Genomic DNA, 113775 nt, shown 5'->3' with positions numbered 1-113775 from the left:
AAGTTGATCCGCCCCCAAGGTGATCGGGTCAAGACCGATGCCCGCGACGCACGTCATTTGGCTCGTCTGCTGTATCTGGGCGAGGTAGTCGCGGTGCAGATTCCGAGCCTCGAACAAGAAGCGGCACGCGATTTGGTGCGCGCCCGCGACGACTGCCGTGAAGACCTGATGGCGGCCCGTCATCGTCTGACCCACATATTGTTGCGGCGCGGCATCGTCTACTCCGGTGGGCACCCCTGGACCGGCAATCACGATGTGTGGTTACACCAACAGCGTTTTGACCATCCCGCCCAGCAACGCACCTTTGACGAAGCCCTGGATGCGGTGCTGGCCGCCACTGCCCGCCGGGATCGACTCGATGCCGCGATCACAGCGATGGCCGCCCACAGTGAATTCAGCCCGGTGATCACCCGCCTGGGGTGTCTGCGCGGCATCTCGACGTTGACTGCATTCGGAATGGCCGTCGAGATCGGCGACTGGCACCGACTCACGGGCCGCTCCATCGGCAACTACCTCGGGTTAGTGCCCACCGAGTGCTCCAGCGGGCCCAGCCGCCACCAAGGCGGAATCACGCGTACGGGCAACAAACACGTTCGTCGATTGCTGATCGAGGCCGCTTGGCAGCATCGCAAGCCCTACCGGCCTGGGGTGGGGTTGCGTCGCCGCTGGGCTGCTGCCTGCCCGGCCGCGCGAGCTCGTGGACAGGAAGGCAACTTTCGATTGCACCAGCGGTGGATCAACTTCGATCAGCGTAAGAAACGGCCGGTCATCGCCAACGCCGCCGTCGCGCGAGAACTGGCCGGCTGGTGCTGGTCGCTGGCGGTGATCGAGGACTGAACACCACCGGATAACACGTCCAGCACGGTATGGGATGAGGTGCCGGCGCGCGACGACACAAGTGACCCGCGATGAGACTGTTGAGCCACTCATGGATTTTGAACATCCGTGTTTGACGCTCGATGCGCAGACCAGCGGTCACTCATGCCGAAAGTCCCGTCCTGCGGTAACCAACCCGCGAATTTCAGACTTGACTCATCGCGTCGATCCACACCATCGATACGCCACACCTAAAACCACCACGTGCTGGCAACAGCGAAGCGGCGGCCGCAACGACGGTTACGGCCGCCGCTTCACCCTGCCTCTTGACAAACCTGCCCCCATATCAGTCTCAACGGGGGTGAGACGCATTTGGGCATCTCGCAGCCCGGGAGTACAGTGAGTCGCGTGCAGCGGGTGCTCCTTCTCGGACGCCGCGACGGGGTCTGATCAGACCGGCTTCCCGTCGCGGGTGTTTCGCGATGCGCCGGTCGAAGTCCCCCAGACCTGAGAGCGCAACATCATGACCGAGAATTTCACCAGCACCGACGCGTTCGCGTCCGTCCGCACCATCAGCACCCCCGCCGGCGCACCCCATCCCGGCCAGCCCGCCTGGAACACCCAGCGCGGCTCGCAGATGCCCGTCGGCCGCTACCGCAGCTTCGACGAAGAAGTGGAGCCCATCCGGCTGCCCGACCGCACGTGGCCCGACAAGGTCATCGACACCGCGCCCATGTGGTGCGCGGTGGACCTGCGTGACGGCAACCAGGCGCTGATCGACCCGATGAGCCCGGCCCGCAAGCGCCGCATGTTCGACCTGCTGGTGCGCATGGGTTACAAGGAGATCGAGGTCGGTTTCCCGTCGGCCAGCCAGACCGACTACGACTTCGTCCGCGAGATCATCACCGACGGCGCCATCCCCGACGACGTCACCATCCAGGTACTGACCCAGTGCCGCCCCGAACTGATCGAGCGCACCTTCCAGGCCTGCGCCGGCGCACCCCGGGCGATCGTGCACTTCTACAACTCGACGTCGATCCTGCAGCGCCGGGTGGTGTTTCGCGCCGACCGCGACGCGGTGAAGAAGATCGCCACCGACGGCGCCCGGCTGTGCGTCGAGGAAGCCAGGAAGTATCCCGAGACCGCCTGGCGCTTCGAGTACTCCCCGGAGTCCTACACCGGCACCGAACTGGAGTACGCGGTCGAGGTCTGCAACGCGGTGGCCGACATCGTGGCGCCGACGCCCGAGGTCCCGCTGATCGTCAATCTGCCTGCCACGGTGGAGATGGCCACGCCGAATGTCTACGCCGACTCGATCGAGTGGATGAACCGGCATCTGAGCCCGCGGGATTCGATCATCCTGAGCCTGCACCCGCACAACGACCGCGGCACCGCCGTCGCGGCGGCCGAACTGGGTTACGCCGCGGGCGCCGACCGCATCGAGGGCTGCCTGTTCGGCAACGGTGAGCGCACCGGCAACGTCTGCCTGGTCACACTGGGTCTCAACCTGTTCAGCCGCGGGGTGGACCCGCAGATCGACTTCTCCAACATCGACGAGATCCGCCGCACCGTCGAGTACTGCAACCAGCTGGGCGTGCACGAGCGTCACCCGTACGGCGGCGACCTGGTGTACACCGCGTTCTCCGGCAGCCACCAGGATGCGATCAACAAGGGCCTGGACGCGATGAAAGTGTCTGCCGACGAACAGGATTCGGACGTCGACGACATCCTGTGGCAGGTCCCGTACCTGCCGATCGACCCGAAGGACGTCGGGCGCACCTACGAGGCCGTCATCCGGGTCAACTCGCAGTCCGGCAAGGGCGGTGTCGCCTACATCATGAAGGCCGACCACGGGTTGGCGCTGCCCCGGCGGCTGCAGATCGAGTTCAGCCAGGCGATCCAGCAGATCACCGACGGGGAGGGCGGCGAGGTGTCGCCCAAGGTGATGTGGGATGCCTTCTACGAGGAGTACCTGGCGCCCATCACCCCGCTGGAGCGGATGCGCCAGAAGGTCGACGCCGCAGAGGTCGACGGTGGCACCGACACCATCACCGCGGTGGTCAAGATCGACGGGGTCGAGCGCGAGATCATCGGCGCCGGCAACGGTCCGCTGGCCGCGTTCTGTGACGCGCTCGGTGCGGTCGGCTTCGACATCAACGTGCTGGACTATTCCGAGCATGCGATGTCCTCGGGCGAGGAGGCGCAGGCCGCCGCCTACGTCGAAGCCTCGATCGGCGGCCGGACCGTGTGGGGCGTGGGCATCGCGACGTCCATCACGACGGCGTCGCTGCGCGCGGTGGTGTCGGCGGTTAACCGCGCCGCGCGGCTCGCGCAGGGCTGAGTGACACGGCAGCGGTGAGCACAACCGTCGTGCCGTTGGCACGGTCGCACTGGCTGTTCCAGTTGGTCGGCTCCAGCGTCGCGATCACCGCCGCGCTTCTGCTCGGGGGTGCTGCCGTCGCCGGAGTCACCGGTCTGGTGTACCTGCCGCTGGTGCTGGTCGCGCTGGCGATGTTCGGCACCGTGTTCGTCGCCGCCGTGCAGGCGCTGGCCACCGACGGCCTGGTGCTGGGTGAGCAGGGGTTCACCCACGCCGGGCGGGACTACCGCTGGGCGGACGTCGCCGAGTTCACGCCGGTCGGATTCCTGGCGAAGTCGCATGTGCGGATCGTGTTCCGGCCCGGCGCTGAGCCGGGGTTTCGCTGCCGGCTGGCCCAACAGCTCGGCAGGGTCGGTTTCTTCGACCCGGCGACGCACGTTCCCATCAGGGGTTACCGCACCGGCGGCGAGTCGCTGGCCTCGGTGCTGCGCCAGCGTCTGAACAGCCGATGACCCTCATCACAACGCCGTCACAACCCGGCGAACCCTGCTCCGTCCCTCCCCCGGCCCGTGTTTAACTGACGCCGGCGCAGACAGCGCCGACCACGGTTAAGGAGTAGCCGTCATGTGGAATACGTTCTGGGACTTCCTCTGGACCACGCTGGTCATCTTCGCGTTCATCGCGTACCTGATGATCCTGTTCAACATCCTGGTCGACCTGTTCTGGCGCGACCACAAGACCTCCGGCTGGGTCAAGGCGATCTGGGTGATCTTCCTGATCGTGCTGCCCTACCTGACGGCGCTGGTCTACCTGATCGCCCGCGGCAAGGGCATGGCCGAGCGGGCCCGCGAGCAGGCGATGGCAGCCAAGCGGGAGACCGACGACTACATCAAGCAGGCCGCGGGCAGGTCACCGGCCCAGGAGATCGCCGACGCCAAGAACCTGCTGGAGACCGGCACGATCTCACAGGCCGAATTCGACACGCTGAAGGCGAAGGCGCTGAGCTGAGAGCGGCAATCAAAACAGCGTGAACTGGTCGTCGACGGTGGTGGTGTCGGTGAACGCCTCGATGTCGGCGCCACCGACCACCGTGTCCAGCAGGTCGATGAAGTCGGCGGTGCAGACCAGCGGCACACCGAGGCCGGCGGCCTGGTAGCCCTTGCCCTGCTCGGGGCTCGTCTCGTCACAGACGATCAGGGAGGTGTGCTGGTCGACCGTCTCGGTGTAGGCCAGACCGGCGTGCAGGATCCGTTCGAGCAGCTCTTCGTAGGTGCGGCCCTGCACCCCGGCGAGGCCGACGCGCATGCCCTGCACCAGCGGCCGTTGCGGCACGAAACGGCCGGGATTGGCGTACGGGCACGGTCGCCGCGCCGCCACCACCTTCAGCGGATGCAGCTCGTCATGGGTCACCCGCCCGTTGGGCCAGGATCGGCGCGTGACCGGGTGCACCGGTAGCCACACCCTGCGCTCCCGGGCCCGCACCAGCACCGGTTTGAGGATCTGCGCGAGCACCATCGCGTCGTCCAAGGCGTCATGGGGCCGCATCTGGCTGATTCCCCAATGTCCCGCCAGCGTCTCCAGGCGCAGGTTGGCCAGGCCGAGATCGAGCCGTCGGGCCAACTCGACGGTGCACATCACGTTCTCGACAGGCAGCTCGACGTCCACCAGCTCGGCCTCGGCGGCCAGGAACGAGTAGTCGAACCCGACGTTGTGGGCGACCAGCGTGCGCCCCCGCAGCACCTCGACCAGATCGGCCGCCACGTCACCGAACGTCGGCTGACCGGCCAGCATCTCGGCGGTCAACCCGTGCACGTGTGTGGGACCGGGGTCGACGCCGGGGTTCAGCAGGCTGTACAGGCTCTTCTCGACGTTGCCGTCGTCGCTGAGAGCCAGTGCCGCGACACTGACGATGCGCGCCTGACCGGGCCGGAAACCGGACGTCTCGACGTCCACCACAGCCCAGCCGGTTCCGGGCTGGTCGGCGGGTCTTCCCCACTCGCATCCACCGGTTGAGCTCACGTTTCGAGCATGGCACGCACCCCTGACAAGGCCTGCTCCATCAGCCGCGTGTCGGCGCTTCTTCTAAACTCCCCGGCATGGTCACCCCACGCGGTCGCGTCGCGCTGTCGGCCGGTGCCGCCGCGCGGTGGGCGTCGCGGATCACCGGCCGGGGCGCCGGCGCGATGATCGGTGGGTTGGTCGCGATGACGCTGGACCGATCCATCCTGGGCCAGCTCGGCCAGGGCCGGCGCACCGTCGTCATCACCGGGACCAACGGCAAGTCCACGACCACGCGGATGACGGCCGCCGCGCTGGCCACGATGGGCGACGTCGCCACCAACGCCGAGGGCGCGAACATGGACGCCGGGCTGGTCGCCGCGCTCGCCGCGGCCCCGACGGCGTCGCTGGCCGCGCTCGAGGTCGACGAGATGCACGTCCCGCACGTGTCGGATGCGGTGTCCCCCGCAGTGCTGGTGCTGCTGAACCTGTCCCGCGACCAACTCGACCGGGTGGGCGAGATCAACCACATCGAACGCACGCTGCGCGCCGGCCTGGCCCGCCACCCGGGCGCAGTGGTCGTCGCCAACTGCGACGACGTGCTGATGACGTCGGCCGCCTACGACAGCCCGAACGTGGTGTGGGTGGCCGCCGGCGGCGGGTGGGCGGGTGATTCGGTGAGCTGTCCCCGCTCGGGGGAGATCATCGTCCGCGAGCAGGCGCACTGGTATTCCACCGGGTGCGACTTCAAGCGGCCCACCCCGCACTGGTGGTTCGACGACACCCACATCCACGGCCCCGACGGCCTGTCCTTGCCGATGACGCTGACGCTGCCGGGCGCGGTGAACCGCGGCAACGCCACCCAGGCGGTCGCCGCGGCGGTCGCCCTGGGCGCCGATCCCGCCGCCGCGGTGGCCGCCGCGTCCGCCGTCGACGAGGTCGCGGGCCGGTACCGGACGGTGCGTGTGGGCGCACACACGGCCCGGGTGCTGCTGGCCAAGAATCCCGCCGGCTGGCAGGAGGCGCTGTCGATGGTCGACCGCGACGCGGCGGGGGTGGTGATCGCGGTCAACGGCCAGGTCCCCGACGGGGAGGACCTGTCGTGGCTGTGGGACGTGCGGTTCGAGCATTTCGAGTCGACGGCCGTGGTGGCCGCCGGCGAGCGCGGCACCGATCTGGCGGTGCGCCTCGGTTACGCCGGCGTCGAGCACACCCTGGTGCACGACACGATGCGGGCGATCGAGTCGTGCCCGCCCGGGCACGTCGAGGTGTTGGCCAACTACACGGCGTTCCTCCAGTTGAACCGGCGGTTGCCATGACCGAGTCGGCGGTGCGGATCGGGCTGGTGCTGCCCGACGTGATGGGCACCTATGGGGACAGCGGCAACTCGGTGGTGCTGCGGGAACGTCTGCGGCTGCGCGGAATCGCCGCCGAAATCGTGGAGATCACCCTCGACGACCCGGTGCCTGCCGAGCTCGACCTCTACACCCTCGGCGGCGCCGAGGACTACGCCCAGCGGCTGGCCACCAAGCATCTGATCCGCTATCCCGGCCTGCAGCAAGCGGTTTCGCGCGGAGCCCCGGTGCTCGCGATCTGTGCGGCCATCCAGGTCCTGGGCCATTGGTACGAGACGTCGGCCGGGGAACGCGTCGACGGCGTCGGTGTCCTGGACGTCACCACGTCTCCGCAGCCCGAACGCACCATCGGCGAAGTGGCTGCGACACCGCTGATCGACGCGCTCAGCGAGCCGCTGACCGGGTTCGAGAACCACCGCGGCGGAACAGTTCTCGGGCCGCAGGCCCGACCGCTGGCTGCGGTGTCCAAAGGCGCGGGCAACCGCGCCGGTGACGGCATCGACGGTGCGGTGCAGGGCAGCGTGATCGCCACCTACCTGCACGGCTGCTGCCTGGCGCGCAATCCCGAACTGGCCGACCATCTGCTGGCCGAGGTAGTCGGCCCGCTGACTCCGCTGGAGCTACCGGAGGTGGCGCAGCTGCGTCGGGAACGCCTCGCCGCGCCCCGGCGGGTGTAGCCGCGGATCAGGCCGCTGTCAGCCGGACGAACCTCTGCAGTTCGGTGACGTCGAACCGGCAGCCCCGGTTCAGCAACGCCATCTCGACCCGGTCGAGCCACTCTTTCGGCCGCTGCTCGGCGATCACCCGGATGACGATCCAGCCCAGTTCGTCGAGCATGCGCAACCGCTCGATGTCCTTGACGTATTGCCTGCGGTCCTTGCGGTGATGGTCCCCGTCGTATTCGACAGCCACCCCGTAGTCGGGCCAAGCCAAATCCAGGAACGCCACCGGCCGTGATCCGACCACCACGGGGTGTTGGGTGTGCGGCCGGGGAAAGCCACAGTCCGCCAACCAGAGTCGAATCCGGCTCTCGCGCGGCGAGGCGGCTCCGCCGTCGACGAGCGGCAGCAGTTGCCGCAGCTGGGTCAACCCGCGGGCGCGCGGTCTGCGTTCGGCCAGCTCCAGCACCTCGGCGACGTCGAACCACTGATTCCACATCAGTGCGTCGAGGCGGGCCAAGGCCTCCGTTCGGTCGAGGTGCCGCCCGAGGTCATAGGCGGTGCGTATCCGCGTGGTGACCGGCAGACCGGCGCGGTGAGTGGTCTCGTGATCGGCGATCTGCTCGGCGCGGGGAACGAGACCGGGCTGGGGCAGGCACTTGACGCCGGAGATCTCGACCGGCTGTTCCGCGTCCACCCATGGCGCGCCATGCAAAGCCGAGGCGGCGACGCCGGCCACGACACCCCTGCGTCCCGTGGCCAGCCAGGCCCCGATGGTGCGGTCGCGCAGTGTCACCTCCGCACCCCTGCGGACATACACGCCGCGATACAAGGGCGCGTAGGACCGCTGCAGTTCGTGGCGCGTGACCACCCCGGCCTTGACGGCTTCGCCGCCGAGGATGACTTTCCCCATGGACAGAGGGTGGCAAGCCCCACCGACAAGCCCACGAGATCCGAGTTTTGCAGGCATCGCCCGAGTGGGCCTCTGCAAAAGTCGGATCTCGCCGCGGCGAGCCGCGAATCAAGCCACCGCGGCGAGCCGCGAATCAAGCCACCGCGGCGAGCCGCGAATCAAGCCACCGCGGCGAGCCGCGAATCAAGCCACCGCGGCGAGCCGCGGATGAGGCAGGAGCGGCGAGCCGCGAATCAGGCAAGCGCGCGGCGGCCGGCCAGCGCGCGTCCCAGCGTGAGCTCGTCGGCGAACTCCAGATCCCCGCCCATCGGCAGGCCCGACGCGATACGCGTGACGGCCAGTCCGGGAATGTCGCGCAACATCCGCACCAGGTAGGTCGCCGTGGCCTCCCCCTCGGTGTTCGGATCGGTCGCGATGATCACCTCGGCGACGTCGACACCGTCGACACGCTCACCGAGGCGGTTGAGCAGCTCGCGGATCCGCAGCTGATCGGGTCCGATGCCCGACAGCGGGTCCAGCGCCCCGCCCAGCACGTGGTAGCGCCCGCGGAACTCCCGGGTACGTTCCACCGCCTGCACGTCCTTGGGCTCCTCGACGACGCACACCAGCGACGCGTCGCGGCGCGGATCGCTGCAGATTCGACACCGTTCCTCGTCGCTGACGTTGCCGCACACCTCGCAGAACGTCACCCCGTCGCGGATCTTGCCGAGCACCGCGGTGAGCCGGTCGATGTCAGGCGGTTCGACCGACAGCAGATGAAACGCGATCCGCTGGGCGCTCTTGGGCCCGATACCGGGCAGTTTGCCCAGCTCGTCGATCAGATCCTGGACGGGTCCTTCGAACATCTACGGGGACGTCACATGCCTGGCAGGCCGAGCCCGCCCATCCCGCCGGCCAACGGTCCGAGCCGGTCGTGGGCGAGGATCGTCACCTGCTTGGCGGCGTCGCCGATCGCCCCGACGATCAGGTCCTGCAGCGTGTCGACGTCGGAGGCGTCGACGACCTTGGGATCGATGGACACGGCCACCACCTCGCCGCTGCCGCGCATGGTGACCTGGACCAGACCGCCGCCGGCCTGGCCGTGGACCTCGGCGGTGGCGAGTGCCTCCTGAGCCTCCATCAGCTGCTGCTGCACCTGCTGCGCCTGCGCGAGGAGTGCGGACATATCGGGTTGGCCCTGGCCCTCAGGTTGCATGGTTCATCCTCTTGGTCCTGTTGCACAGTTGCACGTTTGATTGCATAACTGTCTCGACTTGGTTGCGCTCGCCCAGAAGCGACGCTTCGGCCTTTCAGCCTAGTCTCCATGCGGGCTACCGTGGCGCGGTGCACGTACCAGCAACTCTGCGTGTCGGTGCGCGGATGGCCTCGGCTCTGGCGGCCGCACTACTCGTCGCCGCGTCGACGCTGGCCAGCCCCGCGCAAGCCGCACCCACCAGCATCGCCGGCATGATCGTCTTCCTCGATCCGGGCCACCAGGGCACCAACGACGCGGCCACGCTCAGCAGACAGGTTCCCACCGGACGTGGCGGCACGAAGGACTGCCAGGCCAGCGGCAGCGCGACCGACGACGGCTATCCCGAGCACACCTTCAATTGGGACACCACGCTGCGGATCCGCCAGGCGCTGACCGCGCTGGGCGTGCGCACCGCGATGTCCCGCGGCGACGACAGCGGTCCGGGCCCGTGCGTCGACGAGCGGGCGGCGCTGGCCAACTCCATCCAGCCCAACGCCATCGTGTCGATCCACGCCGACGGCGGGCCGGCGACCGGCCGCGGGTTCCACGTGCTGTACTCGTCGCCGCCACTGAACCAGGCGCAGGCAGGGCCCGCGGTGCAGTTCGCGCGCACGATGCGCGACACCTTGGCCGGCTCGGGCATTCCCCCGGCGACCTACATCGGATCCTCGGGGCTGAACCCGCGTTCCGACATCGCCGGGCTCAACCTGGCCCAGTACCCGTCGATCCTCGTCGAACTCGGCAACATGAAGAACCCCGCCGACTCGGCGCTGATGAAGACACCCGAGGGGCGGCAGAAGTACGCCGAGGCGGTCGTGCGCGGCATCGCCGCGTTCCTGGCCGCCCAGCGGGGCTGACCCGGACCCGGGTCACTCGGCGTCGACGCCGGTGCCCTCCAGGCCCACGGTGCCCTCGACCTCCCGTTTGAGGTTGCCGAGCACCTCGGCCTGGATCCGGCGCAAACCGATCGGCGCGAAGATCTTCTCGAAGAAGCCGCCGATGCCACCCGCCCCGGTCCAGGACGTCTTCACCGTGACCGACGAGCCGGGACCGGCCGGGGCGACGGTCCAGTTGGTCACCATCGACGAGTTGGCGTCTTTCTCGATGACGGTGCGGCCGGCGACGTCGACGGTGGCCTTCACCTGGCGGGACCGCGACTTGGTGGCCTGCAGCGTCCACTCCGCGACGGTGCCCGCTCCCTGGCCGCCCTCGAGTACCCGGTAGCCGCTGTAGTGCGAGGACAGGATCTTCGGACGCATCGCCTCGTAGTCGGCGACAGCGCCGAGCACCGTCGCCGGGTCGGCGTCGATCAAGTCCGTGCTGGTCGCGCTGACCTGTGCCATCAGTGAGAACTCCTTGTCAAAGCCCGGTGCGGTCGCATCGGTTGCCACCGCGGACTAGCGTATATGTGTGTCTGTTGCCCCGACCGACGCACGGGCTGCTCACGCGCTCGGCGTGCAGCGGCTCCTCGAGAGCTATCGCGCCATCCCCGCCGACGCGACGGTGCGGCTCGCCAAACCGACCTCCAACCTGTTCCGCACCCGCGCCAAGACCTCCGCGCCGGGCCTGGACACCTCCGGGTTGACCGGGGTCATCTCCGTCGACCCCGAGCAGCGCACCGCCGACGTCGAGGGCATGTGCACCTACGAGGATCTCGTCGCCGCCACATTGCCGCACGGGCTGTCACCACTGGTGGTGCCGCAGCTCAAGACCATCACGCTCGGTGGCGCAGTCACCGGTCTGGGCATCGAGTCGGCATCGTTCCGCAATGGCCTGCCGCACGAGTCGGTGCTCGAGATGGACATCCTCACCGGCACCGGCGAGGTGGTGCGCGCATCTGCCGACGAGAACCCCGACCTGTTCCGTTCGTTCCCCAATTCTTATGGCACCTTGGGCTATTCGGTGCGATTGAGGATCGAGCTGGAACCGGTCAAACCGTTTGTCGCGCTGCGCCATCTGCGGTTCGACTCGCTGGATGCACTCATCGAGACCATGGACCGGATCGTCGAAACCGGTGGACTGGACGGCGTTCGGGTGGATTACGTCGACGCCGTGGTGTTCAGCGCCGAGGAAAGCTATCTGTGCCTGGGTGTGCAGACTGCGACGCCCGGCCCCGTCAGTGACTACACCGGCGCCGACATCTACTACCGGTCCATCCAGCATGCGGCGGGCGAGAAGCATGACCGGCTCACCATTCACGACTACCTGTGGCGCTGGGACACCGACTGGTTCTGGTGCTCCCGGGCGTTCGGTGCGCAGAACCCGCGGATCCGCCGCTGGTGGCCGCGCCGGTTGAGGCGGAGCAGCTTCTACTGGAAGCTCATCGGCTACGACCAGCGCTTCGACATCGCCGATCGGATCGAGAAACGAAACGGCAGGCCGCCCCGCGAACGGGTGGTCCAGGACGTCGAGGTGCCGATCGAGCGCACAGTGGAGTTCCTGACCTGGTTCCTCGAAACCGTGCCGATCGAGCCGATCTGGCTGTGCCCGTTGCGGCTTCGTGACGATCGCAGCTGGCCGTTGTACCCGATCCGGCCGCACCACACCTATGTCAACGTCGGATTCTGGTCCTCGGTGCCTATCGGGCCCGAGCCCGGGTACACCAACAAGATGATCGAACGGAAGGTCAGCGACCTCGACGGCCACAAGTCGCTGTACTCTGACGCGTTCTATGCCGCCGACGAGTTCGCCGCGCTCTACGGCGGTGAGACCTACATGACGGTGAAGAAGGCTTACGACCCGGATTCCCGGTTTCTCGATCTGTACGCGAAGGCGGTGCGAAGACAATGACCACGTTTCGGGAACACACCACGCAGGGCCACGACGATGACCGAAAGCTGACCCTGGCCGAGATCCTCGAGATCTTCGCCGCGGGTCGGCTGCCGCTGAGGTTCACCGCGTACGACGGGAGCAGCGCCGGTCCCGAGGACGCGTCCGTGGGGCTGGATCTGCGCACGCCGCGCGGCACCACCTATCTGGCGACCGCCCCGGGTGATCTGGGTTTGGCGCGCGCCTACATCTCGGGTGATCTGGAGTTGCACGGTGTGCATCCCGGTGACCCCTACGAACTTCTCACCGCACTGGTGGAGAAACTGGCCTTCAAACGGCCGCCGGCCCGCGTGCTGGCGCAGATCATCCGTTCGATCGGCATCGAGCATCTGCGGCCCATCTCCCCGCCGCCGCAGGAGGCGCTGCCGCGCTGGCGCCGCATCGCAGAAGGTTTGCGGCACAGCAAGACCCGCGATGCCGACGCCATCCACCACCATTACGACGTGTCCAACAGGTTCTACGAAATGGTGTTGGGCCCGTCGATGACCTACACCTGTGCCTGCTACCCGCGTCCGGACGCATCGCTGGAGGAGGCGCAGGACAACAAGTACCGGTTGGTGTTCGAGAAGTTGCGTCTGCGCCCGGGTGACCGGCTGCTGGACGTGGGATGCGGCTGGGGCGGCATGGTGCGCTACGCCGCCCGCCACGGCGTGAAGGCCATCGGGGTGACGCTGTCGGCCCAGCAGGCGGAGTGGGCTCAGAAGGCCATCGCCGAAGAAGGCCTGGGCGATCTGGCCGAGGTGCGCCACAGTGACTACCGCGACGTGCACGAGTCGCAGTTCGACGCGGTGTCCTCGATCGGGTTGACCGAGCACATCGGGGTGGCGAACTACCCGAGCTACTTCCGGTTCCTGCAGTCCAAGCTCCGCACGGGCGGATTGCTGCTCAACCACTGCATCACGCGCCACGACAACCGGCACGGCCCCGCCGCCGGCAGCTTCATCGACCGTTACGTGTTCCCCGATGGGGAGCTCACCGGATCCGGGCGCATCATCACCGAGATCCAGGACGTCGGCATGGAGGTGGTGCACGAAGAGAACCTGCGCCACCACTACGCGATGACGCTGCGTGACTGGTGCGCCAACCTGGTGGCGAACTGGGACGACGCGGTCGCCGAGGTCGGGATCGCCACGGCGAAGGTGTGGGGTCTCTACATGGCGGGCTCGCGGGTGGGATTCGAGCAGAACGCGATCCAGCTGCACCAGGTGCTCGCGGTCAAGCTCGACGGGCACGGTCACGACGGCGGTCTTCCATTGCGCCCCTGGTGGGCCGCCTGACGTTCTAGGCTGATCCCGTGATCCGCTTCCTGCTGCGTGTCGCAGTGTTCCTGGGTTCGTCGGCGATCGGGCTGGTGGTGGCGTCCCTGGTGGTACCGGGAGTGCGATTGTCGGCGTGGGGGTTCGTCGCCGCAGTGGTGGTCTTCACGGTGGCGCAGGCGTTGCTGTCGCCGCTGTTTTTGAGGATGGCCACCAAGTACGCCTCGGCGTTCCTCGGCGGAATCGGCCTGGTCTCGACGTTCGTCGCGTTGCTGCTCGCGTCGCTGCTGTCGAATGGCTTGAGCATCAGCGGTATCGGTTCGTGGGTCGGCGCCACGGTGGTGGTGTGGCTGGTCACCGCGGTGGCCACGCTGGTGCTGCCGATGCTGGTGCTGCCGGAAAAGAGCTAGCTCCCGGAAGGCGGGTCGGTCCGGCGCCCAGTGCCACCCGTCGGCGGGCTGAGGAGTGCGCGCACAGCGTTGCGGGAACCGAACGGGCGAAGCATGCCGCTGGCAGGCCGGGTCCTCACGTTCAGCGGCCACCAGAACCAGCGGCCCAGGATCGCCGCGATCGACGGTGTCATGAACGACCGTACGATCAGGGTGTCGAACAGCAGACCCAACCCGATGGTGGTGCCGATCTGGCCGAGCACCAGCAGGTCGCTGAAGATGAACGATGACATCGTGGCGGCGAACACCAGTCCGGCAGCGGTGACAACGCCCCCCGTGCCGGCCATCGCGCGGATGATGCCGGTGTTCAGTCCGGCCCCGATCTCTTCCTTGAAACGGGATATCAGCAGCAGGTTGTAGTCGGCTCCCACCGCCAACAGCAGGATGATGGCCAGGGCGAGCACGATCCAGTACAGCTGGATCCCGAAGATGTACTGCCACACCAACACCGACAGCCCGAACGACGCGCCCAGCGAGAGCGCCACCGTTCCGACGATCACGATGGCCGCCACCAGGCTTCGGGTGATGAACATCATGATCAGCAGGATGAGGGCCAGCGCCGCCATCGCGGCGATCAGCAGGTCGTACTTCGCGCCGTCCTGGATGTCCTTATAGGTCGACGCGGTGCCCGCGACGTAGATCTTGGCGTCCGACAGGGGTGTTGCCTTGATGGCGTCGAACGCCGAGTTCTTGATGGCGTCGATGTGGGAGATGCCCTCGGGCGTCGCCGGCGTGCCCTCGTGGGTGATGATCATCCGGGCGGCCTTGCCGTCGGGTGAGAGGAACAGCTTCAGGCCGCGCTTGAAGTCGGGATTGTCGAACGCTTCGGGCGGCAGATAGAACGAGTCGTCGTTCTTGGCCTCGTCGAAGGCCTGACCCATTGCCGTGGCGTTCTTCAGGGCCTCCTCACTCTGGTCGTTGGTCCCCGTCGTGGTGGCGTAGTTGGACAGCGTCAGATCCCGGTTGCGCTCCTGGATCGCGATCTGCGGCGGCAACAACGCCAGCAGCTGCGGCTGGAGCGCGTCGAGCTTGTCCAGGCTCGCTGTGATCGAGGCGAATTGGTCGCTGAGATTGCTGATTCCGTCGATGGAGTCGAACACCGACCGCAACGCCGCGCACATCGGGATGTCGAAACAGTGTGGTTCCCAATAGAAATAATTGCGGATGGGCCGGAACTGATCGTCGAAATTGGCGATCTTGTCCCGGAGGTCTTCGACGATCGTGACGGTGTCGTGGAAAGCCTCGGTCTGTTCGTGGGTGGCCGCGGCGCTTGCCTGCTGCAGCGCCAGTTGCTGTTTGAGGATGTCGATGGTGTTGGTGATCTCGTTGGCCTGCTTGAGCAGGTCCTCACCGCGGGCCTGCTGGTAGCTGAGATTCATGATCTGGCTGGCGCTCTGCGCGCTGATCTGGAACGGGATGGAGCTGTGGCTGATCGGGGTACCCAGCGGCCGGGTGATCGACTGCACCAGGGAGATGCCCTGGGTGTGCAGCACCGCCTTCGCCACCCGTTCCAGTACCAACATGTCCGCCGGGTTGCGCATGTCGTGATCGGATTCGATCATCAACAGTTCCGGGTTGAGCCGGGCCTCGGAGAAATGGCGTTCCGCGGCCGCATATCCGACGACGGCGGGCGCGTAGTCGGGCAGGTAGGGCCGGGCGTCGTAACTGGTCTTATATCCGGGCAGGGCCAGCAGACCGATCAGCGCGATCGCGCACGACACGACGAGGATGGGCCCCGGCCACCGCACGATCGCGGTGCCGATCCGGCGCCAACCCACCCTTCGCACTGTGCGTTTGGGCTCCAGGAGTCCGAAGCGGCCGGCTATCAGCAGGACGGCCGGCCCCAGGGTGAGGGCAGCAGCCAGGGTCACGAGCACACCGAGGGCGGCGGGGATGCCCAACGTCTGGAAGTACGGCAGCCGGGTGAATGCCAGGCAGGCCACCGCCCCGGCGATGGTCAGGCCGGAGCCGACGATGACGTGTACGGTCCCGCGGAACATGTCGTGGTAGGCGGAGATCCGGTCGAGTCCTCTGCCGCGGGCCTCGTGGTAGCGCCCGACGACGAAGATCGCGTAGTCGGTGCCGGCGGCGATGGCCAGCAGGGTCAACAGGTTCGTCGAGTACGTCGACAGGCCGATGACACCCCAGTGCGCCAGCGTCGAGACGACACCCCGAGCCGCAGCGAGCTCGATGAGAACGGTGACCAGCATGATCAGAGTCGTCGTCACCGAGCGGTAGACGATCAGCAGCATGACCGCGATGACCAGGAAGGTGATGGCGGTGACCTTGTGGGTGCCTGCGCTGCCCACCTCGAAGTTGTCGGCGATCAGCGGTGCCGCGCCGGTGACGTAGACATCGAGCCCGGGTGGCGGCGGCATGTCGGCGACGATGTCGCGGACGGCGTCGACGGACTGGTTGGCCAGGGCCTCGCCCTGGTTGCCGGCCAGGTAGAGCTGCACCAGGGCGGCCTTGCCGTCCTTGGACTGCGAGCCGCCCGCGGTCAGTGGATCGCCCCAGAAGTCCTGGATGTGCTCGACATGGGTGGTGTCCTGCTCGAGCCGCTCGACCAGCGTGTCGTAGTACCGGTGAGCCTCCGCGCCGAGCGGGCGGTCGCTTTCGAGGACGATCATCGCCGCACTGTCGGAGTCGAATTCGTCGAAGACCTGGCCGATGTGGCGCATCGCCTCGATCGACGGCGAGTCGGCCGCGTTGAGCGGCACCGATCGTGCCGCGCCGACCACCTCGAGTTGCGGCGAGATGATGTTGGACACCGCGGCGACAGCGATCCAGAGAAGCAGGATCGGTACGGCGAGACGCCGGATGACGCGGGCGGGCCGCGAGCCCTCGACGGCGTCCTCGACCCGATGCTCGCTCACGCGGTCTTGTCCAGGCAAGAGATGTAGCCGTTCACGTTGGAGGTCGACCTTTCGTCCTTGACGACGTCATTGACGGTGATGCGGCAGCCGATGGTGGCGCCGTCCCCCTGGGCACGCAGGTCGGCGTAGAGGGTCGGCTCATCGGTGGTCAGTGTGTGCGACCACGGCAGCGGCGCGTCGTCGACGCGTTGCGGCTGCGCGTTCTCGTCCAGGTAGTTGATGGTGGCCACGCTGCCCGGCGAACCGAACACCTCCAACAGCACCCGTTTGGGGTTGTAGCCGGTGTTCTCCAGCGCTTCGCCGCCGGGCTTGGACACCACATTGTCGGAACCGAAGATGCCGTGCAGCCGGTAGATGCTGAATCCGACAACAGCCACGACGGCGACGGCCACGATGACCGTCCAATAGCGTTTCGCCACGGTGCCGACCGAAAAGTTGCTCACCCCAAAGCCTTTCGATGACCAAGCCAGCACCGCCTCGCACACCCGAGGGCCATCGCCCGCCTGAGTGGACCCTGAGCGTACGGTACGGTACCGTACTGCCGACCGCAACTGCTGCGGTGACGACATGCGAGGTGCTGTGAGCTGGACAGACCGCGAAGTCGAGCTGCTCACGATCACACTCGACCTGCTGCGACAACACGGCTACGACCGACTCTCGGTCGAGGCTGTCGCGGTCCAGGCGAAAGCCAGCAAGTCGACCGTGTATCGCCGGTGGCCGACCAAAGCCGATCTGGTTCTGGCGGCGTTCATCGAGGGCACCCGCGTTTCGGTTGTCCCACCGCGCACCGGGTCGCTGCGCGGTGACCTGTTGGCGATGGGCGCCGGCGTCTGCAACCACGCCCGCGAGCACGGCGCCACCATGCGCGCGGTGCTCAACGAGATGTCGCACAACCCGCGGCTGAGCGAGGCGATGCAGAAGGAATTCGTCCACCAGCGCAAGCTCGTGATCGAAGAGGTTCTCGCCGAGGCAATCGAGCGCGGGGAGATCGACGCTCCGATCGACGACGAGATCTTCGATCTGATGCCGGGCTATCTGGTGTTCCGGTCCCTGATCTCCGGGAGGGCGCCGACGCAGGAGACCGTACGCATACTGGTCGACCAGGTCCTGCTCCCCAGCCTCGGGTTCACCGGGCAGAGCTGAACTAGGCGCCGTCGATGCGCCGCGCGCCCAGTTCGCTCTGCAGAAGTTCCAGCGCGGCTTCCTCCGGGTCGCGGCGCGGAACATGCGGGTCGGCGTTGCCCGCTTCGGCCAGCATGCTTTCTTCGTCGTCCTCGGGCACGGGTTCGGGTGGCGGAGGTTGGGGGACGCGCCGCCGGGGTGCGGCCGGCTCGGTCGCGGGGGCGCTGGGCCGAGGCGCGGCCGGTTCGGGCGCGGCCGCCGGGGCGGCCCCCGCTTCGCAGACGACCCGCCAGTTCACGCCGAGCGCGTCGCGCAGGGCTTCGGCGATGACGTCGGCGTTGCGCTGCTCGCAGAGACGTTTGGCCAGCGGCGCCGACTCGTGGCTGAGGATCAGCGTGTTGTCTTCGACCGCCCGGACGATCGCGCCCGCGAGCATCACCTCGGTGGTCCGGCTGCGTTCGCGCACCTTCTCCCGCACCGTGGTCCACATACTGCGCACCGCGGCAGCGTTGGGCTGCGCCGCGGCCGCAGGCGCGGCGGGTGCGGGCGCGGCGGGTGCGGGGGGCGGAGCTGGCTGGGCCGCAGGAGGCTGAGGCGCCGGGGCAGGTTCGCGGGGCGGGGCTGGCTGGGCCGGTTGAGGCTGAGGCGCCCGGGCCGCAGGAGGCTGCGCCGCAGGGGACGCGGGAGGCTGAGGCGCCGGCGCGGCGGGTGGCGGAGCAGCGGCCGGGGGTGCCTGAGCGGCGGGCCCGGCCTCCTCGGCCGTGGCCTGGGCGTCCCGGACGGTCTTGCGGACGAACTGCTTCGGTGGCGCGACGACGGCCGACGCCTCTTCGCCGGCGGGGATCGACATCTCGAGTCGCTTCTCGATGCGCTCGACGCGCTGCAGCACCGCCGCCTCGGTGTCGCTGGCCGAGGGCAGCAGCAGCCGGGCACACGCCACCTCGAGAAGCAGACGCGGCGCGGTGGCGCCCCGCATCTCACCGAGCCCCGCGTGCATCACCTCGGCGTAGCGGGTCAGCGTGGCTGTGCCGAGCTTGGAAGCCTGTTCACGCATTCGCTCCAGCACGTCCTCGGGACCGTCGACCACTCCGCGGGTGACCGCGTCGGGCACCAGCTGCATGACGATCAGGTCCCGGAATCTCTCCAGCAGGTCGGTGGCGAAGCGACGCGGATCGTGACCGGCGTCGACGACACCTTCGACCGCGCTGAACAGCGCGGCACCGTCGCCGGCGGCCAGCGCGTCGATCGCATCGTCGATCAGCGCGATGTCGGTGGCGCCGAGCAGAGCCAGCGCGCGCTGGTAGCCGATGCGGTTGCTCTCGGCGCCGGCGAGCAGCTGGTCCAGGACGCTCAGCGTGTCGCGGGGCGATCCTCCGCCGGCGCGGATGACCAGCGGGTACACCGCGTCGTCGACCTCGACCTGCTCGGAGGCGACGATCTTCTCGATCAGTGTGCGCATGGTGCGCGGGGCCAGCAGGCGGAACGGGTAGTGGTGGGTGCGCGACCGGATGGTCGGCAGCACCTTCTCCGGTTCGGTCGTGGCGAACACGAAGATCAGGTGCTCGGGTGGCTCTTCGACGATCTTGAGCAGGGCGTTGAACCCCGCCGTGGTGACCATGTGGGCCTCGTCGACGATGAAGATGCGGTAGCGCGACTGGGCCGGCGCGTAGAACGCGCGGTCACGCAGTTCGCGGGTGTCGTCGACACCGCCGTGGCTGGCGGCGTCGAGCTCGACGACGTCGACGTTGCCGGGGCCGTTCGGTGCCAGCGCGACGCATGAGTCGCACACGCCGCACGGACTGGCCGTGGGCCCCTGCACGCAGTTCAGGGACCGGGCCAGGATCCGCGCCGAGGAGGTCTTGCCGCAGCCGCGCGGCCCGGAGAACAGGTAGGCGTGGTTGATGCGGCCGGAGTCGAGCGCGGTCGACAGCGGCTCGGTGACGTGTTCCTGGCCGATGACTTCTGCGAAAGTCGCCGGACGGTACTTGCGGTAGAGAGCCACGCCGAAGAGGCTACCGACCCCGACCGACTACGTGTCGGCCAGCAGTGACTCTGTCGCCGACAGCAATGCGCACGTCGCGAGTCCGTCGATGGCGGTGCGCAGATCGGAGGTGCCCGGGAACGTGGGCGCGATGCGGATGTTCTTGTCGTCCGGGTCTTTTCGGTACGGGAACGATGCACCGGCCTCGGTGACCGCGATACCGGCTTCCTTCGCCAGCGCCACCGTGCGCTTGGCCGTCCCGGGCAACACGTCGAGGCTGACGAAGTAGCCGCCTTTGGGCTCGGTCCACGACGCGATCTTGGCGTCGCCGAGCCGGTCCTCGAGGATCTCCAGGACCAGCGCGAACTTCGGGGCGAGCAATTCCTGGTGGCGTCGCATGTGCAGCCGCACCCCGTCGGCGTCGCCGAAGAAGCGCAGATGCCGCAACTGGTTGACCTTGTCGGGCCCGATGGTCTGCTTGGCGGCATGCTGCAGGTACCACGCGATGTTGCCCAGCGAGCCGCCCAGGAAGCTGACCCCGGCCCCGGCGAAGGTGATCTTCGACGTGGAGGCGAACACCAGCGGCCGGTTGGCGTGGTTGGCCGCCGCCGCCAGCCCGAGCACGTCGACCTGCTTGACGAACTCGTGGGTGAGTGTGTGCACCGCGTAGGCGTTGTCCCACATCAGCCGGAAATCACTTGCCGCGGTGTCCATCTGGACCAGACGGCGCACCGTATCCCACGAGTACGTGGTACCTGTGGGATTCGCGTACACCGGCACGCACCACATGCCCTTGATGGCCGGATCCGCCGCGACGAGCTCCTCGATCAGGTCGACGTCCGGACCGTCCTCACGCAACGGAACCGGAATCATCTCGATACCCAGGCTCTCGGTGATCGCGAAGTGGCGGTCGTAACCGGGCGCCGGGCACAGGAACTTCACGCCGGGGCCGTCGCGCAGTTCGTCGATCCAGGGGCGCGGCGAGTCCACGCCGCCGTGCAGCAGCGAGAACACCACGACGTCATGCATCAGCTCGAGGCTGGCGTTGTTGCCGGCGATCAGGTTGGGCACCGGGATGCCGAGCAACTCACCGAAGATGGCCCGCAGCTCGGGCAGGCCGTGCAACCCGCCGTAGTTACGCGTGTCGGTGCCGTCACCGTCGCGGTAGGCGTCGGGGCCGTCACCGGGAAGGCTCAACAGCGCGTTGGACAGATCCAGCTGCGCGGGGGACGGTTTGCCGCGGGTCAGGTCCAGGGTCAGGCGCTTGGCCTGCAGTTCGGTGTAGTTGCGCTGCTGCAGTTCATGCTGGGCGAGCAGTTCGTCGCGGCCCAGGGACTCAAACGACACCGCTGGCCTTTCGCCGTATGGACTCTCGAAACGTCAGGGGACCCCGCGCACCCGCCAGAGCCCGTTGACCCTTGCTGCCTTCCGGCCCTGGGGGAGTTCACAGGATGGACGCCGCGCGGGGTCCGACCCGAGTCTATAACCCGCGTCCGGGCGGGCTGCGGCGAGGAGGACGTGACGTGGTTTTGGTAGCCGGCCGGGGCAGTCGGTTACCATGGCCGGCGGAGGATTCGCCTAGTGGCCTATGGCGCTCGCCTGGAACGCGGGTTGGGTTAACAGCCCTCGCGGGTTCAAATCCCGCATCCTCCGCACTCAGCCCGGGGTGCGGCCCACCCGGCCGCATCCCGGGCACCACGATCGAGGAGGCTTATGGGCCGCACCGTTGCGGTGATCTGGCACGCGTCGTTCTCCCTTGCCGCCGGTGTCCTCTACTTCTTCTTCGTGCTGCCCCGAACTCCGGAACTGATGGGGCAGACGTCTCACACGCTGGGCACGGCGATGCGCATCGTCACCGGTGCCCTGATCGGTCTGGCCGCGCTTCCGGTGGTGTTCACGCTGCTGCGCACCCGCAAGCCCGAGTTCGGCACCCCGGCGCTGGCGCTGAAGCTGCGCACCCTCTCGATCGTCCTGCACGTGCTGGCCGGCGCCCTGATCATCGGCGCGGCCGTCACCGAGATCTGGCTGTCCCTGAACACGGCCGGGCAATGGCTGTTCGGCATCTACGGTGCCGCGGCCGCTGTCGCCCTCCTCGGCATGTTCGGTTTCTATCTGGCCTACGTGGCCGAACTGCCCCCGCCGCCGCCCAAACCGGTGAAGGTCAAGCAGCGCACGTCGCGCCGCGGCTCGAAGGACGCCGAGGCCACCGAGGACGCTGAGGCCACTGAGGCAACCGAGGACACTGAGGCAACCGAGGACACTGACGATCCCGAGGACACTGAGGACGCCGATGCCGAGACGGCGACTGATGAACCAACTGTGACGGCCGAGTCCGAAACCGTCCCGGAGTCCGCCACCACCGACAGCGACGCCACCTTGCAGAATCGGCGTCCCACCGGCAAAGGAACGCTGCTGGGCCGACGCAAGAAGGCCCGCGGCAATGTCGCGGTCGAGGACTGAGCGCAGCAGGCCACATCGACAGCGGCGGCATGCGCAGCCACTATTGATGGGTATGGGCCTGTTTCCCCGCGTTCGACTGCTGCCGATCCTGTTGGCGGCGGTCCTCACCCTGGTCGCGCCGGTCGCCCCGGCCGCGGCCGCGCCTGCCGACCCGATCGCTGCGGCCGCCGCAGCTGAGCCGTCGGTGGTGCGCCTCGACACCGCCGTGGAGTACCAGGGCGTCATCGGCGCCGGCACCGGCATCGTGCTGGAACCCAACGGTCAGGTATTGACCAACTTCCACGTCGTCCAGGGAGCCGACCGAGTCACCGGCACCGTGGGCGGGCGCACCTACCCGGCTCGGATGGTGGGCTACAACCGCGACCGCGACATCGCCGTCATCCAGCTCATCGGCGCCGGCGGACTGACTCCCGCGGTCATCGGTGATGCGAATGTCCTGGTTCCCGGCGAGCCGGTCGTCGCGCTGGGCAACGCCATGGGCAGCGAGGCGCCGCTGACCCGTGAGGTCGGCACCGTGACCGGGTTCGGCCGGACCGTGCAGGCCGAGGACACCCTGACCGGCACCTCCGACGAGTTGACCGGGCTCATCGAGTTCGCCGCGCCGGTGCGTGCCGGCGACTCCGGCGGACCGGTCGTCAACGGCGCCGGACAGGTCGTCGGCATCACGACGGCGGCGTCGGTGAACTTCCGGATGGGTCCGGGCGGCAAGGGGTTCGCGATCCCGATCAACGACGCGATCGGCATCGCCGGACAGATCCAGGCGGGTATGGCCTCCGACCAGGTGCACATCGGCCCGCCGGTCCTGCTCGGCGTCGGGGTGCGCACCACACCGCGCGACCAACCGGGTGTGTTGATCCAGGAGGTCATGGTCGGCGGACCGGCCGACCTGGCGGGCCTGCGCGCCGGCGATGTGCTGCTGGTGCTCGACGGAGTCACGCTGGACTCGACCAACACGTTGACCCGCGTGCTCGACCGGCACTATCCCGGCGACGTGCTCGACCTGACGTGGGTCGACAGCACCGGGGTGCCGAGGGACGGCAAAGCCGTACTGACGCCCTGAATCACCGGAAACGGCCTGGGCCGTCGTCCGGCTGACCCTATGCTGAGCGAGTGCCCAACACTGCTCCCCATCGGGTCGTCCAATGGACGACGGGAAATGTCGGCAAGAGCTCGGTCGCGGCGATCGCGCGCAACCCCACGCTCGAACTGATCGGCTGTTATGCCTGGTCAGAGGACAAGGTCGGCCGCGACGTCGGGGAGCTGGCGGGTATCGGTCCGATCGGCGTCGCCGCGACCGACGACGTGGACGCACTGCTGGCCCTCAAGCCCGACGCGGTGGTGTACAACCCGATGTGGATCGACGTCGACGAGCTCGTCCGCATCCTGGAGGCCGGCGTGAACGTGGTCGCCTCGGCGTCGTTCATCACCGGCGGAAACCTCGGCGACGGCCGGGACAAACTCGCCGAGGCATGCCAGCGCGGCGGATCCACGCTGTTCGGCTCCGGGGTGAGCCCCGGATTCGCCGAACTGCTGGCCATCGTGGCGGGTACGGCCTGCGATCGCATCGACAAGGTGACGATCGCCGAATCCGCCGACACCACCCTCTACGACTCCCCCGACACCGAGCGGCCCGTCGGCTTCGACATGGCCATCGACGATCCCGCCCTCGAGCCGATGGCCGCCCAGGGCACCGCCGTGTTCGCCGAGGCGGTGCACCTGGTCGCCGACGCGCTGGACATCGAGCTCGACGAGATCGTCTGCGAGTCCGAATACGCCCAGACCACCGAGGACCTCCCGATGGCGTCGTGGACCATCAAGGCCGGCCACGTCGCCGGCGTGTTCGCCAGCTGGCAGGGCCGCATCGACGGGCGCACCGTCATCGACATCAACGTGCGCTGGAAGAAAGGCCAGACGCTGGAACCGGACTGGCAACTCGACGGCGACGGCTGGAAGATCACCATCGACGGGCGGCCCACCGTGAACATGCAGGTCGGCTTCCTGCCCCCGCCGGACATGATCGAGAACGCCACGACTCTCGAGGACTTCTTCGTGCTCGGCCACATCATGACGGCGATGCCGCCCATCCACGCCATTCCGGCCGTCGTCGCCGCGGCCCCGGGCATCGCCACCTACAACGACCTGCCGCTGCCCCAGCCGCGCGGGGTGGTGCCCCGCTAGCACCGTCAGCCGTTCGCGCGCAGCGCCCGGGTGACGACCTCGATGACGCGTTGCGGCTGCTTCTCGAGGAAGAAATGGCCGCCGGTGAAGGTGTGCACGTCGCCGCCGCCCGCCGTGTGCTCATGCCAGGCGCGGGCGTCGGCGAGGCTGGTCTTCGGATCGTCGGTGGCCGTCAGCACGACGATCGGCGCGCCGATCGCGACCGTGGGCGCCTGCCGGTAGGCCTGCAGTGCCCGGTAGTCGTTGCGGAAGGCCGGCAGGAACGTGGCCAGCATGTCGGGATTGTTCAGCACCCGGGGGTCGGTGCCGCCCAGGTCGCGCATCACCTGGATCAGGTCGGTGTCGTTCTTGTGGTCCTGCTCGTCGCCGTAGCGACTCGGTGCGCGCGATCCGGATGCGAACACGACGGCCGGCCGTCGGCCGCCGCGGGCCTCGAGCCGGTGGGCGACCTCGAAGGCCAGCACCGCGCCCATGCTGTGCCCGAACAGCGCGACCGGCGCGTCCAGGACCGGTTGCAGCTCGGCCACCACCTGTTCGGCGAGCTCGGCGATCGACTCGACGAACGGCTCACTGTGGCGGTCCTGGCGGCCCGGGTACTGGACCGCATAGACGTCGAACTCGGGCGACAGCGCGGTGGCCATCGGGAAGTAGTAGCTGGCCGACCCCCCCGCGTGGGGGAAACAGACCAGCCGCATGCCGGCGTCCGGGGCGGGGCGGAAGTTGCGGATCCAGCGACTGCGTTCCGGTGGTGTCGTCATGGCGGCGGTGTTCCCTCCGGGCGCCCTTCGAAGACGCGCAGGACCCTGGCCTGGAGTTGCGCGCCGGGCGGCCCCTCAACCTTGACGTCCTTGAGGATCTGGGCCTTCTCCCCCTCGACGGTGAAGCTGCCGGGCTGCGGCTGGTGTCCCCCGGCGACCTCGTACTCGACGGTGAACGGAGTGTCCGGGAACGGATGCAGCCCCACGTACTGCGGATCGATGGTGTACGTGTACACGCACGCGTCGGGCGGGTCGCAGTTCTGTGCGGTGACCACCACCCCGATCAGGAATTCGTCGGTTGTCGGCACCGACGGGGGCGGCGGCTTCGGCGGTGTCCGCACCGGCGCGCTCGCCTGCTGGTCGGGACTGTTGAAGATCACGTACGAAGCCAAGCCGATCCCGGAGGCCAGCATCCCGAAGATGGCCAGCGCGGCGAGCAGCTTACGAACGACGGTCCACCGCATGCACAGCAGGGTATCGGGCGGGCTTGCGCTAGTCGCTCACCCGGTTGCCGTGTTCGTCCCAGTGCTCGGCCACCTTCTTGCTGGGCTGCACCCGCGGCGGTTCGCCCGGCATCTTCGGGTAGCTCGGCGGATAGGGCAGGTCACCGAGTCCGCGTTCCTCGTCGGCGGCCACCATGTCCAACAGCGGTGCGATCGATTGGGCGTCGTCGTCGATGCCGGCCCACGGGTCGGGCCGGGAGGCGACGAGGTCGGGGACGGTGCGGATGGTGTAGTCGTCGGGTTCGGCGTCGCCGAGGTCCGCCCAGCTCAGTGGCGTCGACACGGTCGCGATCGGTGTCTTGCGCGCCGAGTAGGCCGACGCGAAGGTGCGATCCCGCGCGTTCTGGTTGTAGTCGACGAAGATCCGCTGGCCGCGTTCCTCCTTCCACCATGACGTCGTCACCGCATCCGGTGCGCGCCGCTCGATCTCGCGGGCCAGGGCGATGCCGGCACGGCGCACCGCGATGAAGTCCCAGTCCGTGGCGATCCGCACGAACACGTGCACTCCCCGTCCGCCGGACGTCTTGGGGTAGCCGACCAGGCCGAGCTCGTCGAGCAGCGGCTTGAGCACCCCGGTGGCGACCTCGGCGGCCTCGGCGAAACCGGTGCCGGGTTGCGGGTCGAGGTCGATGCGCAGTTCGTCGGGATGTTCGGTGTCCGGGCACCGCACCTGCCAGGGGTGCAGCGTGACGGTGCCCATCTGCGCCGCCCAGATGATCGCCGACGGGTGGGTGATCTTCAGCGCGTCGGCGGTGCGACCGGACGGGAACGTCACCGTGCACGTCTCGAGATAGTCGGGATGCTTCTGCGGCACCCGTTTCTGGTAGATCTCCTCACCGTCGATCCCGTCGGGGAACCGCTGCAGATGCACCGGCCGGTCCCGCAGCAGGGTGACCATCGGTTCGGCCACGGCGAGGTAGTAGTCGACGAGCTTGCCCTTCGTCCCGTCCTTGCCGAGTTTCGGGAAGTACGGCTTGTCGGGGTTGGTCAGCCGGACCGCGACCCCGTCGACGTCCAGTTCGGTTGCAGCGCTTGCCATCATCTCTCCAGCACGTCGTCGAGGTCGTAGTTCAGCGGCACGTCGAGCTGGTCGAACGTGCAGCCGGCGGGATCCCGGTCGGGCCGCCAGCGCAGGAACTTCACCGCGTGCCGAAATCGCAGGCCCTCCATCTGGTCGTAGGCCACCTCGCAGACCCGCTCGGGACGCACCGGGATCCAGCGCTTGTCCGCCGCCGAGTTCCAGCGGCTGGGTTCGCCGTCGCGCACGTCGTCACCGATGCGCAGCGGCTCGAGGTCGGCCAGCAACGCCAACCGGGCTTTGGCGGTGAACGAGGCGGCACCGCCGACCATCTGCAGTTCGCCGTCGTCGCGGTACAGACCGAGCAGGATCGAGCCCACCCCTTCACCGCTCTTGTGGACGCGATAGCCGATGGCCACGCAGTCGGCGTCGCGGTGGTGCTTGATCTTCACCATCTCCCGTTTGCCGGGCAGGTATGTGCCGTCGAGCCGCTTGGCGATCACGCCGTCGAGCCCGGCGCCTTCGAACTCCGCGAGCCACCGGGTGGCGAGCTCCGGGTCCTCGGTGGTGCGGGTGACATGGCACCACTGTTTCTCCGCGACGGATTCCCGCAGCGCCTCCCGACGGTCCCGGAACGGCGCGCGCAGCAGCGAGTCGTCGCCGACGGCGAGGGCGTCGAAACCGATGAAGTGCGCCGGGGTCTGTTCGGCCAACATCGAGATCCGCGACTCGGCGGGGTGGATGCGCTGGCTCAGCGACTCCCAGTCCAGCCGGGTCCGGCCGGCGATCTCCCTGGGCACGACGATCTCCCCGTCCAGAACGCAGCGCGGCGCGAGCTCGTCGCGTACCGCGTCGATGACCTCGGGGAAATAGCGACCCAGATCCTTGCCGCTGCGGGAGAGCAGCAGCACGTCGTCGCCGTCGCGGAAGACCAGCGCCCGGAACCCGTCCCACTTCGGTTCGTAGGACCAGACCCCCTCGTCGGCCGGCACCGTGGCCTGAGCTTTGGCGAGCATCGGCTCCAGTGGGGGCTGCACGGGGAGGTCCACACCCCCCATTCTTACGTCCACCCTCTGACAGACTCGGGTGTCCGGACCAAATCATCGGGGGGTCGTCGTGCAGTTGCCCGTCATGCCGCCCGTGCCGCCGATGCTGGCCAAGTCGGTCGGCACGATCCCACCGGACGCGTCCTACGAGCCGAAGTGGGACGGGTTCCGCTCCATCCTGTTCCGCGACGGCGACGAGGTCGAGCTCGGCAGCCGCAACGAGCGCCCGATGACCCGCTACTTTCCCGAACTGGCCGACGCCGCCCGCGCCGAGTTGCCGGACCGCTGCGTGGTCGACGGCGAGATCGTGATCGCCGCCGGCGACGCGCTGGACTTCGAGGCGTTGCAGCTGCGGCTACATCCCGCCGCGTCGCGGGTGCGGATGCTGGCCGGTCAGACCCCGGCGTCGTTCATCGCGTTCGACCTGCTGGCGCTCGGTGACGTCGACTACACGCCGCGACCGTTCGCCGAGCGCCGCGCCGCGCTGGTCGACGCGCTGTCCGGGTGCGGTCCGGTCATCCACGTGACACCGGCGACCACCGATCTGCGCGTCGCGAACCGCTGGTTCGACGAGTTCGAGGGGGCCGGGCTCGACGGCATCATCGCCAAGCCGCTCGACGGCCGATACCTGCCCGACAAGCGGGTGATGTTCAAGATCAAGCATGCCCGGACCGCCGACTGTGTGGTCGCGGGGTACCGGGTGCACAAGTCGGGCGCCGATGCGATCGGCTCGCTGCTGCTCGGGCTCTACCGCGGCGACGGGACGCTGGCCTCGGTCGGGGTGATCGGCGCGTTCCCGATGGCGCGTCGACGGGCGTTGTTCGCCGAACTGCAGCCGTTGATCACGTCGTTCGACGAGCATCCCTGGAACTGGGCGGCGCAGATGGACCCGGAGACCGTGCGCCGCTACGGTGGCGGCTCACGGTGGAACGCAGGCAAGGATCTGTCCTTCGTCCCGCTGCGCCCCGAGCGGGTGGTCGAGGTCCGCTACGACCACATGGAAGGCGAGCGGTTCCGCCATACCGCCCAGTTCAACCGCTGGCGTCCGGACCGCGACACGCGCTCGTGCACCTTCGAGCAACTCGACCATCCCGTGAGGTTCCGGCTTGATGACATCGTGCCGGGACTGGGTGCATCCGGCGGTGCTTCGCTCTAGGGTCGGCGCTGGTCAAGATCAACTGTTCCGGCCGCGACACGAAGCGAGGACCTCGACATGCAGCGGACGCATCTTCCGATCCCAGCTGAGCCCCGTCAGGGCCTGATCACCTTCGACGCCAAGGACCCCGACACCAGTTATCCGCCGATCCAGCCGGTGCTGCCGCCGGACGGTGCCCCCAACGTCCTCGTCGTGCTGCTCGACGATGTCGGGTTCGGTGCCTCCAGCGCGTTCGGAGGTCCCTGTCGGACGCCGACCGCGGAGCGGCTGGCCGACGACGGCCTGCGCTACAACCGTTTCCACACCACGGCGCTGTGCTCGCCGACCCGGCAGGCGTTGCTCACGGGTCGTAACCACCATTCGGTCGGCATGGGCGGCATCACCGAGATCGCCACCGGCGCCCCGGGATACAACTCCATCCTGCCCAACACCATGTCGCCGATCGCCCGCACGCTGAAGCTCAACGGCTACAACACCGCCCAGTTCGGCAAGTGTCATGAGGTGCCGGTGTGGGAGACCAGCCCGGTGGGACCGTTCGATGCCTGGCCGACCGGTGGCGGCGGTTTCGAGTACTTCTACGGGTTCGTCGGCGGCGAAGCCAACCAGTGGTATCCCACGCTGTTCGAGGGCACCAACCCGGTCGAGGTGGACCAGACCCCCGGCTACCACTTCATGGAGGACATGACCGACAAGGCGATCGGCTGGATCGGCCGGCAGAAGGCCCTGGCTCCCGACCGTCCGTTCTTCGTCTACTTCGCCCCCGGCGCCACCCACGCCCCGCATCACGTCCCCAAGGAGTGGGCGGACCGGTACCGCGGCGAGTTCGACGACGGCTGGGACGCGTTGCGAGAGCGAATCTTCGCCCGCCAGAAGGAGCTCGGTGTGATACCGCCGGAGTGCGAGCTGACACCACGTCACGCCGAGATCCCCGCCTGGGACGAGATGCCGGAGGAGCTCAAACCTGTGCTGCGTCGGCAGATGGAGGTGTACGCCGGTTTCCTGGAGTACACCGATCACCACGTCGGTCGCCTCGTCGACAGCCTGCAGCAGCTCGGCGTGCTCGACGACACCCTGATCTACTACATCGTCGGCGACAACGGCGCGTCTGCCGAGGGCACGATCAACGGCACGTACAACGAGATGCTCAACTTCAACGGGATGGCCGCCCTCGAAACCCCCGAGTTCCTCGCCGAGCACCTCGAGGACTTCGGCGGGCCCGACTCCTACAACCACTATGCGGTGGGGTGGGCGCATGCGATGGACACGCCGTATCAGTGGACCAAGCAGGTGGCGTCACACTGGGGTGGCACCCGCAACGGCACGGTCGTGCACTGGCCGGCGGGCATCGAGTCCGGCGGTGAGATGCGGTGGCAGTTCCACCATGTCATCGATGTGGCGCCGACCTTGCTGGAGGCTGCCGGCCTGCCGGAGCCGCTGTTCGTCAACGGTGTGCAGCAGTCCCCCATCGAGGGAACCAGCATGCTGTACTCGTTCAACGACGCCACGGCGCCGGACCGGCACGAGACACAGTACTTCGAGATGTTCGGCAATCGCGGGATCTACCACAAGGGTTGGACCGCGGTGACGAGGCACAAGACGCCGTGGTTGCTGATCGGTGAGGACGTTCCGTCGTTCGACGACGACGTCTGGGAGCTCTACGACACCACCACCGACTGGAGCCAGGCCCGCGACCTCGCCCGGGAGATGCCCGACAAGCTGCATGAGCTGCAACGGTTGTGGCTCATCGAGGCGACCCGCTACAACGTGCTGCCGCTCGATGACGACCTGGCGCGGCGGATGAACCCCGATGTGGCGGGGCGGCCGGTCCTGGTCCGTGGGAACACCCAGGTGCTGTTCGGCGGTATGGGGCACCTGTCCGAGCACAGTGTGCTCAACATGAAGAACAGGTCGCACTCGGTGACCGCCGAGATCGTGGTACCGGAGTCCGGGGTGCAGGGTGTCATCATCGCGCAGGGCGCCAACATCGGCGGGTGGAGTCTGTATGCCCACGAAGGGAAGCTGAAGTACTGCTACAACCTGGGCGGCATCAGGCATTTCTACGCGGTATCGGCAGATCCCCTGCCCGCGGGTGATCACCAGGTCCGGATGGAGTTCGACTACCACGGCGGCGACACCCCGGGCGGCGGCGGGACGGTCACGCTGTACGTGGACGGACAGCAGGTGGGCAGCGGGGAGGTCGAGGCCACGCTGCCGATCATCTTCTCCGCCGACGACGGCTGCGACGTCGGCCTGGACTCCGGATCGGCGGTGTCGCCCGACTACCGCGCGGGCGCCACCCGGTTCACCGGGCGGGTGAAGGGTGTTCAGCTCGCCATCGCCGACGCGGCGGTCGCAGACAACCACCTCGTGTCTCCTCAGGAGGCGCTACGGGTGGCCATGGCCCGCCAGTAGCCCGTCAGAACGGAGGCGGATCGTCGCTGCGGCCGTACACGATTGGGCGGTTCATGGAGCTCCGGATGGCGTCGACAGCCTCCTCGCGGGCGTGCCATCCGGGATCCCGTGGGTTGTGGGGAATGGCCTCGCGCCGGGCGCGGCGCTCTTGCGCGGCTTTCTCCGCGGCGGCGCGGTCGAGTTCTCGCGCAATGGCGTTGTGCGTGCGAGCACGCACGATGTACGCCGCGCGGTTCTGCGCGCGGGTCCGCTGGCGTAGCGGCATCATCAGTCCCCGCCCCGGGCTCGGGGGCGGTGCGGCTGGTGCTGGCCGGGGTGGCGCCGCATCGCTCCGACCGGTGGTGATCCAGGACGGAAACAGCAGCGCCGAGAACGGTTTTGTGGTGTACACGTGCCCGGTGGGGGTGGTGATCGTCAACGTGCCATCGGGACATTGCTGTTCGCGCCAGCCGTCCCAGAAGGTCTTGAGCAGATGGTGCAGACGGCATTTGCCGTTGAGGTTGTCCGGGTGGGTCGGCCCGGCGGGCCAGGGGTCGCTGTGGTCGAGGTCGATGTCCATCGCGGGCCGGTCGCAACCTGGGACACGGCAGGTCAGGTCGCGGCAGCGGACGAACTCGTCCTGCGCTGTGGTAGGCCGATAGCCCGGATTGACGGGGAGATCGCGGGGGTCGGCCACGGTACGAACTTTGGCGCCGCGCGCGATGACCTCGGCCAGCAGAGCCACGGGCAGCACGGCCCCCCGCAGCCCGAGAATCACCGCCGGACGGGCAAGGTGCAGGGGCCCATTGACCGAGGTGGGTGCCGGTTCGGGGGTGGCCGTGGGCTCGGGTGCCGGCCCAGGGGCGGGGTCAGGATCAAGGCTGTCCGGAGGCTCGGAGCTCGTTCCGGGGTCGGCTGCGGGCTGCGGCGCAGGAGCGGCATCCGACCGGGTTCTGGGCGGGACGTCGATCTCTGGTTCGGGTTCGGCGTCAGGGGCGGCGTCGAGGGACGCCTGATCGGCGACGACGTGAACGACGACGCTGGTGGCGCGGGCGTCGGGAACAGTGGCGGCCAGGCATTCGGGCCTGCCGCACTGGCAGTTCAGGTGAAATGCCCCCGCGAACACGGCGCCGAACGCGTCGGCGCGTTTCTGGGCCAGGGTTCTCGGGTCGTCGGGGCACACACTGTTGACCATGGCCTTGAGACGTCGAGCGGCGATGGCCGCATCGATGGAGTTGACGCGGCCGAACACGCTGGTGGTGCTGGTTACGTCGTCACGGCGCCCGACGCGGAAATCCCGGTTGCGGTGCTGGTCGCGAGCCTGGCGGACCGCATCGGGGTCCAGGGTGTGCAGCCACACCGTAATCGCGGCGTCGAGTTTGTCACCGGACAGCACGCCCCACGAGGCTGCGGCCGCAGCGAACTGTTCGTCCAGCCCGGCCCACACCTGATCGTCGACGACCAGCCCGCACAGCCACACGATGCGGGCCACCACCCGCTCACTGACCTGTCCGGCGAGGAACCGGTTGTTGAGGCGGGGCAGCTTGTCGCGCAGCAGAACCCCGGTGTCCATCAGGGTGAGCGCCCGGCCGTGGGAGACGTTGAGCGCGCATGCCACCTGCGCGGCTACGTCATCGACCGGGTCGCACGCCCACTTCTGACGCTGTGGGTCCGAGTCAGCGGTGCGGCCTCGCCATTCGGCCAGCGCGGAGAATTTGCGGGCTTCGGCGGCGGCCGCGGCACTCGACCATCCGGCGATCGCGTCGATCAGTTCGCGGTTCGACGCCTGTGCCAGCGCGGGCGGACCAGTGAGCGAACCATCGAACATATGAGCGAGTCTACTTTCGCCGCGGGCGCCAAGAACCCGCCGAATCGGCTACCAGGCGCAACCTGTGGATGAATTCGCGATTGGGGATAACCCACCCCTTGACCTGAACAATTGTTGAGGTTGCACTCTGAGCGCATGAGACAAGTCCTGACAGACCTCTGGGAAACCCGACCCGACAACCCCTTCCCCGGGCTGACCACCCACGCCTACCTCTGGACGGCCGCCAATGCGCTGTTCTACTCGCCGGCCACCGACGCCGAGTTCGACCAACTGTCCGACCTCGGCGGCGTCACCCATCACTACCTGTCGCACCGCGACGAAGCCGGACCGATGCTGAAAGGGATTGCCCGCCAGTTCGGTTCGACGCTCCGCGCGCCGATGGCCGAGCTCGACGACATCGCCGAGCACCACCGCGTCGACGTCGAACTCGGCAGCCGTCACGTCGACAGCAACGGGGTCGAGGTCATCCCCACCCCCGGCCACACCCCCGGGAGCACCTGCTACCTGGTCCCCGGCGCCGAGGGTCGCTACCTGTTCACCGGGGACACCGTGATCCGCACCCCGGACGGTGATTGGTGGGCCGGCTATCTGGAGGGCATGAGCGACCGGCACACCTTGGCAGAGAGCCTGCGCCTGCTGGCAACGCTGAGCCCGGACGTCGTCATCTCCAGCGCTTTCCTGGGCGACACGGCGGTGCACCGCGTCGAACCCGGGACGTGGCAGGATCACGTCGCACAAGCGCTCGACGGCCTTTTCTCCGCCACGAGGAATGCGCGCGGGAGCTGACGCATTGCAGCGGACATGGACCTCGGATTCCACATTCCCGTCTTCGACATCGACGGCGGCCCCACCGCGATCGCCGGCGAGCTCGCCGCCGTCGGCCAGGCCGCTGAGGCAGCCGGCGCGACGTGGCTGTCTTTCATGGATCACTTCTTCCAGATCGAACCCACCGGCCTGCCCGCCGAGGCCAACATGCTCGAGGGCTACACCTCGCTGGGCTACCTGGCCGCGCACACCACCTCGGTCGACCTCGGACTGCTCGTCACCGGCGTCACCTACCGCCACCCGGGTCTGCTCGCCAAGATCGTCACAACGCTCGACATCCTCTCCGGCGGTCGCGCGGTGCTCGGTATCGGTGCCGCGTGGTTCGAACGCGAGCACCTCGGCCTCGGGGTGCCCTATCCCGCGTTGGCCGAACGCTTCGAACGACTCGAAGAGACCCTGCAGATCTGCAATCAGATGTGGGATCCGGCCGACAACGGGCCGTTCGAGGGCACGCACTACCAACTCGCCGAGACCCTGTGCTCGCCACAACCGATCAACCGCCCCAAGGTGCTGATCGGCGGCGGTGGTGAACGCAAGACGCTGCGACTGGTGGCCCAGTACGGCGACGCCTGCAATCTGTTCGGAAGCTCCCCCGACGATGTCGCCCACAAGCTCGACGTGCTGCGCCGGCACTGCGACGAACTCGGCCGAGACTACGACACCATCCGAAAGACCATCCTGGCCAACAACCCTCGCCCAGAACCCGACACTCTCGACGACTTCGTCACCCAAATGGCCGACTACGCCAAGCTCGGCATAGACACCGCGATCATCACACCGACCACAGGCGCACCGGCCTCCTGGATCGAGGCCATGTCCCCCGCGGTGCCCAAGCTGGCCGAACTGGGACGCTAGCGACCCGCGGCGTACATCTCCACCAGCCCGGAGGCCACCGCGAACCGCGGACCGTGCACACCGAGGACGTTCGCGCGTCCGACGACGACCGGGACGGTCCGCAACGCCTCCGAGACAGAACGCATCAGCTCATCGTCGAGCGCACCTCCGCCGGCCAGCACCAACGCCGAGGGTGGGCGGTCGAACCCACGAAGCGCTCGGGCGATGTTGGCCGCCACCGTCTCCTGCTTGATGGCCAACCGCAGACTGCGCCACTCTTCGGCCGCAAGCCGGCTCGAGAAGGGAACCAGGCCGGCCGGTCCCCTCGTACACAGTCGACCGATCGCGTCGGACTGCGCCGGCGCATCCAGGAATACGCGCCGACCGTCTTCCTCGTGCGCGACATGCGGACCCTCCACGCGCACGGCCGGGGACCTCTTGACCTGCTCGGCCAGCGCGCGTGGCACACCCAGCACGTGAGCGACCGCCACGGTGACGGCCTCGCCCGCGCCCGCGGCCACCACCGAGCGCGCAGAACCGATGAGATCGATGGTGCCGCCGCCGATATCGCAGACCATCGTGTCGAGAGGCAGGCCCGGTGTGCTGCGGACACCCCACGCCGCCGCCTCGGGCTCGGTGGCCAGGGTTCGCGCGGGCCGACCGGTGAGTTCCGTCAGAGTCGCGGCCGCATCGTCGACGTCGTCGGCGGCCAGCAGCGCCACCACGGTGCCCGACGCCTCGACCAGACCGCGTCGCAGCCATGCCCCGTTGTCCACCGCGCCGAGGTCGGTGAAGAACGCATCATGCACCGCCAGGCCGTTTTTGGCCGTGGGCACCTTCCCGAGTCTGATGAACTCGACGCTGCCGGGCGGAGCCTGCCGCAACACGGCGTGGGCGTGGGCCAGCGAGTAGCGGCGGAGCTCGCCCCCGACCCGGCAGTCGGCGAAGTCCTCGTCCCGGTCGGGCGGCGCGGCGGGCCTGGTGCTCGCGGTGACGGCGATGGCGGCGGAATCCGCGAGTTCGCGGCAGAACTCCGCCACCTGAACGAGCCTGTCGGCAGGTAGCTTCAGGGCTGCGGCCAGCGCGATCGGGTCTGCCGTTGCGCGGTAGGCCCGACCCTCGGCCACCACCTCGACGGCGATCAGCGCGTCGGGCGCGACCCCGCTCAGGTCGACTTCGTCGACGACCGGCACGTCGAACGGGATGCGGTTACGGATCAGCACCGCGTCGTCCTGGGCGGCCAGCACCCCGACGATCCGCCAGCCACCCCGGTCAGCCGCCGCCAGCGCGGAGGCCGCCGCCTCGAAATCGGTGTCCGAGTCGACGGAGACCACGACCGGCTCATCGCTCGGCGCCTGCGTCAGCGCATGCAGCGGAACATGGCGTCCCACTCCGTATCCGGTGCCCCCCGCGGTACTGGCGTCGGGTCGGCGCAGACTGCGCACGGGGGCGCCCGGCGTCGACGCGGGCGGCATCGGGGCGGTCGCGGTATCGACCGGCCGCAACGCCGAGATCACCAGATCGTCGGCGTACAGCCCCGTGTCGACCTCGACCCGGTGCAGGAGTGCCGCGGCACCCTGCAGGGACTCCAGCGATCCCTTACGGCCTCGCGTGGGCGCGTGACCGTGAGCCTGCGGTGTGACCTCACCGTCGTGCACACACGACAGCACGAGTTCGGTGGTGTGATTGCCGACGTCGATGCCGGCGACGATCACCCCGCGACGGGTCGTCACCGCAGCAGACCCCTGCGGGTGTAGGCGTCGGCCGCCTGGCGCACCAGCTCGGCGCAGCGTGCCGCACCCCGCCGCTCCAGCGATACCCGCAGCGCCTCCAGTTCGGCACCGGTCGAGCGGTGCGGACGCAGCGCCTCGTAGAGGTTCATCACGTCCTCGTCGTCCATCGTCGCCATTTCGGCTGCGCGCAGGAAATTTTCGGCCAGCTGCGGATTACCGCCGTCCTCGGCGACCACCGCCTGCTGGGCCAGCACCGCCGGGTCCATGCGCAGCTGGGTCAACCCGAGCTTTCCGTCGACCGCGTTCGCCACGGTCAGGATCTCGCGCCGAGTGTTCATGCCCGCCTCACCTCCACCGTGACAGGGGGCTCGCCGGGTTCACACGCCTGGCGCTCCAGGGCCACGAGGGCCACCGCGCGGGCGTGATACCGCGCCGAGATCGACTCGTCCGTGCCGCCGGTGAAGATGGGCACCGGCGCCATCCCCTTGGCGTGCCGCGCTGCGTTCTTGCCCAGTTCGCGGTACATCTGCGGGGTGAGCAGCGGTGCCACACTGAACAATTCGAGGTTGGCCAGCGGTGCGAGGTCGCGGCGGTGGATCAGCGCGGTCCCCTTGCCCTGCAACCCGATCCCGATTCCCGATCCCGACAGCCGAGCCGCGGTCAGGCCGATCAGTCCGACATCGATCGTGGACCGCACCCGGACCAGGCGCGGCACACAGCCCTCCTCCTCGAGACCGGCGGAGATCTGTCGCAGGACCTCGCCCACCGTGAGGCCGCACAGGCTGAGCCAGACACTGCGTCCCCACGCCGGCGACAGGCCGATGCACACTTCGCGGGGGTCGCTGCCCTGGCGGGCGGGTTCGACCTCGGTCACGAGGACGTGGTCCTGGTGCTCAGCCTGATCGGCGGTCAGCTCGGCGGTCGAGCGCTGTTGCCGGATCGCGTCGATCTCGGCGCGCCGCGCATCGTCGAGCACGTAACCCGTTCCGGGGCCGGCATAGTCGTTCGGATCGGTGATCTTGGACAGCACCCGGAACTGGTCGTCGAAGATCGCCGAGGTCTGCAGCTGGTCCCCGCTCATGCGTTCGCGGGTCAACCGCATGATCGACTCGGCCTCCTCGGGGTAGCCGGTGCGGTGCAACGACGCGACGACGTCGAACACCGTCAACTGTCGGGCCTCGATCGACGCGGCGGCTTCGGCCACCATCTTCGGGTACCCGGCCGGCAGGTCGCGGGACCCGTTGGCGGCGACCACCTGCTCGACCCGCTCGTCGTCGTAATCTGCCAGCCCGAGATCACGGTAGACGGCTTGCACCGCCGTCGCCGCGCGGCGGCGCACCGCCGCCAGATGTTCTGGCGACACCGTGCGCAGGCCCCCGTCGGCGCCCCAGTCCCGCTGCAGCACCAGGAAGTCGTCCATGTCGTCGGAGTTGAAGTTCGACAGCGCGAAGGCGTTGTCGTACCGCGGGATCGAGCCGAATCCGGAGAAGACGAAGTCCGCTCCGGCCAGCAGTACCGGCAGCGTGTGCGCGCTGCGGCGGATGTCGGACTCGGAGATCAGGTTGTCGTTGCCCGCGCACGACTCGAGGTCGCGCATCATCACCATCAGGTTCTCGGCGAGGAGCTCTTTCATGCCGTCGGGCACCGACGCCACCACCCCGACACCGTCGATGCCGCCGTTCTGCACGCCCTGAGAGCCCAGGGCGCGCGCCAGCGACACGCACCGAGACTCCAGGTAGAGGATCGAACAACGCTCCGCCGCGCCCATCAGCACCTCGGCGCCGCCACCGCTGGTCACCCGCATCTTCAGTCCTCGCGAGGCGTAGGCCGAGGTCAGGACGGCCTTGCTGAAGGGAGTGTCGTCACCGTCGACGAACACCTGCTCGGTGCCGTAGATCGAGATGGTCTCGGCATAGCTGGTCAATCCGCGCAACCCCAGACGCAGCTCGAGCGCTTCCTCGATCGAGCACTGCGCCAACGCTCCCGGCGTACCGACCTGTGAGCCGATCAGCAGCGCGACGGCGTTGGAGGCCGCGTCGCCGAGCACCGGCACCGTCGTCTCGACCTCCCGGAACCCGTAGGCCACCGCAGCCGCAGCGTCGGCGGCGATGAGCAGCGGGTCGTCGAGTTGGTTGGTCACGTGGGCCTGATTGCTCGGCGTGCGACGGGCCCGCATCTTGGCCATCGCCATCTGCATCTCCACCGGCGACATCAGGGCGAGCACCCGGGCCAGCTTGGCGGGGGTGGTGCCGCCGATCAGCCGCACCACCTCCGCACGCGGCACGTTGACGTCGACGGCCATGCGCGCGAGCACAGCGTCGTCGAGCGCCATCGCCTCATCGGCGACCGCGAGGTCGATGCCGTAGCGGGCGATGAATTCGTCGATGACGTCGAAGTCGGCGGCGGACTTGCCGTCGAGTTCGGTGACGACACCGCCGTCGATCACCAGCGACGGGCTCGGGTCATGTGGACTGCGCATGGCCACCAGGCCGAGGTCGGCATCGGCGACACTGAAGCCGTCGAGGTTCACCGGCTTCTCGTCGAGCACCCGGAATCGACCCAGCTCTTGCACGGCGCGTTCCTCCTCAGTCCTGGTGGCCAGCGGATCAGTCCCGAACTTCGCTGTCGTCGTAGACGATCCGGCCGATCAGCTCATAGCGGCGAGAATCGCGAAACTTGAAGTACAGCGCAAGCGCGGCACCGATGGCGAACACACCGACCACGATCCACGGCGTCAGCTTGAACAGCAACGTGCCCGATGCCGTCCCTGCCGCCGACTCCTTGTGCTCCCACAGCAGATACACCACGTAGAGCATGCCCGAACCACCGAGCAGGGGCGCGAGGAACGTCTTGAACCAGTGCGCGCTAGACGGATGCATCTTGTGGAAGTGGAAGTAGGCGATGATGGCGAAGGCGCACAGCGACTGCACGATCAGAATCGCCATGGTGCCGAGGATCGCCAACAGCGTGTACATGTGCACGTAGGGGTCCATGCCCGCGAACAGGAACGCCAGGATCAGCACCAGCGAGATGCCGCTCTGGACGAAGGACGCCACGTAGGGCGATCCGTGGGTGGGATGGGTGGCCCCCAGGGTGCGCTGCAGCTTGACGGACAGGCCCTCGCGACCCAGCGCGTACAGGTATCGCGAGGCGCAGTTGTGGAATGCCATGCCACACGCGAACGAACCGGAGACCAACAGGATGTTGAACACCGTGATCGCCCACTCGCCGTAGGTGCCGCGCACCGGTCCGAAGAAGATCTCCGAGGCCGTGTCGGCGTCCTGGGCCAGCTCGACGGCACGCTGCGGGCCGGTGCCGGCGATGGCCATCCACGAAACGAACACATAGAACAGACCGACGCCTAGCACCGCGATCATGGTCGCGCGCGGGATGATTCGCTTGGGGTCCTTGGACTCCTCGCCGTACATGGCCGTCGACTCGAACCCGACCCACGACCAGAACGCGAAGAACAAGCCCAGCCCCGCGCTGGCGCCTGCCACGGCCGCGGGGGTGAACGCACCGATCGGGTTCAGCGTCTCGCCGATCGCGAAGCCGTCCGGCCCGCCACCCTGCACCAGCACGGCCACAGCGCCCAGAGCGAGCATGACGATCTCGGTGATCAGGAAGACCCCGAGCACCTTGGCCGTGAGGTTGACGTCGAAGTAGGTCAGGATCGCGTTGAGCGCGAGCATCAGCAGCGCCGGCAGGATCCAGGGGATCGTGATCCCGAGCAGCGACGACACCAGGTTCTGGGTGAAGAACGAGAAGATGCCGATCAGCGACGCTTCGAACACCACGTAGGCCAGCGTGATGAGCAGGCCGGCAGCCATCCCGACCACCCGGCCGAGTCCGTGCGAGATGTAGCCGTAGAACGCGCCGGTGGCGGTGATGTGCTTGGCCATCGTGGCGTAGCCGATGGCGAACAGCCCGAGCACCACCGTCGCGACGATGTAGCCCGCCGGTGCATGTGAACCATTTCCGAACCCTACGGCGATCGGAACGTTACCGACCATTGCCGTGATGGGCGCAGCCGTGGCCACCGCCATGAATATGACGCCGATGGTCCCCACAGCGTTGCGCTTGAGCCGTTGGACCGGTTCACCTGTTGTTTTGTCGTGATCCACGACGCGATCAGTCATCCTGTGTGCATACCTTCCCCAGTGAACGGTAGGAGCTGTTGTGGTCCAGACCACATCAACCGTGCGTATATTGGCACTACCAATTAGATCGCGCAACCGCTAGAACGCTTCGGTTCGCGCTATTGACACAAATGGTCAACCTTTTTACGCTGGCCGGGACTTACCACTCATGGCAGGGAGCCCGGTGTACGACTACGGCACGTTCTCGTTCGAGTCCAAGACCCAGGTCCTGGAACGCGCGAAAGAGTTCTGGAATCCTGACAAGACCCAGTTCTGGACCGATACCGGCGTCGATCTCGTCATCGACCGGCGGGAGGGCTACTTCCTGTGGGACATGAGCGGGCGCCGGCTCATCGACATGCACCTCAACGGCGGAACCTACAACCTGGGTCACCGCAACCCCGAGGTGATGCAGGCTCTCACCGAAGGCATGCAGTACTTCGACGTCGGTAACCATCACTTCCCGTCCGTGGCACGCACCGCGCTGGCCCAGAAGCTGGTGGAGTCGGCGCCTCAATCGATCTCCAAGGTCGCGTTCGGGTCCGGCGGGGGCGAGGCCATCGACATCGCGCTCAAGAGCGCACGCCATGCGACCAAGCGCCGCAAGATCGTCTCGATCATCAAGGCCTATCACGGACACACCGGTCTGGCGGTCGCCACCGGCGACGACCGGTTCGCCAAGATGTTCCTCGCCGACCAGCCGGACGAGTTCATCCAGGTGCCGTTCGGCGACGTCGACGCGATGGAACAGGCGCTGCGCGGACGCGACGTGGCCGCGGTGATCATGGAGACGATCCCCGCGACCTACGGGTTCCCGCTTCCGCCGCCGGGCTACCTGGAAGCGGTGCGGGACCTGTGCACGCGCTACGACGCGCTCTACATCGCCGACGAGGTGCAAACCGGGCTGATGCGTACCGGCGAGATGTGGGGAATCACCAAGCACGGCATCGACCCCGACATCATGGTGTCGGGCAAGGGGCTCTCCGGCGGTATGTACCCGATCACCGCCGCGATGCTCAGCGACCGCGCCGCCCAGTGGCTCGACGAGGACGGCTTCGGCCACATCTCCACGTTCGGCGGCGCGGAACTGGGATGTGTCGCGGCAATCAAGACCCTCGAGATCACCTCGCGCCCCGAGGTCAGGTCCTCGGTCCACTACATCGCCGACATCTTCTCCCACGGGCTGGCGCGGATCCAGGCCGACCATCCCGACTGGTTCGTCGGTATCCGGCAGAACGGCGTGGTGATCGGGCTGGAGTTCGACCATCCCGAAGGCGCCAAGTTCGTGATGCGGGAACTCTACGAACTCGGCGTGTGGGCCATCTTCTCGACGCTGGATCCCCGTGTCCTGCAGTTCAAACCGGGTCTGCTGCTGGGACGCGACCTCTGCGAGGACGTCCTGGACCGACTCGACGTCGCCGTCGGCCGGGCTCAGGCCGCCGCTACCGGACGGAGAAAGGTGTGACCACCATCAACCAGGCCGGCCACCTGCTGGAACGTGCCCGCTGGGCCGCGGCCGCCTACGCCGAGTACGACCAGAGTGCCGTCAGCGCGATCGTCAACGCGGTCGCCGAAGCCGGCCATGCCGAAGCCGAGCGCTTCGCCGCGGCCGCGGTGGCCGAGACCCAGATGGGCGTGGTCGCCGACAAGGTGGTCAAGAACCGGGCCTGCTCGCGCGGCATCCTCGACTTCTACCGAGGCCAGGACTTCGTCTCGCCCCGTGTCGACGTCGAGCAGAAGATCGTCGAGATCCCGCGTCCGGCCGGGGTGGTGCTCGCGCTGGCACCGACGACCAATCCCGTTGCGACGGTGTACTTCAAGGTGATCCTGGCGCTGATGACCCGCAACGCCGTGGTCGTCGCCCCCCATCCCCGGGCCCGCCAGTGCTCGGTCGATGCGGCCCAGTTGCTGGCCGAGGCCGCGGTCGCGGCCGGCGCGCCCGACGGCATCGTGTCGGTGGTGACCGAGCCGTCGATTCCTCTGGTCGAGGCGCTGATGGCCGATGAACGCACCGATGTCATCGTCGCGACCGGGGGTACCGGCGTGGTCCGGGCCGCCTATTCGTCGGGCAACCCGGCCCTGGGTGTCGGGCCGGGCAACGTGCCGGTCTTCGTGGATGCGAGCGCCGACATCGAGGCCGCCGCCCGACGCATCGTCGACAGCAAGGCATTCGACAACTCGGTGCTGTGCACCAACGAGTCGGTGCTGATCGCCGAGGATGCCATCGCCGCGAAGCTGAGCTCGGCGCTGACCCGCAACGGAGCGCACATCCTCGACGCCGAGGCGACGCAACGGCTTCGGGAGTACATGTTCCCTGACGGCGCACTGAACACCGAGGTGGTGGGTCGATCGGCGGCGTGGATCGCCGAGCGCGCGGGAGTCCGGGTGACGGCCAAGACCCGGCTGCTGGTCGCGCCGTTCACCGACGTCATCTCCGAAGAGGTGTTGACGCACGAAAAGCTCTGCCCGGTAATTGGTTTCACCACGGTTGCCGACGCCCACCGCGGAGTTCGCGCCGCCCGCGCCGTCGTGCGTATCGCCGGCGCCGGACACTCCGCGGCCATTCACAGCGAGGACCCGCGTGTCGTCACCGAATTCGCTGCGCAGGTCCCTGTGCTGCGGGTGTCGGTCAACGTCGGCAACAGCACCGGCAGCTCCGGACTGGAGACCAATCTGGCGCCGTCGATGACGATCGGCACCGGCTTCGTGGGGCGCAGCGGAATCGGGGAGAACCTGCGTCCGGACAACCTGCTGAACTGGACGCGGATCGCCTACAACGCCGATGCCGGCGTGTCGATGCCCAGCTTCGCCGCCATCTCGCCGTGGCGCAGTCCCGACTCCGCGGTGCCGGCCTATCCCCGCGCCTCCAACGACGACTCCGTGGCACTTCCCGTCCCGCCGAGGCGCCCCGCCCCGGTGTCCCGCTCTGCCGATCCGACCCTCGACACGCTGCGCGCCGAGCTGCGCGCGCTGGTCGTCGAGGAGCTCGCCCAACTCATCAAGAGGTGACCCGTGGCTGAACTACGTTCGTTCATCTTCATCGACAGGCTGCAGCCGCAGACCATGTCGTATCTGGGCACCTGGATCAAGGGTGCTCTGCCGCGTGCCGATGTCGCCGCCCAGATCATCGAGGTGGCACCGGGACTGGACATCGAAGGCGTCACCGATGTGGCCCTCAAGCACGCCGAGGTCCAGGCGGGCGTGCTGGTGGTGGAACGCCAGTTCGGCTACCTGGAGTTCCACGGTGAGACGGGTGCGGTCAAGGCCGCCGCCGACGCGGCACTCGAGGAACTCGGCGCGGGCACCGATGCGGCGATCGCCCCGAAGATCCTGGCGTCGCGCATCATCTCCAGCATCGATCAGCAGCACGCGTTCCTGATCAATCGCAACAAGATCGGCTCGATGGTGCTCGCCGGCGAGACGCTCTACGTCCTCGAGGTCGCGCCGGCGTCGTATGCGATCCTGGCCACCAACGAGGCCGAGAAGGCCGCCGACGTCAAGGTCGTCGACTTCCGGATGATCGGCGCGACCGGTCGCGTGTACCTCTCAGGCACCGAAGCCGATGTGCGCCAAGCCGCCTCCGCCGCCGAGGACGCGCTGGCACGGAGCGTCCCGTGACCGCGCTCGACCACCGCCAACTTCGTCAGCTGGTGCGCGAGGTGGTGCGTGATGCGCTGGCCGACCTCGGTCCGTCGGCACCGGCCCCGCCGGCCCCTCGTGCCGCCCCTCGTGCCGCCCCGCCGCCCCCGGACGGTCCGATACCCTCCGGCCCCCTGGCCGCCGACGAGCGCTTCCGCACCGAAGCGGTGCGCATCACCTCCGATGCCGAGCTGGCGGCGTTCGCCCGCCATCTGCTGCATCTGTTCGAAAACCCCAAGAACCGAGCCGATCTGCGGGCCGGCCGGCTGACGTTCCGGCTCGCCGGTGTGCAGCGCGGCTCGGGGGCGAGCGCGCGACGTGTCGAACGCGGGGCGGTCACCGAGCGTCAGATCGCGGAATTGGCCGGCTCCGGAGCCACCCTGGTCCTGGGCCCCCGCGCGGTACTGACCCCCCTGGCACGAGAACGCGCCCGTGCTCTCGGCGTGACGATCGAAAAGGAGCGCAGATGATCCAAGGCACGGTGACCGGCCAGGTCTGGTCCACCCGGCGCGTGGAAGGCGTGCCGGCCGGAGCATTCCTCGAGGTCGAGATCGAGGGCACGGCGAATCGGCTGATCGCCTTCGACGTCCTCGGCAGCGGGGTCGGCGAGCGGGTCCTGGTGACGCAGGGCTCGGTCGCGTCCAGTTGGTTCACCGGTCCCCCACCACCGGTGGACGCCCTCATCATCGGGTCCATCGACCCGTCGCACTGACCCAGAAGCAACCGACAGCAACCAGCAGAAGGAGAACCATCATGGCCAGCAACGCAATCGGAATGATCGAGACCAAGGGGTACGTCGCAGCTCTGGCGGCGGCCGACGCCATGGTCAAAGCCGCCAACGTCACCATCACCGACCGTCAGCAGGTCGGTGACGGTTTGGTCGCGGTGATCGTGACGGGCGAGGTCGGTGCGGTGAAGGCGGCCACCGAGGCCGGCGCCGAATCCGCCTCGCAGGTCGGCGAGCTCGTCAGCGTGCACGTGATCCCCCGCCCGCACAACGAGTTGGGCGCGCACTTCTCCGTCGCCGCTCAGTGACCCCCGCGGCCACCCCGATGACGGGTACCCGCACCGACATCCGCGTGTACCTGCTCGTCGAGGATCTCCAAGCCCAGTTCGCCGCCTACCTCGGCACCCCCACCCGGGCCCGCGGCTATCCGCCCTACGCGGGGGAACACGCGCTGATCGTCGAGGTGTCACCCGCGCTGGCGATCGAACGCGTCATCGACCTCGCTCTGCGCGAGGTGCCCGGTATCGCCCCCGGCATCCTGTACGTCGAGCGGCAGTTCGGCGTGCTGGAGATCCATTCCGCCGACCTCTCCGACGTCATCCGCGCCGGTGAGGCCATCCTCACGGGCACGGGCAACTCGGCTGCCGACCAGCTGCGGCCGCGGGTGCTCTACCACGACATCATCGAGGACATCACCGATCAGCATGCGGTCATCCTGAACCGCAACCGGCAGGCGTCTATGGTTCTTCCGGGTCAATCGCTCCTGGTCTATGAGATGACACCGGCCCTGTTCGCTGCGGTTGCGGCCAATGAAGCGGAGAGGGCAGCGCCGAACCTGACGCTGGTGGACGTGCAGATGATCGGGGCAGCGGGCAGGCTGTACATCAGTGGGGCGACCGCTGACGTCACGACGGCCCGTGACCGCATCACGACCGTGCTGGCCGGAATCGAAGGGCGAGATCATTGATGGCTGAGGCTGACTTCGTCGGCAACGACCTGGCGATAGCCGAGCAGGCCCTGGCGGCCTATGACCTACCGCCGGCGTCGACGCTGACTCTGTTGAACCTCTCGGAGAACGCCACCTACGCGGTCGAGGAACCCGGCACCGGGGCGAAGTCGATCCTGCGGGTACACCGCAAGAACTACCACCGCCGACACGAGATCGAATCGGAGCTCGACTGGCTCGACGCGCTGCGCCGGGACAGCGACCTGACCGTCCCCGTCGTCGTGCCGGCCCGGGACGGCACCCGCGTCGTCACCGTCGACGACGAGGACGGACCCCGGCACGTCGTCCACTTCGAGATGGTCGACGGTGTCGAGCCGGACGAGAAGACGTTGACAGTCCAGGACTTCCACACCTTGGGTGCGATCACCGCCGCCCTGCACGACCACTCCCGCACCTGGCAGCGCCCGCAGGGTTTCGGTCGGTTCTGCTGGGACTGGGAGCACAGCCTGGGCGCCACACCGCGCTGGGGGCGCTGGCAGGATGCCGTCGGGGTCGGGGACGCCGAAACCGATGTGCTCACCCGCGCGCAACAGCTACTGTCGCGGCGACTCGCCGAATACGGCGACGGGCCGGACACATTCGGGCTGGTACACGCCGACCTTCGGTTGGCCAATCTGCTCGTCGACGACGACACCATCACCGTCATCGACTTCGACGACTGTGGATTCAGTTGGTACTTCTACGACTTCGGCACCGCGGTGTCCTTTTTCGAAGACGACCCGTCGGTGCCCGAGTGGCAGGACGCCTGGGTGCGCGGCTACCGCACCCGACGGTCGATGAGCGCCGCCGACGAGGCGATGCTGCCGTCCTTCGTGCTGTTGCGCAGATTCCTGCTGCTGGCCTGGATGGGCACGCACAACCATTCCCGCGAATCCCAGCAGATGTCGATCACCTACGCCGCGGGCAGCGCCGCGCTGGCGGAACGATACCTGATGTCCAACGGCCTGACACTGGCCTGATCCGAACAGCGAAAGGCAGACCCGCAGATGTTCACTTCACTCGCCGGCCGATCGGCCGTCGTCACCGGCGGCAGCAAAGGCATCGGTCGCGGAATCGCGGAGGTGCTCGCCGACGCCGGCGTCCACGTCGTCATCACCGGTCGCCATCAGGCCGACATCGATGCCACCGTCGACAGCCTCTCCGGTAAGCCCGGCACGGTCAGCGGGGTGACTTCCGACGTCACCGATCCCGCCGACTGCCGTCGGGTGGTCGCCGCGGCGGTGGAGCGCCACGGGGGGCTCGACATCGTCTGTGCCAATGCCGGCATCTTCCCGTCCAGCCGACTGGAGGAGCTGACTCCGGAGAAGATCGACGAGGTGATCGGGGTCAACTTCAAGGGCACCGTGTACATCGTGCAGGCCGCGCTCGACGCGCTGACCGCCAGCGGTCACGGGCGGGTGGTGATCACGTCCTCCATCACCGGTCCGATCACCGGCTTCCCCGGTTGGTCGCATTACGGCGCCAGCAAGGCCGCGCAACTCGGGTTCCTGCGCACCGCCGCAATGGAACTGGCGCCGAAGAAGATCACGGTCAACGCCGTGCTGCCCGGCAACATCGTCACCGAGGGTCTGGTGGACATGGGCCAGCAGTACATGGACCAGATGGCCGCGGCGGTCCCCGCGGGGCGGCTGGGCAGCGTCAGTGACATCGGCAACGCGGCGTTGTTCTTCGCCACCGATGAGGCGTCCTACATCACCGGCCAGACGCTGGTCGTCGACGGCGGGCAGATCCTCCCCGAGTCCCAGGAAGCACTCGCCGACATGTGAGCGGCGGTGCGGCGTCCTGCCTGCCGTAGAATTGGTCGTACCAAATTGAGGCGGGGAGGACCGGTGCCCACACAGACCGAGGATCTGCGACGCCGGATCGTGGCCGACATCAACGCCGGCGAGCCCGGAGCCAAGCTGGGCAGCGAGCGGGAGCTCGCCGAGCGGTACGGCACCAGCCGATCCAGCCTGCGGCAGGTCCTGGCCGCCCTGCAGGAGTCCGGACTGATCGACCGCGTGATCGGCCGGTCCGGGGGAATCTTCATCAGCCACGCCCAGGTGCAGCGCAGCCTGTCCGACCTGGTCGGCGTCCCGGCCTTCCTCGCCAACCAGGGTTACGAGGCCGGCACCCGCGTGCTGTCCACGCGGATCGCGGCACCGGACCGGCCCGCCCAGCATGCGCTGGGCCTGGGCCCGGACGATTTCGTCGTGGAGATTCGCCGCGTCCGGCTGGCCGACGGCTCACCGATCTCGCTGGAGTCGGCCCAGTTTCCCGCGGACGCGTTTCCCGGACTGCTCGAACGCCAACTCGGCGGTTCCATCTACGAGCTGCTGGAAAGCAGCTACGGACTGGTGACCTCGCGCGCCGACGAGCGCATCGAAGCGGTCAACGCCACGCCCGAGGAGGCCAGGCTGCTGGGGATCGCCCCGGAGTCCGCGCTGCTGCTCATCACCCGGGTGACGTTCGACCAGTCGGGCCAGCCTTGCGAATTCTCCAAGGACCTGTTCCGCGGTGACCGCACCAGACTGGCGGTCACGGTCCAGGGCCGGGGGGTCGGCGTGCAATCGACGGTCGACACCGCCTCGGTCGCACTGCAGAGCCAGTCGGCGCGGATCAAGGCCAGCTGAGTCGCGTCAGCGATGACCGCCGCAGGTAGGTTCGCGCCCAGTCCCTCGGCGGACCTGCACATCGGCAACCTGCGCACCGCCGTGCTCGCCTGGCTGTTCGCCCGCTCGACCGGGCGCCGATTCCTGATGCGGGTCGAAGACCTCGACGACCGCACCGACACCGACATCGCCGACCGTCAACTCGCCGACCTCGCCGCCCTCGGCCTCGACTGGGACGGCCCCGCCACCCGCCAGACCGCACACCCGGAACGCTACGCCGCCGTCGTCGATGAGCTGAGCCGCCGCGGGCTGGTCTTCGAATGCTTCTGCAGCAGAAAGGACATCGCGTCCGCACCGCGGGCCCCGCACGCCCCGCAGGGGGCCTACCCCGGCACCTGCCGCGACCTGACCGACGCCGAGCGTGCCGTCCGCCGCGAGCAGACCGGACGGCCCCCGGCGCTGCGGCTGCGCACCGAGGTCACCGAATACACCGTGCACGACCTGTTGCACGGCGACTTCACCGGACTGGTGGACGACTTCGTGGTGCGACGCGGTGACGGCGTGCCGGCCTACAACCTCGCGGTCGTGGTCGACGACGCCGCCACCGGTGTCGATCAGGTGGTGCGCGGCGACGACCTGCTGTCGTCGTCGCCGCGGCAGGCCTACCTCGCCCGGCTGCTCGGGCATCATGCACCGCAGTACGCCCATGTGCCGTTGGTGCTCAACGCCGAGGGCGCCCGACTGGCCAAGCGCGACGGGGCGGTGACGCTCGCTGAGATCGGCGTGGACACCGCGCTACGCGAGATCGCCGCATCGCTCGACTACACCGCGGACACCGTCGACGGCATGCTCGCCGAGTTCGACCCGCAACGGTTGCCACGATCTCCCTGGATATACCGGCCTGCTCGACCCCAGCCGTGAGAAGGTTTCCGGCATGAGCACTGCACCGACCCACGAGGCGGACGTCGTCATCGTCGGAGCTGGGATCTCCGGGCTGATCGCCGCGCGCACGGTCCTCGCGGCAGGTTTGACACCGGTGGTGCTGGAGGCGGACGACCGTGTCGGCGGACGCATCCTGACCCAGGACGCACTGCCAGGTCTGCCGGTGGAACTCGGCGCGCAGTGGATCGGCGATACACATCATCGGATGTTCGCGCTCGCCGCCGAGCTGGGCGTGCCGACGTACCCGCAGTACGACGACGGTGAGACGTCCTACGACCTGGCGGGCTCGGGTGTGTTGCGCCAGAGCGAGTTTCACAGCCGCTTCGCCGGTGAGCTGGCCGAGTTGGAGAAGGTGTTCCGGCTGCTCGACGAGCTCGCGGCCGAGGTCCCGCCTGAGGCGCCGTGGCTGGCACCGGCTGCCGCGGAATGGGATTCGGTGACTGCCGGCGCCTGGTACGACGGCCAGGGTCTGTCCCCTGTCGCGCGCACGCTCCTGGAGATCTGCACGGTCGGGATCCTGGCGGTGCCCACCGTGGAGGTGTCGTTCCTGCATCTGCTGTTCACCATCCAGACCTGCGGGGTGACCTCCGAGCTGTTCGCCGAGTCCGAGGGGGGCGCGCAGACCACCCGGTTCGTCGGCGGCACCGGTGAGATCCCGCGCAGACTGGCCGATCTGGTCGCCGAACACCTGGTGCTCCGGGCCCCGGTGCAACTCATCGAGCACAGCTCCGATCAGGTCACGGTGACCTGCCGCGGCGGGTTGGTGGCCCGCGGCCGGCGCGTCATCGTCACCATCTCGCCGACCCTGGCCGGGCGCATCATGTACGACCCACCCCTGCCCGGGGTGCGCGATCAGCTGACCCAGCGGTTACCGAACGCCTCGGCGATGAAGGCGTTCTTCATCTACGACGAACCGTTCTGGCGCGCCGACGGGCTCAACGGCCAGTTGATCTCTGACATCGGACCGGCCCGGATGTCCAACGACACGTGTCTGCCCGGTGACGACCACGGCGTCATCCTGCTGTTCCTGGAAGGCGAACAGGCACGCACCTACGGTCGGCTGCCGCACGACGAGCGCCGGGCCGCGCTGACCGCCGAGTTGGTCCGCCACTTCGGCGACAGGGCTGCGCGTCCCGAGTGCTACGTCGACGGCGAGTGGTCCGATCGGCAGTGGACCCGCGGCTGCTACAACGCCAACTGCGGCCCGCTGGTGTGGACCACGTTCGGGCAGGCGCTGGCCGCACCGATCGGCGCGATCCACTGGGCGGGCACGGACACCGCCACCCAGTGGAGCGCCTACATGGAGGGTGCGGTCGAGGCCGGTGAGCGGGCCGCGCACGCGGTCATCGAGGAGCTGAGCGGGTAGTCAGTGACACTGGCAGTTCGGACATCCCCCGCAGCGTGACGTTCTGCTTGTAGGTCGGCTCGCCGGCCAGGGCGGCGTCCGGGAACCGTGCCGTCAGCGCCGTCAGCGCGACGGTGGCCTCCAGCCGCGCCAGCGGAGCACCCAGGCAGAAGTGCGGCCCCTTCCCGAATCCGAGGTGCCGGATCGTCGGCCGCTGCGGATCGAATTCATCTGGGCGCTCGAGCAATTCAGGATCGCGATGGGCCGCGGCGAGCAGCAGCAGCATGTTGTCCCCCTTGGGTACCGTCACCCCACCGACGGACATGTCCTCGGCGGCGATGCGGCCGACCAGTTGCACCGGCGGGTCGTAGCGCAACGTCTCCTCGATGACACCCGCGACCCGGCCGGGGTCGGCGGCCAGCGCCGCCCACTGCTCGGGGTCACGCAACAGTGCCAGCGTCGCGTTGGCGATCAGGTTCACCGTCGTCTCGTGTCCGGCGACCAGCAGCAGGTTGCACGTCGCAACGATCTCCTCCTCGGTCAGCTGATCCCCGGACTCTTCGACGTGGATGAGCCCGGACATCAGGTCCTCGCCGGGATCACGGCGCCGACGCCCGATCAGCTCGCGCAGGTAGTCGCGCAACCAGAGACCCGCCTGCATGCGCTCCTCGACCCCGTCGCCGGCGGCCCCGGTGACGGTGACGAACGGGTCCAGGGACTGCGCCAGCAGCGCCGAGGCCCGCGAGAACCGGGGCTCGTCCTCCAGCGGGACGCCCAGCAGCCGGCAGATCACCGCGACCGGAAGCGGGTAGGCCAACCCCTCGATGACGTCGAAGTCCTCGCCGGCGGCGGCGTCGAGCAGGGAGGCCACCAGCGCGGCGATATCCGGTTCGAGCGCGTTGACCACCTTCGGTACGAACGCCTTGCTCACCAGCCGCCGCAACCGGGTGTGGTCCGGCGGGTCGAGGAACAGGAAGCCCGGTGGACCGAACGGCCGCGCAGCAGCACCCTCGGCGATCATCCGTTGCGCCACGGTCGACTTCAGGCGGTCACTGGCGGAGGCGGGGTGACGCAGCACCTCGTCACAGTGCGCGAAGGTCGAGAACACGGTCAGGTTGCTGTCGGGCAGCTGCATCGGACCGCTCTGCCGGATCCGGGCGTAGACCGGGTACGGGTCGGCGCGATGCGCGGGATCGAGCAGCTGCACCAGCGGGGACTGAGAATCCGCAGCGGTCGTCATAGCCTTATTGTGCACGCGTTCAAGAAGACGCAGGTCAGGCTTTCGGCGCGTAATACCGACCCAGCACGTGCTCCCTCAGGTCGTCGAAGCGACCGGCAGGAATCGCCGCGCGGATGTCGTCGACCAGACGGATGACGAACCGCTCGTTGTGGATCGTGCACAGCGTCGAGGCCAGGATCTCCTTGGCCTTGAACAGATGATGCAGGTAGGCGCGGGTGTAGTTGGCGCAGGTGTAGCAGTCGCATTCCTCGTCGATCGGCGTGAAATCGCGCCGATAGCGCGAGCCGGTGATGTTGAACCTCCCGGTCGGCGAATAGACCGCCGCGTTGCGGGCCACCCGCGACGGCGACACGCAGTCGAAAGTGTCCGCGCCCGCCGCGACGGCGGCGAACAGGTCGTCCGGCTCGCTGATTCCCAGCAGGTGCCGCGGCTTGTCGGCGGGCAACTCACTGCTCACCCAGCCCACGATCGTGGCCAGGTTCTGCTTCTCCAGCGCTCCCCCGATGCCGAAGCCGTCGAACCCCAACCCGGCCAGTCCCCGCGCGGCCTGGCGGCGCAGGTCCTCGTACTGCGCGCCCTGCACCACACCGAACAGCGCCTGCGGCGGCTTGTCGGACCGCAACTCCGAGAGCCGGCGGTGCTCGGCGACGCACCGCACCGCCCACTCGTGCGTGCGCTGCACCGAGCGCTCCTGGTAGCCGCGGGTGTTGACCAATGTGGTCAGTTCGTCGAACGCGAAGATGATGTCCGCGCCGAGCTTGTGCTGGATGCCGATCGACACCTCGGGGGTGAAGCGGTGGGTGGAGCCGTTGAGGTGCGAGCGGAACGTCACGCCGTCATCGTCGACGTGCGCGAGGCGCTGCTTGCCCTCGGCGATGATGTCGTCGGCCTGCACACGCTGGGCATCCATCGACAGCACCTTGCGAAAGCCGGCACCCAATGAGAGCACCTGAAATCCGCCGCTGTCGGTGAAGGTGGGGCCGGGCCAGTTCATGAACGCAGCCAACCCGCCGGCCTCGTCGACGATGTCGGGCCCGGGCTGCAGATAGAGGTGGTAGGCGTTGGCCAGCACGGCCTGGGCGCCCAGCGACTTCATCGTCTCCGGGAGCACCGCCTTGACGGTGGCCTGCGTGCCGACCGCGATGAACGCCGGAGTGTGGATGTCGCCGTGCGGGGTCGAGATGACCCCGGTGCGGCCCAGCCGTCCGGGCAGCTCGGCACCCACCTGAAAGAACGGATCACTCACACGCTGCTCAGGCACGCAGTAGATTCTGCCTGTGACCACACGATCGACCCTCGGCGCGGGGGCCCTGGCGACCGTGCTCGCCGTCGCAGGGTGCTCGTCGTCGCCGCAACCCGCCTACCAGCCACCACAGGGCGCGCTGATTCCGGGCACCGCGCAGGCCACGGTCAACGGCCGGGACGCGGGCACCACCTACTCGGTGGACTGCATGACGATCGGCCCGATGACCATGATCTCCACCGGCGGGGACGAGTCCGGCGTGTACACGATGGTCTCGAACGCGGAGGGCCTCGACGTCAAGTTGTTGCGCCTGACCGACCTGGGCGGCTTCACCGGCAGCTACAACCAGGGCCTCGATGGCGAGGCGACGGTCTCGATGACCGACCGCACCTACGACATCAACGGCACCGCGGTGGGCTTCGACCTCGACAACCCGAGCTTCCGCTCCACGGGCGACTTCCGGATCAAGATCGCCTGCTGAGTCCCGTTTCGCGGATTCAGGCCCGGTTTTGGAGACCGCCGCCTCATACTTCTGATCATGATTCGCCGGCCTCGGCGGACCATGCCACACCAGACGAAGGAGAGTCGGGATGAACCGTGGAGCACGCCGAATCGCTGTCGCTGTCGGAGGCGCAGCAGTGATCATGGGCCTGTCGGCCTGCGGCGGATCGGATGAAGGCTCGTCGACGTCGGGCGAGACGTCGACAGCGGCCGCGGCCGAGGGAACGAGCACCGTCACGATCGACGGTCAGGACCAGAGCGTCGAGGGCACCGTGGTGTGCTCGTCCATGGGCGGAAACATGAACATCGCCATCGGCGACGCGACCACCGGCATCGGTGCCGTGGTCTCCGAGGGGGACGAGCCCAGCGTCGTCTCGGTGGGCCTGGGCAACGTCAACGGCGTCACGCTGGGCTACCAGAGCGGGGTCAACCAGGGCGAAGCCACGGTCCAGAAGGATGGCGACACCTACACCATCTCCGGCACGGCGACCGGTGTCGACATGGCCAATCCCATGCAGCCGGTGAACAAGCCGTTCGAGATCGAGGTGACCTGCCCCTGACATCAGGGGTGCGGGTTCAGAACGGGGTGTAGCCCGCGGCCGACTGCCGCAACTGCCAGATCTGCGCCGGACACAGCTCGTTGACGGCCTGATTGATCAGGTACCCGGCCTGGTAGTAGTCGGTGGTGCGGAAGTCGGCCTTCACCTGATTCACCAGATCCGCGTAGGGCATCGTGGTCGCCACGCGATCACAGACGCTGCGGCCGTAGCCCAACGCGGCTTCGGCGTTGGGGAAGTTGTAGCCGGGCCGGACGTGCACGTTGACCAGGTAGGCCACCTCGTCGGCGTGCGCGTTCGGCGCGGCGAATCCGGCCGCCGACACCAGCCCCATCGTGATCGCGGAAACGACTCCGACCAGCCACTTCATGGGACAGACCCTACGCCAGCCGTCCCGGCTGCGGGGCGAATGCCCGATCCCGCCCGTGCAGCGGGACAGCCGCTTATGGTGAGGCCATGAAGCTGACGGTTGCGATGGCGCTGGCCGCGCCGCTGGTGGGATTGGCTTTCGCGGCGGGAAACGCATCGGCACAGCCGAACACGGTCTGTGACGGAGACGGCTGCGTGCCCTACGTCGACCGCACCGCCCATCTCGGCGGATCGTGCGACCAGTCCACCCGCTACAACTTCGGCATCGACGCCTCCGGCAACACGCTGGCGTGCAACTTCGACGGGCAGTGGGTGTCAGAGACTCCGCTGGTCGGGGTCCGGCTGCTGCGCTCCCCGTGCACCAGCGCCGGCGCGACGGCGCAGAGCCCCGATGGGGTGCCCCTGACCTGTGACGGTGTGGCGTGGAGCGCTGACTACTCGGTGATCTTCTACGGCTGAGCGCGGCCGGCGGTCCGGAAGCCGGCCCCGCTGCGGATCAGCGGCAACGTCGCCGACGTGGCGAATCCCGGTGGTGCGTCGCAGACGGCGGGGACCGCGTTGAGCACCTGCATCGCGGTCGCCACGTTGGCCGACCGGACATGCTCGGCGAGGCTGGCTCTGCGGCGGAAGCTGGCCAGCGACATGAAGTGGGCCCGCATCGACGGATCGCCTTCGATGGTCAGCGTCCAGCCGTGCTGCGGGGCGGGCCAGTGCTCCGGGTACTCGTTGCCGACGGTCCACAGCGTCTCGATCTCGATCAGTGTCCGCCCGTCGCGCCGTCCGGTCCAGTTCCACCGCTGACCGGCAGTGGTGCCGGCGGCCAGCAGGTGATCGAAGATCTGGTGGTCCGCCCGCGCCGGCACCGCGTCGACAGTCGCGGTGACCTCGTCGAGGTCGGCACCGAGTTCGTCGCCCAGGAACCACACCTGTTCGGTGAAGATCGAGCTGTTGAACGCCAGGAAGTCGGTCGCCGTCGGGCTGATCGAGTCGACCGGCCGCCCGAACGCCATGTTGTCGAAGGTGATGCCGGTGCTCTCGTAGGACGACCAGTCGGCACGTTCCTGCAGCGTGATCGTGTCGATGGTGCGGCTCATGCCCGACAACGCCAACGGCAACACCCCGGACAGGTTCCCCGGGTTCAGACCGCTGCCGTGGATCGCACTGGATCCGGCCTCGCACGCGGCGGCGACCCGGTCCCGGTCGGCAGCGGCTATGCGGCGCGGATGGAACATGAACGCCGTCGTCGCCACGTTCTTGCCCGCGGCCAGCAGCGCGCAGACGTCGTCGATACTGGCGGTGCGCGGCGTGTAGAGCACGCAGTCGGCCTCGAGTCCGAGGATCTCGTCGACGTCGGTGGTGGCCGTGACACCGATCGGGTCGCGACCGAGAAGCGTGCCGAGATCGGCGCCGTGCTTGTCGGGCGAGTAGACGCGGGCGCCGACCAGCGCCAGGTCGGGCCGGTGGTCCAGGACCGCCGTCATCATCTCGGTTCCGACAGCGCCTGTCCCCCACTGGATGACCCGGTACACACTGCTGAACCTAACAAGACGGCGAACGTGGCAAGACCAGACCGACGACCACCAGTGTTCCGCGACTTCCCGGCTCGGTTGAGTCGGCCGGGGATAGGGCACACTCGACAGCATGGGTGATTACGACGACGCAGGCCCCGACAACACACTCGGCCCCAGCGAATCGCTGGACTCCGACGAGGTCCGCAACGACGACGGCGACATCGTCGTCGATCCGCCCGAGCAGTGGATCGACGCCGAGGAGGACGAGACCCTCGACGAGAGGCTCTCCGCCGAGGTCCCCGATGTCGAACCCGACCTCGAGCCCGACGACGCGCGGCCGAGCCGGCGGTCGGCCGGCCAGATCGACGGCACCCCCGAGGACGGCGACTCGTTCTTCACCGTCGCCGACGACGACGAGAAGCAGGTCGTGCCCGGCGACGACGAAGCCGACTCCATCGTCAGCGACGGGTGACCCTCACGCCCGGATGACGACCGGGCCCAGCTCCTCGTAGCGCCGCGCTTCGGCCGCCGACAGCTCCGCGCCGGTCACGATCGACTCGAAGTCGCGCACCTGGGCGAAGCGGCAGAAGCTGCTCTCCCCGAACTTCGACCGGGCGGCGACGAGGATGGGCCTGCGCGCCACCTGCACAGCGGTGTTCTTGACCGCGGCGACGGCAGGATCGGGTGTGGTCAGGCCGTGCTCCAGCGAGATCCCGTTGGTGCCCAGGAACGCGACGTCGATCACCAGGCCGCGCAGCATGTCGGTGGCCCAGTGATCGACGGTCGCCAACGTGCGCCCCCGCATCCGGCCACCGAGCAGCAGCACGGTGACAGTGCTGCTGTGCGCGAGCGCCTCGGCGGCCAGCAGCGACGACGTGACCACGGTGAGCTCCTGCTCGGCGAGCCGCTCGGCGATCAGGCGCGGGGTGAAACCTTCGTCCAGATAGACGGTTTCGGCACCGTGTAGCAGCTTCGCGGCTTCGGCGGCGATCCGGTGCTTCTGGGCCAGATCCACCTGGCTGCGGTACTCGACGCCCGACTCGAAGGCCGCCGTCTCCAGCGGGACCGCTCCGCCGTGCACGCGCTTGAGCAGACGACGACCCGCCAGAACCTTCAGGTCGCGGCGGATCGTCTCGCTCGCGACGTCCAGCTCGTCCGCGAGCGAGGCGACCTCCACCCGCCCGCGGGTGCGGGCGAATTCGACGATCCGGTTCTGACGGGTGTCGGAATCCACCTACGTCACGCTACTGGTGTCACCGGCGATCAGGATCGCCTTGACCTCCTCGGATGTGGTGGCCTCCCGCAGTCGGGCGACGTCGTCGGCCTTGAGGAACACCTGCGCGATCTTGGTCAGCAGAGCCATGTGATCCTTGCCGGCGCCGGCGATGCCGACGACGAACTCGGCGGGCTTGCCGTTCCAGTCGATCGGCTCCGGATACCGCACGAACGACAGCCCGGTCCGGCGGATGGTGTCCTTGGCCTCGTTGGTGCCGTGCGGGATGGCCAGACCGTTGCCCATGTAGGTCGAGATCGACTTCTCCCGCTCGTGCATCGCCTCCACGTAGGCCGGTTCGACCGCTCCCGCCTGGACCAGCAGACGGCCCGCTTCGTCGATCGCGGCGGCGGCGTCGGTGGCCGACCCGCTGAGCACGATCGAGTCCAGCGCGAGCACGTCACCCTCGGAGCCTGCGGTGTCCTGCTCCGGCTCGGAAACGTCCCCTCCGGTGCCGGCACCGTTGGTCTGTTCGAGCTGCTCGACGATCTCGTCGTAGCGCGGGCTGGACATGAAGTCGTCGACGGAGACGTGCAACGCCGACGGGGTGCGCTGGCGCGCCCGCTCGGTCAGGTCCCGGTGGGACACGACGAGGTCGTAGCTGTCGGACAGGTTCGAGATCGCCGAGTTGGTCACCTTGACATCGCCGTAGCCGGCCTTCTGGATCTTGCGGCGCAGCACCGAGGCGCCCATCGCGGAGGACCCCATGCCGGCGTCGCAGGCGAACACGATGGTGTGGATCGGACCTGCCTTGGTGCCGACCAGAGCCGAGGCCACGCTGGACTTCTTGCCCTTCATCGATTCCATCGACGCGGTGGCGGCGGCCAGGTCGTCCTCGTCACCGCCCTTGTCGGTCTTGAGCAGCAGCCCCGCGACGGCGAAGGACACCGCGGCCGCACCGAACACCGACAGCGTCACCCCGATGAAGCTGTCGCCGGGAGTCTGGGCGTAGACGGCGATGATCGACCCGGGCGCGGCCGGCGCCCGCAGGCCGGACCCGAACAGCACGTTGATGAACACGCCGGTCATGCCGCCCAGGATGGTGGCCGCGATCAGCTTCGGCTTCATCAGCACGTAGGGGAAGTAGATCTCGTGGATGCCTCCGAAGAACTGGATGATCGCCGCGCCCGGCGCCGATGCGCGCGCCGCGCCCTTGCCGAAGACCATGAACGCCAGCAGCAACCCCAGGCCCGGGCCGGGGTTGGCCTCGAGCAGGAACAGGATGGACTTGCCGGTCTCCAGCGCCTGGGTGGTGCCCAGCGGGGTCAGCACGCCGTGGTTGATCGCGTTGTTGAGGAACAACACCTTGGCCGGCTCGATCAGGATCGACGTCAGCGGCAGCAGGTCGTTGTTGACCAGGAAGTCGACGACGTTGCCGGCGCCGCGGGTGATCGAGGAGACGATCGGGCCGATGCCGAAGAACCCGATCACCGCCAGGATCAACCCGAGGATGCCGGAGGCGAAGTTGTCGACCAGCATCTCGAAGCCGGGACGGATCTTGCCCTCCCACAACGCGTCCAGCTTCTTGATCAGGAACCCGCCCAGCGGGCCCATGATCATGGCGCCGAGGAACATCGGCACGTCGGCGCCGGTGACCACACCCACCGTGGCGATCGCGCCGACCACCGCACCGCGGGTGCCGTAGACCATCCGCCCGCCGGTGTAGCCGATCAGGATCGGCAGCAGGTAGGTGATCATCGGGCCGACGATGCCCGCGCCCTCGAAGTCGCCCCAGCCGCCGATCTGCGCCACCCAGCCGCCGGGATCCCGCAGGGCGCTGAAGATGCCGGTCAACCAGCCGGCCTCGATGAACAGCGCGGTGATCAGGCCCCAGGCGATGAACGCGCCGATGTTGGGCATGACCATGTTGGACAGCGCCGTGCCCAGTTTCTGCACGCGTACCCGGACCCCGGACCGCGACGACGCGTCCTGGCCGGTCACCGTTTGTGACATACGAGCCCTCCGATTCGATGTGGGCCGTTCGGCCCGGACCGAGACTGGTGATACCAATCACATACATTCAGTACACCGCATGAACGGGCATGAATGCAAGCATTCGGTCATGAATGGTCAAAGAAATCGGTGGTTTTGTGCCCGGTTGACCGTTAGAGTGCGGTAGAGCACACCAGTTGCAGCGGTCGACACCGAGAGGACCCACCCATGAAGGCATTGCGCTTCTACGCCCCCGAAGACGTCCGACTGGAGGACGTACCCGAGCCGACCTGCGCGCCCGACGAAGTGAAAATGCGCGTCCGCAACTGTTCGACCTGCGGCACCGACGTCAAGATCTTCTACAACGGCCATCAGAACCTGACTCCGCCGCGGACCATCGGCCACGAGATCGCCGGCGAGATCGTCGAGGTCGGCGCCGACGTCAACGCCCTCTACGGCAGCAACTGGCAGGAGGGCGACCGGGTGCAGGTGATCGCCGCGGTGCCCTGCGGCGAGTGCCACGAGTGCCGCAAGGGCTGGATGGCGGTGTGCCAGAACCAGACCTCGATGGGCTACCAGTACGACGGCGGCTTCGCCGAATACATGATCGTGCCCCGGCAGGTGCTCAAGGTCGACGGCCTCAACCGCATCCCCGACAACGTCGGCTTCGACGAGGCCTCGGCCGCCGAGCCGTTCGCCTGCGCCATCAACGCCCAGGAACTGCTCGGCATCGAAGAGGGCGACACCGTGGTGGTGTTCGGTGCCGGCCCGATCGGCTGCATGCACATCCGCATCGCCCGCGGCGTGCACAAGGTCGGACCGGTGTACCTCGTCGACGTCAACGATGCCCGCCTGCAGATGTCGGCCGACGCGGTGAACCCCGACGGCGTCATCAACGCTGCCGAGGTCGACGTGGTGGCGAAGGTCATGGAGCTGACCGGCGGCCGGGGTGCCGACATCGTCATCACCGCGACGGCGGCCAACATCGCCCAGGAGCAGGCGATCGCGATGGCCGCCCGCAACGGGCGCATCTCGTTCTTCGGCGGGCTGCCCAAGACCAACCCGAACATCACCTGCGACTCGAACGTCGTGCACTACCGCCAGCTGCACATCCACGGGGCCAACGGGTCGGCGCCCGAGCACAACAAGCGTGCGCTGCAGTACATCTCGACCGGCCAGGTGCCGGTCAAGGATCTGATCACCCGCCACATCCCGCTCGACGACGTGCTCGACGCCTTCCAGATCGTCAAGAACGGCGAGGCCATCAAGGTCACGGTGGAACCGGCGCCGGCCGAGGTGGGCGCCGGGGTCTGATGCTTCACGGTTGGTCAGCGCTGCCCGCGGGTAATGCTCGGTGGTTGCCAGCGTTCGCCAGCGAGGAGACTCCATGCCCGGTCCAGAGAAGAGCGAAGAAGACGTCGACAAAGACCCGCACGTCGCCGCGGCGCGGGAGGACACCGGCGAGGACGGCTCCTACGTGGGCCGGGCGTCGGGCGACGACGACTTCGACGCCGAGGAATCCGGCGCTGAGGCCCGCTCCACCGACCAGTGATCAGCTGTTGGCCACCTTGCGGATCAACGTCCGCGTGGCCTTCTCCAGGATGACCTGCGCGTCGCCGGGGTTGCGGGCGCGGTCGGCCCGCTTGGCCGCCGCGGCGATGGTCTGCCCCTGTTCGTATCCGCGGACCACGCGCGGGTCGACGTAGGAGCCGCGCGCCACCGCGGGTGTGTTGCCCAGCGCTTCGGACACCTCTTTCATCACCGCCGACTCGACGCGCTTGACCACCTTCGGCGACACCGGCGGGTCGGCGTCGACGAAGGCTTCGGCGGCGAGCACGGTGCCGTGCCAGGTGCGGAGGTCCTTGACGCTGTAGTCCTCCCCCACCAGTTCCTTGAAGCGCGCGTTGAGGTCGTCGGCGCGGATGTCGGTCCAGCCGGAGCCGTTGCGACACACCAGGAACCGGTCCGTCCGGCCGTCTCGGCGCATCAGCGAGCGCACCGCTCGCACTACCGCGTCGTCGGTGATCTCCAGCGTGCGGCGCACGCCGCTCTTGGCCGGGTAGTCGAACATCACCGAGTCGCGGTGCAGCGTGATGTGTTCGCACAGCAGCGTCGCCAACCCGTAGGACTCGTTCTCGTCGGCGTACTGCTCACCCCCGGCACGGAAATAGCCGCGATCGAGCAGGTGCAGCGCCAGCGCCAGCACCCGGTCGCGGCCGAGACCCTTGGCACCGAGATCCTCGGTAACCCGGGCCCGCCACTGTGGCAGCTGCAAAGACAGGTCCAGCACGCGGTCGAACTTCTCCTCGGCCCGCTCTTCCTGCCAGGCCTGGTGGTAGATGTACTGGCGCCGACCCGCCGCGTCGGTGCCGACGGCCTGGATGTGGCCGTTGGGGTGCGGGCTGATCCACACCTTCTTCCACGCCGGCGGGATGACCAGGTCTTTCACCCGTTGCAGGGTTTTCTCGTCGGTGAGCAGTTCACCGTCGCTGTCGTAGTACGCGAAGCCCTTACCGCGGCGCTTGCGCGTCAGGCCGGGCTTGTCGAGTGTGCTGCGCCGCAAGCGCACGCCGCCTCCAGGTGTGCTCAAACCGTTGCTATGGCGGCGGGATTACCCGCTGAACTGCGCTTTTACACCTGGGCCCGGGCCAGGGAAGTGTGGCGGTGGCGGAGGGATTTGAACCCTCGGACGGGGGTTACCCGTCACACGCTTTCGAGGCGTGCTCCTTAGGCCGCTCGGACACGCCACCGCGGGGTAGCTTACCGACGCACCCCGGGTGAACCCAAACCGCGTCTTCGCGGCGCTTTCGCCCGGCATTTCGCGGCGACCGCGCGGGGTCGGCGCCGAGCGTGAGCCCAGTGCGAAAGATCGGCGCATTTATCGCACAGGATTCACTCTCGACGAGGTGGGCGCGGCCGAAGCGAGGCGGGAGTTCAGCGCTGGGCGGCGAAGAACTGCTCGAGCGGGGCGGCGCACTCGGCGGCCAGCACGCCACCGCGCACCTCGGGGCGATGGGTCAGCCGACGGTCGCGCACCACGTCCCACAGCGACCCGACCGCACCGGTCTTCGGCTCCCACGCCCCGAACACCACCCGCGCCACCCGCGCCATCACCAGCGCGCCGGCGCACATCGTGCACGGCTCCACCGTCACCGCCAACGTCGCGCCCTCCAGCCGCCAGCCGTCACCGTGCACCGCAGCCGCGGCGCGCAAAGCCAGGATCTCGGCGTGCGCGGTGGGGTCGCCGAGGGCCTCGCGGGCGTTGGCCGCGCGCGCCAACTCGGTGCCGTCGGCGGCGACGACCACCGCCCCGATCGGCACGTCGCGCGGTCCGGCTCCGGCCGCCGCGTCGAGCGCGAGCCGGATCAGCTCCGCGTCGGTCACCTGCCCAGACGTTCCAGCACCGACGAGAGCTCGTCGGCGAAGCCCATCTCCCGGGCGATCCGGCCCACCTGCTCGTCGGCGTAGAGGTCGCTCTCGTCGAGGATCACGCCCAGCACACCGGCCGGCAAGCCGAGGTCGGCCAGCACCGCGAGGTCACCCTCCTCGAACGGGTCGGCGTCGTCGAGATCCTCGTCGTCGATGTCGGAGTCCAGCATCTCCAGCGCTTCCGCCGCGATGTCGTAGTCCAGGGCCGCGGTGGCGTCCGACAGCAGCAGCCGGGTTCCCGACGGCGCGGGCCGCACGATCACAAAGAACTCGTCGTCGATGTCGAGCAGCCCGAAAACCGCGCCGGCGCTGCGCAACTGGCACAGCTCGGTCTCCGCGTCCTTGAGGCTGGTCAACGCCGCGGCCCGCAGCGCGGTGCAGCGCCAGGTGCCGTCCTCACGGACCACCGCAACGCCGAAGCCGTCGGGCGTGTCCACCGACTGCTGTTGCTTCTGCGTTCGCTGCGCTCCCATGACAGCACACGGTAGTCCCCCGACAGGGCCTTGACCAGCGGTTCCAGTCCGCCCCGAGGTGGGTGTGCCAACCTTGACCCGTGGCGAAGACACCGGTGTGCGTGATCGGACTCGGGCTCATCGGCGGGTCGGTGATGCGGGCGGCAACGGCCGCCGGACGTGAGGTCTTCGGCTACAACCGGTCTATAGACGGCGCCGACGCAGCCCGGGCGGACGGTTTCGACGCCACCAAGGATCTCGACGAGGCGCTGGGCAAAGCCGCCGACACCGGCGCGCTGATCGTGCTGGCGGTGCCGATGCCCGCGTTGGCGCCGATTCTGCGCCGGGTCCGCGACCGCGCGCCGCACTGCCCGGTGACGGATGTCACCAGCGTCAAGGGAGCCGTGCTCGCCGAAGTGCGTGCCGCCGGTCTGCTGGAGCGCTTCGTCGGCGGGCATCCGATGGCAGGCACCGCGCACTCGGGATGGCACGCCACCGACGCCGGTCTGTTCGTCGACGCGCCGTGGGTGCTCAGCGTCGACGAGCAGGTCGACGGGCAGGTGTGGACGGAGGCGATGACGCTGGCACTGGACTGCGGCGCGTTCGTCGTACCGGCCCTGTCCGACGAGCACGACCTGGCCGCGGCGACGATCTCGCACCTGCCGCATCTGCTCGCCGAGGCCCTGGCGACCACGGCCGGCGCGGTGCCGCTGTCGTTCGCCCTGGCCGCCGGCTCGTTCCGGGACGGCACGCGGGTCGCGGCGACGGCGCCGGAGTTGGTGCGGGCGATGTGCGAGGCCAACGCCACCCAACTGGTATCGGTGCTCGAGCAGGCGTTGCGGCTGCTCACCGATGCCCGGGACCATCTCGCCGCCGGCCGCCCGGTGTCCGATCTCGTCGACGCCGGCCATGCCGCCAGGCTGCGCTACGACACCTTCAGCCGACCGTCCATCGACGACGTCGTGATCGGCGCCGACGGATGGCGGGCCGAACTGGCCACCGCCGGACGAGCCGGCGGGGTGATCAGATCCGCTCTGCCAACCCGGGATAGTCCAGCAGAAAACCCTCCGCATCCACGCTGAGAGTCGTCTCGGCGACCGGCGAGTGCACCTTGATGCCGTCCGAGCCGCTGCTGTAGCTGATCGTCGCGACGTCGACCGACAGTTCGGGCACCCGCACGTAGACCACCGGCACGGTCACCGACTCGCCGGGCTGGCGGTACACCCCGGTGCGGCGGAGCGGCAGCGTGTTGAAGAACGGGCTGAGGATCAGATCGACGTCGAGTGCGCCGTCGAACGCCGACCGGCTGGTCTGCCCGGAATGGTCCTGCACCAGCCACATGCTCTCCTCGTCACGGGCGATGGAGAGCTGGCGTTCCCGCTCGGCCATCGTGACGGTCAGCGACAGACGTTTGGTCGCGCCGAGTTCGTCGGTGACGAGGTCATAGGACGCGCTGAACGCCGGGTGCACCGGTGTCGCGGCGGCGACGATGCGGCCGTACGCCTTGATCCGGTTGCCGGACATTTGCACCCGGACCGACTCCATCCGCGGCACCTCGTGGGCACGCCACGTCAGTACTGCCGGCCATGAACCATGCGCTTCAGAGCGAGCCTCTTCACTCATCCCTCTACCGTATGCGAAGCGTCCCCACGTTTGCGGGCGGCTCGGGAACTGGACTGCGAACCGACGTGCGGACGTGATTCGACCGCGACTTCGTCGTCGAGCAGCGGTTGCGGCAGACGACGCCACCGCCCCAACCGCCCGGTTCCGGGTGCCGAGGCCCACACCGCGAAGGCCAGCAGCGCGTCGAGGAGCAACGCCAAGGCCGTGACCATCAGCGCGCCCACCAGGGCGATGTAGAACTCCCGGATCTTGATGCCGTCGATCAGGTAGCGGCCCAACCCGCCCAGGCTGGCGTAGGCCGCGATGGTGGCGGTCGCCACGATCTGAAGCGTGGCGGTGCGCAACCCTCCCAGGATCAGCGGCAAGGCGTTGGGAGTCTCGACCCGCAACAGGATCCGGCGCTCGGTCATGCCCATCGACCGTGCGGCGTCGACGACCGCCGGATCGACATTGGCGATGCCCGCGTAAGTGCCGGCCAGCAGCGGCGGGATGCCCAGCAGCATCAGCGCGATGGTCGGCGGTACCAGGCCCAGCCCCCACAGCAGCACTCCCAGCAGCAGCACACCCAGGGTGGGCAGGGCGCGCAGCGCGTTGACCCCGGTCACGATCAGGAACGTGCCGCGGCGGGTGTGCCCGATCAGCATGCCGACCGGGACCGCGATGAGCACCGAGAAGAACACCGCGATCACCGTGTACTCCAGGTGCTCGAGGATGCGCGCGGTCAGCCCGGCCGGGCCCGTCCAGTTCTCGGCGGTGAAGATGAACGACAGCGCCTGCTGCAGGAAGTTCACGCCGCCACCTCCTGCGCCTTGGGCTTTCCGGTGCTGCGGTCGGCCCGCGTCCAGGGCGTCAGAGCCTTGCCGGTCAACATGATCAGGGTGTCGATGACGATCGCCAGCACGAAGATCGCAATGATGCCGGCGACGATCTGGTCGCTCTTGTTGGACTGGTAGCCCTCGGTGAACCAGGTGCCCAGGCCGCCGATGCCGATGACGGAACCGACCGCGACCATCGAGATGTTGGTCACCGCCACCACCCGTAGACCGGCGATGAGGACCGGGATCGCCAGGGGCAGTTCGATTTTGAGCATGCGCGTGAGCGGCCGGTACCCGACGGCGGTGGCGGCGTCGCGCACCGCCGCAGGCACGGCGTCCAGCGCCTCGGGCACCGCACGCACCAGCAGCGCGGTGGTGTAGAGCGTCAACGCGACGATGACGTTGGCCTCGTCGAGGATTCGGGTCGGGATGATCAACGGCAGCACGACGAACAGCGCCAGCGAGGGGATCGTGAAGACGATGCTGGCCGTCACCGTGGTCAGCCGGCGTAGTGCGGTGGTGCGCTGCACCGCAGCGCCGAGCGGAACCGCGATGAGCAGCCCCAGCACGATGGGTACCAGCGACAGGCGCAGGTGGATCACCGTGAGTTCCCAGGCGTCGTCGAGGTTGTCGAGCAGATAGTTCACCGGCTCACCCCCGCTGCTTCTGCAGCGCCTCGAGCACGTCGGTGGCCAGCACCCCGCCGATGGGTTCACCGCCGGCGTCCACGGCCACCCCCAATCCGGACGGCGAGGACAGCGCCGCGTCGAGCGCCTGGCGCAGCGAGTCGTCCGGCCTGAACAGTGACCCGCCCGCGGTGGTGCTGTCGTACAACGAGTCTCCGGCCCGGTGCAGCTCGACACCCGCCGCGTCGATCCAGCCGTAGGGCGACCCGTCGGGCTTGGTGACCAGGGCCCACTGCCCGGCCGTCAAATCCAGCCCGTCGATGCCGGATTCGGCGACGACCCGCAGTTCGTGCATCGGCAGCCCGGTGGCGTGGCGGAACTGCAAGCCACGGTAGCCGCGGTCGGCACCGATGAATCCGGCGACGAAATCGTTGGCCGGGTTGGACAGTAGGCGCTCGGGGGCGTCGTACTGTTCGAGGACGCCGCCGCGTCCGAACACCGCGACCCGGTCGCCGATCTTCACGGCCTCGTCGATGTCGTGGGTTACGAAGACGATGGTCTTGTGCAGTTCGGCTTGCAGACGCAGGATCTCGGTCTGCAGCTCCTCGCGAACGACCGGATCGACGGCGCTGAAAGGTTCGTCCATCAACAGGATCGGCGGGTCCGCCGCGAGCGCCCTCGCCACCCCGACGCGCTGCTGCTGACCTCCGGAGAGTTGTGCCGGATATCGTTGGGCCAGTTCAGGATCCAGCCCGACCCGTTCGAGCACGCCGAGTGCGGCCTTACGGGCCTTACGGCGGGACTCTCCTTTGAGAACCGGGACGGTGGCGACGTTGTCGATGACCCGCTGGTGTGGCATCAGGCCCGCGCTCTGGATCACGTAGCCGATGCCGAGGCGCAGCTTGACCGGATCGACGGTGGAGATGTCGGAGCCATCGACCGTCAGCGTGCCCGACGTCGGTTCGATCATCCGGTTGATCATCCGCATCGACGTCGTCTTGCCGCATCCTGACGGGCCGACGAACACGGTCAGCGTCCCGTCGGGAACGACCAGGTCGAGGTTGTCGACGGCGACGGTGCCGTCCGGGTACTGCTTGGTGACGCCGGCGAATTCGATCACGGTGACCTTTCGATGCTCAGGGCTGCACGGGTTGGTCGAACCCGTGCTCCCGGACCCAGTTCGCCGCGGCTTCATCCGGGTTGATGCCGGAGTTGCCGGAGGCTTCGGTGTTGAGCCGGATCAGGTCCTCGGTGGTCAGCTCGGCCGACACCGCGTCGAGGACGGTCTTGAGTTCGTCGGACTTCTTCTGCGAACTGACCAGCGGGATCACATTGGCGGCGAGGAAGTTGTTCTTCGGATCCTCGAGCACCACCAGGTCGTTCTCCTCGATGGCCGGCGAAGTGCTGAAGATGTTGGCGGCGGTGACGGTGCCGTCGGTCAACGCCCGCACCGTTGCCGGGCCGCCGCCGTCGCTGATCGCCACGAAATTGCTGCGCGGGATGTCGAGACCGTAGTTGGCCTTCAGCCCGGGCAGGCCCTCGGCGCGGTTGATGAACTCCGACGGCCCGCCGAACTTCACTTCCGCCGAATGCTCGGCGAGGTCACCGATCGTCGTCAGGTTCCAGCGTTGCGCGGTTTCCGACGTCACCGCGACGGTGTCCTTGTCCTCGGCCGGGGACGGGTTGAGGATCGACAGGTCGCCGGGCAGCTTCCGGAACAACTCCAGCAGCACCCCGTCGGGGGTGGTGACCTCGGTGTCGGGATCGAAATACTGCAGGAGGTTGCCGGTGTATTCGGGGATCAGGTCGATGGAGTGGTCCTGCACCGCCGGGATGTAGGTTTCGCGGCTGCCGATGCCGAACTGGCGGCCCACGGTGAACCCGTTCGCCTCCAGCGCCTGCGCATAGATCTCGCCGATGATCTTGGACTCGGGGAAGTCCGCCGAGCCGACGACGATCGATTTCAGGTCACCGGAGACCTCTCCGCCACCGAGCGGGTTGGCGCTGCCGCACGCCACCACCAACAGCGCTACCAGCGCGAACACCGCGCTCAGCGCGGAACGAGGCCCGGCCGGCCCGAGTCGTCGGGAACGATTCACGCGAACGTCCTTCCAGCTGTGGGGCTCCTGGGAACCTTTCGTGACCCTAACGCGACCCGCGCAGTGGTTTCATCGGAAGACGGAAAGGGGAAGATGGAGAGCATGACCAGCGATCGGTTTGCGTCGCCCGACACGCCGTCCGACACGCCGCCCCCTGCTCCGCAGGCCACGTCGTCCGACACGTCGAAGCCAGCCAAGAAGCCCGGGGCACCCGAGGACGCCGTGAAGTTCACCAGGGCGGCCGCGTTGTGGGGCTCGTTGATCTTCGGCTTCCTGATTCTGATCGTGCTGCTGATCTTCATCGCGCAGAACACCGAGTCCGCCGAGTTCGCCTTCCTCAACCTCAGCTGGAGCTTGCCGCTGGGCGTGGCGATCCTGTTCGCGGCCGTCGCCGGCGGGTTGTTGACGGTGGCCGTCGGCGCGGTACGCATCTTTCAGCTACGCCGCGCCGCGAAGAAGAACCTCAAGGCCGGTCTCTGACCCGGTCACCGGATCATCACCAGTTGGTCGACCGAGTCCTTCGGTAACTCGCCGTCGACGGTGGCGGTGACGGCCATGTTGTTGACCGTGATGGCGCCCTTGTGGTTGTCCAGCCACGCGGTGTCCGCGGCGTCGCGGCCGGTGGCGATGCGCACCATCGACTGACGCGGCGCCAGGCACGTGGCATCGACCACCTGCCAGCGGCCGTCCACCAGCGCCTCGGCGACGGCGTGGAAGTCCATGGGCTGACAGCCCGGCGCATAGACCGAGACCAGGCGGGCGGGCACGTTGACCGAGCGCAGCAGCGCGATGACCAGATGGGCGTAGTCCCGGCACACCCCGGAGCCCGCCAGCAGCGTGTCGGCCGCGCCGTCGATCGGATCGCTGGAGCCGGGCACGTAGCTCAGCCGGGTCCCGACCCACGACGAGATCTTCTCCAGCACGGACACCGAGTCGGCGACGTCGCCGAATTCGGTGCCGCCGAATCCGAAGAACTTGTCGGCCTCCGCGTAACGACTGGGCCGTAGATACGTCGAATAGTCCAGGTCGCCGACCGGGGCGGGGTCGGCCTGGCCCAGCACGGTGGCCGTGTAGTTGACCTTCAGGTTTCCGACCGGGGCGTCGAGCATGTGGATGCGGTTGCCGTGTTCGCCGGCGATCTCGCGGACATCGGGATCGATTGTCTTGCCGTCCAACTCGAACGACAACGACTCCGTCACCTCGGCGCCCGGATGCGGCGCGACCGCGATCTGGAACTCCAGCGTCGTCGGCGCGGTGATCTGGACGTCCAACTCCGCACCGACATCGCGCTTCATCACCGGGCGTTTCCTTCCGATCCGGGAAAGGAATCCCGAGGGTTGTTTTTGGGGCACGCGTCTTTCTACCCCGCAATGACCTGCGCCGAAACTCGGCGGCGTCAGCTCAGCTGGGCCAGCCCGGCGGCGACCAGCGGGCCGACGGCCTGCTCCACCTTGTCGCTGTCATCGGTGACACCGCTCTCGCGGGCCCGGTAGGCGATGCCCGCGCCGATGATCGCGAGCTTGAAATACGCCAGCGCCATGTAGAAGTCCCAGTTGTCCAGCGAACCGCCGGCGGCGGTGGCGTACTTCTCGGCCAGGGCGTCGGCGGTCGGGATCTGGTCGGCCGCCCACGCGGCGTCGGAATGCACCAGACGGAACGTCGGGTGCCGGTACACGCACATCAGCGCCGCATCGGACAGCGGATCGCCCAGGGTCGACATCTCCCAGTCGAGGACGGCGACCACCTTGGTCGGATCGTCGTCGTCGAGGATCGTGTTGTCGATGCGGTAGTCACCGTGCACGATCGCCGCGCGGCTGTGGGCCGGGACCGCGGCGGCCAGCTTGGCGTGCAGCTTCTTCACGTCGTCGTCGCATGCGTCGTCGGCACGTTTGACGAGCTCCCACTGCGAACCCCAGCGCCGGACCTGTCGTTCCAGGTAGCCGGCCGGTTTACCGAAGTCGCCCAACCCCACCGCGTCAGGATCCACCGCGTGCAGGTCGGCGAGCACGGTGATCAGCGAGTCCACGCATGCTTCGATGGCGGCGGTGTCACCGATCTCGGCGAGTTGGTCGGAATAGCGCACCACCCGGCCGGGCACGTATTCGACCATCTGGAACGGCGCCCCCAGCACCGAGTCGTCGTCGCGCATCGTCACCGCCCGCGCGACCGGCACCGGGGTGTCGGCCAGCGCGGCCACCACCCGGTATTCGCGCGCCATGTCGTGCGCCGACGGCGTCAGGCCGTGCAGCGGCGGCCGCCGCAGCACCCAGCGCGACGTGTCGTCGCTGACGAGGAACGTCAGGTTCGAGCGGCCACCGGAGATGAACTCGGCACGCAGTTCTCCGCTGCGCGGCACCCCGGCGTCGCGCAGATGTCGGTCCAGGGCGGTGAGGTCGAGTCCGTCGAGGTCGGTCACGCTGATCTGTCTACCATCGCGAATTGCGCGGCAATAAGTCCCATACGTGTTCGGTGGTGTTCACGGCCGCGACGGCCAGCCGGCCGGTGCGCGAGGACAGCAACCGGGTCACCGAGGCGTAGTCGACGTGAAACGACAGCAGCCGCTCGGTGCCCAGGATGCGGTGCAGCAGCACATTGATCACCCCGCCGTGGCTGAACACCGCGACCGTGTCGTCGTGCTCGGCCTCCGCCACCAGGTCGTCGATCGCGGCGCCCACCCGCCCCAGGAACTCCGACTCGTCCACCCCGCTGGGCAGCCGGCCGTCGATGAGGCGCTGCAACTCCTGCGGATTCTCCTTGGCGATCTGCTCGACGGGAATGTAGTGCGGCAGGTCGCGGTCGTACTCGGCGAATCGTTCGTCGATCTCGATGGAGAGACCCAGTTTGTCGGCGACCGGTCGGCCTGTCTCGATCGCGCGGACCTGGGGGCTGCTCACCACGCGGGAGATCGGGAAGCGGGCCAGCGCGTCGGGCAGCCGCGCCGCCTGCGCCACACCTTCGTCGGACAGGCTCGGGTCGGAGCCCTGCCCGGGCTCGCTCCGCCGGGGTAACGCATGTCGGACCAGAAGCAGTTGCACCGTGACACCATAGGTCTCGTGCGCGCCTTCGCCTGCCCCGTGTGCGGGTCGTTCGCAGCGTTCGAGGCGACCGCCTGCTCGGTGTGCGCAGCGGCCATCGGCCTGCATCCGCCGTCGATGACGATGTTCCAACTCGGCGACGAGGGTGTGGAGATCGACGAGCGGTGCTGGATCCGCTGCACACAGAGCCTGACACTGGGCTGCAACTGGCTGGTTCCCGAGGACGGCGACGACGCCGGTGCCCGGGGCCGGTGCCTGCCGGACTCGTTGATCCGTCGCGAACCCGACGCCTCGGACACCGCCGCCCGGGAGAAACTGGTGCCCACCGCCCAGGCGCTACGCCGGCTGATCTACCAACTGCTCGACCTGGGCCTGCCGGTGCAACCGTGCTGGCACGCGGACGGACCGCCCGGGCTGGCGTTCGACCTGCTGTCGAGCTACAGCGAGCGCGAGCGGGTGACGATCGGACACGCCGGCGGGGTGATCACCATCGACCTCGTCGAATCGCTCGACGCCTATCGCGAGTCCCTGCGGGTGCGACTAGGCGAGCCGTACCGCACGATGCTCGGGCATTTCCGGCACGAGGTCGGCCACTACTACCAGCACATCCTCGTCGAAACCGGTTCGGGGGCGGACAGATACCTCGCCGAGTGCCGTGCGCTGTTCGGCGACGAGCAGGCCAGCTACGCCGCCGCGATCGACCGTCACTACCGCTTCGGTGCGCCCGCGAACTGGGCCGAATCGTTCATCTCGGAGTACGCCACGATGCACCCCTGGGAGGATTTCGCCGAGTGCTTCGCGCACTACCTGCACATCACCGACACCATCGACACCGCCCGCGAGGCGGGCATGGTGCTACACGCCGATCGAGTGCGGTTCGCCGCCCCGCGCGATGTGGCACCGCTGGAATGCTATGACGACGTCCCCGTCGAACGGCTGCTCGACGACTGGTCGTGGATCTCGCTGTTCTTCAACAGGGTGAACACCGCGATGGGCAAGAATCCGCTGTATCCGTTCACGATCCCGCCGCCGGTCGTGACCAAACTCGACTTCGTCCACCGGGTCGTTCGGGCGTCAGCCCGGGAGTGGAGAGCCGGATGACCTACCCCGCTGAGCTTTTCGACCTGACCGACCGGGTGGTCCTGATCACCGGCGGCAGCCGAGGGCTGGGGCGGGAAATGGCGTTCGCCGCGGCGCGGTGCGGTGCCGACGTCGTCATCGCCAGCCGCAAGTACGACTCCTGCGTCGCGACCGCCGAGGAGATCACCGCCGCGACCGGCCGGCGCGCATTCCCGTTCGCCGTGCACGTGGGTCGGTGGGACGAGTTGGACGGCCTCGTCGACGCCGCCTATACCGAGTTCGGGCGCGTCGACGTGCTGGTCAACAACGCCGGCATGTCACCGCTGTACGACAAGCTGTCCGACGTCACCGAGAAGTTGTTCGACGCGGTGACGAACCTCAACCTCAAGGGGCCGTTCCGACTTTCGGCGCTGGTCGGTGAACGCATGGTCGCCGACGGCGGCGGCTCCATCATCAACGTCAGCACGCACGGCTCGCTGCGCCCGCATCCATCGTTCATCCCCTACGCGGCCGCCAAGGCCGGGCTGAATGCGATGACCGAGGGCCTGGCACTGGCCTTCGGTCCGACCGTGCGGGTGAACACGCTGATGCCGGGTCCCTTCCTCACCGACGTCAGCGCGGCATGGGACTTCGGCGATTCCGCCAACCCGTTCGGTGACAGCGCGCTGCAGCGCGCAGGACAGCCCGCCGAGATCGTCGGCGCCGCAGTGTTTCTCATGTCGGACGCGTCGAGTTTCACCACCGGTTCGATTCTGCGCGCCGACGGCGGAAGCGTCTGACCAGCCTGACTCGTCAGGGAGTGACTCCGGCACGACTCGTCAGGGAGTGACTCCGGCACGACTCGTCAGGGAGTGACGATGTCGAACGCGGGGTCGGGCCGGTCCAGCACCGACGTCAGTGATTCGAGCGCGGCGGCGTCGCCGGTGATCTGCAAGCCGGGCGAGTCGACGTCACCCCCGAGCAGGCTGATCAGCCGCAGCTTGCTGTCCAGGCGCAGGGTGGCGTGGGCGGTGGCCTCGTCGGCGGCTACCTTGCGGTAGACCAGCACGCCGTTGCGCAGCGTGAGCCGGTAGTTGTCCTGACCGCCGAAGGTGACGTCGATCGCGAGGTCCAAGTCCCAGGCGCGGGGGCCGTTGACGCTGATCGCCAGCACGTCGAACATCTGCTCGGGGGTCAGCTGTCCCATCATCGACGGTGACGCCGCCTGCGTCGGGGTGCCGAAGTTTCCGTCGCGCAGTTCGGTGGCCCCGGCGAGGAAGAAGTTGCGCCAGGTCGCGGTCTCGGAACCGTAGGCCAACTGCTCCAGGGTGTCCGCGTACAGCTGCCGCGCGGCGCCGTGATTCTCGTCGGTGAACACGGCGTGATCGAGAAGCGTTGCCGCCCAACGGAAATCTCCCTCGTCGAACGCGCTCTGTGCGAGTTCGACGACACGGTCGAGGCCACCCATCGCCGCCACGTAGCGCGGCCCGATCGCTTCGGGTGGGTGCGGCCACAGCCGCGCCGGGTTGCCGTCGAACCAGCCCATGTAGCGCTGGTAGACGGCCTTGACGTTGTGGCTGACCGAGCCGTAGTAGCCATGCGCGTGCCAGGCCCGCTCCAGCGCCGGCGGCATCGCGAACGTCTCGGCGATCTCGATGCCGGTGTAGCCCTGGTTGAGCTGGCGCAGCGTCTGGTCGTGCAGGTAGGCGTACAGATCCCGTTGCAGCGACAGGAATTCCACGATCTGTTCCTTGCCCCACGTCGGCCAGTGATGCGAGGCGAACACCACGTCGGCCCGATCGGCGAACGTGTCGATCGCTTCGGTGAGGTACCCGGCCCAGCCGTGCGGATCGCGCACCAGCGCGCCGCGCAGCGTCAGCAGGTTGTGCAGGTTGTGGGTGGCGTTCTCGGCCATGCACAACGCGCGGAACCGCGGAAAGTAGAAGTGCATCTCGGCCGGCGCCTCGGTTCCCGGGGCCATCTGGAACTCGATCTCGACACCGTCGACGGTGTGCTTCTCGCCGGTTTCGCGGATGTCGAGGGTCGGCACGATGATCGCCACCTCGCCGGTCGACGGGGTCTGTCCGAGCCCGCAGCCCACCTGACCCTGCGGCCCGCGGGCCAGCGCGGCGCCGTACATGTAGCCGGCGCGGCGCGCCATCGCGGTACCGGCGTAGACGTTCTCCTGCACCGCATGCTCGGTGAAGCCTTCCGGGGCGATCACGGCGACCTTTCCGGCGTCGACGTCCTCCTGTGAGGTGACCCCGAGGACGCCCCCGAAGTGGTCGACGTGGCTGTGGGTGTAAATGACTGCTCTGACCTCCCGGTCCCCGCGGTGCTGGCGGTAGAGCGCCAGCGCCGCTTCGGCGACCTCGGTGGACACCAACGGGTCGATCACGATGACGCCGGTGTCACCCTCGATGACCGTCATGTTCGACAGGTCGAAGCCGCGGATCTGGTAGATCCCCGGCACCACCTCGTACAGTCCTTGCTTGGCCACCAGGGTCGACTGCCGCCACAGGCTCGGGTGCACGCTGGTCGGCGCATCGCCGGTCAGGAACGCGTAGACGTCGTTGTCCCAGACGACGCGTCCGTCGGCGGCGGTGATGACGCAGGGGTCCTGCTTGGCGATGAACCCACGGTCGGCATCGGCGAAATCCCGGGTGTCGTCGAACGGCAGTGCGTTCAGGTGTTCGCGGTGGGCAGCCTCGATCGTCGCCGTGGGCGGCTTGTTCTCCATGTCTGCCAAGATAGCCACGCCGAGCCCGTCCGCGGTGGTTGACTGACGCAATGGATGTACGTCGAGTGGTCACCGGGCACGATGCGTCCGGCAAGTCTGTGTTCGTCAGCGACGAAGCCGTCGCCCCGCGGAAGCCGGTGCTGCTGCCCGGATCCGAGTTCACGATGCTATGGGGCGGGGATGAAACGCCGCAGTTCCCCGATGACGGCTCGATGCCCAACTGGCACACCTACTTTCCGCCGGTGGGCGGGTTCCGGTTCTCGGTGTTCACGTTGCCGCCCGGGACCGCGGAGGCCAGGACGGACGACCTCACCACCGAAGAGGCGATCGCCGACGGCGAGCAGAAGCTGCCGGGGCTGCTGGGTTACATGGAACTCGACGACCCCGGCATGCACACCACGGACACGATCGACTTCGAGGTGGTGCTGGAGGGCACCGTGATCCTCGAACTCGACGACGGAGCCGAGGTGACGCTGAACCCGGGTGACACCGTGGTGCAGAACGGCACCCGGCACCGGTGGCGCAACCCTGGCGACGTGCCCGCCCGGCTCGCGCTGTTCGTCTGCGGCGCGCACCACGCCAAGGTCGACCGCGGCTGAATCAGCCGCTCTGCCCGGCCAGCCAGCGTTCAGCGCGCCGCTTGGACGCCCGGCCCAGCCACGCATCCTGGATCAGTTCACGCAGTTCGGTCAGCCCGATCTCACCGAGCCTGCTCTGCCGGATCAGCACCGACGGATGCCCGTCGAAGTGGCTGGTGGTGAAGAACGGCGACGCGGGGTCCTGGGTCAGTGCGAGCTTGTCGGCCTCGGACTCGACCCAGATGACGATGACATCGGCGTAGCGCTCGCCGGTGTCCGGATCGACCGCATCGGACCGAGGCGTGCGGAAGAACACGAACGACTTGCCGCCCACCTGATAGACGGCGTTGCCCGCCTTCGATCCCTCGATCCTGCTCACGTGCGGCATGCCCGCCGCGATCTCATGGACGTCGGCGACCGTGGCCGGCCGGTCAGCCATGCCGAGGCAACTGGTGCAGCTCGACGTCCGTCAGCGACGTCCCCCGCACCACAGCGGTCATGTAGGTGCAGTGCGGCTGGCGTCGCCGGTCGGTCGGCGAGCCCGGATTGAGCAGCCGCAAACCGGTTTTGGTGGTCGTGTCCCACGGGATGTGGCTGTGCCCGAACACCAGGACATCGGTGTCTGGATAGGCGCGCGCCATGCGCGCTTCCCGGCCCGTCGCCGCTCCGGTCTCGTGCACCACGGTGAACCGCAACCCGCCGAGGATCACATCGGCGCGCTCAGGCAGCCGGCGACGCAACTCGGCGCCGTCGTTGTTGCCCCAACATGCGACCAGCCGCTTCGCGCGGGATTCCAGTTGGTCGAGCAGATCCGGTTCGACCCAGTCTCCCGCGTGGACGACCACATCGGCCTGGTCGACGGCATCCCAGACCTGCTCCGGCAGATCCTTGGCGCGCTTGGGCAGGTGCGTGTCGGCGATCAGCAGAAGGCGCACCACCCCAACTTAACGGCGGGGCCGCCAGTCCGGCGGCGGGTCCTCACCGACCCGGCCGTCGACCGCCTCGCGCAACAGATCGGCGTGGCCGGTGTGGCGGCCGTATTCCTCGATCAGATCGCACACCAGCCGGCGCAGACTCGCATGCTCGCCGGCGTCGTTGCTCACCGCGACCAACTGGTCCGGGCCGCCCCGCTGCAGCGCGGCGGCGAATCGCGCCCGGGACCGCTCGAGCGCGTCGTCGTACAGGCTGTAGAGCTGCTCGGGCGTGTCGGCGGCCGCCGAGGTGAACTCCCAGTCCTCGGTGCCGTCGAACAGCGATTCCCACGGCTCACCGACCGGGTCACCCGTCAGCTTCTGGGTGGTGATGAAGTCCTCGTTGATGGCCATGTGTTTGAGCAGGCCGCCCAGCGTCAGGGCAGACGCGCCGATGCGGACGGACAAGCCGGCCGCATCGAGCCCGTCGGTCTTCCACTGAAACGTCATGCGCAGGCGATCGAGCGCGCCGAGAAGATGCTCGGCCTCGCTACCCGCCAGCGGCGGTTCCCAGGGAGGATCGGCCATGAGACCGAACTTAGAGCGCGCCCGAAGGGATTCGAACCCCTAACCTTCTGATCCGTAGTCAGATGCTCTATCCGTTGAGCTACGGGCGCTTGTGGTGGTGCATGTTCAGTTGTACGACGCCGGCGAGCCGGCAATCTTGTCCTACGCCGGCGAGCCGGCAATCTCACCGCGGAGGCGAGAGGATTTGAACCTCCGGTCCACTTTGAGGTGGACAACTCATTAGCAGTGAGCCCCATTCGGCCGCTCTGGCACGCCTCCTGACGTTTACCGCCGAGCCAAGAGCGTACACAGGCCCTGCCACGGGAAGCAAAGCAGATGCGGGCGGGCCATAAACTGGTCGGGTGTCCGCCCGCCTGCGTCCCGAGCTCGCCGATCTGCCCGCCTACGCCCCGGGCCGGACGGTACCCGGCGCCATCAAGATCGCCAGCAACGAAACGGTGCACGGCCCGCTGCCCAGCGTGCGGGCGGCCATCGCCACCGCGGTCGACAACCTCAACCGCTACCCCGACAACGGGTACGTCGAGCTCAAGGAGCGCCTCGCCAAGCACGTCAACTTCGCCCCTGAGCACATCTCGGTGGGGTGCGGCTCGGTCAGCCTGTGTCAGCAGTTGATCCAGATCACCTCAACCGTCGGCGACGAGGTGCTCTTCGGCTGGCGCAGCTTCGAGATCTATCCGCTGCAGGTCCGCACCGCCGGCGCCACCCCGGTGCAGGTACCGCTGACCGACCACACCTTCGACCTGGACGCGATGCTCGCCGCGATCACCGACCGCACCCGGTTGATCTTCGTGTGCAACCCGAACAACCCGACCAGCACCGTCGTCGACCCCGATGCGCTGGCCCGCTTCGTGGCCGCGGTGCCGCCGCACATCCTGGTGGTGCTGGACGAGGCCTATGTCGAATACATCCGCGACGACCTGGTCCCCGACAGCTTCGGCCTGGTGCGCGCGCACAGCAACGTCGTGGTGCTGCGGACGTTCTCCAAGGCCTATGGCCTGGCCGGCCTGCGCATCGGTTATGCGGTCGCCGACCCGGACATCGTCACCGCGCTGTCCAAGGTGTACGTGCCGTTCACCGCCACCAGCGTGTCGCAGGCCGCCGCGATCGCCTGCCTGGACGCCGCCGACGAGCTGCTGGCCCGCACCGACGCCGTCGTCGCCGAACGCGCCCGGGTCAGCACCGCGCTGCACGACGCCGGCTACGACCTGCCCGCTTCGCAGGCCAACTTCGTGTGGCTGCCGCTGGTGGGCCGCGCCCAGCAGTTCGCCGCCGACGCCGCCAACAGCCGCATCATCGTGCGCCCCTACGGTGAGGACGGCGTGCGGGTCACCGTCGCCTCCCCCGACGAGAACGACACCTTCCTCGAGTTCGCCCGAGCATGGACAGGATCCCGATGACCGCCACGCAGACCGCCCGCGAGACGTTCGACGCCCTCACCGCGCGCACCGACACCCTGACCGACGCGGAGCTCGACGAGTTCTGGGCCACGCTGGCCCCGGCCACGATCGACTTCATGATCGGCGAGTGGAAGGGTGGCGAGTTCCACACCGGGCACAAGGCCAACGGCTTCATGAAGAAGCTGAACTGGTTCGGCAAGACATTCCACTCGGCCGCCGACGCCAAGCCGCTGGTCTGTCTCGACGCCGATGGGGCCACGTTCTCCAACACCGAAGCCATGAACGGCGAGGCCAGCCTGTGGATGGAGGAGTTCCGCGGCGAGCTGGTCGCCTCGATGGTGTACGACGGCAAACCGGTGCACGACCATTTCAAGGTCATCGACGACAACGCCGTGATCGGGATCATGAACGGCAAAGGCGCCCTGGACACCAGCTCCGGCACGCCTCGCCACCTGTACTTCTATCTCGAGCGGGTGTAGCCGCCTATCGTGGCCAGCGTGAAGACGCACCTGCGGGTGGCGGCGACAGCTCTGATCGGGTTGGCGATCGTCCTCGGCCTGACCACGGCCTGCCAGCGCACCACCGAGGGCACGGTCGCGCAGACCACCGAGCCGGGCCCGCCGCTGCCGTCGGCGCCGACGACCACCAGCGGTCGGCCGGGCATCCCCGGGCTGCCCGAGATCCCGGGGATCCCGATCCCCAACATCCCGCTGCCGACGCGCAACACCAACGTCCCGGAAGTACCGGCCCCGCCCAACGCCACGACGATGACGTGCGGCGAGTACAACGACCTCGACGAGGCCACCCGGGTGGCCGTGGTGCGCGAGATCCTGGCCCAGGAGAACAACCCGCTGGGACCCGACGGCGAGTTCGTCGGCCAGATCCTGGCCGACGCGGCCTGCCAGTTCCTGCCCGGCGCCCGTGTCAGCGAGATCCTGATGGGCAGCTGATCAGGCCCACTGGCTAGCCTCTTGTCCATGAGCAGCACCTATCAAGCACTGACCGTCGACGTCGCCGATCACATCGCCCAGGTGACGCTGATCGGACCGGGCAAGGGCAACGCGATGGGCCCGGCGTTCTGGGCCGAGCTTCCGGTGGTCTTCGCCGACCTCGACGCCGACCCGGACGTCCGCGCGATCGTGCTGACCGGGTCGGGCAAGAACTTCACCTACGGGCTGGACCTGGCCGCGATGGGCGGCACGCTTGCCGGGGTCATGGGTGGCGACGGGGCCACCGCCAAGCCGCGCGCCGATTTCCACAAACACCTCAAGTCGATGCAGCAGTCGATCACCGCCGTCGCGGACTGCCGCACGCCCACCATCGCCGCGGTGCACGGCTGGTGCATCGGCGGCGGAGTGGACCTGATCTCGGCGGTCGACATCCGCTACGCCAGCGCCGACGCGAAGTTCTCGGTGCGCGAGGTCAAGCTCGCGATCGTCGCCGACGTCGGGACGCTGGCACGCCTGCCGATGATCCTCAACGACGGCCACATGCGGGAACTGGCGTTGACGGGCAAGGACATCGACGCCGCACGCGCCGAGAAGATCGGGCTGGTCAACGACGTCTACACCGATGCCGAGGCAACCCTGGCGGCCGCGCGCGCCACCGCCGCCGAGATCGCCGCGAACCCGCCGCTGACCGTGCAGGGCATCAAGGACGTACTCGACGAACAGCGCACCGACGCGGTCGCGGCGAGCCTGCGTTACGTCGCGGCGTGGAACTCGGCGTTCCTGCCGTCGAAGGATCTCACCGAGGGCATCACCGCGATGTTCGAGAAGCGCCCGCCCGACTTCACCGGCGAGTAGCCCAGCGCCCGGCCGTCTCGGGCAGCGCGGCCACACAGGCGAAACTGAGCAACGCCAGCGCACCCATCATCGCGGCGACGGCGGTGCTGCCTGCCGCATTCAGTAATGCCGGGGACAGCACCGGCGGCAACGCACCACCCACGATGGCGCCGATGGTGTGCGACAACGCGGCGGCGGTGTAGCGGTAGCGGGCGGCGAAGAGCTCCGGCAGGAAAGCTGCCATCGGGCCCATGCAGGCGCCGATGAGCGCGTAGGTGGCCACCATCGCCACCCCGAACACCACGGGGTCGCGGGTCTCGATCAGCGGGAACACCGCGACCGACCAGGGCACCGCGAGCGCGACGGCCGACGACGTGACGCGCTTGCGGCCCCACGTGTCGCTCGAGATCGCCGAGGCGGCCGCGAACGCGATCGCGAAGAAGCCGCCGAGCACACTGACCGTGAGCACCAGATTCGTCGAGTACCCCAGATGGTCGGCGGCGTAGTGGGTGAAGAATGTCCCGGCCTGGAACACCAACATGGGTGCGCAGATCGCGGCTCCGCCGGCAAGCAGCACCCGTGCGCCCTGCCGCCGCATCAATACGCCGATCGGGGTGCCGGGCAGCGCCTTGCGATCGTCGGCGCCGCCGGCCGCCGTCGGCTCGCTGACCGTCAGCCGGATGTACAGCGCGATGGCGATCAGGACCGCGCTGAGCAGGAACGGGATCCGCCAACCCCATTGCAGGAACGCTTCGCTGCTGTCCGCGAACGCGGTGTGCACCACCAGGAAAACGAGGTTGGACAGCACCAGCGCGGTGCCGAGGCCCAGCTGGGTGAACATGCCGTAGAAGCCGCGGCGCCCCTCGGGGGCGTGCTCGGCGCTCAGCAGCACCGCACCGGCCCACTCCCCGCCCACCGCGAAGCCCTGGATCAGCCGCAGACCGATCAGCGCCAGCGGGGCGGCGATCCCGATGCTGGCGGTGCCGGGCAGCAGGCCGACACCCACGGTGGCGACGCCCATCAACAGCAACGTGACGACCAGCGTCTGCGTGCGGCCGACGCGGTCACCGAAGTGGCCGAAGACCGCCGCGCCGACCGGGCGAGCCAGGAACGCCGAGGCGAATGCGCCCAGTGAGGCGGTCACCGCCATCACGTGCCCGAGCTCGGGGAAGAACACCGTCGGAAACACCAGAGCCGCGGCGGTGCCGTAGATGAAGAAGTCGTAGAACTCGATCGCCGAACCGACATAGCTGGCAGTGGCCACTCTGCGCATCTGCGACCGGGCACCGGAGGCCGCGACGATGGGTGTCATGGGCTCGATCCTCCGCGCAGCCCAGCGATTCCGGCACCGTTCGATCGGTGGACTGGGTGGTGGAATCGGGTGTAGTCCGATCGGAGGACATCGCTGACGATCACTGTCAGCAACAATCTCCTTGTTCGCTCGGACAGCGCCGATGCGGACACTCCGAGCCGATCCGGTGCCGGGCACACGTTGTGGGGGGACATCGCCATGGGGCGGCACAGCCAGTCGTATCGTCAACGCCAGCAGGCTCTTCACCATCGAAGCGCGCCTTCGCCCGCCACGGTCGTGCACGTCGGCCGGATCGGGCTGCTGGCGGTCGCGCTGGGGATCGGGTTCGCCGCCTACAGCGGCACCGCCGTTGCCGAAGCTGAGGTGACATCCAGCAACGCAGGCGGCGCCGCTGCCGCCGAGGGATCGCCCCAGCCAGACAGCCACGCCACCGCCACGACGGAGCAGGACACCGAGGGCAGGGAAACGGATGCCGAGAGCGAGGACGAGGACCGCGGCGACTTCGCGGGAGGTGACGGCGATCTCGACGACGCGGTGAATGACGACATCGAGGATGCTGATCTCGAACTCGACGAGCGCGACGCCACACAATCGGTCGACACGGACCAGGCCGGCACGGACCAGGTCGAGGTCGAGACCGTCGCCGCGGTGCCGGACCCGCCGGCGGGATCCGGTGACTATTCGCCCGCGTCGCTGACGCGGGCACCGCTGACGTCCGGCCGATCCTCGACCGTCGACACGGTGACCACGGCTGCGCTGCCCGACCCTGACGACCAGGCAGCCACGGAGTACGGCGACATCGGCAAGTGGATGTTGGAGCGTAACGGCGACATCGCCGACTACGGCGGCCTGCCCTACGACGGCAAGACCGTGTTGGAGCCGGTCAACGTCATCTTCGTCGACCAGACGTCGCGGTCGGCACTCGAAGCCACGTGGCGACTCAGCGCGGCCATGCGCCGTGCCGGCTTCCCGCCACGGTTCTTCCACAGCACCGGTTTTCGCGGTCTCATCGACGATGTGCGGTATCGGCAGCGGCCGGGCGGACTGCTCCTGGGTTACTCCGACGACTTCTTCCTGCTACCCAACAATCACGGTCGGATCTTCGGCCCCGACCCCGTCGAGACCAGTAGCGGCTACGTGTGGAGCGGCGCGTTCAGCACCGAGGAGTTCACCTTCTACCAGGGCCTGCCGCGCCATGGATACGTGTCGTCCAACGAGGCCAGGGACGCCCTGGCTGCCGACTTCGTCGCCAGCGGACGCGGCAGCCTGGGCGGGATGGTGTCGCTGGACAACATCTACGACACCGACGATTTCACCACCGGGGACCACGACGGCTACGCCGTGGTGATCGTGCTCGCCGCCCCCGGCGCGGCCACGACGGTGGCGGTGCTCGCCGACCGGGGGTCGAGCGACGCCGGACGGTGCGAGGCGGCACCGCCGGCTGCGACCGCAGGGTGCCCGGCGGCCACCGTGGCGACCGCACCGGGATTCTGAATCGGCCCCGCGACGTCGTTGCGCCGATGAGTTCCACCAGAGCGGTGGCGGAGGGATTTGAACCCCCGGACGGTGTTAGCCGTCTCTCGCTTTCAAGGCGAGTGCATTAGGCCGCTCTGCCACGCCACCGCGGGTCAGTCTAGACGCGCCCGATCTTGGCGGACGCCGGCCCGGTCTTCAGACCGGCGCTGATGCGTCGGCAGTTCTCGCCCATCGCGGTGACCTGAGGCCGGGACAACCGGTCCAGGAAATGGGCGCGCACCGCCGCACCGTAGGTCTGCAGCGCCTCGCCGAGCGCCTGGCGCCCGTCGGGGGTGATGGTGGCCAGCACCCCGCGTCCGTCCTCGGGGCTGGCCCCGCGCACGACCAGACCCTGCCGTTCCAATCGGTGAATTTGCCGGGTTACCCGGCTCGGCAGCGACATCAACGCCTCGGCGACGTCGCCCATCCGGGCGGCCCCGGTCGGCGACTTCGCCAACAGATCCAGCAGCCTGACGTCGTTGAGCGTCAGCCCGTGATCGTCGACCAGCGACCGGTTCATCGTCGCGTACAACCTCAGCGCGGCGTCCAGAAAGTTCTGCCACGCCTTTTGCTCAGCAATGTCCAATCCAGGCGTATCGCTAGCAGTACGCCCCCCAATGATCCCCTCCATCGTCTAATAGTAGGACTGCGTGGCCGCGGCAGGAGGCCGAACCAGCGGCGCGTTCGCGCAGCGTAGTAGCGTTTTGAGAATGCTCGCGATCGTGGCCGAGTCTGCCGAACGACTCACCTGGCAATCCGTTCCCGACGTGACACCCGCTGCGGGTGAGGTCCTCATTCGCGTCGCCGCGGCCGGGGTCAACCGCGCCGACCTCCTCCAGGCCGCGGGCAAGTATCCCCCGCCGCCCGGCGCCAGCGACATCATCGGGCTGGAAGTGTCCGGCACGATCGAAGCGCTCGGTGACGGCGTCACGCAGTGGAGCGCAGGGCAACCCTGCTGCGCTTTGCTGGCAGGCGGCGGTTACGCGGAGTTCGTCGCCGTTCCGGCGGCCCAGGTCCTGCCGATTCCGGCCGGAGTGGACCCAGCGCACGCCGCGGGTTTGCCGGAGGTCGCCTGCACGGTGTGGTCGAACCTGGTGATGACCGCCGGCCTGCGGGCCGGCCAGCTGCTGCTCGTCCACGGCGGCGCCAGCGGCATCGGCACCCATGCCATCCAGGTCGCCCGCGCGTTGAACTGCCGGGTCGCCGTCACCGCGGGGTCGCGCAACAAACTCGACCTGTGCGCCGAACTGGGCGCCGAGATCACCATCGACTATCACAATGACGATTTCGTCGAGATCATCCGCGACGCCGGCGGCGCCGACGTCATCCTCGACATCATGGGCGCGCCCTACCTCGACCGCAACGTCGACGCGCTCGGCAACGACGGTCGCCTCGTCATCATCGGTATGCAGGGCGGGGTGAAAGCCGAGCTGAACATCGGCAAGCTGCTGGCCAAGCGGGCCGGGGTGATCGCCACCGCGCTGCGTTCCCGGCCGGTCGACGGGCCGTCGGGCAAAGCCGCGATCGTCACCCGCGTCCACGACGACGTCTGGCCGATGCTCGCCGACGGACTGGTGCGCCCCTGCATCGGCGCCGAGTTCCCGATCGCGCAGGCCCAGGCCGCCCACGAATTGCTCGCTTCCGGCGACGTCGCAGGCAAAATCGTTCTGCGCGTAGGCGATTGACTCCTGCTCAGCCCAGCGAGGCCAACGCCCGCACCAGCTGGTCCACCTCGGCGGTGGTGCTGTAATGCGCCAGCCCGACGGTGACCGCGCCGCCGATGTCGTTGACCCCGATGAGGTCGAGAACCCGCGAACTCATGTTGGGGATGGCCAGGATGCCGTTGTCGGCGAGCCGTTGCACGACCCGCTCGGCCGGCACGTTGCTGATCGCGAAACTCAGGACCGGAATCCGTTCCTCCGGGCTGCCGATCACCATGACCGTCGGCAACGACCGCAGCGACACCAGCAGATAGTCGAACAGTCCGCTCAGATAGGTGCCGGCCGACTGCATCGACACCGCGAGCCGCTCTCGGCGGGTGCCCTGGGCCGAATCTTCCAGCCCGGCAAGGTATTCCACACTGGCGACGACCCCGGCGAGCAGGCCGAACTGGTGTGAGCCCAGCTCGAGGCGGGCCGGGCCGGTGGCATACGGGTTCAGCGACACCGAGCCGAACGTGTCGATCGCGGCGGGGTCGCGGAAGACCAGCGCGCCGATCGGCGGACCACCCCAGGCCAACGCATTGACGGCCACCACGTCGGCGTCGATCTCGTTGATGTCGATCAGCCGGTACGGCGCTGCGGCCGAGTGGTCGACGACCACCATGCCCCCGACCTCGTGCACCAGTTTGGTGACTTCGCGCAGCTCGGTGACCGTACCCAAAGTCGCAGAGGCAGAAGTGATTGCCACCAGCCGCGTCGGGCGCGTGACCAGTGCCTCCCACTGCCACGTCGGCAGTTCCCCGGTCTCGATGTCGACCTCGGCCCACTTGACCTTCGCACCGAACCGGTTGGCCGCCCGCAGCCACGGCGCGATGTTCGCTTCGTCGTCCAAGCGGGTCACCACGAGCTCGTAGCCCAACCCGACGCGCGCAGACGCGGCGTCGGCCAGGGACGTCAGCAGCACCGCCCGGTCGGCCCCGAGCACCACCCCGGCCGGGTCGGCGTTGACCAGATCGGCCACCGCCTGGCGCGCGGCGGTCAGGACAGCGGCGCTGCGGCGAGCGGCGGGGTGCGGGCCGACCGGAGCGGGCCGGGAGCCACGAAAAGCCGTCGACACGGCACGGCTGACGGTGTCCGGCAGCAGCATGCCGTTCTGCGGGTCCATGTGCACCCACCCATCGCCCAGCGACGGGTGCAATCCACGCACCCGGGCGACGTCATATGCCATGCCTGTCCACCTTAACGAGTCGAGGAACTCCCCCGAACCGCCCGGAACCGGACAGGCTGGCGGATGCTCGACCATTTCTCGCTGCCCGCTCCGCACCCGGATCGGGTCATCTGCGCAGCCATACTAGTGCAGGGACCTGCCGGGGCCGAGGGCTACTGACACCGACGTTGCTGGCGGCGCCGGAGGCTATCGACTACGGTGTCAGACCCGGTAGCTGGGGCCGCCGTGAGAAGATCGATGCCGACGCGGCGGACCCAGCCCGCGGTAGAACGGCGATGGTGGGGCACCCTAGGAGCATGACGAGCAACTCCGACGACGACGACAACATCGAGATCATCGGCGGTGATCCGGCGGGAGCGGCCGATGAGCGCGGCGCCGACGGCAAGGCGCTGACCGACCTGGTCGAGCAGCCCGCCAAGGTGATGCGGATCGGCACCATGATCAAGCAGCTCCTCGAAGAGGTGCGCGCGGCTCCGTTGGACGAAGCCAGCCGCGGCCGGTTGCGCGACATCCACCGCACCAGCATCTCCGAACTCGAGGACGGGCTGGCTCCCGAACTGCGTGACGAGCTGGAGCGGCTGACGCTGCCGTTCACCGAGGACGGCGTCCCCTCCGACGCCGAGCTGCGCATCGCCCAGGCCCAGCTGGTCGGGTGGCTCGAGGGCCTCTTCCATGGAATCCAGACCGCGCTGTTCGCTCAGCAGATGGCGGCCCGCCAACAGTTGGAGCAGATGCGGCAGGGCGCGCTGCCTCCCGGCGTGAGCGTGCCGGGGCAGCGTGGCGGGCCGGGACACCCCGGCACCGGTCAGTACCTGTGACATGACCGATCCCGGTGAGCCCTGCATCGAGACCCGCAACGCGTGGGTCGAGTTCCCCATCTTCGATGCCAAGACCCGGTCGTTGAAAAAGGCCGTCCTCGGCAAAGCAGGCGGCGCAATCGGCCGCAACGACTCCAACGTCGTGGTGATCGAGGCGCTGCGCGACATCACGATGTCGCTGAAGATGGGTGATCGCGTCGGGTTGGTCGGCCACAACGGAGCCGGCAAGTCGACGTTGCTGCGGTTGCTGTCGGGCATCTACGAACCGACCAGAGGCATGGCCAGCGTGCGCGGCCGGGTTGCTCCGGTGTTCGACCTCGGCGTCGGGATGGACCCGGAGATCTCCGGTTTCGAGAACATCATCATCCGCGGCTTGTTCCTCGGGCAGACCCGCAAACAGATGCTGGCCAAGGTCGACGAGATCGCCGAGTTCACCGAGCTCGGCGACTACCTGTCCATGCCGTTGCGCACGTATTCGACCGGTATGCGGGTGCGGCTGGCCATGGGTGTGGTGACCAGCATCGATCCCGAGATACTGCTGCTCGACGAAGGCATCGGCGCCGTCGACGCCGAGTTCCTGAAGAAGGCGCAGACCAGACTGGCCCAGCTGGTGGAACGCTCGGGCATCCTGGTGTTCGCCAGCCACTCCAACGAGTTCCTCGCGCGGTTGTGCAACACCGCGATGTGGATCGACCACGGCACCGTCAAGATGGAGGGTGGCATCGAGGACGTCGTGCGCGCCTACGAAGGTGACGACGCCGCCCGCCACGTCCGCGAAGTCCTCGAGGAGACCGGCCGGGAGAGCCGGCCGGCATGACCAGCCCGATGATCTGCGCGGTCGTGGTCACCCATCGCCGCCCTGACGACCTCTCCAAGTCCCTCGATGCGCTCTGCGCGCAGAGCCGGCGGCCCGACCATCTGATCGTCGTCGACAACGACCACGACGAACACGTCCAGGATCTGGTTGGCGGGCAACCGATCCCGACCACCTACCTGGGATCGCGACGCAACCTCGGCGGCGCCGGCGGGTTCGCGCTGGGGATGCTGCACGCGCTGAGCCTCGGCGCGGACTGGGTGTGGCTGGCCGATGACGACGGCCGCCCCCAGGACACCGAGGTGCTGGCCACTCTGCTGGCCAGTGCCGAGCGCCACGGCCTCGCGGAGGTGTCGCCGATGATCTGCGATCTGGACCGCCCCGAACTGCTGGCCTTCCCGCTGCGTCGCGGCGTGGTGTGGCGTCGCTCGGTGAGTGAGCTGCGCGCCGAAGCACCGAACGAAGACCTGCTGCCCGGCATCGCGCACTTGTTCAACGGTGCGCTGTTTCGCGCCGCGACGCTGGAGGCCACCGGCGTGCCCGACCTGCGGATGTTCATCCGCGGCGACGAGACCGAGATCCACCGCCGGTTGCTGCGCACCGGCCTGCCGTTCGGCACCTGCCTGGACGCGGTCTATCTGCATCCGCAGGGGGGCGACGAGTTCAAGCCGATCCTGGGCGGGCGCATGCACACCCAGTACCCCGACAATGCGATCAAGCGCTACTACACCTACCGCAACCGCGGATACCTGCAGTCCCAGCCGGGCATGCGCAAGCTGATCCCCCAGGAGTGGGTGCGCTTCGGCTGGTACTTCCTGGTCTCGCGGCGCGACCCGGCCGGACTGGTCGAGTGGATCCGGTTGCGGCGCCTCGGTCGACGCGAAAGGTTCACCAGACCATGACGTTCCTGGACGCCGCTGCCCAGTCGAAGACGTTCCGGCGGGCGTGGGGCGACCTCGTCGACGGCTTCGGCAAGCGCGAGTTGTGGCTGCACCTGGGCTGGCAGGACATCAAGCAGCGCTACCGGCGGTCGGTGCTCGGCCCGTTCTGGATCACGATCGCCACCGGCACCACCGCGGTCGCGATGGGCGGGCTGTACTCGAAGTTGTTCAAACTCGAGCTGTCCGAACATCTTCCGTATGTGACCCTCGGCTTGATCATCTGGAATCTGATCAACGCCTCGATCCTCGAGGGCGCCGAGGTGTTCATCGCCAACGAGGGCCTGATCAAACAGCTGCCGACCCCGCTGTCGGTGCACGTCTACCGGCTGGTGTGGCGGCAGATGATCCTGTTCGCCCACAACATCATCATCTTCGTGATCATCGCGATCATCTTCCCCAAACCCTGGCAGTGGACCGATCTCTCGTTCATCCCCGCGCTCGCGCTGATCGCGCTGAACTGCGTGTGGGTGGCGCTGTGCTTCGGCATCCTCGCCACGCGCTACCGCGATATCGGCCCGCTGCTGACCTCCCTGGTGCAGCTGCTGTTCTTCATGACGCCCATCATCTGGAACGAGGCGACGCTGCAGAGCCAGGGCGCCGGGGACTGGGCCCGGATCGTCGAGCTCAACCCCCTGCTGCACTACCTCGACATCGTGCGCGCCCCACTGCTGGGCGCCGAGCAGCAACTGCACCATTGGGTGATCGTCATCGCGCTCACCGTGATCGGCTGGCTGTTCGCGGCGCTGGCCATGCGGCAGTACCGCGCCCGGGTGCCCTACTGGGTCTGAGAACCGGTCAGCCGGGCACGGAGCCGTCGGGCTCGGGCCCGAACACGAACCGCCGCCCGGTCAGCGACTCGGGCGTCACCCGGACGAACCGCAGCTTCTGGGTGGCGACCCACGGGTAGAGGCCGGCCCGCTCGGCCTTGTCGATCTCCTCCGAGGTCGACAGCAGGTGTGCGGTGCCGCGCAGCACGACGCTCCAGCCCTCGGCGACATTGTGATCGTCGGCTTCGAACACCACGTGCTCGTTGAGCACCGACGTCAGCAGCTTGGTGCCTTCGGCGGTGCGGAACAGCAGCGTCCTGTCCTGGACGACGAAGTTGACCGGGAAGATCTCGGTCCACCCGGCCACCGTGGTGACGAGGCGGCCCAGCGAGACGCTGGAGAGCAGATCCCAGCTGTCCTTCTCGGTGAGCTCGGTGATCGGCGCCTGGGGCGCGTCGGTGGTGTTCATGATCCCATCGTCGGCGCCCGCCCGGCCCACCCCTAGGGGCGGGGGTCGCCGCAGGTCAGGGTCCAATGGCACTTCCCGGCGGCACCGGCGACGGTGATCTGCGCACTCAGCGGCGCGGCGGGGGCATCCGGACGGCCGCGTTGATGCGGTTCCATGCGTTGATGGTGACAGCCATGGCGATCACCTGCCCCAGCTCCCGGTCGGTGAACGCCGCAGCCGCCCGCTCATTAGATCTCGTCGCTCACCCCGTCCTCACCAAGCCGGGTGATGGCCTCGGTGAGCGCCAGCGCCGCGCGCTCGCGGTCGGTGAACACCTCGCCGGCCTCCGCCCATGCGGCCAGCAGGTCGAGCTTCTGGTCGGCGACGCCGTGTTTGCGGGCATCGCGCAGGTGCATGTCGAGGCAGAACGCGCAGTGGTTGAGCTGCGAGGCGCGGATCTTGATCAGCTCGGCGAGGTCCGGCTCGACGTCCCGGGCGGACGCGGTGGACAGCGTCATCATCGCGTCGTACAACTCGGGGGAGGCCTTATAGATCTTCACGCGTGCCGGTGGGGTCAGTGTCTGTGTCATGAATTCGACGCTACTGCGCATTGGCCCTTGTTCTTGGTTCAATACCGGGGTGGTTTCTTGGGCCAATTCCGGTCGTCGCGATCTCCATCTCGATCTGCGCTCGGCGCTCACCCCCGGGGCGAGAGGCGCCAAAGACGCTCTGATCGGCGCACTGCGCGACGCGGTCCGCTCCGGCCGGCTGCGCCCCGGCACGGCGCTGCCGCCGTCCCGGACGCTGGCCACCGACCTGGGGCTGGCCCGCAACACCGTCGCCGACGCGTACGCCGAACTGGTCGCCGAGGGCTGGCTGGACTCCCGGCAGGGTGCGGGCACCTGGGTCGTCGACGTGGTGCGCCCGGCCCAGCCCTCCCGCCGGCCCCGGCGCATCGGCACCGAACCGGTCCACAACCTGATGCCCGGGTGCCCGGATGTGGCCGAGTTCCCCCGCAGCACCTGGTCGGCGTGCGCGCGCCGGGCACTGACTCGGGCGCCGAACTCGGCACTGCGGATGGGTGATCCCCGCGGCCGGCCCGAGTTGCGCAGCGCTCTGGCGGAATACCTTGCGCGGGCCCGCGGCGTGCGCACCTCCGACGAGTCGATCGTCATCTGCGCCGGCGTGCGCCACGCCGTCGAACTGCTGGGACGCACTCTCGGTGGACCCGTCGCGGTGGAGGCCTACGGCCTGTTCCTGTTTCGTGATGCGCTCGTCGCCACCGGATCCGACACAGTGCCGATCGGCGTCGACGACGACGGCGCGCGGGTCGACGAACTCGATGACCAGCGGGTCCCGGCCGTGCTGTTGACCCCGGCACACCACAACCCGTTCGGGGTGCCTCTGCATCCGCGCCGGCGCACCGCGGTCGTCGAATGGGCGCAACGCACCGGCGGATTCGTGCTCGACGACGACTACGACGGCGAGTTCCGCTACGACCGCCAGCCGGTCGGTGCGCTGCAGGCGCTGGACCCGCAGCGGGTGGTGTATCTGGGGTCGACCAGCAAGAGCCTGTCGCAGGTGCTTCGGCTGGGCTGGCTCGCGCTGCCCGAGGAACTGGTCGACGGGGTGGTGGAAGCCGCTGGCGGACAACAATTCTCCGTCTCGGCGCTCGAGCAGCTCACGCTGGCCGAGTTCATCGCCGGAGGTCACTACGACCATCACATCCGACGCATGCGGGCGCGCTACCGCCGCCGCCGGGATCACCTGGTTGCCGCCCTGTCACCGTTCAAAGTCGACGTCCGCGGGGTCTCCGCCGGCGTCAGCGCACTGGTGAACCTGCCCGACGGGGCCGAGCCCGAAGTACTGCGCCGAGCCGGCGAGGCGGGCATCACGCTCACCGGGTTGTCGATGATGCGCCACCCCGACGCCGACCCTGCCCTGCCCGCGCCCGACGGACTGATCGTCGGGTTCGCCGCCCCCGCCGAGCACGCCTTCACCGCGGCCGTGTCCGCCCTTTGTGACGTGTTGCGCGCCAGCGGCATATAGCCTCCGATCATGGCCGGTGCACCGCAGCGACTGATCCAACGGATTTCCCGAACCTCACTGGGCTACAAATTCGTTTCGAGTGTTCCCCCCAAGCTGGACCCGGCGCTGCTGCGGCTGACCGGCGGGCGGTTCAGCTTCGGTTATCCGCTACCGGTGATGCTGCTGACCACCACAGGCGCGAAGTCGGGACTGCAGCGCTCGTCGCCGCTGGTCTACATCACCGACGGTGATTCCCTGATCCTCATCGCCTCCAACTTCGGCAGGACCGGACACCCGGCGTGGTACCGCAACCTGAAGGCCCACCCCGCCGTGGACGTGCTCGCCGGCAGGCGCAGCGGCAGATACACCGCCACCGAGGTCACCGACCCGGGCGAGCGGGACCGGGCGTGGGCCGAAGCCGTGCGGGTGTATCCCGGGTACGAGGACTACGTGGCACGCGCGCAGGGCCGCGTCATCCCCGTCGTCCGACTCACCCGCACCTGAGAAGACAGCGCCGTCACCGTTGATACTGCGTTCACGGTGGGGTTTTCTCGGTTTTTCCCGCGGTGGTCGCAGTCTCAACGTCAGGGGCTGACCCCGTAAGCTGCCCGGGTGGCCGAGCCCCCGTTGTCCCCGCAGCTGAGCCTCAGAACTCAGATCGTGCGATTCATCGTCACCGGCGGGCTGGCCGCGGTGGTGGACTTCGGCCTCTACATAGCGTTGCTCGCCGCCGGACTGCACGTCAACGTCGCCAAGACGCTGAGTTTCATCGCCGGCACCACCACCGCCTACCTGATCAATCGGCGCTGGACCTTCCAGGCCCCGCCCAGCACGGCGCGCTTCATCGCCGTCGCGGTGCTCTACGCCGTGACCTACGCGGTGCAGGTCGGCATCAACTACGTGCTCTACCTGCAGTTCGAGGACAAGTCCTGGGGGGTGCCGGTCGCGTTCGTGATCGCCCAGGGCACCGCCACGGTCATCAACTTCATCGTCCAGCGCGCAGTGATCTTCCGGCTGCGCTGAGTGCCGCGGCACAGGCGGTACCCTCTGTGACGATGTTGCGCACCGACTTCCCGACCACCGCCAAGCGGCTCACCGGGTGGGGCCGCACCGCGCCCTCCGTGGCGCAGGTGCTGTCGCCGCCCGACCCGGACGTGGTCGTCGAAGCGGTGACCAGTGCCGCCGAAGGCGGTGGCCGCGGGGTCGTCGCCCGTGGGTTGGGTCGCTCCTACGGCGACAACGCCCAGAACGGCGGCGGGCTGGTCATCGACATGAGCGCGTTGAACCGCATCCATTCCATCAACGCCGACGACGCGCTGGTCGACCTCGATGCCGGGGTGAACCTCGACCAGTTGATGCGCGCCGCCCTGCCCCTCGGGCTGTGGGTGCCGGTGCTTCCCGGCACCCGCCAGGTCACCGTCGGTGGCGCGATCGCCTGTGACATCCACGGAAAGAACCACCACAGCGCCGGCAGCTTCGGTAACCACGTCCGCGCGATGGACCTGCTGACCGCAGACGGCGAGGTGCGCACGCTGACCCCGACGGGTCCGGACGCCGAGTTGTTCTGGGCCACCGTCGGCGGCAACGGCCTGACCGGCATCATCCTGCGCGCCACCATCGCAATGACACCGACCGAGACGGCGTACTTCATCGCCGACGGAGACGTCACCGCCGGACTGGACGAGACGATCGCCTTTCACAGCGACGGCACCGAGGACAACTACACCTACTCCAGTGCCTGGTTCGACGCGATGAGCGCGCCGCCCAAGCTGGGGCGCGCGGTCATCTCCCGCGGCTCCCTGGCGACGCTGGATCAGCTGCCCGTCAAGCTGCAGAAAGACCCCCTGAAGTTCGACGCCCCGCAGTACTTCACCGCGCCGGACATCTTCCCCAGCGGCCTGGGCAACAAGCCGATCTTCGGCGCGATGACCGAACTGTGGTACCGGATGGGCAAGACCTACCGCGGCAAGACCCAGAACCTGACGCAGTTCTACCACCCGTTGGACATGGTCGGAGAGTGGAACCGCGCGTACGGTTCGGTCGGTTTCACCCAGTACCAGTTCGTCGTCCCCACCGAGGCGGTCGACGAGTTCAAAGGCATCATGAAAGACATCCAGCGCTCGGGTCACTACTCGTTCCTCAATGTCTTCAAACTGTTCGGCGCGGGAAACGATGCGCCGCTGAGCTTTCCGATTCCCGGCTGGAATGTCTGCGTCGACTTCCAGATCAAGGCCGGGCTCAACGAATTCCTCAACTCACTCGACAAGCGGGTGCTGCAGTTCGGCGGCCGGCTCTACACCGCCAAGGACTCCCGCACCACCGCCGCCACCTTCCACGCCATGTATCCCCGCATCGACGAGTGGATCGCCCTGCGCCGCAAGGTCGACCCGCACGGGGTGTTCGTCTCCGACATGGCCAGACGACTGGAGCTGCAGTAGATGGTCTTCGACGCCACTGGTAACCCGCAGACGATTCTGCTGCTGGGCGGCACCTCGGAAATCGGGCTGGCGATCTGTGAACGCTACCTGCGCAACGCGCCGGCCCGGGTGGTGCTGGCCTGCATGCCCGGAGATCCGTTGCGCGACACAGCGAAAGCCCAACTCACCCAGTCCGGCGCCAAGTCGGTTGAGGTCATCGACTTCGACGCCGTCGACACCGGCAGCCACCCCACGGTCATCGACGAGGCGTTCGCCGGCGGCGATGTGGACGTGGCGATCGTCGCGTTCGGGTTACTCGGAGACGCCGAGGAACTGTGGCAGAACCAGCGCAAGGCGGTGCAGATCGCCGAGATCAACTACACCGCAGCGGTGTCGGTCGGGGTACTGCTCGGCGACAAGATGCGCGCCCAGGGCTTCGGCCAGATCATCGCGATGAGCTCGGCGGCAGGTGAGCGGGTCCGGCGGTCTAACTTCGTCTACGGCTCCACCAAGGCCGGACTCGACGGCTTCTACCTCGGTTTGGGAGAGGCGTTGCGCGAGTACGGGGTCCGGGTGCTGGTCATCCGTCCCGGCCAGGTGCGCACCCGGATGAGTGCCCACGTCAAGGAGGCGCCGCTGACGGTCGACAAGGAGTATGTCGCCGATCTCGCCGTCACCGCGTCGGCGAAGGGCAAAGAACTGGTGTGGGCGCCGGGAGCGTTCCGGTACGTGATGATGGTGTTGCGGCACATCCCCCGCCCGATCTTCCGCAGGCTGCCCATCTGATGCGCAGCGCTCTGGCCGTCCCGGTGCGGGTGGCCGGCCAGATGGTCGCTGCGGCCGCCATCGCCGCCGCCGTGGCCGTGGTCAGCCTGCTCGCCATCGCCCGCGTCGAGTGGCCCGCCTACAACTCGTCGAACCAGCTGCACGCGCTGACCACCGTGGGACAGGTCGCCTGCCTGGCCGGACTGCTGGCGTCAGGGTGGCTGTGGCGCCGGGGCCGCCAGCTGGCGGCCCGGCTGGGGTCGGTGCTGTTCCTGGCGGCGTTCTCGGTCGTCACACTCGCGATGCCGCTGGGCGCCACCCGGCTGTACCTGTTCGGCATCTCCGTCGACCAGCAGTTCCGCACCGAGTACCTGACCCGGCTGACCGACACCGCCGAACTGCACGACATGACCTACATCGGGCTGCCGCCGTTCTACCCGCCGGGCTGGTTCTGGCTCGGTGGCCGACTCGCCGCGCTCACCGGCACACCGGCGTGGGAGATGTTCAAACCGTGGTCGATCATCTCGATCACCGTCGCCATGGTGCTGGCGCTGGTGCTGTGGGCCGCGATGATCCGCTTCGAGTACGCCCTGGTGGTGTCGACCGCGACCGCCGCGGCGGCGCTGGCCTATTCGCCCGCCGAGCCGTACGCGGCCATCATCGCGGTGCTGCTGCCGCCGGTGTTCGTGCTGGCGTGGTCGGGGCTGCGGGGCGGGAAGCGTCCCGGCGAGGCGGGAACCACGCACAGCGGCGGCTGGGCCGCCATTGTCGGGACGGGGATCTTCCTCGGGGTGGCGGCGCTGTTCTACACGCTGCTGCTGGCCTACGCCGCGTTCACGCTGACGCTGATGGCGGCGCTGGTGGCGGTGACGCGCAGGCACTGGGAGCCGCTGCTGCGACTGCTGGTCATCGCGGTGATCTCGGGCGCGATCGCGCTGATCGGCTGGGCGCCGTATCTGCTCGAGGCCGCGACCGGCACCCCCGCCGACACCGGGACCGCCCAGCACTATCTGCCCAAGGACGGCGCCGAGCTGTCGTTCCCGATGCTGCAGTTCACGCTGCTGGGCGCGCTGGGCATGCTCGGCACGCTGTGGCTGGTGATCTACGCACGCACGTCCACCCGCGCTGGCGATGAGCGCTTGCGCGAAGAGAAGACGGCTCCAGCCCTGGCGGCCGCGGTTCTGGCCGTCTACGCGTGGTCGCTGCTGTCGATGCTGACCACCCTGGTCGGCACCACCCTGCTGTCGTTCCGGCTCCAGCCCACCCTGACCATCCTGCTCGCCGCCGCGGGAGCGTTCGGCTTCATCGACATCACCCGAGCCCTGGCCGCGCGGGTGAAGACGGTTAACGCCCAGCGCGTCGTCGCCGCGGCCACCGCGATCGGCGCCCTCGGGGCGGTCACATTCAGTCAGGACATCCCCGATGTGCTGCGTCCCGACATCGTCGTCGCCTACACCGACACCGACGGCTACGGCGAGCGGGCCGATCGCCGCCCGCCGGGGGCCGAACAGTACTACCGGGAGATCGACGACCGGATTCTGGAGGTCACCGGCCGGCCCCGCAACGAGACCGTGGTGATGACCGCCGACTACAGCTTCCTGTCCTACTACCCGTACTACGGTTTCCAGGGACTCACGTCGCACTACGCCAATCCGCTGGCGCAGTTCGACGCCCGGGCGAGAGCCATCGAGAGTTGGGCGCTGATGTCGGAGTCCGACGAGTTCATCGCCGCGCTCGACGCGATGCCCTGGCCGCCGCCGTCGGTGTTCCTGATGCGCCGCGGCGCGAACGACACCTACACGCTGCGCCTGGCCGCCGACGTTTACCCGAATCAGCCCAACGTGCGCCGGTACCACGTCAAGCTCGACGACGCCCTGTTCGACGATCCGCGGTTCGACGTGTCGACCATCGGGCCGTTCGTCCTGGCCATCCGCAAGCCAATTACCATCTAGCCCCGTGGTCAGAGAGCCGAGCAACCACCGCACCGCGCGGCTGATCGCGATCGTCGCGGGGTTGCTGGGCACGTTGCTGGCCATCGCGACTCCGTTGCTGCCGGTGGAACAGACCACCGCCGAACTGAACTGGCCGCAAAACGATGTGCTCGCCAGCGTCGACGCGCCGCTGATCGGTTACGTCGCCACCGACCTGGAGATCACGGTGCCCTGCAGCGCCGCCGCCGGCCTGCAGGAACGCGGCCGCACCGTGCTGCTGTCCACGGTGCCCAAGCAGGCGCCCAAGGCCGTCGACCGCGGCCTGCTCATCGAACGGGTCGGCGACGATCTGCTGGTGATCGTCCGCAACACCCCCGTCGTCGTCGCGCCGCTGGATCAGGTACTCAGCCCGGACTGCGAGGAACTGCGGTTCACCGCGCACGCCGACCGGGTGACCGGCGAGTTCGTCGGCCTGACCCAGGGCCCCGACGATCCCGATCCCGGTGAGCCGCTGCGCGGCGAGCGCAGCGGCTACGACTTCCGGCCCCAGATCGTCGGTGTGTTCACCGACCTGTCCGGGTCCGCGCCGCCCGGCCTGCAGTTCTCGGCGACCGTCGACTCGCGGTACAGCACCTCGCCGACGGTGCTCAAGCTGCTGGCCATGATCGTCGGCGTCACGATGACGGTGATCTCGCTGGGCGCCCTGCACGTCCTCGACCGGGCCGACGGCATGCGCCACCGCCGGTTCCTGCCGCCGCGCTGGTGGTCGGTGACACCGCTGGACGGGCTCGTCGCCGCGGTGCTGGTGTGGTGGCATTTCGTCGGCGCGAACACCGCCGACGACGGCTACATCCTGACGATGGCCCGGGTGTCGGAGAACGCCGGCTACATGGCCAACTACTACCGCTGGTTCGGCACCCCCGAAGCGCCGTTCGGCTGGTACTACGACCTGCTGGCGCTGTGGAGCCACGTCAGCACGACCAGCGTGTGGATGCGGTTGCCGACACTGCTGATGGCGCTGGCCTGCTGGTGGGTGATCAGCCGCGAGGTCATCCCCCGGCTGGGCATCGCCGTCAAACACAGCCGCGCCGCCGCGTGGACCGCCGCCGGCATGTTCCTGGCGGTGTGGCTGCCGCTGAACAACGGCCTGCGCCCGGAACCGATCATCGCGCTGGGCATCCTGCTGACCTGGTGTTCGGTCGAGCGCGGCGTCGCGACCAGCAGGCTGCTCCCCGTGGCGGTCGCGATCATCATCGGCGCGCTGACATTGTTCTCCGGGCCTACCGGCATCGCCGCGATCGGCGCGCTGCTGGTGGCCATCGGGCCGTTGAAGACGATCGTGTCCGCGCACACGTCGCGCTTCGGCTACCTCGCGCTGCTGGCCCCCATCGCCGCAGCCGGTACCGTCGCGGTGTTCCTGATCTTCCGGGATCAGACGCTGGCCGCCGAACTGCAGGCCAGCAGCTTCAAGTCGTCGGTCGGTCCGAGCCTGGCCTGGTTCGACGAACACATCCGGTACTCCCGGCTGTTCACCACCAGCCCCGACGGTTCCGTCGCCCGCCGCTTCGCGGTGCTGACACTGCTGTTGGCCTTGGCGGTGGCGGTGGCGATGACGTTGCGCAAGGGCCGCATCCCCGGCACGGCCGCCGGACCCAGCAGGCGCATCGTCGGGATCACGGTCATCTCGTTCCTGGCCATGATGTTCACCCCCACCAAGTGGACCCACCACTTCGGGGTGTTCGCCGGGCTGGCCGGCTCGTTGGGCGCACTCGCCGCGGTCGCGATCGGCGCGGCCGCGATGCGCTCGGCCCGCAACCGGGCACTGTTCACCGCCGCCGTGCTGTTCGTCACCGCGTTGTCGTTCGCGACAGTCAACGGATGGTGGTACGTCTCCAACTTCGGCGTGCCGTGGTCCAACGACTTCCCGCAGTGGCGGCTCGGCTTCATGACCGTGCTGCTCGGGTGTTCGGTGCTGGCGTTGCTGGTGGCCGCCTGGCTGCATTTCTCCGGCCGTCCCGACGCACCGCACGGCGCCCGGCCGTGGCTGCGGCGCGTCGCGCAACCCCCACTGGCCGTCGCCGCCTGGGCGCTGGTGACCTTCGAGGTCGTCTCGCTCACCCTCGGGATGATCAACCAGTACCCGGCGTGGAGCGTCGGTCGGTCCAACCTCGGCGCGCTGGCCGGCAACACCTGCGGGATGGCCGACGACGTTCTGGTCGAGCAGGACCCCAACGCCGGGCTGCTCGCCCCGGTCGGGGTGCCCGTCGGCGACGGGCTCGGCGCGGTGACCGCCGACGGCTTCCGGCCCAACGGGATCCCGTCGGACGTATCTCCGGACTCGGTGATCGACGACAGCAGTTCGACCAGCTTTACCGACAGTGACAGTGAAGAGGCGACCGGCAGCGGGTCCGACACCCAGGGCGGCACCACCGCCGCGGCCGGCGTCAACGGATCCCGCGCCCGACTGCCGTTCGGCCTCAACCCGGCCCAGACGCCGGTGTTGGGCAGCTGGCGGTCCGGGCCGCAACAGCCCGCGCTGCTGCGCTCGGCCTGGTATCAGCTGCCGCCCCGCGACGAGGCCGGCCCGCTGCTGGTGGTGTCCGCGGCCGGGCGCTTCGACCCCGACGAGGTGACCGTGCAGTGGGCCGGATCCGACGGCGAGCCCGCCGGTGGCATCAACTTCGGCGACGTCGGCGCCGCGCCCGCCTGGCGCAACCTGCGCGCTCCGCTGTCCGCGATCCCCGAGGACGCCACCCGGATCCGTCTCGTCGCCCGCGACGACGACCTCGACCCGCAACACTGGATCGCGCTGACCCCGCCGCGCATCCCCGAGCTGAGCACGCTGCAGGACGTCGTCGGCTCCAGCGACCCCGTGCTGCTGGACTGGCTGGTCGGCCTCGCCTTCCCCTGTCAGCGTCCGTTCGACCATCAGTACGGCGTGACCGAGGTTCCGCAGTGGCGCATCCTGCCCGACCGGTTCGGCGCCGAAGCCAACTCCCCGGTGATGGACAACGTCGGCGGCGGGCCGCTCGGCATCACCGAACTGTTGCTGCGCGCCACCACCGTGCCGACCTACCTGAAGGACGACTGGGACCGCGACTGGGGCTCACTGCAGCGGCTGGTGCCGTACTACCCCGACGCCGAACCCGCCCGCCTGGACCTGGGAACCACGACGCGAAGCGGCTTGTGGAGCCCGGCGCCGCTGCGTCATTAAGTTCTTCGCATACCATCGAGCCTCGTGTCTGCACCGCCTTCCCGTGTCATCGCGCTCGTCGCGGGGTTCCTCGGGCTGGTGCTGTGCGGGCTGACTCCTTTGCTGCCGGTCAACCAGACCACCGCGACCATCGCCTGGCCGCAGGGCAGTAGCGCCGACGGGGCGGTCAGCGACATCACCGCGCCCCTGGTATCGGGGGCGCCCCGGGCGCTGGACGTCTCGATCCCGTGCTCCGCGGTGGCCACGCTGCCGGCCGACGGCGGGCTGGTGTTCTCGACCAACCCACCGGGCGGCATCGACGCCAGCCGCAACGGGCTGTTCGTGCGCGCCTACCCCGACACCGTGGTCGCGGCGTTCCGCGACACCGTGGCCGCGGTGGCACCGCGCGCCGAGGTCGAGGCCGGCGCCTGCAGCGAGCTGCGGCTGTGGGCCGACGTGGGCCAGGTCGGCGCCGACTTCATCGGCATCCCCGGCGCCGCCGGGACGCTCGCCCCGGAGAAACGGCCCCAGGTCACCGGGGTGTTCACCGAACTCGACGTCCCGCCCGACACCGCCGGGCTGAGCGCGACGATCGACGTCGACACCCGGTTCATCACGTCGCCGACCACCCTGAAGCTGGCCGTGATGGTGCTCGGCGTGCTGTGCGTGCTGGCGTCGATCGCCGCGCTGGCCGTGCTCGACGGGGCATCGGGACGCCGTCGCAGCGGTCGGCGGCGCCGGGTCGGGCTGTCGACATGGCTCGCCGACGCCGGTGTCGTCGCCGCGCTGCTGCTGTGGCACATCGTCGGACCGCAATCCTCCGACGACGGATACAACACCACCATCGCCCGGATCTCCGGGGAGGCCGGCTACACCACCAACTACTACCGTTTCTTCGGCGCGGCCGAGGCCCCGTTCGACTGGTATCAGAGCCTGCTGGGCCAGCTGGCGTCGATCAGCACCGCCAGTGTGTGGCTGCGCCTGCCGGCCACCCTGGCGGCGATCGCGACCTGGCTGATCATCAGCCGCTGCCTGCTGCCCCGGCTGGGCCGCCGGGTCGCGGCCAACAAGGTCGCCGTGTGGACCGCCGGCGCGGTGTTCCTGGCGGCGTGGCTGCCGTTCAACAACGGCCTGCGCCCCGAACCGCTCATCGCGTTCGGCGTGATCGCGGTGTGGATGCTGGTCGAATGGACCATCGGCACCCGCCGGCTGTGGCCCGTCGCGGTCGCGGTGATCGTCGCGATGTTCACCGTGACGCTGGCTCCGCAGGGTCTGATCGCGCTGGCGCCGCTGCTGGTCGGCGCCCGCGCCGTCTGGCGGATCATCGCCGCGCGCCGGCCGATCGACGGGCTGGCCGCCCAGGTGGCGCCCCTGCTGGCCGCCGCCTCGCTGGTCTTCGTCATCGTGTTCCGGGACCAGACCCTGGCCACCGTCGCCGAATCGGTGCGCATCAAGTACACGGTGGGGCCGACGATCCCGTGGTACCAGGAGTTCCTGCGCTACTACTTCCTCACCGTCGAGGACAGCGTCGACGGCTCCATGACGCGCCGCTTCTCGGTGCTGATCCTGCTGCTGTGCGTGTTCGGACTGCTGGTGGTGCTGCTGCGCCGCGGCAGCGTGCCCGGCGCGATGAACGGGCCGGTGTGGCGGCTGGTCGGCACGACGGCGGTCGGGTTGCTGCTGCTGACCCTCACCCCGACCAAGTGGGCGGTGCAGTTCGGCGCGTTCGCCGGCCTGGCGGGCGCGCTCGGCGCGGTGACCGCGTTCGCGTTCGCCCGGGTCGGACTGCACAGCCGACGCAACCTGGCCCTCTACGTCACCGCGCTGCTGTTCGTGCTGGCGTGGGCGACCTCGGGCATCAACGGCTGGTTCTACACCGGCAACTACGGCGTCCCCTGGTTCGACAAACAGCCGGTGATCGTCGGCTACCCGGTCACGACGATCTTCCTGGTGCTGGCGATCGTCGGGGGCCTGCTGGCGGCGTGGCTGCACTTCCGCATGGACTACGCCGGCCACACCGAGGTCGCCGACACCGGGCGCAACCGGGCGCTGGCGTCCACACCGCTTCTGGTCGTGGCCACCATCATGGTGGTGCTGGAGCTGGCGTCGATGGTCAAGGCCACCGCCGGGCGCTACCCGGTGTACACCACCGGCGCGGCCAACCTGGCGGCGCTGACGGGACAGAGCTGCGCGATGGCCGACGACGTCCTCGTCGAAGCCGACACCAACGCCGGCATGCTGACACCGGTGCCGGGGCAGCAGTTCGGCGAATACGGCCCGCTGGGCGGCGAAGACCCGGTCGGGTTCAACCCCAACGGGGTCAGCGACACCCTCGAGCCGGGCGAGCCGATCGTGGGCAACCCGGGCATGGTGAACTCCGACGGCCCCATCGACAAGCCCAACATCGGCATCGGCTACGCGGCCGAGACCGGCGGTGGCTACGGTCCCGAGGGCGTCAACGGTTCCCGGGTGTTCCTGCCGTTCGGGCTCGACCCCGACCGCACCCCGGTGATGGGCAGCTACGACGAGAATGACGTCGCGGCGAAAGTCACCTCGGCCTGGTACCAGCTGCCCTTCGCCGCCGGGGAGCACCCGGCCGACCGGCCGATCGTCGCCGTCGCCGCGGCGGGCGCGATCTGGTACTACAACGAGGACGGCTCCTTCAACTACGGTCAGTCGCTGAAGCTGCAGTGGGGGGTGCATCGGCCCGACGGCTCCTACCAGGCCCTCAACGAGGTCGATCCGATCGACGTCTTCGCCCAGCAGGCGTGGCGCAACCTGCGGTTCCCGCTCGACACGGCGCCGCCGGAGGCCAACGTGGCCCGGATCATCGCCGACGACCCCAACCTGTCCGAGGAGCAGTGGTTCGGCTTCACCCCGCCGCGGGTGCCGGTGCTGCAGACCGCCGACGAGTTCCTCGGCGACGACACCCCGGTGCTGATGGACATCGCCACCGCCGCCAACTTCCCGTGCCAGCAACCGTTCTCGGTGCGGCTGGGGGTCGCGGAGCTGCCCGAGTACCGGATCCTGCCCAACTTCAAGCAGATGGTGATCTCGTCGAACCAGTGGCAGTCGGCCGACGACGGCGGCCCGCTGCTGTTCATCCAGGCGCTGCTGCCGCGCACCTCGGCGATCCCGACGTATCTGCGCGGTGACTGGTACCGGGACTGGGGTGCGATCGAGCGCTACTACCGGGCGGTGCCGGCGCAGCAGGCGCCCGATGCCGCCATCGAGGAAGGGACGACACGGGTGTTCGGCTGGAGCCGGGGCGGACCCATCAGGGCACTGCCATGACCTCGGACCTCGCCACCTCGGCGAAAAGCGATGTGAGCGTGGCCCGCTGGGTGGCGATGATCGCCGGGCTGCTCGGCTTCGTGATGGCGGTGGCCACTCCGCTGCTGCCCGTCACCCAGACCACCGCGACGCTGAGCTGGCCCCAGCAGGGACAGGTCGGCAACGTGACGGCTCCGCTGATCTCCCAGGCGCCGGTGGAGCTGACCGCCACCGTGCCGTGCGAGGTCATCGACACGATGCCCGGCGACGGTGGCCTGGTGCTGGGCACCGCACCGGAACAGGGGCGCGACGCCGCGCTGAACGCGATGCTCGTGATGGTCTCCGAGTCCCGCGTCGACGTGATCGTGCGCAACGTCGTGGTCGCCAGCGTGGACCGTGACCGGATGGGCGGCTGCTCGGAGCTGGTCATCACGTCGTCGCTGGACGGCACCTACGCCGAGTTCGTCGGGCTGACCCAGGATTCCGGACCCGATGCCGGCTCGCCGCAGCGCACCGGCTATCCCGACCCGAACCTGCGCCCGGCCATCGTCGGCGTGTTCACCGATCTGAGCGGTCCGGCGCCGCCGGGTCTGTCGTTGTCGGCGACGATCGACACCCGTTTCACGTCGCAGCCCACCACGCTCAAGCTGGTCGCCATCCTGCTCGCGATCACGTCGACGGTGATCGCGCTGCTGGCGCTGTGGCGACTGGACCGGCTCGACGGCCGGCGGATGCATCGCCTGATCCCCACCCGCTGGCGCACCGTGACCCCGGTGGACGGCGTCGTCGTCGGCGGCTTCCTGCTCTGGTACGTCATCGGCGCCAACTCCTCCGACGACGGCTACATCCTGGCCATGGCGCGGGTCGCCGACCACGCCGGCTACATGTCGAACTACTTCCGCTGGTTCGGCAGCCCGGAGGATCCGTTCGGCTGGTACTACAACCTGCTGGCGCTGATGACCCAGGTCAGCGATGCCAGCATCTGGATCCGGCTGCCCGACCTGGTGTGCTCGCTGGTGTGCTGGCTGCTGCTGTCCCGGGAAGTGCTGCCCCGCTTGGGCCCCGCCGTGCTCAGCAGCCGGCCGGCGCTGTGGGCGGCCGGGCTGGTGCTGCTGGCCGCGTGGATGCCGTTCAACAACGGGCTGCGCCCCGAAGGCCAGATCGCCACCGGCGCGCTGATCACCTACGTGCTGATCGAACGCGCGATCACCTCCGGACGCCTCACCCCGGCGGCGCTGGCCATCACGACCGCAGCCTTCACCCTCGGCATCCAGCCGACCGGGTTGATCGCGGTGGCCGCCCTGGTCGCCGGCGGCCGGCCCATCCTGCGCATCCTGATGCGCCGCCGCCGGGTGGTCGGCACCTGGCCGCTGCTGGCGCCGCTGCTGGCCGCGGGCACCGTGGTGCTGGCCGTGGTGTTCGCCGACCAGACCCTGGCCACGGTGCTCGAAGCCACCCGGATCCGCACCGCGATCGGCCCCAACCAGGAGTGGTGGACCGAGAACCTGCGGTACTACTACCTGATCCTGCCGACCACCGACGGAGCGATCTCGCGCCGCGTGGCGTTCCTGTTCACCGCGATGTCGCTGTTCGCGTCGCTGTTCATCATGTTGCGGCGCAAGCGTGTTCCCGGCGTCGCACGAGGACCGGCCTGGCGGCTGATGGGTGTCATCTTCGCCACCATCTTCTTCCTGATGTTCACCCCGACCAAGTGGATCCACCACTTCGGGTTGTTCGCCGCGGTCGGTGCGGCCATGGCGGCGCTGGCCACCGTGCTGGTCTCTCCGCTGGTGCTGCGCTCGGCACGCAACCGCATGGCCTTCCTGTCGCTGGTGTTCTTCGTGCTGGCACTGTGTTTCGCCTCCACCAACGGCTGGTGGTACGTGTCGAACTTCGGCGTCCCGTTCAACAGCTCGATGCCCCAACTGGGCGGCGTCACCGTCAGCGCGGTGTTCTTCGCGCTGTTCGCCGTCGCCGCGCTGTGGGCGCTGTGGCTGCACCTGTCGGGCCGACAGGACTCGCGGATGGTCGACCGGCTCACCGCCGCCCCGATTCCGATCGCGGCCGGCTTCATGGTGGTCGTCTTCATCGCGTCGATGGCGGTCGGGGTGGTGCGCCAGTACCCCACCTACTCCAACGGCTGGGCCAACGTCCGCGCCTTCGTCGGAGGCTGCGGGCTGGCCGACGACGTACTCGTCGAACCCGACTCCAACGACGGCTTCCTGCAGCCCCTGCCCGGCGACTGGGGCCCGCTCGGACCGCTCGGCGGCACCGACCCGGTCGGCTTCTCCCCCAACGGCATTCCCGACCGGATCATCGCCGAGGCGATCCGGCTGAACAACCCGCAGCCGGGCACCGACTACGACTGGAACCGGCCGATCCGGCTCACGCGCCCGGGCGTGAACGGATCCACCGTGCCGCTGCCCTACGGTCTGGACCCTGCCCGGGTCCCGGTCGCGGGAACGTATTCCGAAGGCGCGCAACAGGACAGCCGCCTGGCCTCGGCATGGTACGAGCTGCCGCCCGCCGACGACGCGCATCCGCTGGTGGTGATCAGCGCGGCAGGCACGATCGCCGGCACGAGTGTGGCCGACGGGTTCAGCTCCGGGCAGACCGTCGACCTCGAGTACGCCCGCCGCGGACCCGACGGCGCGCTGGTCGCCGCGGGCCGGGTCAGCCCCTACGACATCGGCCCGCAACCGTCGTGGCGCAACCTGCGCTACCCGCGCGAGCAGATCCCCGCCGACGCGGTGGCAGTCCGGGTCATCGCCGAGGATCTGTCGCTCAGCCAGGGTGACTGGCTCGCGGTGACCCCGCCGCGGGTGCCGGAGCTGCGTTCGGTGCAGGAGTACGTCGGCTCCGAGCAGCCGGTCCTGATGGACTGGGCGGTGGGGCTCGCCTTCCCGTGCCAGCAGCCCATGCTGCACGCCAACGGCGTCACCCAGATCCCCAAGTTCCGGATCTCCCCGGACTACTACGCCAAGCTGCAGAGCACCGACACCTGGCAGGACGGCCTCAACGGCGGCCTGCTGGGCATCACCGACCTGCTGCTGCGCGCCTCGGTGATGTCGACGTATCTGTCACAGGACTGGGGCCAGGACTGGGGCTCGCTGCGCCGCTTCGACACCGTCGTCGACGCTGAGCCGGCCGACATCGAGTTGGGCGAGTCCACCCACTCCGGGCTGTATTCGCCGGGTCCGATCCGCATCCAGCCGTGACCGACCGGAACCGGCTCGGCCGGGCCACCCTGACCCGGGTGGTCGAGACTCGGTTCCAGATGCGCACATCACTGTTCGCCCAGACCCCTCCGCAGGCGTGGGACGACCACGCCGACCTGCTCGACCCGCTGTTCGTCGACCGCCGCGCCGACGAGTGGAAGATCGCGGTCCAGACCTGGGTGATCGAGGTCGACGGGCTGACCGTGCTGGTCGACACCGGTGTGGGCAATGGCAGGCAGCGTCCCCACATGCCGCCGCTGGATCACCTCGACACCGGGTTCCTGGCAGCGCTGACCGACGCCGGATTCGCTCCCGATGACGTCGACGTCGTGATCAACACCCACCTGCACACCGACCACGTCGGCTGGAACACCCGGCTGTCCGCCACCGACGGAGACGAAGAGTGGGTGCCGACGTTCCGCAACGCCCGTTACCTGATGCCCGCCGACGATCATCGGTACTTCTGCCCGGACGGTGCCGGCGCCACCGACGGGATGCGGCTGGTGTTCGCCGACAGCATCGCACCCGTCGAGGCGCAGACCGAACTGTTCGCCGGCGACCATCAACTCAGCGCGTCGCTGTGGCTGCGCGCAGCGCCCGGCCACACGCCGGGATCGTCGGTCCTCTGGTTGGACGCCGGGGCACCCGCGGTGTTCGTCGGGGACCTCACCCACTGCCCCATCCAGCTGCCGCGCCCCGACGACCCGTGCGCTTTCGACGTCGATGCCGACGCGGCAACCGCCACCCGCCGGCGGGTGTTCACCGAGGCGGCGCGCCGTCGCGCGACCGTCATCCCGGCGCATTACCCGGGCCGCGGCGGAGCGACGATCGCCGCCCGCGGGGCGAACTTCGCCGTCGACAGCTGGCTGGACCTGCCCCCGATCTGACGTCAGCCGGACTGGTTGTCGTTGGCCGACGGATCGGTGTTCTCGGCCAGGATGTCCTTCCGGCACTCGACCTCGTCGCGCCCGGTCTGCTGCATGCACACCAGCACCGGGGTGTCGGTGTCCGCGGCGGGCCCCGCGGTGGGCGCGCCCGAGGGGTGGGCGATCTCGCCCGGGTACAGCGACCACAGCGGCGCACCGGTCGACGACAGCCGGGCGCAGTAGGCCGGAGCGCCCTGCTCGGTGAGCCCGGCAGCGCCCAACGTTGCGCAGTCGGCACCCACGACGACGACCGGCAGGGTCACGCCCGCGCCCGGCGCCGGCTGCGTCGGTGACGCGGACGGGGTGGCGCTGCCGGCATCGGCGCGCCGCTCGCCGCGGTCGTAGAACACCAGCAGCAGCACCGACACCACCGCGATCAGCGACAGCGCCAGCGCGGTGAGGATCAGCAGCCGGCCGCGGGACGGGGTGGCCGAGGACTTCTTGGCGTGCCGGCCGCCGGCCGCGGCGGGCGCGAGCATGGTCGCTTCGTCGTCGTCGGTGTCGGTGAAGGAGCCGCCCGGCACCGCAGCCCGAGTCCGGTTGGCCAGCGCCCGGGCGAAGTCCGCGCAGGTGTCGAAGCGGTCGGCCGGCGACTTGGCCAGCGCTTTGCGGAACGCACCGCTGAGTCCCGACAGCTCGGGCCGGTGGTCCTCGATCGCCGGAGGCTGGGCGGTCAGGTGCTGGCTGATCACGATCGCCGGGTTGGAGTGCTGGAAGGGTGGGGTTCCGGTGAGCAGCTGAAACGCGGTCGCGGCGAGGGCGTACTGGTCGGCCCGGCCGTCGATGTGCTTGTCGGCGGTGAGCTGTTCGGGCGCCGAATAGGCGACCGTGCCCACGGTCATGTTGGTGGCGGTCAGCGAGCTGGCCTCGCCGACGCGGCGGGCGATGCCGAAGTCGGCCAGCATGATGCGTTCGTGGTCGGTCTGCGGGTCGGCGATCAGGATGTTGGCGGGTTTGACATCCCGGTGCAGCAGGCCGCGCTCGTGGGCGTAGTCCAGCGCGTCGCCCACTGCCGAGACGATGCGCGCGACCAGTTCCGGTGGCATGCCGTCGGGGTAGCGCTGCGCCAGCAGCGCGGCCGCGTCGGTGCCTTCGACGTGATCCATCGAGATCCACAGCCGGCCGCCGAACTCGCCGCGGTCATGGACCGCCACGATGTGCGGATGCCACAGGGTGGCGGCGATGTCGGCTTCGCGGTTGAACCGCTGGCGGTACTCGTCGTCGGCGGTGACTGCGGCGGAGAGCACCTTGAGCGCGTCGTAACGCGGCAGTCGGGGATGTTTGGCCAGGTAGACCTCGCCCATCCCGCCGGCTCCCAGCCGACGCGAGATCGTGTAACCCGCGATCACCTCGCCGTCGGTCAGCGGCATGGGCGAATCCTACAAGTGCTGGTGATCATGAGCGCACCGAGACCACGCGGCCGCCGACGCTACCGCTGTCGGCCACGCAACCGCTCTCGGCGCCCGCGCATCCGGTCGACGAACCCGTCCTGCGCTCGTACGTCGGTCATCACGTCCGCGGTCACGGCGGTCTTGGAGGTCACAGACGCACGGATGATCGCCGGCAGATCCACCCCATCGATGACCTGATCGGCCAGCGCCACCAGATCGATGCGGGCGATGACGGCGTCGACCGCTTCGGTCTGCAGCTTGTCGCGGATGATCTCGGTCAGATCCAGTTCGTCGAGCACAGCGGCCACGACGTGCGACAGGACGGCCTTGGCCTCGACTCTGCCGCGGGTGAACAATCCACCCACCAGCGGCAGACCTTCGCAGCCCCGGTACGCCTCGACGAGCAGGGACGACGGCGGCTGCGGCGCCATCAGTGCGGCGTACCCAGATAGGGAAAGTCCAGCAGCAGGTCGTCGTGCGGCGTCAGTCCCGACGGCGGGCAGTCGTCGTTGGTCAGGAACGCGACCCGGTCGGTGATCACGTCGTCGGAGAGGGTGCGCCCGTTCGGATACTTTGCCGGCTTGGCCGGGTTGTAGGTCAACACGTCGGGCAGCGCGCCCTCGGCGTTGATCGCCTCGGCGGCCTCGTCGTGCGCATATCCCCCGGTGTGGCCCATCAGTTCGATCAGCGCACCGATCCAGTGCTCCCGGTCCTGGTTCGGCTCGCTGCCCGCGAATGCGTACGGCGGTCCGCCGGTCTTGAAGAAGCTGCTGATCAACGGGTGCCCGATCCGGTCGACATGCACCCACGTGCCGTCCTCCAGCAGGCTGCACCGCCCCCACACCCGCACGTCGGGGTGCGCTCCCAGATAGCTGGTGGGCATCTCGACGGCCATCACCATCACGTTGGCCGCGGCCCGCGAGTCCTGACCCGTCCACGGTCCCTGCCCGTCGCGACGTCCGGCCGGGTCGAAGACGTTGACCAGCCCGTCGAGGTCGACGAACGCCGGGTCGCTGCGCACGCCGGCGAAGAACGTGAAGCTGCCGGACCGCCAGACGTGCGGGGTGCCGTCGAAGGACACCTCCACGTCACCGAAGATCCGCGATCCGGCGGCTGCATACACCCGGGCGGTGGAGCCGAGCGCCAGGTACACATCCACCTTCTGGCGCGGTCCGTCACGCCCCGCGACCTGCTCGGAGAACACGAAGTTGAACGCGATGTCGTTGCGCAGATCACCGTCGTTGTCGATGGCCACCCGGTACACCGCATCCGGATGCAGCGCACCGCCGTCGGGGTTGGCGGTCAGGATCAGCGCGGTCCGCTCCGGGTCGTGGGGGGACTGGAAGACGTAGAGGTCCCGCAGGTCCAGACGCGCGTCGCCGCGCGGCGCGTCGAGGCTCAGCCCGGTGATGTGATTCGCCTTGTTGTTGGCCACAGTCCTATCCAACCGCACCAGGGTCGTCTAGATCGGAGTGAGGCCGTGCTTGCGCTGCACGCGGCTGATCTGCTTGTCACGCAGCAGGCGCAGCGACTTGCGCAGCAGCAGCCGGGTCTGGTGCGGCTCGATGACGCCGTCGATGAAGCCGCGCTCGGCCGCGACCCACGGCACCGCCATCGTCGCGTTGTAGCCCTCGATGAAGTCGGCCCGGATCTTCTGCACCTCGGGGGCGGTGGGATCGGGGAACCGCTTGACCACCAGCTGTGCCGCGCCCTCGGCGCCGATGACGGCGATCCGCGCCGTCGGCCACGCGAAGTTGAAGTCGGCGGTGAGCTGCTTGGATCCCATCACGGCGTACGCGCCGCCGTAGGACTTGCGGATGGTGATCGTCACCTTCGGCACGTCGGCCTCGACCACCGCGTTCAGGAAGCGGCCGCCGCGCTTGATGATGCCGCCCTTCTCCTGCTGCACACCCGGCATGAAGCCGGGGGTGTCCACGACGAACACCAGCGGGGTGTTGAACGAGTCGCAGAAGCGGATGAACCGGGCCGCCTTGTCGGAGGCCTCGTTGTCGATCGCCCCCGACAGATACATCGGCTGGTTGGCGATCACGCCGACGGGACGGCCGTCCACCCTGGCGAACGCGGTGATGATCGCCGGGCCGGACTGCTCGCCCACCTCGAACACGTCACCGTCGTCGAAGATCCGCAGCAGGATCTCGTGCATGTCGTAGGCGGTGTTGTCGGAGTCCGGCACGATCGAGTCCAGCTCCAGATCGTGCGGCGTGATCTCCGGTTCCAGACCGGGGTTGACGATCGGCGCGTCGTCGAACGTGTTGGCGGGCAGGAAGCTCAGGTAGTCGCGGACATACTGGTAGGCCGCCGCCTCGGACTCCACCACCTGATGGATGTTGCCGTACCGGGCCTGGGCTTCGGCGCCGCCGAGCTCGTCGAGGCTGACGTCCTCACCGGTGACGTCCTTGATGACGTCGGGTCCGGTGACGAACATGTAGCCCTGGTCGCGCACCGCGACCACCAGGTCGGTCTGGATCGGCGAGTACACCGCACCGCCGGCGCACTTCCCGAAGATCAACGAGATCTCCGGGACCAGGCCGCGCAGCAGCTCGTGGCGGCGGCCCAGTTCGGCGTACCACGCCAGCGACGTCACCAGGTCCTGGATGCGCGCACCGGCGGAGTCGTTGATGCCGATGATCGGGCAGCCGACCATCGCCACCCACTCCATCAGCCGGGCCACCTTGCGGCCGAACATCTCCCCGACCGAGCCCTGGAACACCGTCTGGTCGTGGCTGAACACGCCGACCGGGCGGCCGTTGATCGTGCCGTGCCCGGTCACCACACCGTCGCCGTAGAGCGCCTGCGGGTCGCCGGGCGTCTTGGCCAGCGCGCCGATCTCCAGGAAGCTGCCCGGGTCGAGCAGGTCGTAGATGCGGGACCGCGCCGACGGGATGCCCTTCTTGGCGCGCTTGGCGACCGCCTTCTCACCACCTGGCTCTTTGGCTTCCTCCAGCTTTTCGCGGAGTTCGGACAGGAGTTCAGCAGTGGTCTTGTTGGTCACGTGCTCTCGCTCTCGATGGCAGTGATCGCCTCGCTCATATGGGCGCCGACCTTTGCAATGTACGGCTCGTCGATCGCCTGGATGTGTTCGCCCCCGATCGGCACGACCTCGAGGTCGGCGACGTACTGGCCCCACCCGCCGTCGGGTGCGCGGGTCGCGTAGGCGGGCTCGAAGTAGATCGCGTCGTCGTGGTACCGGTCGGCCATGTAGAGCGTGACGTGCCCGTCGTAGGGCTTGATCTCGGCGGTGTCGATGGCCCGCTGATCCAGGTACGACGTGCGCTGATGCTCGATGATGCCGCCCGGGATCTGCACCCCGCTCTGGCTGACGACGTCGAGCACGAATTTGACCTGGCCCTCGTCGTCGAGCTTCTCGAGTTCCTCGTAGGGGATCTCGGGCACCTCGACGTTGAAGGTCCGCTCGGCGAACCGCGCGTAGCGGTCCCAGCGTTTGCGGGTCTCCTCCTGGGTCTGCGGGATCTCCTCACCGGGGCGCACCGCATCGATGAGGCCCACGAAGCGCACATCGGCGCCGGCCTGCTTCAGACCGATCGCGCAGGCGTAGGCCAGCACCCCGCCCAGCGACCACCCGGCCAGGATGAACGGGCGGTCGCCGTTCAGTTCCAGCAGCTTCGGCACGTACTCGGCGGCGCGCTCCTCGATGGAGCCCTCCACCCGCTCGATGCCGTACATCGGGGTGTCCGCCGGAAGGCGTTTGAGCAGCGGCTCGTAGACGACCGTGGACCCGCCGGCGGCGTGGAAGACGAACACCGGGATGCTCGAACTGCCTTCCCTGGGGGCGCGGATGGTCCGTACGAACCCGTCGATCTTGCCGCCCTCGAGGTACTCGCGGACGGTGGTGGACAGCTCCTCGATGGTCGTCGCCGCGCGCACGTCGTCGGCGCTGATGGTGCCCTCGTCGACCCGCTCGGTGAGCCGTTCGGCGATCTTCGTCGCGACGGCGTCGTCGACGGCGGGCAGCTCGTTGAAGATGCCGCCCGGCGACTTGCCGGTGACGATGGCCCACGTCGCGAACGTGACCCGTTCGGCCGCGTCGCGGGGTGGCACGTCGGCGCCCAGCGCCTCGACCACCGCTTCCTGGCTCAGCGCCTTCGACGCCGCCGCGATGGTGGACTGCGAGGGCCCCGACGCGCTGGGACCGCTCGGGTCGGTGGGGGGCGGCGGGATGGACAGGCCACCGGCAGGACCCGACGGGTCGGTCGGCGGAGCGGGGACCGCGACATCAGACGCCGGAGCGGGGATGTCCGGAGCGCCCTGCGCCTCCACCGAGTCGGTGGCGATCTGCTCGGCCGCCGGCTGCTCGGTCTCCTCCGGGGCCGCAATCGGGTGTCCGGCCTCGGCCAGCTTGGCCTCCAGCTCGGCGACCGTGCTCGCGCCGCCCATCAACTCGGCCTGTTCGGCGGCGAT

General features: G+C 68.6%; 109 protein-coding genes, 5 tRNA genes, 1 other RNA gene and 2 pseudogenes (2 of these 117 running past the window's edge). 62 read left to right on the top strand and 55 right to left on the bottom strand.

The features are described 5' to 3' along the window. The 4 genes from ACEWX3_RS02185 to ACEWX3_RS02170 all read left to right on the top strand — a co-directional run. Positions 1-837: the 3' portion of an IS110 family transposase gene (locus ACEWX3_RS02185; RefSeq protein ID WP_347221028.1), read on the top strand. It extends 261 nt beyond the left edge of the window; 837 of the gene's 1098 nt are visible here — the last part of the coding sequence; the start codon falls outside the window, past its left edge; its stop codon occupies positions 835-837. A 502-nt stretch (positions 838-1339) separates the two neighbouring features. Further along, positions 1340-3157 (top strand): 2-isopropylmalate synthase, encoded by a 1818-nt coding sequence (gene leuA / locus ACEWX3_RS02180; RefSeq protein WP_221359039.1) that lies wholly within the window; start codon positions 1340-1342, stop codon positions 3155-3157. A 14-nt stretch (positions 3158-3171) separates the two neighbouring features. Then, positions 3172-3648, top strand: coding sequence for a hypothetical protein (locus tag ACEWX3_RS02175; RefSeq protein WP_374158576.1), 477 nt, complete (start codon positions 3172-3174; stop codon positions 3646-3648). Between the two features lie 112 nt (positions 3649-3760). After that, on the top strand, positions 3761-4144 hold the full coding sequence (locus ACEWX3_RS02170) for a hypothetical protein (protein WP_374158575.1): 384 nt from the start codon (positions 3761-3763) through the stop codon (positions 4142-4144). A 9-nt stretch (positions 4145-4153) separates the two neighbouring features. Here ACEWX3_RS02170 and ACEWX3_RS02165 read toward each other — a convergent pair whose 3' ends face one another. Beyond that, positions 4154-5155, bottom strand: a complete 1002-nt coding sequence (locus ACEWX3_RS02165; RefSeq protein ID WP_221359035.1) for a DEDDh family exonuclease — start codon at positions 5153-5155, stop codon at positions 4154-4156. Between the two features lie 77 nt (positions 5156-5232). On the opposite strand from ACEWX3_RS02165, the gene ACEWX3_RS02160 reads away from it, so the two are divergent. Both ACEWX3_RS02160 and ACEWX3_RS02155 read left to right on the top strand, forming a co-directional pair. Then, a complete protein-coding gene (locus tag ACEWX3_RS02160; RefSeq protein ID WP_207065359.1) occupies positions 5233-6453 on the top strand; it encodes a Mur ligase family protein in 1221 nt (406 codons plus the stop codon). Then, positions 6450-7166: a type 1 glutamine amidotransferase gene (locus tag ACEWX3_RS02155; RefSeq protein WP_207065358.1), complete on the top strand. Its 717-nt coding sequence runs from the start codon at positions 6450-6452 to the stop codon at positions 7164-7166. Before ACEWX3_RS02160 ends, ACEWX3_RS02155 begins: the two co-directional genes overlap by 4 nt. 7 nt (positions 7167-7173) lie before the next feature. Here the strand turns inward: ACEWX3_RS02155 and ACEWX3_RS02150 are convergent, their stop codons facing one another. From ACEWX3_RS02150 to ACEWX3_RS02140, 3 genes are all read right to left on the bottom strand, one after another. Next, positions 7174-8061 carry a hypothetical protein gene (locus tag ACEWX3_RS02150; protein WP_374158574.1) on the bottom strand — a complete coding sequence of 296 codons (888 nt, stop codon included), beginning with the start codon at positions 8059-8061 and terminating at the stop codon, positions 7174-7176. Between the two features lie 233 nt (positions 8062-8294). Next, a complete protein-coding gene (recR, locus tag ACEWX3_RS02145; RefSeq protein WP_207065356.1) occupies positions 8295-8906 on the bottom strand; it encodes a recombination mediator RecR in 612 nt (203 codons plus the stop codon). A gap of 11 nt (positions 8907-8917) precedes the next feature. After that, a complete protein-coding gene (locus ACEWX3_RS02140) occupies positions 8918-9256 on the bottom strand; it encodes a YbaB/EbfC family nucleoid-associated protein (RefSeq protein WP_374158573.1) in 339 nt (112 codons plus the stop codon). 164 nt (positions 9257-9420) lie between these two features. Between ACEWX3_RS02140 and ACEWX3_RS02135 the strand changes: the two genes are divergently transcribed. Next, positions 9421-10152, top strand: a complete 732-nt coding sequence (locus ACEWX3_RS02135) for an Rv3717 family N-acetylmuramoyl-L-alanine amidase (RefSeq protein WP_163679625.1) — start codon at positions 9421-9423, stop codon at positions 10150-10152. Positions 10153-10164: 12 nt separating this feature from the next. Here the strand turns inward: ACEWX3_RS02135 and ACEWX3_RS02130 are convergent, their stop codons facing one another. Then, positions 10165-10638 carry an SRPBCC family protein gene (locus tag ACEWX3_RS02130; RefSeq protein WP_152519935.1) on the bottom strand — a complete coding sequence of 158 codons (474 nt, stop codon included), beginning with the start codon at positions 10636-10638 and terminating at the stop codon, positions 10165-10167. A 67-nt stretch (positions 10639-10705) separates the two neighbouring features. Between ACEWX3_RS02130 and ACEWX3_RS02125 the strand changes: the two genes are divergently transcribed. Genes ACEWX3_RS02125 through ACEWX3_RS02115 form a run of 3 tightly spaced genes read left to right on the top strand, consistent with a single transcriptional unit; the run spans position 10706 to position 13790 of the window. Beyond that, positions 10706-12085 (top strand): FAD-binding oxidoreductase, encoded by a 1380-nt coding sequence (locus tag ACEWX3_RS02125; RefSeq protein WP_221359026.1) that lies wholly within the window; start codon positions 10706-10708, stop codon positions 12083-12085. Further along, positions 12082-13401: a class I SAM-dependent methyltransferase gene (locus ACEWX3_RS02120; protein WP_374158572.1), complete on the top strand. Its 1320-nt coding sequence runs from the start codon at positions 12082-12084 to the stop codon at positions 13399-13401. Before ACEWX3_RS02125 ends, ACEWX3_RS02120 begins: the two co-directional genes overlap by 4 nt. 17 nt (positions 13402-13418) lie before the next feature. After that, the gene (locus ACEWX3_RS02115) at positions 13419-13790 is read left to right on the top strand and encodes a phage holin family protein (RefSeq protein WP_374158571.1); all 372 of its coding nucleotides are present in this window, start codon (positions 13419-13421) and stop codon (positions 13788-13790) included. Here the strand turns inward: ACEWX3_RS02115 and ACEWX3_RS02110 are convergent. Both ACEWX3_RS02110 and ACEWX3_RS02105 read right to left on the bottom strand, forming a co-directional pair. Then, on the bottom strand, positions 13787-16705 hold the full coding sequence (locus tag ACEWX3_RS02110) for an RND family transporter (RefSeq protein WP_374158570.1): 2919 nt from the start codon (positions 16703-16705) through the stop codon (positions 13787-13789). The two genes, ACEWX3_RS02115 and ACEWX3_RS02110, sit on opposite strands and share 4 nt — an antisense overlap. Further along, on the bottom strand, positions 16702-17148 hold the full coding sequence (locus ACEWX3_RS02105; RefSeq protein ID WP_374158569.1) for an MmpS family transport accessory protein: 447 nt from the start codon (positions 17146-17148) through the stop codon (positions 16702-16704). The genes ACEWX3_RS02110 and ACEWX3_RS02105 overlap by 4 nt, the downstream gene beginning before the upstream one ends. Positions 17149-17272: 124 nt before the next feature. On the opposite strand from ACEWX3_RS02105, the gene ACEWX3_RS02100 reads away from it, so the two are divergent. Continuing rightward, positions 17273-17848, top strand: coding sequence for a TetR/AcrR family transcriptional regulator (locus ACEWX3_RS02100; RefSeq protein ID WP_374158568.1), 576 nt, complete (start codon positions 17273-17275; stop codon positions 17846-17848). Between the two features lies 1 nt (position 17849). Here the strand turns inward: ACEWX3_RS02100 and ACEWX3_RS02095 are convergent, their stop codons facing one another. The 3 genes from ACEWX3_RS02095 to ffs form a co-directional block, all read right to left on the bottom strand. Next, entirely contained in the window at positions 17850-19829 is a 1980-nt protein-coding gene (locus ACEWX3_RS02095; protein WP_374158567.1) for a DNA polymerase III subunits gamma/tau, read from the bottom strand. Positions 19830-19856: 27 nt separating this feature from the next. Beyond that, positions 19857-21155, bottom strand: a complete 1299-nt coding sequence (locus ACEWX3_RS02090; protein ID WP_207065348.1) for an aminotransferase class I/II-fold pyridoxal phosphate-dependent enzyme — start codon at positions 21153-21155, stop codon at positions 19857-19859. Between the two features lie 32 nt (positions 21156-21187). Next, positions 21188-21282, bottom strand: an RNA gene (gene ffs, locus ACEWX3_RS02085) — signal recognition particle sRNA small type. A 93-nt stretch (positions 21283-21375) separates the two neighbouring features. Here ffs and ACEWX3_RS02080 point away from each other — a divergent pair. The 4 genes from ACEWX3_RS02080 (at position 21376) to ACEWX3_RS02065 (ending at position 24446) form a co-directional block, all read left to right on the top strand. After that, positions 21376-21461: transfer RNA gene (locus ACEWX3_RS02080), tRNA-Ser, on the top strand. 60 nt (positions 21462-21521) lie between these two features. Further along, positions 21522-22268 carry a hypothetical protein gene (locus ACEWX3_RS02075; protein ID WP_374158566.1) on the top strand — a complete coding sequence of 249 codons (747 nt, stop codon included), beginning with the start codon at positions 21522-21524 and terminating at the stop codon, positions 22266-22268. A gap of 46 nt (positions 22269-22314) precedes the next feature. After that, positions 22315-23328, top strand: coding sequence for a S1C family serine protease (locus ACEWX3_RS02070; protein WP_373889022.1), 1014 nt, complete (start codon positions 22315-22317; stop codon positions 23326-23328). 50 nt (positions 23329-23378) lie between these two features. Beyond that, entirely contained in the window at positions 23379-24446 is a 1068-nt protein-coding gene (locus ACEWX3_RS02065) for a dihydrodipicolinate reductase (protein WP_374158565.1), read from the top strand. Positions 24447-24451: 5 nt separating this feature from the next. Here the strand turns inward: ACEWX3_RS02065 and ACEWX3_RS02060 are convergent, their stop codons facing one another. From ACEWX3_RS02060 to ACEWX3_RS02045, 4 genes are read right to left on the bottom strand one after another with little or no spacing between them, the layout of a single operon-like run. Continuing rightward, positions 24452-25204, bottom strand: a complete 753-nt coding sequence (locus tag ACEWX3_RS02060; protein ID WP_374158564.1) for a thioesterase II family protein — start codon at positions 25202-25204, stop codon at positions 24452-24454. Continuing rightward, entirely contained in the window at positions 25201-25668 is a 468-nt protein-coding gene (locus tag ACEWX3_RS02055; protein ID WP_207065342.1) for a hypothetical protein, read from the bottom strand. The genes ACEWX3_RS02060 and ACEWX3_RS02055 overlap by 4 nt, the downstream gene beginning before the upstream one ends. Before the next feature lie 28 nt (positions 25669-25696). Next, on the bottom strand, positions 25697-26746 hold the full coding sequence (gene ligD, locus ACEWX3_RS02050) for a non-homologous end-joining DNA ligase (protein ID WP_207065341.1): 1050 nt from the start codon (positions 26744-26746) through the stop codon (positions 25697-25699). Further along, positions 26746-27783: an ATP-dependent DNA ligase gene (locus ACEWX3_RS02045; protein ID WP_374158563.1), complete on the bottom strand. Its 1038-nt coding sequence runs from the start codon at positions 27781-27783 to the stop codon at positions 26746-26748. Before ACEWX3_RS02045 ends, ligD begins: the two co-directional genes overlap by 1 nt. Before the next feature lie 58 nt (positions 27784-27841). Between ACEWX3_RS02045 and ACEWX3_RS02040 the strand changes: the two genes are divergently transcribed. Further along, positions 27842-28927, top strand: a complete 1086-nt coding sequence (locus tag ACEWX3_RS02040; RefSeq protein WP_374158562.1) for an ATP-dependent DNA ligase — start codon at positions 27842-27844, stop codon at positions 28925-28927. Positions 28928-28984: 57 nt separating this feature from the next. Then, positions 28985-31339, top strand: coding sequence for an arylsulfatase (locus tag ACEWX3_RS02035; protein WP_374158561.1), 2355 nt, complete (start codon positions 28985-28987; stop codon positions 31337-31339). A 4-nt stretch (positions 31340-31343) separates the two neighbouring features. Here ACEWX3_RS02035 and ACEWX3_RS02030 read toward each other — a convergent pair whose 3' ends face one another. Then, positions 31344-33146 carry a DUF222 domain-containing protein gene (locus ACEWX3_RS02030; protein ID WP_374158560.1) on the bottom strand — a complete coding sequence of 601 codons (1803 nt, stop codon included), beginning with the start codon at positions 33144-33146 and terminating at the stop codon, positions 31344-31346. Positions 33147-33281: 135 nt separating this feature from the next. On the opposite strand from ACEWX3_RS02030, the gene ACEWX3_RS02025 reads away from it, so the two are divergent. Next, positions 33282-33932: an MBL fold metallo-hydrolase gene (locus tag ACEWX3_RS02025; protein WP_374158559.1), complete on the top strand. Its 651-nt coding sequence runs from the start codon at positions 33282-33284 to the stop codon at positions 33930-33932. 15 nt (positions 33933-33947) lie between these two features. After that, positions 33948-34826, top strand: a complete 879-nt coding sequence (locus ACEWX3_RS02020; protein ID WP_374158558.1) for an LLM class F420-dependent oxidoreductase — start codon at positions 33948-33950, stop codon at positions 34824-34826. Here ACEWX3_RS02020 and ACEWX3_RS02015 read toward each other — a convergent pair. Genes ACEWX3_RS02015 through ACEWX3_RS02000 form a run of 4 tightly spaced genes read right to left on the bottom strand, consistent with a single transcriptional unit; the run spans position 34823 to position 40677 of the window. Next, a complete protein-coding gene (locus tag ACEWX3_RS02015) occupies positions 34823-36538 on the bottom strand; it encodes a diol dehydratase reactivase ATPase-like domain-containing protein (protein ID WP_374158557.1) in 1716 nt (571 codons plus the stop codon). The two genes, ACEWX3_RS02020 and ACEWX3_RS02015, sit on opposite strands and share 4 nt — an antisense overlap. After that, on the bottom strand, positions 36535-36876 hold the full coding sequence (locus ACEWX3_RS02010) for a diol dehydratase small subunit (RefSeq protein WP_207065334.1): 342 nt from the start codon (positions 36874-36876) through the stop codon (positions 36535-36537). Before ACEWX3_RS02010 ends, ACEWX3_RS02015 begins: the two co-directional genes overlap by 4 nt. Next, positions 36873-39110 (bottom strand): propanediol/glycerol family dehydratase large subunit, encoded by a 2238-nt coding sequence (locus ACEWX3_RS02005; protein WP_374158556.1) that lies wholly within the window; start codon positions 39108-39110, stop codon positions 36873-36875. The genes ACEWX3_RS02010 and ACEWX3_RS02005 overlap by 4 nt, the downstream gene beginning before the upstream one ends. Before the next feature lie 34 nt (positions 39111-39144). Next, positions 39145-40677 (bottom strand): APC family permease, encoded by a 1533-nt coding sequence (locus ACEWX3_RS02000; RefSeq protein ID WP_374158555.1) that lies wholly within the window; start codon positions 40675-40677, stop codon positions 39145-39147. Between the two features lie 184 nt (positions 40678-40861). Here ACEWX3_RS02000 and ACEWX3_RS01995 point away from each other — a divergent pair, with 184 nt between their 5' ends. The 12 genes from ACEWX3_RS01995 (at position 40862) to ACEWX3_RS01940 (ending at position 50948) form a co-directional block, all read left to right on the top strand. Next, positions 40862-42142, top strand: coding sequence for an aminotransferase class III-fold pyridoxal phosphate-dependent enzyme (locus tag ACEWX3_RS01995; RefSeq protein WP_221359148.1), 1281 nt, complete (start codon positions 40862-40864; stop codon positions 42140-42142). Further along, the gene (locus ACEWX3_RS01990) at positions 42139-43686 is read left to right on the top strand and encodes an aldehyde dehydrogenase family protein (RefSeq protein ID WP_207065331.1); all 1548 of its coding nucleotides are present in this window, start codon (positions 42139-42141) and stop codon (positions 43684-43686) included. The genes ACEWX3_RS01995 and ACEWX3_RS01990 overlap by 4 nt, the downstream gene beginning before the upstream one ends. A gap of 3 nt (positions 43687-43689) precedes the next feature. Beyond that, on the top strand, positions 43690-44295 hold the full coding sequence (locus ACEWX3_RS01985; protein ID WP_152519075.1) for a BMC domain-containing protein: 606 nt from the start codon (positions 43690-43692) through the stop codon (positions 44293-44295). Beyond that, entirely contained in the window at positions 44292-44786 is a 495-nt protein-coding gene (locus ACEWX3_RS01980; protein ID WP_322486589.1) for a hypothetical protein, read from the top strand. Before ACEWX3_RS01985 ends, ACEWX3_RS01980 begins: the two co-directional genes overlap by 4 nt. Beyond that, positions 44783-45028: a EutN/CcmL family microcompartment protein gene (locus ACEWX3_RS01975; protein ID WP_207065244.1), complete on the top strand. Its 246-nt coding sequence runs from the start codon at positions 44783-44785 to the stop codon at positions 45026-45028. Before ACEWX3_RS01980 ends, ACEWX3_RS01975 begins: the two co-directional genes overlap by 4 nt. Before the next feature lie 41 nt (positions 45029-45069). Beyond that, positions 45070-45351 carry a BMC domain-containing protein gene (locus tag ACEWX3_RS01970; protein WP_152519078.1) on the top strand — a complete coding sequence of 94 codons (282 nt, stop codon included), beginning with the start codon at positions 45070-45072 and terminating at the stop codon, positions 45349-45351. Between the two features lie 17 nt (positions 45352-45368). Further along, on the top strand, positions 45369-46010 hold the full coding sequence (locus tag ACEWX3_RS01965) for a microcompartment protein (RefSeq protein ID WP_152519079.1): 642 nt from the start codon (positions 45369-45371) through the stop codon (positions 46008-46010). Continuing rightward, entirely contained in the window at positions 46010-47008 is a 999-nt protein-coding gene (locus tag ACEWX3_RS01960) for a phosphotransferase enzyme family protein (protein WP_374158554.1), read from the top strand. Before ACEWX3_RS01965 ends, ACEWX3_RS01960 begins: the two co-directional genes overlap by 1 nt. 27 nt (positions 47009-47035) lie before the next feature. Beyond that, complete coding sequence (gene fabG, locus ACEWX3_RS01955) at positions 47036-47815, top strand: 3-oxoacyl-ACP reductase FabG (RefSeq protein WP_374158553.1); 780 nt, start codon at positions 47036-47038, stop codon at positions 47813-47815. Between the two features lie 63 nt (positions 47816-47878). Further along, entirely contained in the window at positions 47879-48661 is a 783-nt protein-coding gene (locus tag ACEWX3_RS01950) for a GntR family transcriptional regulator (protein WP_207065247.1), read from the top strand. A gap of 12 nt (positions 48662-48673) precedes the next feature. Next, complete coding sequence (gene gluQRS, locus ACEWX3_RS01945; RefSeq protein ID WP_207065248.1) at positions 48674-49561, top strand: tRNA glutamyl-Q(34) synthetase GluQRS; 888 nt, start codon at positions 48674-48676, stop codon at positions 49559-49561. A gap of 13 nt (positions 49562-49574) precedes the next feature. Next, positions 49575-50948, top strand: a complete 1374-nt coding sequence (locus ACEWX3_RS01940) for an FAD-dependent oxidoreductase (RefSeq protein WP_221358994.1) — start codon at positions 49575-49577, stop codon at positions 50946-50948. Here ACEWX3_RS01940 and ACEWX3_RS01935 read toward each other — a convergent pair. Together ACEWX3_RS01935 and tgt are read right to left on the bottom strand one after the other, a co-directional pair. Then, on the bottom strand, positions 50926-52167 hold the full coding sequence (locus ACEWX3_RS01935; protein ID WP_374158552.1) for a cytochrome P450: 1242 nt from the start codon (positions 52165-52167) through the stop codon (positions 50926-50928). The genes ACEWX3_RS01940 and ACEWX3_RS01935 overlap by 23 nt on opposite strands. 34 nt (positions 52168-52201) lie before the next feature. Further along, positions 52202-53437 carry a tRNA guanosine(34) transglycosylase Tgt gene (gene tgt, locus ACEWX3_RS01930; protein ID WP_374159996.1) on the bottom strand — a complete coding sequence of 412 codons (1236 nt, stop codon included), beginning with the start codon at positions 53435-53437 and terminating at the stop codon, positions 52202-52204. 7 nt (positions 53438-53444) lie between these two features. On the opposite strand from tgt, the gene ACEWX3_RS01925 reads away from it, so the two are divergent. Then, complete coding sequence (locus tag ACEWX3_RS01925; protein ID WP_374158551.1) at positions 53445-53891, top strand: lipoprotein LpqH; 447 nt, start codon at positions 53445-53447, stop codon at positions 53889-53891. Positions 53892-54000: 109 nt separating this feature from the next. Then, positions 54001-54471: a lipoprotein LpqH gene (locus tag ACEWX3_RS01920; protein WP_207065254.1), complete on the top strand. Its 471-nt coding sequence runs from the start codon at positions 54001-54003 to the stop codon at positions 54469-54471. Between the two features lie 16 nt (positions 54472-54487). Here the strand turns inward: ACEWX3_RS01920 and ACEWX3_RS01915 are convergent, their stop codons facing one another. Then, a complete protein-coding gene (locus tag ACEWX3_RS01915) occupies positions 54488-54802 on the bottom strand; it encodes a DUF732 domain-containing protein (RefSeq protein ID WP_372511815.1) in 315 nt (104 codons plus the stop codon). A gap of 122 nt (positions 54803-54924) precedes the next feature. Between ACEWX3_RS01915 and ACEWX3_RS01910 the strand changes: the two genes are divergently transcribed. Beyond that, the gene (locus tag ACEWX3_RS01910; protein WP_207065255.1) at positions 54925-55296 is read left to right on the top strand and encodes a hypothetical protein; all 372 of its coding nucleotides are present in this window, start codon (positions 54925-54927) and stop codon (positions 55294-55296) included. Here the strand turns inward: ACEWX3_RS01910 and ACEWX3_RS01905 are convergent. Further along, on the bottom strand, positions 55287-56321 hold the full coding sequence (locus tag ACEWX3_RS01905; protein ID WP_374159995.1) for a dihydrodipicolinate reductase: 1035 nt from the start codon (positions 56319-56321) through the stop codon (positions 55287-55289). The genes ACEWX3_RS01910 and ACEWX3_RS01905 overlap by 10 nt on opposite strands. A 157-nt stretch (positions 56322-56478) precedes the next feature. Between ACEWX3_RS01905 and ACEWX3_RS01900 the strand changes: the two are divergent. Beyond that, positions 56479-56760 (top strand): annotated as a pseudogene (locus ACEWX3_RS01900) (hypothetical protein); the annotation flags it as partial. A gap of 63 nt (positions 56761-56823) precedes the next feature. On the opposite strand, the gene ACEWX3_RS01895 reads toward ACEWX3_RS01900, so the two are convergent. Both ACEWX3_RS01895 and ACEWX3_RS01890 read right to left on the bottom strand, forming a co-directional pair. Beyond that, the gene (locus ACEWX3_RS01895) at positions 56824-57582 is read right to left on the bottom strand and encodes a DeoR/GlpR family DNA-binding transcription regulator (protein WP_207065257.1); all 759 of its coding nucleotides are present in this window, start codon (positions 57580-57582) and stop codon (positions 56824-56826) included. After that, positions 57583-59574 carry a PTS mannitol transporter subunit IICBA gene (locus tag ACEWX3_RS01890; RefSeq protein WP_374158550.1) on the bottom strand — a complete coding sequence of 664 codons (1992 nt, stop codon included), beginning with the start codon at positions 59572-59574 and terminating at the stop codon, positions 57583-57585. Between the two features lie 207 nt (positions 59575-59781). Between ACEWX3_RS01890 and ACEWX3_RS01885 the strand changes: the two genes are divergently transcribed. After that, positions 59782-60867: a zinc-dependent dehydrogenase gene (locus ACEWX3_RS01885; protein ID WP_207065259.1), complete on the top strand. Its 1086-nt coding sequence runs from the start codon at positions 59782-59784 to the stop codon at positions 60865-60867. Between the two features lie 73 nt (positions 60868-60940). Next, positions 60941-61105: a hypothetical protein gene (locus ACEWX3_RS01880; protein WP_173012134.1), complete on the top strand. Its 165-nt coding sequence runs from the start codon at positions 60941-60943 to the stop codon at positions 61103-61105. Here ACEWX3_RS01880 and ACEWX3_RS01875 read toward each other — a convergent pair whose 3' ends face one another. The 4 genes from ACEWX3_RS01875 to ACEWX3_RS01860 all read right to left on the bottom strand — a co-directional run bounded on the left by ACEWX3_RS01875 (position 61106) and on the right by ACEWX3_RS01860 (position 63455). Then, positions 61106-62122, bottom strand: a complete 1017-nt coding sequence (locus tag ACEWX3_RS01875) for a DNA topoisomerase IB (RefSeq protein ID WP_207065260.1) — start codon at positions 62120-62122, stop codon at positions 61106-61108. Positions 62123-62212: 90 nt separating this feature from the next. Then, positions 62213-62303, bottom strand: a tRNA-Ser gene (locus ACEWX3_RS01870). Between the two features lie 184 nt (positions 62304-62487). Further along, on the bottom strand, positions 62488-62937 hold the full coding sequence (locus tag ACEWX3_RS01865; protein ID WP_207065261.1) for a nucleoside deaminase: 450 nt from the start codon (positions 62935-62937) through the stop codon (positions 62488-62490). After that, positions 62934-63455 (bottom strand): tRNA adenosine deaminase-associated protein, encoded by a 522-nt coding sequence (locus tag ACEWX3_RS01860; RefSeq protein WP_152519096.1) that lies wholly within the window; start codon positions 63453-63455, stop codon positions 62934-62936. Before ACEWX3_RS01860 ends, ACEWX3_RS01865 begins: the two co-directional genes overlap by 4 nt. Positions 63456-63550: 95 nt before the next feature. On the opposite strand from ACEWX3_RS01860, the gene ACEWX3_RS01855 reads away from it, so the two are divergent. After that, a complete protein-coding gene (locus ACEWX3_RS01855; protein ID WP_374159994.1) occupies positions 63551-64516 on the top strand; it encodes a prephenate dehydrogenase in 966 nt (321 codons plus the stop codon). Here the strand turns inward: ACEWX3_RS01855 and ACEWX3_RS01850 are convergent. From ACEWX3_RS01850 to ACEWX3_RS01830, 5 genes are read right to left on the bottom strand one after another with little or no spacing between them, the layout of a single operon-like run. Further along, positions 64458-65057, bottom strand: coding sequence for a putative glycolipid-binding domain-containing protein (locus ACEWX3_RS01850; RefSeq protein WP_152519097.1), 600 nt, complete (start codon positions 65055-65057; stop codon positions 64458-64460). The two genes, ACEWX3_RS01855 and ACEWX3_RS01850, sit on opposite strands and share 59 nt — an antisense overlap. Continuing rightward, entirely contained in the window at positions 65054-65848 is a 795-nt protein-coding gene (locus ACEWX3_RS01845; protein WP_374158549.1) for an ABC transporter permease, read from the bottom strand. Before ACEWX3_RS01845 ends, ACEWX3_RS01850 begins: the two co-directional genes overlap by 4 nt. Next, the gene (locus ACEWX3_RS01840) at positions 65845-66519 is read right to left on the bottom strand and encodes an ABC transporter permease (protein ID WP_374158548.1); all 675 of its coding nucleotides are present in this window, start codon (positions 66517-66519) and stop codon (positions 65845-65847) included. The genes ACEWX3_RS01845 and ACEWX3_RS01840 overlap by 4 nt, the downstream gene beginning before the upstream one ends. A 4-nt stretch (positions 66520-66523) precedes the next feature. Continuing rightward, positions 66524-67618 (bottom strand): ABC transporter ATP-binding protein, encoded by a 1095-nt coding sequence (locus ACEWX3_RS01835; protein ID WP_374158547.1) that lies wholly within the window; start codon positions 67616-67618, stop codon positions 66524-66526. Positions 67619-67634: 16 nt separating this feature from the next. Next, positions 67635-68552 (bottom strand): ABC transporter substrate-binding protein, encoded by a 918-nt coding sequence (locus tag ACEWX3_RS01830; protein ID WP_207065321.1) that lies wholly within the window; start codon positions 68550-68552, stop codon positions 67635-67637. Positions 68553-68699: 147 nt separating this feature from the next. Between ACEWX3_RS01830 and ACEWX3_RS01825 the strand changes: the two genes are divergently transcribed. Next, positions 68700-69077 (top strand): lipopolysaccharide assembly LapA domain-containing protein, encoded by a 378-nt coding sequence (locus ACEWX3_RS01825; protein WP_374158546.1) that lies wholly within the window; start codon positions 68700-68702, stop codon positions 69075-69077. Positions 69078-69082: 5 nt separating this feature from the next. Here ACEWX3_RS01825 and ACEWX3_RS01820 read toward each other — a convergent pair whose 3' ends face one another. From ACEWX3_RS01820 to ACEWX3_RS01810, 3 genes are all read right to left on the bottom strand, one after another. Next, on the bottom strand, positions 69083-69892 hold the full coding sequence (locus tag ACEWX3_RS01820) for a transglutaminase family protein (protein WP_207065266.1): 810 nt from the start codon (positions 69890-69892) through the stop codon (positions 69083-69085). A 101-nt stretch (positions 69893-69993) separates the two neighbouring features. Next, the gene (locus tag ACEWX3_RS01815) at positions 69994-71013 is read right to left on the bottom strand and encodes a phosphotransferase family protein (RefSeq protein WP_374158545.1); all 1020 of its coding nucleotides are present in this window, start codon (positions 71011-71013) and stop codon (positions 69994-69996) included. 10 nt (positions 71014-71023) lie between these two features. Next, entirely contained in the window at positions 71024-71632 is a 609-nt protein-coding gene (locus ACEWX3_RS01810; protein ID WP_207065268.1) for a histidine phosphatase family protein, read from the bottom strand. A gap of 18 nt (positions 71633-71650) precedes the next feature. On the opposite strand from ACEWX3_RS01810, the gene ACEWX3_RS01805 reads away from it, so the two are divergent. Next, entirely contained in the window at positions 71651-72733 is a 1083-nt protein-coding gene (locus ACEWX3_RS01805; protein WP_374158544.1) for a putative zinc-binding metallopeptidase, read from the top strand. Further along, positions 72730-73491, top strand: a complete 762-nt coding sequence (locus tag ACEWX3_RS01800) for an SDR family NAD(P)-dependent oxidoreductase (protein ID WP_374158543.1) — start codon at positions 72730-72732, stop codon at positions 73489-73491. The genes ACEWX3_RS01805 and ACEWX3_RS01800 overlap by 4 nt, the downstream gene beginning before the upstream one ends. A 65-nt stretch (positions 73492-73556) precedes the next feature. On the opposite strand, the gene ACEWX3_RS01795 is transcribed toward ACEWX3_RS01800, so the two are convergent. Continuing rightward, positions 73557-75431 carry an alkyl/aryl-sulfatase gene (locus tag ACEWX3_RS01795; protein WP_374158542.1) on the bottom strand — a complete coding sequence of 625 codons (1875 nt, stop codon included), beginning with the start codon at positions 75429-75431 and terminating at the stop codon, positions 73557-73559. Between the two features lie 50 nt (positions 75432-75481). On the opposite strand from ACEWX3_RS01795, the gene ACEWX3_RS01790 reads away from it, so the two are divergent. Further along, positions 75482-76030 (top strand): cupin domain-containing protein, encoded by a 549-nt coding sequence (locus ACEWX3_RS01790; RefSeq protein ID WP_374158541.1) that lies wholly within the window; start codon positions 75482-75484, stop codon positions 76028-76030. A 1-nt stretch (position 76031) separates the two neighbouring features. Here ACEWX3_RS01790 and ACEWX3_RS01785 read toward each other — a convergent pair whose 3' ends face one another. From ACEWX3_RS01785 to ACEWX3_RS01765, 5 genes are all read right to left on the bottom strand, one after another. Beyond that, a complete protein-coding gene (locus tag ACEWX3_RS01785; RefSeq protein ID WP_207065273.1) occupies positions 76032-76448 on the bottom strand; it encodes an MmcQ/YjbR family DNA-binding protein in 417 nt (138 codons plus the stop codon). After that, entirely contained in the window at positions 76441-76944 is a 504-nt protein-coding gene (locus ACEWX3_RS01780) for a metallophosphoesterase (RefSeq protein ID WP_374158540.1), read from the bottom strand. Before ACEWX3_RS01780 ends, ACEWX3_RS01785 begins: the two co-directional genes overlap by 8 nt. Positions 76945-76953: 9 nt before the next feature. After that, the gene (locus ACEWX3_RS01775) at positions 76954-77508 is read right to left on the bottom strand and encodes a DUF664 domain-containing protein (protein WP_374158539.1); all 555 of its coding nucleotides are present in this window, start codon (positions 77506-77508) and stop codon (positions 76954-76956) included. A gap of 16 nt (positions 77509-77524) precedes the next feature. Further along, positions 77525-77597 (bottom strand) — tRNA-Arg (locus ACEWX3_RS01770). Positions 77598-77677: 80 nt separating this feature from the next. Further along, positions 77678-77766: transfer RNA gene (locus tag ACEWX3_RS01765), tRNA-Ser, on the bottom strand. 83 nt (positions 77767-77849) lie between these two features. Between ACEWX3_RS01765 and hisC the strand changes: the two genes are divergently transcribed. Genes hisC through ACEWX3_RS01745 form a run of 4 tightly spaced genes read left to right on the top strand, consistent with a single transcriptional unit; the run spans position 77850 to position 80710 of the window. Next, complete coding sequence (gene hisC, locus ACEWX3_RS01760; protein WP_221358966.1) at positions 77850-78905, top strand: histidinol-phosphate transaminase; 1056 nt, start codon at positions 77850-77852, stop codon at positions 78903-78905. Next, complete coding sequence (locus ACEWX3_RS01755) at positions 78902-79384, top strand: DUF4334 domain-containing protein (RefSeq protein WP_221358965.1); 483 nt, start codon at positions 78902-78904, stop codon at positions 79382-79384. Before hisC ends, ACEWX3_RS01755 begins: the two co-directional genes overlap by 4 nt. A gap of 18 nt (positions 79385-79402) precedes the next feature. Then, complete coding sequence (locus tag ACEWX3_RS01750; RefSeq protein WP_374158538.1) at positions 79403-79855, top strand: hypothetical protein; 453 nt, start codon at positions 79403-79405, stop codon at positions 79853-79855. 27 nt (positions 79856-79882) lie between these two features. Further along, the gene (locus ACEWX3_RS01745) at positions 79883-80710 is read left to right on the top strand and encodes a crotonase/enoyl-CoA hydratase family protein (protein ID WP_374158537.1); all 828 of its coding nucleotides are present in this window, start codon (positions 79883-79885) and stop codon (positions 80708-80710) included. Here ACEWX3_RS01745 and ACEWX3_RS01740 read toward each other — a convergent pair. Then, positions 80697-81962, bottom strand: a complete 1266-nt coding sequence (locus ACEWX3_RS01740) for an MFS transporter (RefSeq protein ID WP_374159993.1) — start codon at positions 81960-81962, stop codon at positions 80697-80699. The two genes, ACEWX3_RS01745 and ACEWX3_RS01740, sit on opposite strands and share 14 nt — an antisense overlap. A 237-nt stretch (positions 81963-82199) precedes the next feature. On the opposite strand from ACEWX3_RS01740, the gene ACEWX3_RS01735 reads away from it, so the two are divergent. Then, on the top strand, positions 82200-83495 hold the full coding sequence (locus ACEWX3_RS01735) for a hypothetical protein (RefSeq protein WP_374158536.1): 1296 nt from the start codon (positions 82200-82202) through the stop codon (positions 83493-83495). A 42-nt stretch (positions 83496-83537) separates the two neighbouring features. On the opposite strand, the gene ACEWX3_RS01730 is transcribed toward ACEWX3_RS01735, so the two are convergent. Beyond that, positions 83538-83624 (bottom strand) — tRNA-Ser (locus tag ACEWX3_RS01730). Between the two features lie 10 nt (positions 83625-83634). Next, positions 83635-84147, bottom strand: a complete 513-nt coding sequence (locus ACEWX3_RS01725) for a MarR family winged helix-turn-helix transcriptional regulator (protein ID WP_207065281.1) — start codon at positions 84145-84147, stop codon at positions 83635-83637. A gap of 79 nt (positions 84148-84226) precedes the next feature. Between ACEWX3_RS01725 and ACEWX3_RS01720 the strand changes: the two genes are divergently transcribed. Next, the gene (locus ACEWX3_RS01720) at positions 84227-85201 is read left to right on the top strand and encodes an NAD(P)H-quinone oxidoreductase (protein ID WP_374159992.1); all 975 of its coding nucleotides are present in this window, start codon (positions 84227-84229) and stop codon (positions 85199-85201) included. Positions 85202-85208: 7 nt separating this feature from the next. On the opposite strand, the gene ACEWX3_RS01715 is transcribed toward ACEWX3_RS01720, so the two are convergent. Further along, the gene (locus ACEWX3_RS01715; protein WP_221358956.1) at positions 85209-86405 is read right to left on the bottom strand and encodes a cysteine desulfurase-like protein; all 1197 of its coding nucleotides are present in this window, start codon (positions 86403-86405) and stop codon (positions 85209-85211) included. Positions 86406-86701: 296 nt separating this feature from the next. Between ACEWX3_RS01715 and ACEWX3_RS01710 the strand changes: the two genes are divergently transcribed. The 4 genes from ACEWX3_RS01710 to ACEWX3_RS01695 are packed head-to-tail and all read left to right on the top strand — an operon-like array spanning position 86702 to position 89766. Beyond that, on the top strand, positions 86702-87223 hold the full coding sequence (locus ACEWX3_RS01710) for a bacterial proteasome activator family protein (RefSeq protein WP_207065284.1): 522 nt from the start codon (positions 86702-86704) through the stop codon (positions 87221-87223). A gap of 1 nt (position 87224) precedes the next feature. Continuing rightward, a complete protein-coding gene (locus ACEWX3_RS01705; RefSeq protein WP_221358953.1) occupies positions 87225-88040 on the top strand; it encodes an ABC transporter ATP-binding protein in 816 nt (271 codons plus the stop codon). An 8-nt stretch (positions 88041-88048) separates the two neighbouring features. After that, on the top strand, positions 88049-88939 hold the full coding sequence (locus tag ACEWX3_RS01700) for a glycosyltransferase (protein ID WP_374159991.1): 891 nt from the start codon (positions 88049-88051) through the stop codon (positions 88937-88939). Then, positions 88936-89766 carry an ABC transporter permease gene (locus ACEWX3_RS01695; RefSeq protein ID WP_207065287.1) on the top strand — a complete coding sequence of 277 codons (831 nt, stop codon included), beginning with the start codon at positions 88936-88938 and terminating at the stop codon, positions 89764-89766. Before ACEWX3_RS01700 ends, ACEWX3_RS01695 begins: the two co-directional genes overlap by 4 nt. A 7-nt stretch (positions 89767-89773) precedes the next feature. On the opposite strand, the gene ACEWX3_RS01690 is transcribed toward ACEWX3_RS01695, so the two are convergent. The 3 genes and pseudogenes from ACEWX3_RS01690 to ACEWX3_RS01680 all read right to left on the bottom strand — a co-directional run bounded on the left by ACEWX3_RS01690 (position 89774) and on the right by ACEWX3_RS01680 (position 90783). Continuing rightward, a complete protein-coding gene (locus ACEWX3_RS01690) occupies positions 89774-90214 on the bottom strand; it encodes a pyridoxamine 5'-phosphate oxidase family protein (protein WP_152519135.1) in 441 nt (146 codons plus the stop codon). 32 nt (positions 90215-90246) lie between these two features. Beyond that, positions 90247-90369: a hypothetical protein gene (locus tag ACEWX3_RS01685; RefSeq protein ID WP_374159998.1), complete on the bottom strand. Its 123-nt coding sequence runs from the start codon at positions 90367-90369 to the stop codon at positions 90247-90249. After that, positions 90321-90783 (bottom strand): annotated as a pseudogene (locus ACEWX3_RS01680) (carboxymuconolactone decarboxylase family protein). The gene ACEWX3_RS01685 and the pseudogene ACEWX3_RS01680 overlap by 49 nt, the downstream one beginning before the upstream one ends. 49 nt (positions 90784-90832) lie before the next feature. Between ACEWX3_RS01680 and ACEWX3_RS01675 the strand changes: the two are divergent. The 10 genes from ACEWX3_RS01675 (at position 90833) to ACEWX3_RS01630 (ending at position 107905) form a co-directional block, all read left to right on the top strand. Further along, a complete protein-coding gene (locus ACEWX3_RS01675) occupies positions 90833-92242 on the top strand; it encodes a PLP-dependent aminotransferase family protein (protein WP_374158535.1) in 1410 nt (469 codons plus the stop codon). A gap of 9 nt (positions 92243-92251) precedes the next feature. Further along, positions 92252-92725, top strand: a complete 474-nt coding sequence (locus ACEWX3_RS01670) for a nitroreductase family deazaflavin-dependent oxidoreductase (RefSeq protein ID WP_221358948.1) — start codon at positions 92252-92254, stop codon at positions 92723-92725. A 123-nt stretch (positions 92726-92848) separates the two neighbouring features. Further along, a complete protein-coding gene (locus ACEWX3_RS01665; RefSeq protein WP_286182598.1) occupies positions 92849-93244 on the top strand; it encodes a GtrA family protein in 396 nt (131 codons plus the stop codon). Between the two features lie 32 nt (positions 93245-93276). Next, entirely contained in the window at positions 93277-94659 is a 1383-nt protein-coding gene (locus ACEWX3_RS01660; RefSeq protein ID WP_374158534.1) for an FAD-binding protein, read from the top strand. Beyond that, complete coding sequence (locus ACEWX3_RS01655; protein WP_207065293.1) at positions 94660-95424, top strand: decaprenylphospho-beta-D-erythro-pentofuranosid-2-ulose 2-reductase; 765 nt, start codon at positions 94660-94662, stop codon at positions 95422-95424. Next, entirely contained in the window at positions 95424-97355 is a 1932-nt protein-coding gene (locus ACEWX3_RS01650; RefSeq protein WP_374158533.1) for a galactan 5-O-arabinofuranosyltransferase, read from the top strand. Before ACEWX3_RS01655 ends, ACEWX3_RS01650 begins: the two co-directional genes overlap by 1 nt. Continuing rightward, positions 97288-100548 (top strand): arabinosyltransferase domain-containing protein, encoded by a 3261-nt coding sequence (locus ACEWX3_RS01645; protein WP_374159990.1) that lies wholly within the window; start codon positions 97288-97290, stop codon positions 100546-100548. The genes ACEWX3_RS01650 and ACEWX3_RS01645 overlap by 68 nt, the downstream gene beginning before the upstream one ends. Positions 100549-100572: 24 nt before the next feature. Beyond that, positions 100573-103821, top strand: a complete 3249-nt coding sequence (locus ACEWX3_RS01640) for an arabinosyltransferase domain-containing protein (protein ID WP_221358943.1) — start codon at positions 100573-100575, stop codon at positions 103819-103821. Then, positions 103818-107018 carry an arabinosyltransferase domain-containing protein gene (locus ACEWX3_RS01635; RefSeq protein ID WP_221358942.1) on the top strand — a complete coding sequence of 1067 codons (3201 nt, stop codon included), beginning with the start codon at positions 103818-103820 and terminating at the stop codon, positions 107016-107018. The genes ACEWX3_RS01640 and ACEWX3_RS01635 overlap by 4 nt, the downstream gene beginning before the upstream one ends. Beyond that, on the top strand, positions 107015-107905 hold the full coding sequence (locus ACEWX3_RS01630) for an MBL fold metallo-hydrolase (protein ID WP_374158532.1): 891 nt from the start codon (positions 107015-107017) through the stop codon (positions 107903-107905). The genes ACEWX3_RS01635 and ACEWX3_RS01630 overlap by 4 nt, the downstream gene beginning before the upstream one ends. A 2-nt stretch (positions 107906-107907) precedes the next feature. Here the strand turns inward: ACEWX3_RS01630 and ACEWX3_RS01625 are convergent, their stop codons facing one another. The 5 genes in view from ACEWX3_RS01625 to pks13 are tightly spaced (at most 59 nt apart) and all read right to left on the bottom strand, a layout consistent with a single transcriptional unit that may run on beyond the window. Further along, positions 107908-109314, bottom strand: a complete 1407-nt coding sequence (locus tag ACEWX3_RS01625; protein WP_207065297.1) for a serine/threonine-protein kinase — start codon at positions 109312-109314, stop codon at positions 107908-107910. 59 nt (positions 109315-109373) lie between these two features. Further along, positions 109374-109766 (bottom strand): hypothetical protein, encoded by a 393-nt coding sequence (locus ACEWX3_RS01620; protein ID WP_286182592.1) that lies wholly within the window; start codon positions 109764-109766, stop codon positions 109374-109376. Then, on the bottom strand, positions 109766-110782 hold the full coding sequence (locus tag ACEWX3_RS01615; protein WP_374158531.1) for a DUF4331 family protein: 1017 nt from the start codon (positions 110780-110782) through the stop codon (positions 109766-109768). The genes ACEWX3_RS01620 and ACEWX3_RS01615 overlap by 1 nt, the downstream gene beginning before the upstream one ends. A 15-nt stretch (positions 110783-110797) precedes the next feature. After that, positions 110798-112348, bottom strand: a complete 1551-nt coding sequence (locus tag ACEWX3_RS01610) for an acyl-CoA carboxylase subunit beta (protein ID WP_152519149.1) — start codon at positions 112346-112348, stop codon at positions 110798-110800. Continuing rightward, positions 112345-113775, bottom strand: partial view of a polyketide synthase Pks13 gene (pks13, locus tag ACEWX3_RS01605; RefSeq protein ID WP_374158530.1) — the 3' end only. Its footprint extends 4062 nt past the window's final position; 1431 of the gene's 5493 nt are visible here — the last part of the coding sequence; the start codon falls outside the window, past its right edge; it ends in the stop codon at positions 112345-112347. The genes ACEWX3_RS01610 and pks13 overlap by 4 nt, the downstream gene beginning before the upstream one ends.

Origin of the sequence: Mycobacterium sp. G7A2, from assembly GCF_041902445.1 — a bacterium.
Classification (GTDB): Bacteria; Actinomycetota; Actinomycetes; order Mycobacteriales; family Mycobacteriaceae; genus Mycobacterium.
Note: the sequence above shows the minus strand (reverse complement) of the source record. Positions and strands in the feature narration are given on the sequence as shown.

Coding starts and splice junctions, on each gene's coding strand:
- ACEWX3_RS01935 (WP_374158552.1), bottom strand. CDS start 52,167: ATGACGACCGCTGCGGATTCTCAGTCCCCGCTGGTGCAGCTGCTCGAT.
- ACEWX3_RS02000 (WP_374158555.1), bottom strand. CDS start 40,677: ATGACTGATCGCGTCGTGGATCACGACAAAACAACAGGTGAACCGGTC.
- ACEWX3_RS01670 (WP_221358948.1), top strand. CDS start 92,252: ATGGCCGGTGCACCGCAGCGACTGATCCAACGGATTTCCCGAACCTCA.
- ACEWX3_RS02025 (WP_374158559.1), top strand. CDS start 33,282: ATGAGACAAGTCCTGACAGACCTCTGGGAAACCCGACCCGACAACCCC.
- ACEWX3_RS01655 (WP_207065293.1), top strand. CDS start 94,660: ATGGTCTTCGACGCCACTGGTAACCCGCAGACGATTCTGCTGCTGGGC.
- ACEWX3_RS02055 (WP_207065342.1), bottom strand. CDS start 25,668: ATGCGGTGGACCGTCGTTCGTAAGCTGCTCGCCGCGCTGGCCATCTTC.
- ACEWX3_RS01920 (WP_207065254.1), top strand. CDS start 54,001: ATGAACCGTGGAGCACGCCGAATCGCTGTCGCTGTCGGAGGCGCAGCA.
- ACEWX3_RS01690 (WP_152519135.1), bottom strand. CDS start 90,214: ATGAACACCACCGACGCGCCCCAGGCGCCGATCACCGAGCTCACCGAG.
- ACEWX3_RS01915 (WP_372511815.1), bottom strand. CDS start 54,802: ATGGGGCTGGTGTCGGCGGCCGGATTCGCCGCGCCGAACGCGCACGCC.
- ACEWX3_RS01850 (WP_152519097.1), bottom strand. CDS start 65,057: ATGAGTGAAGAGGCTCGCTCTGAAGCGCATGGTTCATGGCCGGCAGTA.
- ACEWX3_RS01705 (WP_221358953.1), top strand. CDS start 87,225: ATGACCGATCCCGGTGAGCCCTGCATCGAGACCCGCAACGCGTGGGTC.
- ACEWX3_RS01685 (WP_374159998.1), bottom strand. CDS start 90,369: ATGGAACCGCATCAACGCGGCCGTCCGGATGCCCCCGCCGCGCCGCTG.
- ACEWX3_RS02135 (WP_163679625.1), top strand. CDS start 9,421: ATGGCCTCGGCTCTGGCGGCCGCACTACTCGTCGCCGCGTCGACGCTG.
- ACEWX3_RS01620 (WP_286182592.1), bottom strand. CDS start 109,766: ATGGCGCCGCAGCCGCCGTCGTCCCTGCTCGTCGAGGCGTACCGGGGC.
- ACEWX3_RS01940 (WP_221358994.1), top strand. CDS start 49,575: ATGAGCACTGCACCGACCCACGAGGCGGACGTCGTCATCGTCGGAGCT.
- ACEWX3_RS01960 (WP_374158554.1), top strand. CDS start 46,010: ATGGCTGAGGCTGACTTCGTCGGCAACGACCTGGCGATAGCCGAGCAG.
- ACEWX3_RS01735 (WP_374158536.1), top strand. CDS start 82,200: ATGGGGCGGCACAGCCAGTCGTATCGTCAACGCCAGCAGGCTCTTCAC.
- gluQRS (WP_207065248.1), top strand. CDS start 48,674: ATGACCGCCGCAGGTAGGTTCGCGCCCAGTCCCTCGGCGGACCTGCAC.
- ACEWX3_RS01725 (WP_207065281.1), bottom strand. CDS start 84,147: ATGGAGGGGATCATTGGGGGGCGTACTGCTAGCGATACGCCTGGATTG.
- ACEWX3_RS02035 (WP_374158561.1), top strand. CDS start 28,985: ATGCAGCGGACGCATCTTCCGATCCCAGCTGAGCCCCGTCAGGGCCTG.
- ACEWX3_RS01650 (WP_374158533.1), top strand. CDS start 95,424: ATGCGCAGCGCTCTGGCCGTCCCGGTGCGGGTGGCCGGCCAGATGGTC.
- fabG (WP_374158553.1), top strand. CDS start 47,036: ATGTTCACTTCACTCGCCGGCCGATCGGCCGTCGTCACCGGCGGCAGC.
- ACEWX3_RS01740 (WP_374159993.1), bottom strand. CDS start 81,962: ATGCGCAGAGTGGCCACTGCCAGCTATGTCGGTTCGGCGATCGAGTTC.
- ACEWX3_RS02100 (WP_374158568.1), top strand. CDS start 17,273: ATGCGAGGTGCTGTGAGCTGGACAGACCGCGAAGTCGAGCTGCTCACG.
- ACEWX3_RS02060 (WP_374158564.1), bottom strand. CDS start 25,204: ATGACGACACCACCGGAACGCAGTCGCTGGATCCGCAACTTCCGCCCC.
- ACEWX3_RS01905 (WP_374159995.1), bottom strand. CDS start 56,321: ATGATGACGGCGGTCCTGGACCACCGGCCCGACCTGGCGCTGGTCGGC.
- ACEWX3_RS01975 (WP_207065244.1), top strand. CDS start 44,783: ATGATCCAAGGCACGGTGACCGGCCAGGTCTGGTCCACCCGGCGCGTG.
- ACEWX3_RS01910 (WP_207065255.1), top strand. CDS start 54,925: ATGAAGCTGACGGTTGCGATGGCGCTGGCCGCGCCGCTGGTGGGATTG.
- ACEWX3_RS02045 (WP_374158563.1), bottom strand. CDS start 27,783: ATGGGGGGTGTGGACCTCCCCGTGCAGCCCCCACTGGAGCCGATGCTC.
- ACEWX3_RS01715 (WP_221358956.1), bottom strand. CDS start 86,405: ATGGCATATGACGTCGCCCGGGTGCGTGGATTGCACCCGTCGCTGGGC.
- ACEWX3_RS01885 (WP_207065259.1), top strand. CDS start 59,782: ATGAAGGCATTGCGCTTCTACGCCCCCGAAGACGTCCGACTGGAGGAC.
- ACEWX3_RS01890 (WP_374158550.1), bottom strand. CDS start 59,574: ATGTCACAAACGGTGACCGGCCAGGACGCGTCGTCGCGGTCCGGGGTC.
- ACEWX3_RS01695 (WP_207065287.1), top strand. CDS start 88,936: ATGACGTTCCTGGACGCCGCTGCCCAGTCGAAGACGTTCCGGCGGGCG.
- ACEWX3_RS01795 (WP_374158542.1), bottom strand. CDS start 75,431: ATGGAGAACAAGCCGCCCACGGCGACGATCGAGGCTGCCCACCGCGAA.
- ACEWX3_RS01745 (WP_374158537.1), top strand. CDS start 79,883: ATGAGCAGCACCTATCAAGCACTGACCGTCGACGTCGCCGATCACATC.
- ACEWX3_RS01710 (WP_207065284.1), top strand. CDS start 86,702: ATGACGAGCAACTCCGACGACGACGACAACATCGAGATCATCGGCGGT.
- ACEWX3_RS01720 (WP_374159992.1), top strand. CDS start 84,227: ATGCTCGCGATCGTGGCCGAGTCTGCCGAACGACTCACCTGGCAATCC.
- ACEWX3_RS01860 (WP_152519096.1), bottom strand. CDS start 63,455: ATGGGAGCGCAGCGAACGCAGAAGCAACAGCAGTCGGTGGACACGCCC.
- ACEWX3_RS02155 (WP_207065358.1), top strand. CDS start 6,450: ATGACCGAGTCGGCGGTGCGGATCGGGCTGGTGCTGCCCGACGTGATG.
- ACEWX3_RS01625 (WP_207065297.1), bottom strand. CDS start 109,314: ATGCCGCTGACCGACGGCGAGGTGATCGCGGGTTACACGATCTCGCGT.
- ACEWX3_RS02075 (WP_374158566.1), top strand. CDS start 21,522: ATGGGCCGCACCGTTGCGGTGATCTGGCACGCGTCGTTCTCCCTTGCC.
- ligD (WP_207065341.1), bottom strand. CDS start 26,746: ATGGCAAGCGCTGCAACCGAACTGGACGTCGACGGGGTCGCGGTCCGG.
- ACEWX3_RS02010 (WP_207065334.1), bottom strand. CDS start 36,876: ATGAACACTCGGCGCGAGATCCTGACCGTGGCGAACGCGGTCGACGGA.
- ACEWX3_RS02020 (WP_374158558.1), top strand. CDS start 33,948: ATGGACCTCGGATTCCACATTCCCGTCTTCGACATCGACGGCGGCCCC.
- ACEWX3_RS02030 (WP_374158560.1), bottom strand. CDS start 33,146: ATGTTCGATGGTTCGCTCACTGGTCCGCCCGCGCTGGCACAGGCGTCG.
- ACEWX3_RS01825 (WP_374158546.1), top strand. CDS start 68,700: ATGACCAGCGATCGGTTTGCGTCGCCCGACACGCCGTCCGACACGCCG.
- ACEWX3_RS01790 (WP_374158541.1), top strand. CDS start 75,482: ATGGATGTACGTCGAGTGGTCACCGGGCACGATGCGTCCGGCAAGTCT.
- ACEWX3_RS01635 (WP_221358942.1), top strand. CDS start 103,818: ATGACCTCGGACCTCGCCACCTCGGCGAAAAGCGATGTGAGCGTGGCC.
- ACEWX3_RS01970 (WP_152519078.1), top strand. CDS start 45,070: ATGGCCAGCAACGCAATCGGAATGATCGAGACCAAGGGGTACGTCGCA.
- ACEWX3_RS02150 (WP_374158574.1), bottom strand. CDS start 8,061: ATGGGGAAAGTCATCCTCGGCGGCGAAGCCGTCAAGGCCGGGGTGGTC.
- ACEWX3_RS02160 (WP_207065359.1), top strand. CDS start 5,233: ATGGTCACCCCACGCGGTCGCGTCGCGCTGTCGGCCGGTGCCGCCGCG.
- ACEWX3_RS01785 (WP_207065273.1), bottom strand. CDS start 76,448: ATGGCTGACCGGCCGGCCACGGTCGCCGACGTCCATGAGATCGCGGCG.
- ACEWX3_RS01660 (WP_374158534.1), top strand. CDS start 93,277: ATGTTGCGCACCGACTTCCCGACCACCGCCAAGCGGCTCACCGGGTGG.
- ACEWX3_RS01755 (WP_221358965.1), top strand. CDS start 78,902: ATGACCGCCACGCAGACCGCCCGCGAGACGTTCGACGCCCTCACCGCG.
- leuA (WP_221359039.1), top strand. CDS start 1,340: ATGACCGAGAATTTCACCAGCACCGACGCGTTCGCGTCCGTCCGCACC.
- ACEWX3_RS02170 (WP_374158575.1), top strand. CDS start 3,761: ATGTGGAATACGTTCTGGGACTTCCTCTGGACCACGCTGGTCATCTTC.
- ACEWX3_RS01700 (WP_374159991.1), top strand. CDS start 88,049: ATGATCTGCGCGGTCGTGGTCACCCATCGCCGCCCTGACGACCTCTCC.
- ACEWX3_RS01965 (WP_152519079.1), top strand. CDS start 45,369: ATGACGGGTACCCGCACCGACATCCGCGTGTACCTGCTCGTCGAGGAT.
- ACEWX3_RS01775 (WP_374158539.1), bottom strand. CDS start 77,508: ATGGCCGATCCTCCCTGGGAACCGCCGCTGGCGGGTAGCGAGGCCGAG.
- ACEWX3_RS01800 (WP_374158543.1), top strand. CDS start 72,730: ATGACCTACCCCGCTGAGCTTTTCGACCTGACCGACCGGGTGGTCCTG.
- ACEWX3_RS01820 (WP_207065266.1), bottom strand. CDS start 69,892: ATGAAGCGCGATGTCGGTGCGGAGTTGGACGTCCAGATCACCGCGCCG.
- ACEWX3_RS02070 (WP_373889022.1), top strand. CDS start 22,315: ATGGGTATGGGCCTGTTTCCCCGCGTTCGACTGCTGCCGATCCTGTTG.
- recR (WP_207065356.1), bottom strand. CDS start 8,906: ATGTTCGAAGGACCCGTCCAGGATCTGATCGACGAGCTGGGCAAACTG.
- ACEWX3_RS02140 (WP_374158573.1), bottom strand. CDS start 9,256: ATGCAACCTGAGGGCCAGGGCCAACCCGATATGTCCGCACTCCTCGCG.
- ACEWX3_RS02130 (WP_152519935.1), bottom strand. CDS start 10,638: ATGGCACAGGTCAGCGCGACCAGCACGGACTTGATCGACGCCGACCCG.
- ACEWX3_RS02120 (WP_374158572.1), top strand. CDS start 12,082: ATGACCACGTTTCGGGAACACACCACGCAGGGCCACGACGATGACCGA.
- ACEWX3_RS01880 (WP_173012134.1), top strand. CDS start 60,941: ATGCCCGGTCCAGAGAAGAGCGAAGAAGACGTCGACAAAGACCCGCAC.